The sequence below is a fragment of the Bifidobacterium sp. ESL1118 genome (assembly GCF_058505595.1).
On record NZ_CP196371.1, the window covers coordinates 459,861 to 575,203 of the forward strand.

Annotated in this window: 88 protein-coding genes, 1 tRNA gene and 6 pseudogenes (1 of these 95 only partly in view); 60 read left to right on the forward strand and 35 right to left on the reverse strand. The window is 55.8% G+C overall.

The window, feature by feature from the left end:
• Together ACSYSS_RS01805 and ACSYSS_RS01810 are read left to right on the forward strand one after the other, a co-directional pair.
• Nucleotides 1-1,131 carry the end of an InlB B-repeat-containing protein gene (locus ACSYSS_RS01805; RefSeq protein ID WP_491703806.1) on the forward strand. The gene continues 2,580 nt to the left of window position 1, outside the view, so 1,131 of the gene's 3,711 nt are visible here — the last part of the coding sequence; the start codon falls outside the window, past its left edge; it ends in the stop codon at nt 1,129-1,131.
• Between the two features lie 97 nt (nt 1,132-1,228).
• Nucleotides 1,229-5,245: a BspA family leucine-rich repeat surface protein gene (locus tag ACSYSS_RS01810; RefSeq protein WP_491703807.1), complete on the forward strand. Its 4,017-nt coding sequence runs from the start codon at nt 1,229-1,231 to the stop codon at nt 5,243-5,245.
• 143 nt (nt 5,246-5,388) lie between these two features.
• Here the strand turns inward: ACSYSS_RS01810 and cydB are convergent, their stop codons facing one another.
• Together cydB and ACSYSS_RS01820 are read right to left on the reverse strand one after the other, a co-directional pair.
• On the reverse strand, nt 5,389-6,393 hold the full coding sequence (cydB, locus tag ACSYSS_RS01815; RefSeq protein ID WP_491703808.1) for a cytochrome d ubiquinol oxidase subunit II: 1,005 nt from the start codon (nt 6,391-6,393) through the stop codon (nt 5,389-5,391).
• Nucleotides 6,390-7,907, reverse strand: a complete 1,518-nt coding sequence (locus ACSYSS_RS01820; protein WP_491703809.1) for a cytochrome ubiquinol oxidase subunit I — start codon at nt 7,905-7,907, stop codon at nt 6,390-6,392. The genes cydB and ACSYSS_RS01820 overlap by 4 nt, the downstream gene beginning before the upstream one ends.
• Nucleotides 7,908-8,201: 294 nt before the next feature.
• On the opposite strand from ACSYSS_RS01820, the gene ACSYSS_RS01825 reads away from it, so the two are divergent.
• The 3 genes from ACSYSS_RS01825 (at nt 8,202) to ileS (ending at nt 12,649) form a co-directional block, all read left to right on the forward strand.
• Nucleotides 8,202-8,474: a hypothetical protein gene (locus tag ACSYSS_RS01825; RefSeq protein WP_491703810.1), complete on the forward strand. Its 273-nt coding sequence runs from the start codon at nt 8,202-8,204 to the stop codon at nt 8,472-8,474.
• Between the two features lie 5 nt (nt 8,475-8,479).
• Complete coding sequence (locus ACSYSS_RS01830) at nt 8,480-8,830, forward strand: hypothetical protein (protein WP_491703811.1); 351 nt, start codon at nt 8,480-8,482, stop codon at nt 8,828-8,830.
• 453 nt (nt 8,831-9,283) lie between these two features.
• Nucleotides 9,284-12,649, forward strand: coding sequence for a mupirocin-resistant isoleucine--tRNA ligase (gene ileS / locus ACSYSS_RS01835; protein WP_491704171.1), 3,366 nt, complete (start codon nt 9,284-9,286; stop codon nt 12,647-12,649).
• Nucleotides 12,650-12,730: 81 nt separating this feature from the next.
• On the opposite strand, the gene ACSYSS_RS01840 is transcribed toward ileS, so the two are convergent.
• Together ACSYSS_RS01840 and ACSYSS_RS01845 are read right to left on the reverse strand one after the other, a co-directional pair.
• A complete protein-coding gene (locus ACSYSS_RS01840) occupies nt 12,731-12,988 on the reverse strand; it encodes a hypothetical protein (RefSeq protein ID WP_491703812.1) in 258 nt (85 codons plus the stop codon).
• Nucleotides 12,985-13,602 (reverse strand): hypothetical protein, encoded by a 618-nt coding sequence (locus ACSYSS_RS01845; RefSeq protein WP_491703813.1) that lies wholly within the window; start codon nt 13,600-13,602, stop codon nt 12,985-12,987. The genes ACSYSS_RS01840 and ACSYSS_RS01845 overlap by 4 nt, the downstream gene beginning before the upstream one ends.
• 255 nt (nt 13,603-13,857) lie before the next feature.
• On the opposite strand from ACSYSS_RS01845, the gene ACSYSS_RS01850 reads away from it, so the two are divergent.
• The 3 genes and pseudogenes from ACSYSS_RS01850 to ACSYSS_RS01860 all read left to right on the forward strand — a co-directional run.
• The gene (locus ACSYSS_RS01850) at nt 13,858-14,790 is read left to right on the forward strand and encodes an AbaSI family restriction endonuclease (RefSeq protein WP_491703814.1); all 933 of its coding nucleotides are present in this window, start codon (nt 13,858-13,860) and stop codon (nt 14,788-14,790) included.
• 197 nt (nt 14,791-14,987) lie between these two features.
• A pseudogene (locus tag ACSYSS_RS01855) lies at nt 14,988-15,879 on the forward strand (ABC-F family ATP-binding cassette domain-containing protein); the annotation flags it as partial.
• A 74-nt stretch (nt 15,880-15,953) separates the two neighbouring features.
• Nucleotides 15,954-17,237 (forward strand): annotated as a pseudogene (locus ACSYSS_RS01860) (ATP-binding cassette domain-containing protein); the annotation flags it as partial.
• 279 nt (nt 17,238-17,516) lie between these two features.
• On the opposite strand, the gene rnc reads toward ACSYSS_RS01860, so the two are convergent.
• The 5 genes from rnc to coaD all read right to left on the reverse strand — a co-directional run bounded on the left by rnc (nt 17,517) and on the right by coaD (nt 21,297).
• Nucleotides 17,517-18,203 (reverse strand): ribonuclease III, encoded by a 687-nt coding sequence (gene rnc, locus ACSYSS_RS01865; protein WP_491704172.1) that lies wholly within the window; start codon nt 18,201-18,203, stop codon nt 17,517-17,519.
• Between the two features lie 464 nt (nt 18,204-18,667).
• Nucleotides 18,668-18,862, reverse strand: coding sequence for a 50S ribosomal protein L32 (gene rpmF / locus ACSYSS_RS01870; RefSeq protein WP_491703815.1), 195 nt, complete (start codon nt 18,860-18,862; stop codon nt 18,668-18,670).
• A 99-nt stretch (nt 18,863-18,961) separates the two neighbouring features.
• On the reverse strand, nt 18,962-19,645 hold the full coding sequence (locus ACSYSS_RS01875) for a YceD family protein (RefSeq protein WP_491703816.1): 684 nt from the start codon (nt 19,643-19,645) through the stop codon (nt 18,962-18,964).
• Between the two features lie 91 nt (nt 19,646-19,736).
• Nucleotides 19,737-20,795, reverse strand: a complete 1,059-nt coding sequence (locus ACSYSS_RS01880) for a cell division protein (protein ID WP_491703817.1) — start codon at nt 20,793-20,795, stop codon at nt 19,737-19,739.
• Complete coding sequence (gene coaD / locus ACSYSS_RS01885; RefSeq protein ID WP_491703818.1) at nt 20,779-21,297, reverse strand: pantetheine-phosphate adenylyltransferase; 519 nt, start codon at nt 21,295-21,297, stop codon at nt 20,779-20,781. The genes ACSYSS_RS01880 and coaD overlap by 17 nt, the downstream gene beginning before the upstream one ends.
• Before the next feature lie 297 nt (nt 21,298-21,594).
• On the opposite strand from coaD, the gene ACSYSS_RS01890 reads away from it, so the two are divergent.
• Nucleotides 21,595-21,909 carry a DUF3039 domain-containing protein gene (locus ACSYSS_RS01890; RefSeq protein WP_491704173.1) on the forward strand — a complete coding sequence of 105 codons (315 nt, stop codon included), beginning with the start codon at nt 21,595-21,597 and terminating at the stop codon, nt 21,907-21,909.
• Nucleotides 21,910-22,272: 363 nt separating this feature from the next.
• On the opposite strand, the gene ACSYSS_RS01895 is transcribed toward ACSYSS_RS01890, so the two are convergent.
• Nucleotides 22,273-23,643, reverse strand: a complete 1,371-nt coding sequence (locus tag ACSYSS_RS01895; RefSeq protein WP_491703819.1) for a nicotinate phosphoribosyltransferase — start codon at nt 23,641-23,643, stop codon at nt 22,273-22,275.
• A 329-nt stretch (nt 23,644-23,972) separates the two neighbouring features.
• Between ACSYSS_RS01895 and ACSYSS_RS01900 the strand changes: the two genes are divergently transcribed.
• From ACSYSS_RS01900 to rplA, 13 genes are all read left to right on the forward strand, one after another.
• Complete coding sequence (locus tag ACSYSS_RS01900) at nt 23,973-24,617, forward strand: Pr6Pr family membrane protein (RefSeq protein WP_491703820.1); 645 nt, start codon at nt 23,973-23,975, stop codon at nt 24,615-24,617.
• Nucleotides 24,618-24,816: 199 nt separating this feature from the next.
• Nucleotides 24,817-24,939 (forward strand): hypothetical protein, encoded by a 123-nt coding sequence (locus ACSYSS_RS01905; RefSeq protein WP_491703821.1) that lies wholly within the window; start codon nt 24,817-24,819, stop codon nt 24,937-24,939.
• A 64-nt stretch (nt 24,940-25,003) separates the two neighbouring features.
• Nucleotides 25,004-27,949, forward strand: a complete 2,946-nt coding sequence (locus ACSYSS_RS01910; RefSeq protein ID WP_491704174.1) for an Rne/Rng family ribonuclease — start codon at nt 25,004-25,006, stop codon at nt 27,947-27,949.
• A 100-nt stretch (nt 27,950-28,049) separates the two neighbouring features.
• Entirely contained in the window at nt 28,050-28,358 is a 309-nt protein-coding gene (rplU, locus tag ACSYSS_RS01915; RefSeq protein WP_491703822.1) for a 50S ribosomal protein L21, read from the forward strand.
• Nucleotides 28,359-28,435: 77 nt separating this feature from the next.
• Nucleotides 28,436-28,696 carry a 50S ribosomal protein L27 gene (gene rpmA, locus ACSYSS_RS01920; RefSeq protein ID WP_491703823.1) on the forward strand — a complete coding sequence of 87 codons (261 nt, stop codon included), beginning with the start codon at nt 28,436-28,438 and terminating at the stop codon, nt 28,694-28,696.
• Between the two features lie 296 nt (nt 28,697-28,992).
• On the forward strand, nt 28,993-30,699 hold the full coding sequence (gene obgE, locus ACSYSS_RS01925) for a GTPase ObgE (protein ID WP_491704175.1): 1,707 nt from the start codon (nt 28,993-28,995) through the stop codon (nt 30,697-30,699).
• A 374-nt stretch (nt 30,700-31,073) separates the two neighbouring features.
• Nucleotides 31,074-32,264, forward strand: a complete 1,191-nt coding sequence (locus tag ACSYSS_RS01930) for a pyridoxal phosphate-dependent aminotransferase (protein ID WP_491703824.1) — start codon at nt 31,074-31,076, stop codon at nt 32,262-32,264.
• A 257-nt stretch (nt 32,265-32,521) separates the two neighbouring features.
• Nucleotides 32,522-32,597: transfer RNA gene (locus tag ACSYSS_RS01935), tRNA-Trp, on the forward strand.
• A 29-nt stretch (nt 32,598-32,626) separates the two neighbouring features.
• Complete coding sequence (secE, locus tag ACSYSS_RS01940; protein WP_491703825.1) at nt 32,627-32,854, forward strand: preprotein translocase subunit SecE; 228 nt, start codon at nt 32,627-32,629, stop codon at nt 32,852-32,854.
• 51 nt (nt 32,855-32,905) lie between these two features.
• A complete protein-coding gene (gene nusG / locus ACSYSS_RS01945; protein ID WP_491703826.1) occupies nt 32,906-33,766 on the forward strand; it encodes a transcription termination/antitermination protein NusG in 861 nt (286 codons plus the stop codon).
• 372 nt (nt 33,767-34,138) lie between these two features.
• On the forward strand, nt 34,139-35,146 hold the full coding sequence (gene add / locus ACSYSS_RS01950; RefSeq protein ID WP_491703827.1) for an adenosine deaminase: 1,008 nt from the start codon (nt 34,139-34,141) through the stop codon (nt 35,144-35,146).
• Between the two features lie 222 nt (nt 35,147-35,368).
• Nucleotides 35,369-35,803: a 50S ribosomal protein L11 gene (gene rplK, locus ACSYSS_RS01955; protein WP_491703828.1), complete on the forward strand. Its 435-nt coding sequence runs from the start codon at nt 35,369-35,371 to the stop codon at nt 35,801-35,803.
• Between the two features lie 14 nt (nt 35,804-35,817).
• The gene (rplA, locus tag ACSYSS_RS01960) at nt 35,818-36,513 is read left to right on the forward strand and encodes a 50S ribosomal protein L1 (RefSeq protein WP_491703829.1); all 696 of its coding nucleotides are present in this window, start codon (nt 35,818-35,820) and stop codon (nt 36,511-36,513) included.
• Between the two features lie 204 nt (nt 36,514-36,717).
• Here the strand turns inward: rplA and ACSYSS_RS01965 are convergent, their stop codons facing one another.
• Together ACSYSS_RS01965 and ACSYSS_RS01970 are read right to left on the reverse strand one after the other, a co-directional pair.
• A complete protein-coding gene (locus tag ACSYSS_RS01965) occupies nt 36,718-37,800 on the reverse strand; it encodes a PucR family transcriptional regulator (protein WP_491703830.1) in 1,083 nt (360 codons plus the stop codon).
• 249 nt (nt 37,801-38,049) lie between these two features.
• Nucleotides 38,050-40,278: a DUF6020 family protein gene (locus tag ACSYSS_RS01970; RefSeq protein WP_491703831.1), complete on the reverse strand. Its 2,229-nt coding sequence runs from the start codon at nt 40,276-40,278 to the stop codon at nt 38,050-38,052.
• 285 nt (nt 40,279-40,563) lie between these two features.
• Between ACSYSS_RS01970 and ACSYSS_RS01975 the strand changes: the two genes are divergently transcribed.
• The 5 genes from ACSYSS_RS01975 (at nt 40,564) to pepN (ending at nt 46,505) form a co-directional block, all read left to right on the forward strand.
• Nucleotides 40,564-41,595 (forward strand): class C sortase, encoded by a 1,032-nt coding sequence (locus ACSYSS_RS01975; RefSeq protein ID WP_491703832.1) that lies wholly within the window; start codon nt 40,564-40,566, stop codon nt 41,593-41,595.
• A gap of 289 nt (nt 41,596-41,884) precedes the next feature.
• Nucleotides 41,885-42,640 (forward strand): TIGR04255 family protein, encoded by a 756-nt coding sequence (locus ACSYSS_RS01980; RefSeq protein ID WP_491703833.1) that lies wholly within the window; start codon nt 41,885-41,887, stop codon nt 42,638-42,640.
• Nucleotides 42,633-43,169 (forward strand): hypothetical protein, encoded by a 537-nt coding sequence (locus ACSYSS_RS01985; protein ID WP_491703834.1) that lies wholly within the window; start codon nt 42,633-42,635, stop codon nt 43,167-43,169. Before ACSYSS_RS01980 ends, ACSYSS_RS01985 begins: the two co-directional genes overlap by 8 nt.
• A gap of 9 nt (nt 43,170-43,178) precedes the next feature.
• Nucleotides 43,179-43,697, forward strand: a complete 519-nt coding sequence (locus ACSYSS_RS01990) for a hypothetical protein (RefSeq protein WP_491703835.1) — start codon at nt 43,179-43,181, stop codon at nt 43,695-43,697.
• Nucleotides 43,698-43,892: 195 nt separating this feature from the next.
• Nucleotides 43,893-46,505 carry an aminopeptidase N gene (gene pepN, locus ACSYSS_RS01995; protein ID WP_491703836.1) on the forward strand — a complete coding sequence of 871 codons (2,613 nt, stop codon included), beginning with the start codon at nt 43,893-43,895 and terminating at the stop codon, nt 46,503-46,505.
• 135 nt (nt 46,506-46,640) lie between these two features.
• On the opposite strand, the gene ACSYSS_RS02000 is transcribed toward pepN, so the two are convergent.
• The 5 genes and pseudogenes from ACSYSS_RS02000 to ACSYSS_RS02020 all read right to left on the reverse strand — a co-directional run bounded on the left by ACSYSS_RS02000 (nt 46,641) and on the right by ACSYSS_RS02020 (nt 50,080).
• Nucleotides 46,641-47,630, reverse strand: a complete 990-nt coding sequence (locus ACSYSS_RS02000; RefSeq protein ID WP_491703837.1) for a hypothetical protein — start codon at nt 47,628-47,630, stop codon at nt 46,641-46,643.
• Nucleotides 47,584-48,360 (reverse strand): annotated as a pseudogene (locus ACSYSS_RS02005) (ABC transporter ATP-binding protein). Before ACSYSS_RS02005 ends, ACSYSS_RS02000 begins: the two are co-directional and overlap by 47 nt.
• Nucleotides 48,351-49,022: a hypothetical protein gene (locus tag ACSYSS_RS02010; RefSeq protein ID WP_491703838.1), complete on the reverse strand. Its 672-nt coding sequence runs from the start codon at nt 49,020-49,022 to the stop codon at nt 48,351-48,353. The pseudogene ACSYSS_RS02005 and the gene ACSYSS_RS02010 overlap by 10 nt, the downstream one beginning before the upstream one ends.
• Nucleotides 48,923-49,453, reverse strand: coding sequence for a hypothetical protein (locus tag ACSYSS_RS02015; RefSeq protein WP_491703839.1), 531 nt, complete (start codon nt 49,451-49,453; stop codon nt 48,923-48,925). The genes ACSYSS_RS02010 and ACSYSS_RS02015 overlap by 100 nt, the downstream gene beginning before the upstream one ends.
• 69 nt (nt 49,454-49,522) lie before the next feature.
• Entirely contained in the window at nt 49,523-50,080 is a 558-nt protein-coding gene (locus ACSYSS_RS02020) for a hypothetical protein (protein WP_491703840.1), read from the reverse strand.
• Nucleotides 50,081-50,421: 341 nt separating this feature from the next.
• Here ACSYSS_RS02020 and glmM point away from each other — a divergent pair, with 341 nt between their 5' ends.
• Entirely contained in the window at nt 50,422-51,810 is a 1,389-nt protein-coding gene (glmM, locus tag ACSYSS_RS02025) for a phosphoglucosamine mutase (protein ID WP_491703841.1), read from the forward strand.
• Entirely contained in the window at nt 51,810-52,469 is a 660-nt protein-coding gene (locus tag ACSYSS_RS02030) for a peptide deformylase (RefSeq protein WP_491703842.1), read from the forward strand. Before glmM ends, ACSYSS_RS02030 begins: the two co-directional genes overlap by 1 nt.
• 174 nt (nt 52,470-52,643) lie before the next feature.
• Here ACSYSS_RS02030 and ACSYSS_RS02035 read toward each other — a convergent pair whose 3' ends face one another.
• From ACSYSS_RS02035 to ACSYSS_RS02050, 4 genes are all read right to left on the reverse strand, one after another.
• Complete coding sequence (locus ACSYSS_RS02035; RefSeq protein ID WP_491703843.1) at nt 52,644-53,906, reverse strand: AGE family epimerase/isomerase; 1,263 nt, start codon at nt 53,904-53,906, stop codon at nt 52,644-52,646.
• 220 nt (nt 53,907-54,126) lie between these two features.
• Nucleotides 54,127-55,020, reverse strand: coding sequence for a carbohydrate kinase family protein (locus ACSYSS_RS02040; protein ID WP_491703844.1), 894 nt, complete (start codon nt 55,018-55,020; stop codon nt 54,127-54,129).
• A 109-nt stretch (nt 55,021-55,129) separates the two neighbouring features.
• Entirely contained in the window at nt 55,130-56,527 is a 1,398-nt protein-coding gene (locus ACSYSS_RS02045) for an ROK family transcriptional regulator (protein ID WP_491703845.1), read from the reverse strand.
• 188 nt (nt 56,528-56,715) lie between these two features.
• Entirely contained in the window at nt 56,716-57,699 is a 984-nt protein-coding gene (locus ACSYSS_RS02050) for an ROK family protein (RefSeq protein WP_491703846.1), read from the reverse strand.
• 278 nt (nt 57,700-57,977) lie between these two features.
• On the opposite strand from ACSYSS_RS02050, the gene ACSYSS_RS02055 reads away from it, so the two are divergent.
• On the forward strand, nt 57,978-59,090 hold the full coding sequence (locus ACSYSS_RS02055) for an ROK family protein (protein WP_491703847.1): 1,113 nt from the start codon (nt 57,978-57,980) through the stop codon (nt 59,088-59,090).
• A gap of 126 nt (nt 59,091-59,216) precedes the next feature.
• On the opposite strand, the gene ACSYSS_RS02060 is transcribed toward ACSYSS_RS02055, so the two are convergent.
• Nucleotides 59,217-61,268, reverse strand: a complete 2,052-nt coding sequence (locus ACSYSS_RS02060) for a family 20 glycosylhydrolase (protein WP_491703848.1) — start codon at nt 61,266-61,268, stop codon at nt 59,217-59,219.
• Nucleotides 61,269-61,449: 181 nt separating this feature from the next.
• Here ACSYSS_RS02060 and ACSYSS_RS02065 point away from each other — a divergent pair, with 181 nt between their 5' ends.
• From ACSYSS_RS02065 to nagA, 3 genes are all read left to right on the forward strand, one after another.
• Nucleotides 61,450-63,978 carry a glycoside hydrolase family 3 protein gene (locus ACSYSS_RS02065; protein ID WP_491703849.1) on the forward strand — a complete coding sequence of 843 codons (2,529 nt, stop codon included), beginning with the start codon at nt 61,450-61,452 and terminating at the stop codon, nt 63,976-63,978.
• Between the two features lie 395 nt (nt 63,979-64,373).
• The gene (nagB, locus tag ACSYSS_RS02070; protein ID WP_491703850.1) at nt 64,374-65,162 is read left to right on the forward strand and encodes a glucosamine-6-phosphate deaminase; all 789 of its coding nucleotides are present in this window, start codon (nt 64,374-64,376) and stop codon (nt 65,160-65,162) included.
• 263 nt (nt 65,163-65,425) lie between these two features.
• Complete coding sequence (gene nagA, locus ACSYSS_RS02075) at nt 65,426-66,691, forward strand: N-acetylglucosamine-6-phosphate deacetylase (RefSeq protein ID WP_491703851.1); 1,266 nt, start codon at nt 65,426-65,428, stop codon at nt 66,689-66,691.
• A 40-nt stretch (nt 66,692-66,731) separates the two neighbouring features.
• Here nagA and ACSYSS_RS02080 read toward each other — a convergent pair whose 3' ends face one another.
• The 3 genes from ACSYSS_RS02080 to ACSYSS_RS02090 form a co-directional block, all read right to left on the reverse strand.
• Entirely contained in the window at nt 66,732-67,253 is a 522-nt protein-coding gene (locus ACSYSS_RS02080) for an NUDIX hydrolase (RefSeq protein ID WP_491703852.1), read from the reverse strand.
• 146 nt (nt 67,254-67,399) lie between these two features.
• Nucleotides 67,400-68,407 carry a DUF4854 domain-containing protein gene (locus ACSYSS_RS02085; protein WP_491703853.1) on the reverse strand — a complete coding sequence of 336 codons (1,008 nt, stop codon included), beginning with the start codon at nt 68,405-68,407 and terminating at the stop codon, nt 67,400-67,402.
• Nucleotides 68,408-68,978: 571 nt separating this feature from the next.
• Nucleotides 68,979-70,529 carry an aminopeptidase P family protein gene (locus ACSYSS_RS02090; RefSeq protein WP_491704176.1) on the reverse strand — a complete coding sequence of 517 codons (1,551 nt, stop codon included), beginning with the start codon at nt 70,527-70,529 and terminating at the stop codon, nt 68,979-68,981.
• 350 nt (nt 70,530-70,879) lie between these two features.
• Here ACSYSS_RS02090 and ACSYSS_RS02095 point away from each other — a divergent pair, with 350 nt between their 5' ends.
• Nucleotides 70,880-72,517 (forward strand): bifunctional folylpolyglutamate synthase/dihydrofolate synthase, encoded by a 1,638-nt coding sequence (locus ACSYSS_RS02095; protein ID WP_491703854.1) that lies wholly within the window; start codon nt 70,880-70,882, stop codon nt 72,515-72,517.
• Nucleotides 72,518-72,777: 260 nt separating this feature from the next.
• Entirely contained in the window at nt 72,778-76,536 is a 3,759-nt protein-coding gene (smc, locus tag ACSYSS_RS02100; protein WP_491703855.1) for a chromosome segregation protein SMC, read from the forward strand.
• Nucleotides 76,537-76,798: 262 nt separating this feature from the next.
• Here smc and ACSYSS_RS02105 read toward each other — a convergent pair whose 3' ends face one another.
• On the reverse strand, nt 76,799-78,436 hold the full coding sequence (locus ACSYSS_RS02105; protein ID WP_491703856.1) for a UDP-N-acetylmuramoyl-L-alanyl-D-glutamate--2,6-diaminopimelate ligase: 1,638 nt from the start codon (nt 78,434-78,436) through the stop codon (nt 76,799-76,801).
• A gap of 166 nt (nt 78,437-78,602) precedes the next feature.
• Nucleotides 78,603-79,343 (reverse strand): exonuclease domain-containing protein, encoded by a 741-nt coding sequence (locus tag ACSYSS_RS02110; RefSeq protein ID WP_491703857.1) that lies wholly within the window; start codon nt 79,341-79,343, stop codon nt 78,603-78,605.
• 317 nt (nt 79,344-79,660) lie between these two features.
• On the opposite strand from ACSYSS_RS02110, the gene ACSYSS_RS02115 reads away from it, so the two are divergent.
• Both ACSYSS_RS02115 and ACSYSS_RS02120 read left to right on the forward strand, forming a co-directional pair.
• Nucleotides 79,661-80,377, forward strand: coding sequence for a sigma-70 family RNA polymerase sigma factor (locus ACSYSS_RS02115; protein WP_491704177.1), 717 nt, complete (start codon nt 79,661-79,663; stop codon nt 80,375-80,377).
• Nucleotides 80,378-80,421: 44 nt separating this feature from the next.
• The gene (locus ACSYSS_RS02120) at nt 80,422-80,736 is read left to right on the forward strand and encodes a hypothetical protein (RefSeq protein ID WP_491703858.1); all 315 of its coding nucleotides are present in this window, start codon (nt 80,422-80,424) and stop codon (nt 80,734-80,736) included.
• A 401-nt stretch (nt 80,737-81,137) separates the two neighbouring features.
• Here the strand turns inward: ACSYSS_RS02120 and ACSYSS_RS02125 are convergent, their stop codons facing one another.
• Together ACSYSS_RS02125 and ACSYSS_RS02130 are read right to left on the reverse strand one after the other, a co-directional pair.
• The gene (locus ACSYSS_RS02125; protein ID WP_369803150.1) at nt 81,138-81,212 is read right to left on the reverse strand and encodes a 50S ribosomal protein bL37; all 75 of its coding nucleotides are present in this window, start codon (nt 81,210-81,212) and stop codon (nt 81,138-81,140) included.
• Between the two features lie 112 nt (nt 81,213-81,324).
• Nucleotides 81,325-82,278: an aldose 1-epimerase family protein gene (locus tag ACSYSS_RS02130; RefSeq protein ID WP_491703859.1), complete on the reverse strand. Its 954-nt coding sequence runs from the start codon at nt 82,276-82,278 to the stop codon at nt 81,325-81,327.
• Between the two features lie 237 nt (nt 82,279-82,515).
• Here ACSYSS_RS02130 and ACSYSS_RS02135 point away from each other — a divergent pair, with 237 nt between their 5' ends.
• Together ACSYSS_RS02135 and ACSYSS_RS02140 are read left to right on the forward strand one after the other, a co-directional pair.
• Nucleotides 82,516-82,764 carry a hypothetical protein gene (locus tag ACSYSS_RS02135; RefSeq protein ID WP_491703860.1) on the forward strand — a complete coding sequence of 83 codons (249 nt, stop codon included), beginning with the start codon at nt 82,516-82,518 and terminating at the stop codon, nt 82,762-82,764.
• A gap of 6 nt (nt 82,765-82,770) precedes the next feature.
• Nucleotides 82,771-83,205, forward strand: coding sequence for a hypothetical protein (locus ACSYSS_RS02140; RefSeq protein WP_491703861.1), 435 nt, complete (start codon nt 82,771-82,773; stop codon nt 83,203-83,205).
• A gap of 155 nt (nt 83,206-83,360) precedes the next feature.
• On the opposite strand, the gene ybaK is transcribed toward ACSYSS_RS02140, so the two are convergent.
• The 5 genes and pseudogenes from ybaK to ACSYSS_RS02165 all read right to left on the reverse strand — a co-directional run.
• The gene (ybaK, locus tag ACSYSS_RS02145) at nt 83,361-83,867 is read right to left on the reverse strand and encodes a Cys-tRNA(Pro) deacylase (RefSeq protein ID WP_491703862.1); all 507 of its coding nucleotides are present in this window, start codon (nt 83,865-83,867) and stop codon (nt 83,361-83,363) included.
• Between the two features lie 260 nt (nt 83,868-84,127).
• Nucleotides 84,128-85,183, reverse strand: a complete 1,056-nt coding sequence (gene gap, locus ACSYSS_RS02150; RefSeq protein ID WP_491703863.1) for a type I glyceraldehyde-3-phosphate dehydrogenase — start codon at nt 85,181-85,183, stop codon at nt 84,128-84,130.
• Nucleotides 85,184-85,259: 76 nt separating this feature from the next.
• The gene (locus ACSYSS_RS02155) at nt 85,260-85,757 is read right to left on the reverse strand and encodes an arsenate reductase family protein (protein WP_491703864.1); all 498 of its coding nucleotides are present in this window, start codon (nt 85,755-85,757) and stop codon (nt 85,260-85,262) included.
• A gap of 345 nt (nt 85,758-86,102) precedes the next feature.
• Complete coding sequence (locus ACSYSS_RS02160; protein ID WP_491704178.1) at nt 86,103-86,378, reverse strand: hypothetical protein; 276 nt, start codon at nt 86,376-86,378, stop codon at nt 86,103-86,105.
• A 225-nt stretch (nt 86,379-86,603) separates the two neighbouring features.
• Nucleotides 86,604-86,978: pseudogene (locus tag ACSYSS_RS02165) on the reverse strand (thiamine diphosphokinase); the annotation flags it as partial.
• A gap of 457 nt (nt 86,979-87,435) precedes the next feature.
• Here ACSYSS_RS02165 and ACSYSS_RS02170 point away from each other — a divergent pair.
• From ACSYSS_RS02170 to ACSYSS_RS02240, 15 genes and pseudogenes are all read left to right on the forward strand, one after another.
• A complete protein-coding gene (locus ACSYSS_RS02170; protein ID WP_491703865.1) occupies nt 87,436-87,927 on the forward strand; it encodes a GNAT family N-acetyltransferase in 492 nt (163 codons plus the stop codon).
• A 290-nt stretch (nt 87,928-88,217) separates the two neighbouring features.
• Nucleotides 88,218-88,850, forward strand: a pseudogene (gene infC / locus ACSYSS_RS02175) (translation initiation factor IF-3); the annotation flags it as partial.
• 360 nt (nt 88,851-89,210) lie between these two features.
• A complete protein-coding gene (rpmI, locus tag ACSYSS_RS02180; protein WP_491703866.1) occupies nt 89,211-89,405 on the forward strand; it encodes a 50S ribosomal protein L35 in 195 nt (64 codons plus the stop codon).
• Between the two features lie 53 nt (nt 89,406-89,458).
• Entirely contained in the window at nt 89,459-89,842 is a 384-nt protein-coding gene (rplT, locus tag ACSYSS_RS02185; RefSeq protein ID WP_491703867.1) for a 50S ribosomal protein L20, read from the forward strand.
• A 167-nt stretch (nt 89,843-90,009) separates the two neighbouring features.
• Nucleotides 90,010-91,053 carry a class C sortase gene (locus ACSYSS_RS02190; protein WP_491703868.1) on the forward strand — a complete coding sequence of 348 codons (1,044 nt, stop codon included), beginning with the start codon at nt 90,010-90,012 and terminating at the stop codon, nt 91,051-91,053.
• A 407-nt stretch (nt 91,054-91,460) separates the two neighbouring features.
• Nucleotides 91,461-94,094 carry a hypothetical protein gene (locus ACSYSS_RS02195; RefSeq protein ID WP_491703869.1) on the forward strand — a complete coding sequence of 878 codons (2,634 nt, stop codon included), beginning with the start codon at nt 91,461-91,463 and terminating at the stop codon, nt 94,092-94,094.
• A 146-nt stretch (nt 94,095-94,240) separates the two neighbouring features.
• Entirely contained in the window at nt 94,241-96,133 is a 1,893-nt protein-coding gene (locus ACSYSS_RS02200; RefSeq protein ID WP_491703870.1) for an isopeptide-forming domain-containing fimbrial protein, read from the forward strand.
• A 181-nt stretch (nt 96,134-96,314) separates the two neighbouring features.
• On the forward strand, nt 96,315-97,238 hold the full coding sequence (gene xerD / locus ACSYSS_RS02205; RefSeq protein WP_491704179.1) for a site-specific tyrosine recombinase XerD: 924 nt from the start codon (nt 96,315-96,317) through the stop codon (nt 97,236-97,238).
• Nucleotides 97,239-97,271: 33 nt separating this feature from the next.
• Nucleotides 97,272-98,111, forward strand: coding sequence for a ParA family protein (locus ACSYSS_RS02210; RefSeq protein WP_491703871.1), 840 nt, complete (start codon nt 97,272-97,274; stop codon nt 98,109-98,111).
• Between the two features lie 7 nt (nt 98,112-98,118).
• Nucleotides 98,119-98,961 (forward strand): annotated as a pseudogene (locus ACSYSS_RS02215) (segregation and condensation protein A); the annotation flags it as partial.
• A 257-nt stretch (nt 98,962-99,218) separates the two neighbouring features.
• The gene (gene scpB / locus ACSYSS_RS02220) at nt 99,219-99,920 is read left to right on the forward strand and encodes an SMC-Scp complex subunit ScpB (RefSeq protein ID WP_491704180.1); all 702 of its coding nucleotides are present in this window, start codon (nt 99,219-99,221) and stop codon (nt 99,918-99,920) included.
• A gap of 486 nt (nt 99,921-100,406) precedes the next feature.
• Nucleotides 100,407-102,332: a translational GTPase TypA gene (gene typA / locus ACSYSS_RS02225; protein ID WP_491703872.1), complete on the forward strand. Its 1,926-nt coding sequence runs from the start codon at nt 100,407-100,409 to the stop codon at nt 102,330-102,332.
• 364 nt (nt 102,333-102,696) lie between these two features.
• Nucleotides 102,697-103,302, forward strand: a complete 606-nt coding sequence (locus ACSYSS_RS02230) for a hypothetical protein (protein WP_491703873.1) — start codon at nt 102,697-102,699, stop codon at nt 103,300-103,302.
• Nucleotides 103,299-104,420 carry a prephenate dehydratase domain-containing protein gene (locus ACSYSS_RS02235; RefSeq protein WP_491703874.1) on the forward strand — a complete coding sequence of 374 codons (1,122 nt, stop codon included), beginning with the start codon at nt 103,299-103,301 and terminating at the stop codon, nt 104,418-104,420. Before ACSYSS_RS02230 ends, ACSYSS_RS02235 begins: the two co-directional genes overlap by 4 nt.
• Nucleotides 104,417-105,580, forward strand: a complete 1,164-nt coding sequence (locus tag ACSYSS_RS02240; RefSeq protein WP_491703875.1) for a prephenate dehydrogenase — start codon at nt 104,417-104,419, stop codon at nt 105,578-105,580. The genes ACSYSS_RS02235 and ACSYSS_RS02240 overlap by 4 nt, the downstream gene beginning before the upstream one ends.
• A 9-nt stretch (nt 105,581-105,589) precedes the next feature.
• Here the strand turns inward: ACSYSS_RS02240 and ACSYSS_RS02245 are convergent, their stop codons facing one another.
• Nucleotides 105,590-105,904: a DUF6725 family protein gene (locus ACSYSS_RS02245; protein ID WP_491703876.1), complete on the reverse strand. Its 315-nt coding sequence runs from the start codon at nt 105,902-105,904 to the stop codon at nt 105,590-105,592.
• A gap of 183 nt (nt 105,905-106,087) precedes the next feature.
• Between ACSYSS_RS02245 and ACSYSS_RS02250 the strand changes: the two genes are divergently transcribed.
• The 6 genes from ACSYSS_RS02250 (at nt 106,088) to ACSYSS_RS02275 (ending at nt 115,206) form a co-directional block, all read left to right on the forward strand.
• Nucleotides 106,088-107,104 carry a tyrosine recombinase XerC gene (locus ACSYSS_RS02250; RefSeq protein ID WP_491703877.1) on the forward strand — a complete coding sequence of 339 codons (1,017 nt, stop codon included), beginning with the start codon at nt 106,088-106,090 and terminating at the stop codon, nt 107,102-107,104.
• 351 nt (nt 107,105-107,455) lie between these two features.
• On the forward strand, nt 107,456-109,102 hold the full coding sequence (locus ACSYSS_RS02255; protein WP_491703878.1) for a peptide ABC transporter substrate-binding protein: 1,647 nt from the start codon (nt 107,456-107,458) through the stop codon (nt 109,100-109,102).
• Between the two features lie 259 nt (nt 109,103-109,361).
• Nucleotides 109,362-111,002, forward strand: a complete 1,641-nt coding sequence (locus ACSYSS_RS02260; RefSeq protein WP_491703879.1) for a peptide ABC transporter substrate-binding protein — start codon at nt 109,362-109,364, stop codon at nt 111,000-111,002.
• A 251-nt stretch (nt 111,003-111,253) separates the two neighbouring features.
• The gene (locus ACSYSS_RS02265; RefSeq protein WP_491703880.1) at nt 111,254-112,180 is read left to right on the forward strand and encodes an ABC transporter permease; all 927 of its coding nucleotides are present in this window, start codon (nt 111,254-111,256) and stop codon (nt 112,178-112,180) included.
• A gap of 15 nt (nt 112,181-112,195) precedes the next feature.
• Entirely contained in the window at nt 112,196-113,173 is a 978-nt protein-coding gene (locus ACSYSS_RS02270; protein WP_491703881.1) for an ABC transporter permease, read from the forward strand.
• Nucleotides 113,174-113,187: 14 nt separating this feature from the next.
• Nucleotides 113,188-115,206, forward strand: coding sequence for a dipeptide ABC transporter ATP-binding protein (locus tag ACSYSS_RS02275; RefSeq protein ID WP_491703882.1), 2,019 nt, complete (start codon nt 113,188-113,190; stop codon nt 115,204-115,206).
• Nucleotides 115,207-115,343: the final 137 nt, after the last annotated feature.

The following is a 115,343-nucleotide window of genomic DNA, read 5'->3' on the forward strand; positions in this document are numbered from 1 at the left end:
CTGTGGAGTGGCCGTCAGACCAATTGGGGTCTGATTACGGACAATGGTTTGGCCACGAGGACGGAGCCGCGTGGCACGGCGCCGGCGAAGTCGTTCTTTGTGGATTGGTACAATCCGTCGGAGGGTACGGCGAGGAACGCGTGCTCGGAGGTGTCGAAGTACTATTTCCAGTGGATCGGCCTGGCGACGAACGGACATTGGTTCCCGGTGCAGGCGTTGACGCCGGAGGCGCAGCTTGAGGATACGGTGGCGAACAAGGGCAGTGAGGACGGTTCGCAGTACGTGCAGTACAATGATGGCCGGAGGCTGGTGGCGCGCAGGGCGGACGGGAGCCTGGCCCCGGCGCAGAACGCTGACGGGTCCGTCGACTTCGCGAAGGCGAAGGCGTTGCAGTCGGACCTGACGGGCTATTTCAAGCTGGTGACGTGGCCGGTAAGCTCGAACGCGGACGGCTCGCAGTCGGGCTGCGACGCGGGCGGTGCGATGGACGTGTACAACCCGTTGAAGGGCAACGAGCGTGGCGTGTCCACTGTGTTGGCTGTGAGGGCTCCGGAGCTTGCGGACGAGCTGCTGGCGAGGGGCACGGCCGTGGCGACGGCATTCCAGGAGTACAGCTTTGGCGGCTACAAGTCCGAGGAGTCGCATGTCACCATCAGCCCCAAAAAGTATCTGATTCAGTACGTGATGAATGATGGTGTGCCTGTGGCTGCCCCGTACTTTGCCAATGCCGACGATTTGGTGAGGGTCCCTGTCACCCCGCACCGCAACGGGTACATCTTCGATGGCTGGTTCGACGGCAATCGTCCGTTTGACTTCGCTACTGACCGTGTGTCGGGCGACTTGACGCTGACGGCGCATTGGTCCCGGCCTTCACTGAACACGCTCATATTCAAGCAAGGCGATACGGTGAACTTCCGGTGGCTGCGCAACGAGGGTGGCAATCCGGAGCCCGATCCTGTCGTCATCTCGGCGAAGCTCGACGGACAGAAGGTTCCGATTGAGCGCTTGCAGAGCAACAACTGGAAAATTATGCCCGTTGGCAGTAAAGGCGAGTGTGAGCTGATTGTCAGGTATCGGCATGCAAACACGAACGTGGTGGACACGATGAAGTTTGCAGTGAAGATAGTCTGATGATTTAGAGGATGTGTTGTGCCTGCCGCTGCCCAGCTGCAGGCACAACAGCATTGTGTCGATTGTGTAGAGTAATCATTGACAAGGGAGTAATGCTATGGAGCAACGTTGTAAGAAAGCCGGGCTGTGGCGCGTCATAGAGGTGTGTTGTGCAGTTATGGCTGCACTTGCCACTGTATGCGCTGGTTTTGCAATCTTGCCAAACTCCATCAGTGCGTCTGCTGCCGATTCGCCGGCGCCAGGCTCGGTTCCCTCTTCGTCTCAACCGCATAAGGTTCGTGCTGTTGCAAGCCGGAGTGCTGGGGCTCTCAGTGATACTGATTATGACCCTCTGGATCCTGCGAGTCAGCTGAATGATGGTATGTATGATGATTCCAATATGTCGGTTTCTCAGAAAGACATACCGGCTCTGGGTGTGTGTTATGCTGCGAAGAGCAGTAATTGGGGAGTTGGTGGGCCTGCCTCTCCAAATGCCGATGGCTACCAGTGGCAGATAGCGAAATTCGGCGATGACTGTGTCTTGGAGATTAAGCCAGCCAATGATACTCCTAGCTATTCTTGGCTTGAGACTGCTGCAATAGATCCAAAGAATCCAGTTTATGGGCAAGCGGTAAAAAGTAAATTGCCGCAAGATGAGCCAGGGCTCATGTCGGCCCAAACGTTTACTGACATGTCTGATGCCAACGCTGCAGCACCGAATGCTCAGCACCCTGTGCCAAAGCAGTTCGTCTCCGTTGGCGTTTCGGTGACGAAGGCGAAGATTGAGACCACCGACGGCCAAGCTTGTAGCGGAAGTGATAATTGTCTCGTGGCCTATCCTCGCAAGATTTGGCCGACATGGAGCACAAAGCTGGTCTCAAACGATTATGGTTTGGTCTCTCCTGCACCGGATAGTCATCAACGTAGAGCTGGCTTGTTTCAGTTTCTTCCGAATCTGCGGACTGTGGAGGGACTTGGCAATATCGCGCATGTGACGGCTGGGCAGATTGCGAGTGATTCGATCAATGAGCAGGCTGATAACGAGAACTTGGCCGAGATAAGCAGTGCTGTGTTTTGGCAAAGCATGTTCGCGAACGACGCATCCATCGGCATGGTCGAAGGTCTTGCAGCTGCCGGTGGGACTTCGACCAGTGCTCCAAAAACATGTGTGGCACATACTGATGGCATTGATGGCGCTGAAGGCAAGGATGAGCGAAGCGGATTGGATTGTACTCTTGACTTTCTCGGTCGGGCAGTGTTTCCTGCCGGTGCCAAGTTGTCTAGTCTGTTTGCCCATTCTGCATTGACAACGATTGATTTGTCTTCGCAGCATCCGTCGCCACAGGAGCATGTCGATATTAGCGGTGTGTCGGATTTGACAGGAACTTTCCAGTATTGCTATCTGTTGGAAACTGCGAACCTCAAAAACCTGAATATCAATGGCGCAATTTCTGTGAGCTCTTTGTTTAAAAGTTGTGAGCATTTAGGTATCCATCAGGATGCTGATCATATTAAGGACATATATGGTGCCAATGTAGGCGGTCTGAGTGCCAATGCCTTGAAGGACGTTTCCTACATGTTTGACGATACCCATCTGTATTCATTCACACCAGGGATTGTAGGTGGAATCAACGTTACGAATGCTCGCGGTATGTTTGATAATTGTAATTATCTTCAGCGGTTTGAGCCAGATGCGGCAGTGTTTGCGCATGTCACCGACCTGAGCTATATGTTTCATAATTGCAAGGCTTTGCGTCATACATTTCTCGGCCGAAATTTCATTCTCCCTCACTTCAACGATCAAGGACAATTGGTTTCAGGCGATGTTCCAGGTCTTCCTGCTGGTGGTGAAGTCATCAAGGACAATAACGGGAATAATGTACCGGGGATTGATGCCAGTTATATGTTTTCTGGCTCGGGAATCGATGATCTGCAGATTGGCTCGAACTTTGATATGACGGGTATTTACAAAGCCGATTATATGTTCAGCTACTGTCAGAATCTGACTGCGTTCAACGCGACTTCGCTTCATTTGACGAACACTACCTCATTGGAGGGTATGTTTTCAAATTGCGCGAAACTAAAATATGTTCGGCTTTCCTGCTATGCCGGAGTTCCAGCCAATGCGCCAGGTTCCGTGGGTTATCCTGATGATGAGGCTGATCAGAAGAAGGTGACCTGTTCTGCTGACGATATTGCGGAGAATGCACAGGTGGATCTTTCAAAAGCCGAGGGACTTGTGAAGATGTTCGAGGGTGATACCAGTCTGAGATGGTTCGACGCTAGTAATCTCCATATTCCGGATCTGCGTGATATTGGTGAGATTCTTAACGGTTGCACGGCGCTGGAAAATGTATGGATGAATCATCTTAACGTGCAATATCTGGGGAACATGGAAGGTGTATTTGACAATTGTTCAAAGCTGCAGATTTTTCAATCTCAGGGCTCTACATTGACGGCTGTAACTTCAATGAGCCGAATGTTTAGTGGCTGTGCCGAGTTGCGGTCGTTGGATATGGCTGGCACAACGACCTCTCGAAGTTTGACTGACACATCGTACATGTTCAGTCATACTGGCATCCCCGCATTTGTACGAACGGTGTGCAATCAAGTTGATTTCAGCGGTGTGACTGACGCTGCCGGCATGTTTTACTCGGATATGAATCTGGCTGTCTTTTCCATGCCGAAAGACGATAAGGCATTCACCAGCTTGGTTGACGTGCATAGCATGTTTGAAGACTGTACAGGTCTGACGAATCAGGCGGGGCAGCTGAAATCCGATTTCAGTGGGTTGCAGATGGCGCTGTCAAGCAACGATATATACGGTAATGTACGCAGAGGCGATGTGCGTCATATGTTCGCCAACTGCTCAAGCTTGCATAAGCTTGATATTTCATCGTTCGACACCAGAAATGTGGATCATTTCGAAGGGATGTTCGCCGATTGCACAGGGCTCATCGAGCTGGATGCCGATGCGCTTGATTCGTCCGTGCTCTACGACTTCACCGCTCAGAAGGAACGAGTGGCTGATAACCGGTATCGCAACATGTTCTCCGGCTTGCCTTGGCTCAATAGGATTTGCTTGGGCAAGAAGTTCCAGTCCGATTATTTCAAGGATTTGGATTCCGTTCGCAGCAATACGGGCGATCCAGAGCAGAATGTTACTCTTAATACAAACGAGGATGCGAATTATGCTCTTTCTTACCCAGATGGCGATATGAGTCCTGATGGGAAACCCATCACAGTGAATGCCGCGGACAAGAAGTGGTCCGCCGTTGGCAGTGGTGATATCACAGTCGGCACCGGCCAAGACGACAAGACGTTCTCTTGGAACGAGCTTATTCGTCGTTCCAGCGTGTTCTCTGTTTCCGGAAACGTGCCTGCAGTCGGGGTCTACGAGCTTAGTCCGTTTGTGATGATTGGCTTTTACAAGACTAACTCCACTTCAAGTGCTCCGGACAACGTTCTTCAGGAGCCGACGAAATTTTATCTGCGGGCTGGGCGTACTCTTGACGCTCCAAGCGTTCCGTCGCCCACGAAGGTGCTTGGTTGGAGCAAGGTAGACGGCGACGGTTCCTTGGAACAGTTCCCAAAGTTGCTCGATAACGGCAACCGGCCGGTTGAGATTTCGGTGACTTCGGATGAGAGTGCCATTACCTTCGATAATGAATATGCCGTCAAGAATGCTGATGGTTCGTTTACCGGTTATGCCACGGCTCATAATGCAAAGGCAGGTGCTCAAGTGAAGACTTCCGCAGGCAAGGTGGGTGATTCATCAAATGTATCTGGTAATAGCGATGGCTCCGGTGTGGTTCCATTGCAGTATCAGGACGACGGAGTGACACCTTGGTCTGACGAGGATATGGAGAAATCTGCTATCCTTGCAGCTGAAACTCAGGCTAAGAACAATGCGCTGAGAGACGCACAAAGCAACGCGGTGCAGAAGGCCGATCCGGGCTGGGCAAGCACTACAGTGGACTATTATGTGGTGCCGGTGCCGGGGCAGTCCGGCCTGCCGTTCACCGGTTCGTTGGCCATTCTGCTTCTGCGGATTCTTGCAGCGCTGTTGCTGGTTATTGCCGCGGTGTTCCTTCGTCGCAAGGTAATCAGTATGAAGGTGCGCAGCAAGCGCTGATTCGCTGGTTGCCGTTGCAAGCGGGCCCGCTCACTCAATATACGTAGTGAGCGGGCCCGTTCGTAGGTGTGTATATTTCAGTCGCATGGTCCTATTGAATGATTTTGGCTATTTAGCCTTTACCGGCTAGGCCTTACGCTTCGTCAGCTTTCGATGCGCTTGCGCTGGATGAAGTAGCTCCAGGCGAAGTAGATGAGCACGATCGGCAGCAGGATGCATAGTACAATCGCCATGGCGTGCAGGGTGTAGGCGGAGGCTGCGGCGTGGTAGTACACCTGGTCGTGCCTGCCGTCGTTGGAGATGATGGTGCGCGGGAACATGCCATTGAACACGAACGCCGTGAACGCCAGCAGTGTCACTCCCGAGCAGACGAACGCCCGTACGCCGTGCTGCGCACGTGCCGCCAGCTGGGCGGCTGCCACGGCAACAACGATGACTAGGAGCAACGCGATGGTGGTGGCGGTGCGTTTCTTGAGGAAGTCGGTTTGCAGAGCCGCGAGCACCACCAATACCACCAGCGCCACGTCGACTCCCCAATAGACCTTGCGGCTGACGCTGAGCATGCGGCTTGAGCGCTTCTTGCCCAGCTTGAGGCTAAGGAAGTGCAGTCCGTGCACGAAGCAGAGCAGTGTGAGTGTGATGCCACCTACCACGGAGAGCGGGTTCACCACGTCGCCGAAGTTGGCGCAGATGTTTCCCATATCATCCACGGGCACGCCCTGGATGAGGCTGGCGAGCAACATGCCGAAGAAGAACGACGGCAGCAGGCTGCCGAAGAAGTTGGCCCATTGCCAGAAACTGCGCTCCGCCCCGGCGTCCGCGTGGCCGGCGAATTCAAAGGAGACGCCGCGCACGATGAGCGCCACAAGCATGAGGAAGAGCAGCATGTAGTAACCGGAGAAGAGCGAGGCGTACCACATGGGGAATGCGGCGAACATGGTGCCGCCAGCAGCCACGAGCCACACCTCGTTGCCGTTCCAGTGCGGGCTCACGGCTCGCATGTAGAGTGTGCGTTCGCCGTCGCTCTTCGCCACGAATCTGGTGGCCATGCCGACTCCGAAGTCGATGCCGGAGAAGAAGAGGAACATTGCGAAGAGCAGCGCAATGGCCGCGAACCAAAGAATCTGTTCAAATGTCAGGGAGCTCATGCCAGTTCCGCCTTTCCTTGTGCGATCACTTGCGCGGGCTGTGCCTCATGCGCGCTTTCGACCACCTGCGCTGTTGCTTGCGCTGTCAATGTTTTCTGTGTTGATTGGTTTTTCCCGGCTGTCGTTCTGGCTTTGGTCGTGCCGTCGACGTCTTCCGCATCGGTTGCATCCGGGCCTTGGTGCAGCGTCTTGCGCGAGTAGTAGATCATCACTCCACCCAGGAACACGAAGAGCAGGAAGTAGACGATGTTTGTGGTCAGCAGGTTGCGCACCGTCATGCGCGGCGAGATGCCGTCTGCAATGGTCATCAGTCCGTAGACCAGCCAGGGGTAGCGGCCGTGCTCGGTGATGAGCCAACCCGCGGTATTGCCCGCGAACGGCAGGTACAGGCAGATGCCGAGCACCCAAAGTTTCCAACGGCTGCCGGCCAGCGTGTTCTTGGACTTGCGGGTGAACCAGAGGGCCAGTGCCGCTAGAATGAGCACGACGAAGCCGATGAGCACCATGATGCGGAAGCTCCAGAACAGCGTGGTGGCGGGCACGTAGTAGTTCACGCGCGATCCGAACTGCGAGTCGAATTTGGCGTGCATCTCATGGTTGATGGCTGTCATGCCCTTCACCGAACCGGAGAGCCTGTGGTATGCCAGCAGCGAGAGCAGGGCCGGCACCTGGATGCCTTTGCTCGTCTTCGCCTGCTCGTTGATCAGGCCGATGACCATCCACGGGGCAGGGCTTTTCGTGTTCTTGTAGATGCCCTCCATCGCCGCGAATTTCATGGGTTGGTCGCGCACCACCTGCACGCTCTGCAGGTCGCCGGTGATGATGACAAGCAGCGAGGAGATGACGGTGACCACCGCAGCCAGGCGCAGGGACTTGACGTAGAATTCCTTGGTCTCGATGGCGGTTGCGGCGCTCATCTGCTTTTTGTTGAGCAGGCCGAACGCGCTCATGCCCACCACGAGGAATGCGCCCGTCATGAGTGCGCCGAAGAACACGTGGGGCACCGCGCGCCAAAGCTGCGGGTTGGTGATGATGGCCCAGAGACTCGTCATTCGCGCGGCGCCGGTGTTCGGGTCGATCTTGAAGCCGACCGGGTGCTGCATGAAGCTGTTGGCCGAGAGGATCCACACCGCCGAGACGGTGCTGCCCAGCCAGATGATCCACATGAAGCAGGCGTGCACCGCAGGCTTGAACCGGTTCCAAGTGAATGCCCAGACTCCGATGAACGTGGATTCCAGGAAGAAGGCGAGGAGAGCTTCGATGGCAAGTGGGGCGCCGAAGATGTCGCCCATGAAGCGCGAGTAGTTCGACCAGTTCATACCGAACTGGAATTCCTGGATGAGGCCTGTCACCACGCCCACTGCGAAGCCGAGCATGAAGATACGCCCCCAGAAGCGCGTCATGTTCAAGTAGATCTTCTTGCGCGTGGCCACGTACATGGTCTCCATGATTGCGATCACGAAGGCCAGGCCGATGGTCAATGGCACGTAGAAGAAGTGGAATATGGTTGTCATCGCAAACTGTATGCGAGACAGTCCCAATACTGTCATTTCAGCCCCTCATTGCTCTATGGCCCCACGGATCATTGAGGTGTGAGCATGATTCGTCTCTGTCAGATGCCGACGCAGCCGCTCTCATCCGTCATATGGTTATGTGAGGAAATGTACATAAATGTATGCTTCCAGCATATCTTTTGCGGTGGTCATTGGCATTGGCGGTGCCTATTCTGTATGCTCAGCTGTTTCATAAGATGGCGGAACAATATTGTGTTACCTATTTGTGCCCATAATTTGTGGTATGATATATTCATGTTGATTGAAATCGAGCGGTCCGCACGAAAGCACGGATGTGAAGACGAGGAGATACGGTACGCTATGCTCCATGCCGACGCTTATGACGATTTCAAAGGTATCCCAGGAGAGCCGACATTCATGTTCGTTGGTCCGCCGCATGCAGGGGCATTGAACTCTGATTGGCTAGAGGTTGCGGTCTCCATGTGGCATGACGGCACACTTCATGCGTTCCATGCCATGCCGGTCGGGCCGAAATGGCGGTACCTCATGTATCGAAAGGGAAGATGATGGATATGGTATCCAGGCAACAATGGGAGACGATGTCTGATCGCGAGCGGACTGACGTGCTCGCTGAGATGGCCGAATCCGGCGAGTTGGAGCCTGGCGGCCACCCCATATATCGCGATTCGGATGCGCCGGCGATGAACGATGACGATCTCGTGGCCATATTTGTGGGCCGCCCCAGACTTGATGAGCATCAGACGGCCAAGGAGAACTGGAAGGTCCGTACAACAAAGGCACAGGCCGATTGGGCCGCGCGCAGTGCGAAGGCCGAACATACTAGCACGTCGGCACTCATCCGCAAGGCCGTCAATGAGTATCTGGTCCGTCATCATGCATCCCTTAGTCCGCAAGCAGTTTAAAGAAGAAGGCCGCGGCATTGCTTGGCTGGTACGGGTGTGGGCAGCGATTTTCAATCTATGGTCATCGCGCCCTACTCATCCGGCAACGATGCTATAGTACAGTCTTATAAAGGCACTGATCCGTTATCGGCGGGGAGCTTTCGGAAGAACGGTCGATGTTGTCGCGCTCGCGTTACTGACGTGGCGTGTGCGATTCGAAATGTTGACTTAGTAGAACCGACGGGTGGGCCCGCATAGCCCGTTTCAAGCGGTTGCGCTGATGTTGAAGTATATGGCGTTGCTAGTCGGCAAGTTCTGCGGTAGCGGGTGCTCAAAGCTTCTGCAGCAAGACGCGCAACAAGCGGGGTGGTACCGCGGCGGCCGGCAATTCGGCTGTTCGTCCTCGCAGGAATGTACCTGCGAGCGAGGAGCGTCACGGTGAGCCAATCTACTAATTCTACGGCTGCACAAGAGCTGTCACATGTTTATCCCAAGGCCACGGTCGGCGGGCAGTCGGAGCATGTGGCGCCAAATCCGAGTTTCCCCAAGCTTGAGGAGTCGGTGCTTGACTATTGGGACAAGGACGACACCTTCAACAAGTCGGTGGAGCGTAACCCTTCCGGCGACCACAGCGACAACGAGTTCGTCTTCTTCGACGGTCCGCCGTTTGCCAACGGCCTGCCGCATTACGGCCATCTGCTCACCGGCTATGCCAAGGATGTGATTCCCCGTTACCAGACCATGAAGGGGCGCAAGGTCAAGCGTGTCTTCGGCTGGGACACGCACGGCCTGCCCGCCGAGCTTGAGGCGCAGAAGGAACTGGGCATCGAGTCGGTCGATCAGATCGAGGAGATGGGCATCGAGAAGTTCAACGATGCCTGCCGCAAGTCCGTGCTGAAGTACACCAACGAATGGCAGACCTACGTGCATCGCCAGGCCCGCTGGGTGGACTTCGAACACGGCTACAAGACGCTTAACACCACATATATGGAGTCCGTGATGTGGGCCTTCAAGTCCTTGTACGACAAGGGCTTGGCCTACGAGGGCTACCGCGTGCTGCCGTATTGCCCCAAGGACCGCACGCCGCTCTCCGCGCACGAGCTGCGCATGGACGATGACGTGTATCAGGACAGGCAGGACACCACCGTTTCGGTTGCCGTCAAGCTGCGCGACGAGGACGATGCCTACGCCGTCTTCTGGACCACCACCCCTTGGACCACGCCCACCAACTTCCTCATCGTGGTCGGTGCCGACATCGACTACGTGGAGGTGCGCCCCACCGAGGGCAAGTTCGCCGGCAAGAAGTTCTACCTGGGCGAGCCCACGCTCAAGAACTATGCCAAGGTGCTCGGCGAGAACTACGAGGTGATTCGCACGCTGAAGGGCAGTGAGATGGCCGGCTGGCGCTACTGGCCGGTGTTTCCGTACTTTGCCGGGGACGAGGCGGAGTCCGAAGGCCACGTCCCCGGCCCGAACGCCTATCAGATCCTCACCGCCGACTACGTAGACACTGTCGAGGGCACCGGCCTGGTGCACCAGGCTCCCTATGGTGAGGACGATATGAACACCCTCAACGCCAACGGCATCAATTCCACCGACGTGCTCGACGCCAGCTGCACCTTCACCTCCGCCTGCCCGGACTATGAAGGCATGTACGTCTTCGACGCGAACATGCCCATCGTGCGCAACCTCCGCAACGGCGATGGCCCGCTGGCCCGCATCCCGGAGGAACGGCGCGCCCTGCTTTTCGAGGAGAAGAGCTACGTGCACTCCTATCCGCACTGCTGGCGCTGTGGAACTCCGCTGATTTACAAGCCGGTCTCCTCCTGGTTCGTCTCGGTGACGAAGATCAAGGACCGCCTGCTCGCCAACAACCAGCTCATCAACTGGATTCCCGGCAATGTCAAGGACGGCCAGTTCGGCAAGTGGCTGGCCAATGCCCGTGACTGGTCCATCTCCCGCAACCGGTTCTGGGGTTCGCCGATTCCTGTGTGGGTCTCGGACGACCCGGCTCATCCGCGCGTGGACGTGTACGGCTCGCTTGAGGAACTGAAGAACGATTTCGGCGACTACCCACGTGACGGCGAAGGCAAGGTCAACATGCACCGGCCCTACATCGACAACCTGACGCGGCCAAACCCCGACGATCCCACCGGCAAGTCGCATATGCACCGCATCAGCGACGTGCTGGACTGCTGGTTCGAGTCCGGATCCATGCCGTTCGCCCAGTTCCATTACCCCTTCGAGAACAAGGAGTACTTCGAGCAGCACTTCCCGGCGGATTATGTGGTGGAATACATCGGCCAGACCCGTGGCTGGTTCTACGTGCTGCATGTCATGGCCACTGCCCTCTTCGACAAGCCGGCGTTCAAGAACGTGATCTGCCACGGCATCGTGCTGGGCAGCGACGGTCTCAAAATGAGCAAGCATCTGCGCAACTACCCGGACGTCAACGGTGTGTTCAACGATTTCGGCTCAGACGCCATGCGCTGGTTCCTCATGAGCTCGCCGATCCTTCGCGGCGGCAACCTCATCGTCACCGCCGACGGCATTCGCGACACTGTGCGTCAGGTCATGCTGCCGGTGTGGAGCTCGTATTACTTCTTCACCCTCTACGCAAATGCCGCCAACCACGGCAACGGCTATGAGGCCCGCCGGCTGCGTGCCGACGAGGTGGCTGGATTGCCACGCATGGACCGTTATCTTTTGGCTCGTACGCGTCAACTGATCGTCGCCGTTGAGCATGCGCTCGACACGTTTGCCATCTCCGATGCCTGCGCCGCAACCCAGGACTTCATCGATGTGCTCACCAACTGGTACATCCGCAATACGCGCGAGCGCTTCTGGAATGAGGACGAGAATGCGTTCAACACGCTGTACACCGTGCTTGAGGTGTTCATGCGCGTGCTTGCTCCGCTGGCTCCTATGGAGGCCGAGACCATTTGGCGTGGGCTGACGGGTGGGGAGTCCGTTCATCTTGTGGAGTGGCCGTTCGTGACCAAGCAGGACGAGGAGACCCGCAGCGTAGGCGCGAACGCCGAATCCGAGAGTCAGCTGGAACATGGCACCGACATCGAACTTGGCGCGGTGCTCGTTGATGATTCTGCGTTGGTGGAGGCTATGGAGAAGGTGCGCGCCGTGGTTTCCGCCACGTTGTCTCTGCGTAAGTCCAGCCAGATCCGTGTGCGTCAGCCGTTGGCGAAGCTCACCGTTCTGGTGGAGGATCCAGAGGCTGTGCGTGCCTACGAGCCGCTGCTCAAGTCCGAGCTCAATGTGAAAGACGTTGAATTCTGCGAGCTTGCCGATGCCGCAAAGCAAGGGCTGAAGATTGTGCACGACCTTAAAGTCAATGCCCGCGCTGCCGGCCCGAGGCTTGGCAAACGGGTGCAGTTTGCCATTCGTGCCGCCAAATCCGGCGATTGGCGGGTTGGCGAGTCCGGCGCCCCTGTGGTTCACACCGCCGACGGCGATATTGAGCTGCAGGATGGCGAATACACGCTGGTCAATCAAGTCGAGGAGGAGAGCGAGGCCGACAAGAAGAACGATGTGTCGGCAGCACTGCCTTCCGGCGGCTTCGTCATCCTCGACACTGAGCTTGACGATGATTTGTTGGCCGAAGGCTATGCTCGAGACACCATTCGTGCGGTGCAGGACGCCCGTAAGGCCGCCGGTCTCGATGTCACCGACCGCATCGTGCTCTCGCTCACGGTGCCTGCCGTCGACGAGCCGAAGGTAGATCAGTTCCATGATCTCATCGCCCAGGAGACGCTCGCCACGCGGATGAGTGTCTCTGCCAATGCAGATGTCAAGGAGCTGAAGGTCGAGGTCGCCAAGGCCTAGCTGGCACTCAACCAAGAAACTCCGTCATATCCTGCCGAATTCTGACAGGATATGACGGAGTTTTGCATATTTCCCTACGGCTCAGTCTCCAAATGTCTTGCGCAGCAAGTGGTCATACTCGGCAAACACGTTGACTACCTGCGGGTGGGCGCGCTGTTCGTCAATTATTCTTTGCGTCTCTTTTTCTGCTTTTTTGAGGAGAATTGCATTGACTCTTGCAACTTCTTTGTCGTATTCGCTCATCTCTGCAGGTTTCCCATCATTGGGGATGCTGCTTGTCTGCAGCTGGTCAGCATTACGCTCAGAGTCTTTTGTACGCTTGCGTCTATGGAAAATCATAATATGCCCGCCTTCGTATGAGAGTATGCCTGTGCTGAATCTATCCTATCCCGTTCTGAACGATTGTGCCACCGCTCGTAAGTGAGGTGGATCCCCGTAAAAGGTCTGTCTGCTGTGGTGAGCGCGTTGAGTGAGTCTTTATTGTTTTGGATGAAATCCATGAAGAGTAGATGAAGGTCTGCATATACGATGCTGTCCATAGTCATATCGTGGATGATGTATGTGCATAATTGCTCAAGCTTTTCGAATATGGATCCGACGTTTGCTGTAAGTTGTGCCTGTTGTCGGAGCTGATGTTCAAGGGATATATTCATGGGGAATGCCGAGGAATTCTGCATTTTGTGTTGCCCGTCCTTGATGCTGTTGCGTTTACGCAAGGCAAAGTCTGCCTCGAACCGCTTTTGGTATGTGGCCATTTGCGGAATGCAGATGTCGTTGAAGATTCCCATCACCTTGATGGAGTTCTCAACCAATCGGATTTCGTCGTCCTGGCTTCGGTAGCGCACCGTTTTGCGATACGTAAAGACCGCCATGATCACACTGATCACACCGATGACGGTGGCGATGTCGGCACTACGTTGCACGGCGGTGTTGAGCAGCTCATACCAATTCACAGGCTTCCTCCTTTCTTCGTCTTGATGAAGTCAACGTATCAGAGCGAGAACGTGGAAGTAAAGCCACACAAGTGTCTGTGGATAGGTGCCTGGCTGATTTCGCCTCTTGGCGTGTTGCGGTGTTTGAATGTTCTGTATCTGCTAATCGATCTGCATCTCAGATGTCCCGTCGACGCGGCTGTATGATGATGCTGGGATCTGGGTCGCTGACGAATATATAGTATTGCCTACAAGTCGGTCTACCAGGAAGGGTTTATGGACAAGCTCAGATATTCGGTTCGTACGTTATCAAGGACGAAGCGCAAGGATTATGAGAATTATGTGGTGAACGCCGTGTGGAACAGGCTGGGTGACTCTGATCTGAAGCCTGTCACGCAACAGCTGATCATCAAGGATTCCACTCACCGGTATTTCATCGATTTGTATTTTCCTCAGCTGAACATGGGCATCGAGTGCAATGAGATGTATCACCGGGCGAACGGCGAGCGCGATGAGGCGCGCAGAATCGACATCATAGACATCTTGGATCAAGTTCGCCACGTTGAGCAGTATGTGCCGCTCAACGTCGATGTGTTCAAGAGGGTGCCGGGAACCAATGAGCCCGACATGGTAGACGACTCCATGATTTCATTGCAAGACTTTGATGAGCAGATCGACAATGTCGTTGAGCGGTTGAAACGACGCAAACGTGAGATGCAGGTCGATGGGGCTTTTCGGCCTTGGGAAGAATCCAGCAATTCGCCGGAGCGGTATTACCGGGATAAGAAACGCATCAGTGTTGACGATGCCGTTGGCTTCCGAACCATGGTCCAGGCCTGCAATGTGATTTTCCAGGCGGGTTATGAGGGGTTGCAGCGCCCTCTCCTCCATGTCCGGAATTACTTGGGGTCGGCACGTGCTTGGTTCCCCAAGCGTACGGTGGCGGGGCACGCCGTTGCAGGACAGTGGAACAATGTTCTCAGCGATGATGGCAAGGAAATATACGAGCGCAACGAGGGCCACGACGCGTTGGATGACGCGACAGGTGAACGGCGCATTGTGTTCATGTACATGTTCGATCCGATGTCCAATGAATCGGTGTACAGGTTCGTCGGCGTGTTTGAGCGTGATGACAATAGAACGTTGCGGAGCAACCGATGCAGACATTATAGACGTATTCGAGAGGATTTTGACATCATCCACTCATGAAGCCGAGCGCATTGGTTGGCTCAGCGGAGATGTCTGGTGTCCGCGATTGAGCTGAATGGGTATTGTCTGCTGTTGTGCCAGATTGCATTGTGATGAGGCCCAAGCCTGTTCCGGGTTCTGCCGAATGCGGCTATGACTGTGAGGTTTTGCTTTGGCGCAAGTGCAATGCCCGCCGTGGGCGTTACCATTAACTTATTATGCCTACTTTTGATTTGGGACTTGAACACGTATCTCTGGAATTTGCCACCAAGACCATCTTCACCGATGTGACGCAAGGCGTCAATGAGGGGGACCGTATCGGCATCGTGGGCCGTAACGGAGACGGCAAATCTACACTGCTGCAGCTGCTTTCGGGCGCTCGCACTCCAGATTCCGGCCAAGTCACGCGGAGGAACGGCATCACCTTCGGCATCTTGAGGCAACGGGACGCCTTGGATGACGATGCCACGGTACGCGCCGCTGCTCTCGAAGGTCGTCAAGACTACGAATGGGCCTCCGACACTCGTTCGCGTGAAATCGTTGAGGCGCTTCTTGGCGGGCTGAGCCTGGAGGCCAAGGTCGGTTCCCTTTCCGGCGGTCAGCGGCGTCGTGTCGATTTGACCAGGCTTCTGCTGAAAGATTGGGACATCCTTGCACTTGATGAGCCTACGAATCATCTGGACATCGTCACCATTCACTGGCTTGCAGAGCATCTGAAAAGCCGCTGGGGCAAAGGGCAGGGCGCGTTGCTTCTGGTCACCCATGACCGTTGGTTCCTCGACGAGGTGTGTGAATCGATGTGGGAGGTGCACGACGGGGTGATCGACCCGTTCGAAGGCGGTTACAGCGCCTATATGCTCCAGCGCGTCGAGCGTGACCGTCAGGCCGATATTCGTGAGGAGCGCAGGCGCAATCTGGCTCGTAAGGAGTTGGCTTGGCTCACCCGTGGCGCCCGAGCCCGAGCCACAAAGCAGAAGTTCCATGTCAAGCAGGCGCACGAATTAATCGATGATGTGCCGCCGTTGCGCAACACTTTGGAACTGAAACGTATGGCCACGTCCCGTTTGGGCAAGCAGGTGGTCGATTTGACCGGCATCACCCAGATCTATCAGTATGAACCAGGCGTATCGGCGGATAAAAGCCCCGCTGCACAGGGACAGGGCCCCGATGAATCCAAGAGCCCCTCAGCCAGTCAGATCAATGTGGTTCCGGCGTTATACGAGGAACCGAAGGTCATTGGTTCGGTTCGGCTCAATGTGAATGATTTGGATGACGAAAGATTGGTTGATGCCAGGCCGCAAACCCGCAAGAATGATGAGCTGGACGAAAAGTCGGATGCTGGGCATGCAGGTTCCGCTGATTCCGTTCGTCAATCCGCCGATGGTTCCGAGGCTGGCGAAGAGAAAGAGCCGGAGGAAGTGGCGAATCAAGTCACTTCTGCAGCCAAGGCCGTCACTATCTCGGGCCGCAAGGTGCTCAACGATGTCACTTGGCTTATAGGCCCGGGCGATCGTTTTGGCATCGTTGGTGCCAACGGCGCGGGCAAATCCACCCTCCTCAAGATTATCGATGGCAGTCTGCAGCCCACTGTAGGCCATGTGAAAATCGGCAAGACGGTCAAATTCGCCGTGCTTTCCCAGCAGCTTGATGAGCTGGAGAAACTTGGCAAATACAAGATCAAGGAGGTTTTGAGCCGTTACAAGCCCACCTACGAGCTCGATGGCAAGGAAGTGACCACGGGCCAGCTCATGGAGCGGCTCGGTTTTTCCGCCGCCCAGTTGATGACACCCATCAAAGACCTTTCCGGCGGTCAGAAGCGCCGTATGCAGTTGTTGCTCATTCTGCTCGATGAGCCGAACGTTCTGATTCTGGATGAGCCGGGCAACGACCTTGACACTGACATGCTCGCCGTTATGGAGGATTTGCTCGACTCCTGGCCTGGTACGCTCATTGTGGTCTCGCACGACCGTTACCTGCTTGAGCGTGTCACGGACCAGCAGTTCGCACTCATCGGCGGCAAGGTGCGTCATCTGCCTGGTGGGGTGGATGATTACCTCGACATGGTGCAGCGCATCGAGCATGGTGAGACCCTTGATGAACTCAACGGCGGAAATGCTGGAAACGTAGGCAAACGCAAGTCCGGTTCGGCGGGTTCAGGTCGTTCTTCAGATGCGGATGGCGGCAAATCCCATGATTCCAATGCCGGAAGTGCAGATGATAGTGCCTCAGACAATGAGCCCAAGCTGACAGGAAAGGCCTTCCACGATGTCACCCGCCGTGTCTCCGCCATCGAGCGTAAGTTGGCCAAGCTGGAAGAGGCAAAGAAGGATATTGAGTCACAGATGGCCACTTACGACCCTAGCGATTTTGAGGGGCTTGCCAAGCTCAATAGACAACTCCAATCCAACACGGCCGAATCCGAGGCCTTGGAAGCCGAATGGATGGATCTCTCCGAGCAGATTGAGTAATCCTTTCTGCTACCAAAAGCGACATTCATTGTCGTGATTGGTAGCAGGTTGCGGGAAACAGAATAAGTAAATGAGGGAGTGGAGCGTCGACCTTTGATTTGTGACGCCGTCACAGTGATGTAGAATCCTGATTTTTAGAGGAGAGAATTCATTCAGTGAGCACTTTTTCTTGGAAATTTGGCAAGACAAAAACAGAAACGGCCGTTTTCCAATGTTCCTGAATGTAAGAAAACAGCCATTCCTATGGAAAAGTGCTCGCTGAATGAATTTCCGAAAACTTTAGCCCTTGTGATGGCGTTTGCGGAGATGTTCGTGCAGTGCCGGGTGCGCTTCGGGATGGTCATCGAGCTCGTGCCATGCCATCTCCGCCGCCTTAAGCTGGGCCTTGCGCTTGCTGCTACCGGTGGCGCGGCCCAGCACTTTGTCCGAGCTGCTCACCATCGCCTCGGCGGTGAACTCCGGCGCGGTCTGTGAGCCGCCCACAGCCATGCGATAGCAGGTCTCGCCGAGTCCCATCTCGTGTGCCTTGACGGTGAATGATGTCTTCCAATCGAGTGCGGGGCCTTCGGTGGCCACCTCTGCCAGCGTATCGTCCACAAGTCGATGCACCACTTTACGCGCCTCGTCAATGCCGTGCTCCACGAATGTTGCCCCGATGAGCGACTCGGTGATGTCGCAGAGAATCGAGCTTTTCTCGGATCCGTGGTCTTCCATTTCGCCGTGTCCGAGCAGGATGTAGGGACCCACCTGCAGTTTCTCCCGTGCGATTTTGGCAAGGGCTGGTTCGGCTACTGCCACCGCCCGCATCTTGGCCAGCTGCCCTTCGTTCATGTCGGGGTGGTCTCGGTACAGGGTTTCCGTTGCCACCAGTTCAAGCACGGCATCGCCTAAGAATTCCAATCGTTCGTAGTTTGGTGCTCCCTCGTGCTCGTGGGAGAATGAGCGATGGGTGAGTGCCTGCACCATGATGTCGGGCGAAAGTGTGGTGCCCAAACGGTTCAGCAGTGCATCACGTGCTGCATTGCCACGCTCTTCCTCGCGGGTGCCGGCCTCGGCTGCTGCTAGGTGCGTGGTACCGTAGCCGCCGTTATCTTGCTTGCTGTTTTCAGCGGTCGATGTGGATCGCTTGTCTGATTCTGTCATATTGTTACCTCAAAAGTCTGGCCTGCAAAGGGCTGTTTGTTCAGTGTGTGCTTTTGACGCTGACCTACAGGATCCTTGATTCTAAGACGTTGATTTTCCAACGATTGTCAGATGGTTGTTACGTCCTTTACCGTGGGAACGTGCTCACTGAACGAATTGGCACAGTCGAATCATGCTTTTTCATATGCGAAGCCACACTTTTCCCATATTTCATACCAAAAGAACCCCACCACCCGTCGATGGTAGGGTTCTTCAAGATGCCATGTGTTTATTGCTGGCGCGTTTACTCACTTGCTCAGCGTCGCGCTGATGGCTTCGCGGTAGATGCGGCCGTTGTAGGAGCCACAGCTCGGGCAAGCCATGTGGGCCTTGGTTGGTGCTCCGCAGTTGGGGCAGGCCACGGTCTTCACCGCTTGCGCCTTCCACGCCGAACGGCGTGTATGCGTATTGGCTCGCGAAGTCTTGTACTTTGGCAGTGCCATGATAATCCTCTATTCGTTCGAACTTACGTGCTTAAGCGAAGTATATTCTAACGTGGCTTCCATACATTTCGCCTCCAGCCGTGTCTTGGTGGCTGGGGCTTAGGCTTTCCTGCCCGTTGAATCACGTTCCTGCTGCTCAAGCTGCTCCTTAAGTCCCTGCAACGCCGAGAACCGGTCGTCCGTCACGTCGTGGTGGTGGCCAGGATTGTCATTGAGATTCACGCCGCATTGTGGGCACAAACCTTGGCAGTCCGGCCTGCATAGGGGCTGTAGGGGGAGTCCTTCTACAAGTGTGTCGCGCAATAGCGCCTCGAAATCGGCGTATTCCTTGTCAGGGCTCAGCGGGTATACGTCCTCTGATTCGTCCTGATCCGCAACGATGTCGTATTCGCCTTTTGCGGTACGCCTGCCACCACGTGGTTGGTTCGCTGCCGATGCCGCCACAGCGGAGTCATAGGGGAAGAAGGAGACGACGTCGAATTTCCAACTACGGTTGATCGGGGTAAGGCATCGAGTGCATTCCGCATGAACGGGAGCGTCAAGCGTTCCGGCGAAAACCAAGCCATCAGCAATCGAATCGAAGGATCCGCTTACGTTCACAGGCTCGCCTTCCTTGATGCCGATCACTTCGTCGCCGATGCCGCTGGGAGCAGGCAGGTTGGTGTTGATGCTCTTGCTTTGACCGGGCCTGGAGGCTACTTCCCCAACAGCCAGTGCCCAAGGCGACTGGTCGGGATGGGCGTGCCTATCTTGAATGGATTCTTGCTTTTCGTGTGTGTTCATACGTTACGTTGCTTTCTTGTCGATGAGTGCCGCAAACGAAATCCACCGGGATTCTTGCTGGAATCATTGTATGATATTTGCACACTCCATGCTATTTCCCGCTAGCGCTCTGAGCGGAATTCCCGTTGCCCCGGTCGGATTGTACCGTTTGGTTTCGCTCTGTTTGCGTTTGCGAAAGCTGCCGGGCAGCCTCCTCTTCACGCTGCTTGAGCACGTTAATGCCGTTGGCTACGTCATTGCCGTATTTGGTGAGCTGTTCCTGCAGACTGCCCATGACGCTGCTGCAGTAGCCGTCGGCTCCCTGCACCAGTTTTGTCGCCTGCGCCTGGGCATCGGCCACAATGCTCCGTGCCCGCTCTTGCGCCAGCTGCGTAACCCGTTCGTGACTCGCCAAGAACTGTGCCTGCTCCTCTGCTTCCTTTTGTGTCTGCACGGCCGTGCTCCGTGCCTCGGCCACAATGGATTTGGCCTGCGCTTGGGCGTTGTTGAGTCTTCTTTCAGCCTCTCGCATAAGAGACGAGGCGCGCTCGAGCTGCACCGGAAGCATGGTCTTCAATGCTCCGAGCTTATTTGAAAACTCCTCACGATCGATTTTCGCCATGTTGGGGGAGAGGATGCCGGATTTGGCATTCTCCAGCATGCCGTCCAGCTCGTCGATGACGTCGTACACCGTTGTGAATTCGTCATGGTTCAGTGCTGCATTGCGGTTTTGGCCGTCGTTCTCCGTGCTGTCTGTTTCCCTCAAGTCAGGCAAGTCGTCGTCTGAAATCGGCCGTTGCGGTTTGTGCACGCCGAACTCCCGGCTTTGCTGGCTGACGGTTGTGGAGGAGTAGGTGGCGCTTTGATACTGCTCATGTTGTGTGCCGTATTCGTCGTCTTCTGCATGATCTTTGCCGTTAGGAGCCTGGCCGCCCCCGTTCGCGTCGGGCAAGGTGTTGGGTAAGACTGTCCTGACGTTATTTGTATCGTCGCTTATTCCGTCTGTGGATTTGTCGGCTGTGCGCCCGGTTTCGTAATCTGAGGAGGCGGCTGGTACATGTTGCCCGTCGCTCGCCTTCACAGGTTTGCTCTCATTCGTGATGTCTTCGTCGATATCGTCGTTTGAGTCTGTGTTTGCAGGCATTGAACCTTGTTCACGTTCTGTTGTCATGGTGACTTTCCTTTTGGTCGGCTTGCGCCAGTGCTTCGGTAAGCATGGGAACTACGCAGTTGGGCACCATGCCGGTGATGTCTCCGCCGTGGCGTGCCACGTCTTTGACGATTGAGCTTGAGATGTGTTCGAGCACCGGGTCGGCGGGCAGAAATATGGTTTCCACCCCTGAAAGCTTGCGGTTCACCAGAGCCATGCCCAATTCTGCCTCATAGTCGCCGTTTTGTCGCAGTCCTTTGACAATGGCGGTGGCTCCCACTTTCGTGCAGTAATCGGTTACCAAACCGTGGGTGAATGACACCGTTATGCCTGAATACCCGTCCTTCTTCAAGGCTCTACGGATGATGTCCACGCGGGTTTGCGGCGAAAACAATGGTGTTTTTGCCGAATTGACGGCTACTAAGACATGAACTTCGCCGAAGATACGGGCGCTTCGTTCGATTACGTCCAAGTGACCGGCTGTCACAGGGTCGTAAGAGCCGGGGCACACTGCTATAGTCATGGTTCCAAGGATAGCGCGCAAGTGTGATAACCGTATGTTCCACGTACTGCAAATGGCAACGGAAATGCTCGCTGCGAACCGTTATTGCACCCTATGGAAGACAATGGCGCAAAGTATACTAAGTAGTTGGACTTATTTTGGACTTATTATTGTGGTTCGGATGTTGTGAATTCTTGCGCATCGAAGGGATGTGAGCATATGGTGGAGTCAATTGCTTTGGGTCTGGCTTGGACAGAGTCGCCTTCGGCGCGCGATGCGTCATTTGTGCCCAGTGAGTTGAGCCGTGCCGTCTGTTTTCTGGATACTGCATCTGCCTTCGGTACGTATGATGGACCCGATGCCGATACTCCCGTGAATCCCGACTCTCCTTACCAAAGTGGAGGAACGGCGGTGCTCGAGAGGCCAAAGACCGAGGAGCAACGTCAGAAAAGCGATGACGGTGATGCCGATAGGTTCGCCCATTATGTCACCAAAGGCAGGCTTGAGGAGTCCCGTCGTACTGGCAGGCCGGTTGTGGCCTTGTGTGGGAAGATCTGGAAGCCCAGGCACGACCCCTCCAAATACCCCGTTTGCCCTGAATGCAAGCGCATCTATGAACAGATGGCTGGCTGATTGCGCATTGTCTGCCTATGCAGTGCCGGATTGCACCCATTATGTTGTTGCGCTCTCGCCAGTCTGTATCTGCTGGGCACCGAGTGACTGGATTGTACCTGTTATGTCGTTCTACACCCTGAAGTGAGTACATTTCAGTCGTTTTTTGATGTAAAGATGACCGAATTGTACCCGCTTAAGTTACATACCGCTTAAGTGAGTGCAATTCAGTCTTTTCACGCCGTATTTTCGACTGAAACGTACTTGCCCTCGTATTCAGGGGCAATTAATGTGTACGCAATGGACATGAATTTGGGCCACCTGTATATCGGGAATACAGGCGGCCCAAATTTGTCACGCGGTTCGGTTTCGGATTTCGTCTTGTTACAATACCTGGATTTGCGTGGGGATCGCCGGGTCGCCTTTCATCAGTGACTGTGCGGTGATCGGCAGACGGCTCAGCTGCTTGGTGTGAAGGGCTTGGGCGTTCATGATGGCATCGTGCCCCTGATACTGCGGATCCACCTGGCCGTCAACCATGTAGTCCACCAGCAGATTCTCCCAAGTCTTGTCGCCTGGCGTGCTGAATTCGGCGAGTTTCTCCTCACTGCCGGAGACCACGTGTTCGGTGTTCGCCAGGTTGTATTCATAGGAGCGGTAGGCATACTTGCGTCCGGGTACGCTGGCCTTGTCCTTCGATTTCTTGCCTACGGGAACCATCTCGCCGTCCGAGCCCTCGCGTTCGGTCATCTTGTAGACCATGGCGCAGGTGGGTGCGCCCGAGCCGGTGACCAACATGGTGCCCACGCCATAGGAATCCACAGGTGCGGACTGCAGGCTGGCCAGAGCATACTCGTCCAGGTCGTTGGTCACGGTGATTTTGGTGTTCGTTGCGCCCAAGGCATCCAACTCGCCGCGTACACGTTGGGCCATGGACCCGAGGTCTCCGGAGTCGATGCGCACGCAGCCGAGCTCCGGACCGGCCACATCAACGGCTGTCTTCACAGCCTCTTCGATGGAGTACGTGTCCACCAGCAATGTGGTGGATTTGCCAAGGGCGTCGACCTGTCCCTGGAAGGCATCTCGCTCATTGTCGTGCAGCAGTGTGAAGCAATGGGCTGATGTGCCGATCGGCTTCAAGCCGTAGAGCTTGGCGGCCAGCAGATTTGAGGTGCCCCCAAATCCTCCGACCACCGCCGCGCGGGCTGCTGCCACGGCTGCGCCTTCGTTGGTGCGCCGCCCACCCATATCCATACAAGGCCGGCCCTTGGCTGCGGTGCTCATGCGTGAGGCCGCCGCTGCCACAGCCGAGTCGTAGTTGAGGATGGAGAGCACGAGTGTCTCCAGCAAGGTGCATTCCGCAAATGTGCCTTCCACTTGGAGGATGGGGGAGTTGGGGAAGTACATTTCGCCTTCGCGGTAGCCACGGATGGTGCCGGTGAAACGGAAATTTTCCAGCCACGTGATGGTTTCGGGGCTCACGATGTGGTTGTCGGCCATGAACGTTAGGTCGTCATCGCTCAAATGGAAGTATTTGAGCGCATCGAGGATGCGCCCCGTGCCTGCCACTACGCCATATCGGCGTCCCTCATGCAGATGGCGCGTGTAGACCTCGAACACGCTTTTGCGGTCTGCAGTGCCGTCCTGGAGCGCGGCATCGAGCATGGTGTATTCGTACATGTCGGTCATGAGCGCCGGCGAGTACATGGCGGAAGTCGCCGACTCGAACGTGTTGGTTGATGAATTGCTGGTCATATTGCCCTTTCCGATTGCGGTGTTGTTGGGATCGAAACGAACCTACTGGTCGTTCTCCATAGGCTGCTTCTGGTTGGTTCTCAACATCACGGCACCTCAATTCCCTTCGTGTGGTCTTTTGCCCCACTATTTCGATTACGCCGCATCGCGCAAATCCAGTATAAGGAGCGGCCTTTTCCGCAGAATCGTACGGAAATTAAACGGGTCGTAGGTGTGAAGCGTTGACCCCTATTATAATTGTGTAGTTTGACGATTGCTTGTACGTTCAAGTGAGCCATAACGGATTGCCCTGTTTCCTATTTCTGTGGTCTCATTTACACTTAAGGCTCATGAAGTATTTTGTGGGGATATACCGTTTGTGCATTGCATTTCTGTGTCTCACATGGACAAGTGTGGCATGGGTCGCAACGAGTTATTGGACATATTTTACCTACCAAACGAATTTTGTGCTTGGACTCGTCATGGTTTGGGCGGGCATGGCCACCCTCATCGACGGCAAGCAACCGCCGGCATGGCTCAAGGGCGTGCTCACGCTCTACATCATCATCACCGGCGTCATCGCCGCTGTGCTGCTGCCGCCTGCCAATCCCGCAACGGCCAAATATGTCTTCGGGATCATGACCAACCAGATCCTCCACCGTGCTGTGCCGATCATGGCCACCATTGATTTCCTGTTCTTCGACGCGCACCGACGCTTCAAGTGGCACTATATCTTTTCCTGGCTCATCTACTTCCCGTTCTATCTTGCGTTCGTGCTGATCCGTGCCGCGCTTTGGCCTCATTCCGGACCCGAGGCAGGTGGCAACCCGTACCCTTACGGTTTCATCGATCTGACGAGGATTGGTGTGCCCCAGCTAGTGGTCAATGTGGCAGGGTGCCTCGTGTTCTTCGTGGTGCTCGGTCTGCTGCTGTTCCTGATAGACAAGATTTTGCCGGAAAAGCCGCTGCTTGGTGGTGCCACTCGCTGCCGTTAGGGCCGGCTGGAGCCGTTGGTGGCGGGCCTTCTCTGTCGAATCGCAATAGGAAAGGGCGGGGAAATACGACCATTTGTTCGCACTCGGGGTGCTTATGGCTTATACTGAATAGCGGCGGTTCTGCAAACCGCCGAAGCATCGATGGCGTCGATCCCCTTGCGTGCTTGAACGTGAGTGACGGTGTCCGCCATCGGCAGTTATGACTTTTATGCGCCGTGAACGTGCGCGACTGTTGCGCGACCGTGGTGAGAGCACGGAGTGGGAGCGTGAGCGGCTGGAAGGCGATGTGATTGCAGCGCGTCGCGAGGAGCATTGTGCGTAAAAAAACACAAGAAGAGGCTGAACAACCGTCGGTCAAACTGGAAGATGAACGCCACACCGATTCCATGAGTGGCGCTGAAGCGGAAAACAATACAGAGGTGCAGGCATCTGCTCCACGCCGCCGGCGTGTGGGCCGGCGTGTGGTACGAGGTGCGGGTGCCGCGGGTGCCGCTATGAAGCTGACAGTGGAGGAAAGCGAAGACCAACACCAGGGTGATGAAGCTGCCGAATCCGATGAAGAAAAGGAACAGCAGGGCGCTGCAAGACGTTCGTCTGAATCCGGAACCGTAAGGTCCGCCGGCACCAGACGTTCACGGACTCGGGCAAAGAGTGCGTCGAAACGTAGTTCTGTTGTGAAACGGTCCGGTTCGAGTACTTCCTCGGCCGCAGAACAGATTGGTGGCGGCCGTGGCGCAGATCGATCTCAGGCGCGTCAATCAAATGGTTCGATAGAGTTCGAAGAGACTGACGGACAGAGTGTCGCAGAAAGAACTCATAGAAGCGGTGACTCGGCACCACGAACCCGGGCGAGCGCCTCGTTGCTGTTCCAGGAACCGGTCATTCCGGATTTAGATACCGACACGGTGGATGTCGATGATGATGCAGACGATTCGGATGACAGATTTTCAGGCCGCAGAACCCGCGCTCGGCGCAGACTTAACGCGGAGGAGCGCCGTGCGTCGGATGAAGTTGAGCAGATTGAGGCCGATCTGGATAATGAGCACATCGAATATGCGCCGATCGACGAAGAACGGATAGATAAATCAGATAAAACGAATGCACATAAACGGGGCAGACGTTCGACTTCTGCGTCGCAAGCTGAATCGAATGGCTCGAATACCCGTGGCGGACGGCGTAGTCGTACTTCAACGCTGGATTATGATGATGCCGACGAAGAGGACGGGCGGACCGTTCACGATGGTCAGCATGTCAGGCGTAATAGACGCCATAGGGAAAGCGTGGGCATTGCCGGCATCGAGCGCGTGGATAGCTTTGATGGTGAAGATGAGGATTACGACGCTGACTTGGAGGCCGATGCAAGTGGCTCTTCTTCGGCTCGGAGGGGCAATAGGCATCGTTTGCAGACGGAAGATGGGAGAGGGACCCGTTCTCGCAGGAAAGCTGCTTCCCGACGCTCCTCCCGAAACGATGAGAACGATGATGCCGGGAACGCCGACGATATGCATGTCAATAGCGTTGGCAACAGTCGTTCCAGCAGTCACAGCGACCGCGATGACGATGAGAATCAACCGCTGACCCGTCGTCGGCGGCGTCGGCGTGGCACTCAGGAGAGCAGTGAGGAGGAGTCTCGTTCCAGCCGTTCGAAAGGTGGGGCGGTTCGTTCACGCAAGCAGCAGTACATCGACGAGATCACCGATATTGAGGGATCCACCAGGCTTGAAGCCAAGAAGCAGCGCAGGCGTGACAATCGCCGTGAGAGGAGCCGCCAGAGCCAGATTCTGGAGCAGGATTTCCTGGCTCGCCGTGAGAACGTGGACCGCCTGATGGTGGTGCGTCAGAAGGGGCAGCATACCCAGATTTCGGTCATCGAAGACGATGTTTTGGTGGAACATTACGTCTCCGACATTCAAGAGGTTGCGACCGTTGGCAACATCTATCTGGGCCGTGTGCAAAACGTGCTTCCCAGCATGGAGGCCGCGTTCGTCGATATCGGCCAGCCACGCAACGGCGTGCTGTACGCCGGTGAGGTCAATTGGGATGCCACACGTCTCGAAGGTCAGCCTCGGCGCATCGAACTTGCGTTCAAATCTGGTGATCCTGTGTTGGTGCAGGTTACCAAGGACCCGATTGGGCACAAGGGCGCTCGCCTGACATCACAGGTGACGCTTGCCGGTCGTTTCCTTGTTCTTGTGCCGTCCGGTGGCATGACTGGCGTGAGTCGTAAGCTTTCTGAGCGCGAACGGGCAAGACTCAAGTCCATTGTCTCGAAGATTGCTCCCAAGGATATGGGTGTCATCATCCGCACTGCAGCGGAAGGGGCCAGTGAGGAGGCCATTGAGAAGGATCTTGAGGCGCTCCAGAACCAGTGGAAGAAGATTGAGGAAAAGCAGAAGACGTACCTCCACGGCAAGCGTGCCAAGCTGTTGCAAGGTGAGCCGGACATGGCCATCCGCGTGGTGCGCGACATCTTCAATGACGACTTCAACAGGATGATTGTTGAAGGTGACGAGGTTTATTCCCACATTGAGGATTACCTCGACACCATGGCTCCCGACTTGAAGGACCGCTTGGAGAAGTGGGACCCGGAGGAGCACGGCGGCAAGGATGTGTTCGACAAATGGCAGATTGACTCCCAGCTGCGCAAGGGCATGGAGCGCCAGGTTTACCTGCCCAGCGGCGGGTCCATCGTCATCGACCGCACCGAGGCCATGACCACCATCGATGTGAACACCGGCCGGTTCATCGGCAAGGGCAAGTCGCTTGAGGAGACGGTGACGCGTTGCAACCTTGAGGCCAGCGAGGAGATAGCCCGTCAGCTGCGTCTGCGCGACATCGGCGGCATGATCATGATCGATTACGTCGACATGGTGATGCCGGCCAACCGAGATCTGGTGTTGCGCCGGCTCGTGGAGTGCCTGGCCCGCGACCGAACCAAGCATCAGGTGGCCGAGGTCACTTCGTTGGGCCTTGTTCAGATGACGCGTAAGCGTATCGGCCAAGGATTGGTCGAGGCATTCTCTGAGGAGTGCCCTACTTGCAAGGGGCGCGGTTTCATTCTTCATGACGAGCCCACGGTCTCTGCAGAGTATGCGGACCCATATGCCATGAAGGGCGGAGACCCGTTCGTCAAGACCAACAAGCACGGTCATGGCGCCGCCCCCGAGGTGTTGGCTCCGCAGGGGTCGAGTCCTTCGGTGAAGGCAAAACTCGCGCAAATCGCCGCTGCGGCTGTGGCGGCGGGAGACGAAGAGGATAATGGTTCTGACGTTCGAAATGGAGCAAGCGCTGATACCAAAGAAGACGGATCAGGTTCCGGTACAACGGATTGACGTTAGTACTGGGGGCAGTGTATTCTTAATAGCTGGTGTCTAGCCGGGAGGGTCGTTTCGTGCTGGGCAGTATGCTTTGTCGAATAGCAAGGAATGGGATATGTACGCGATTGTGAAGGCCGGCGGCCATCAGGAAAAGGTCGAGGTGGGGAGCAAGATGCTCGTCAACCGTCTCGATGCGAAAAAGGGCGAGACTGTGGAATTTCCGGTTGCTCTCGTAGTGGATGGCGCCAAGGTGACGTTGGCTGCCAAGGACTTGGCGAAGGTGACGGTGAAGGCCGAGGTGCTGAACGATGAGGCCAAGGGCCCCAAGATCAACATCCAGAAGTTCAAGAACAAGACCGGCGTGGCTCGCCGCAAGGGGCATCGCCAGAAGCTGTCCCTGCTCAAGGTCACCGCTATCGCCTGAACTGGGATTGTCGTGCGGCTGCACGGCTGATTTGGACTGGCAACTTTATCAATACGTAGTAATCGAAAGGAATCATCATGGCACATAAGAAAGGTGCGTCCGCTTCTAGGAATGGTCGCGATTCGGGGCCACAATACCTTGGTGTGAAGAAGTATGGCGGCGAAGCCGTTGTAGCTGGAAACATCATCGTCCGTCAGCGTGGCACCAAGTTCCATGCAGGCCAGAACGTGGGCACAGGCAAGGACCACACTCTGTTCGCGCTCTCTGACGGTAACGTTAAGTTCGGTGTGCGTCGCGACCGCAAGGTGGTTGACGTAGTCACCGCTGAAGCTGAGTAGCTGGAGCGTAGTGCTTTGAGGCCGTGTCCCAACGGGGCGCGGCCTTTTTGTCTTGGCATGAAGTCGTTTTTCATTCCGTAAGCACATTTCTAGGCTTCACTGCCATGCATGCGCATAAGATTGGCGGAACTGCAACATTGGGTGCAATGGTATTGCTGTTTCTCGGTCAAACAGTACTCACGGAATGAGAATGGCATGAACGCTTTGCTCTGGGAGAGTCTTTTTGGGGTTGCCGCATCTCAGCGTAGACTGGGCAGTCAGCAAGGTTAGTGGGTTATCGATAACGTCGGCATCAGATCAAAGGAAAAACATTGGATTTCGTAGATAGGGTCACACTTCACGTCAAGGGTGGCGACGGTGGCAACGGTTCCGCGGGCATCAAGCGAGAGAAATACAAGCCGCTTGCCGGTCCCAACGGCGGCAACGGTGGGGACGGTGGGTCCGTGATCCTGGAGGCCACCCAGAACGCCAACAGTCTACTCGATTACCGTTTCGTACCCCACCGCGCGGCAGAATCGGGAACGATGGGCCTTGGAGACACAAAGGACGGTTCCAAGGGGAAAGACGTGGTCTTGCCTGTGCCGCTGGGTACGGTGGTGTTCGAGGCCAAAGGCAGCAAAGGTGAAAGCAAGCACCCGGGTCGTCGTTTGGCGGATTTGCGCCATGTGGGAGACCGCTATGTGGCTGCGGAAGGCGGCATCGGCGGCTTGGGCAATGCCGCGCTTGCCAACAAGACCCGCAGGGCACCAGGCTTTGCACTCCTCGGCGAGCCCGGTCAGGAGCGGGACCTGATCCTGGAACTCAAATCCATCGCCGACGTGGCGCTGGTGGGCTTCCCATCGTCTGGAAAGTCGAGCCTGGTGGCGGCCATGAGCTCCGCCAAGCCGAAGATTGCCGATTATCCATTTACCACGTTGGTGCCCAATCTCGGCGTGGTCAGTATGGACGAATACCGATACACCATTGCCGATGTGCCTGGTCTCATCCCCGGAGCCTCCGAGGGAAAGGGCCTGGGGCTTGAATTTCTGCGCCACATCGAGCGCACCGAAGTGGTGGCCCACGTCATAGACTGTGCATCCATGGAGCCAGGCCGCGACCCGATCTCCGACTACCGTGCGCTGGAGAACGAGCTTGCCAAATATGCCGACAATCTGGAGCTTCCATTGGGTGTCATTCCCATTGCCAAACGTCCCCGTGTCATTGTGCTTAACAAGGCGGATGTGCCGGAAGCCAGGGAGCTGGCTGAGTTCGTGAAGCCTGAGTTTGAGAAGATGGGTCTGAACGTTTACATCATCTCTACGGTGAGCCATGAAGGCTTGAAGGAATTAGGCTACGGATTGGGCGCTCTTGTTGCCAAGCTCCGTAAGCAGTTGGAGGAAGAGGCTGATGCGGGTGAGCAGGAGCGTGTGATCATCAAGCCTCTGGAACAGCCCGCGTTCCGCCGTCGCCGTCGCTCTGACGAGGAGCGCGGCACCGCTGCCGATTTCACAGTCAAGCGTGAGGAGAACCCTGCTGAGGGCGTATGGTTTAGGGTCACTGGCATCAAGCCCGAGCGATGGGTTCGTCAGACGAATTTCGACAATGACGAGGCTGTAGGCTATCTGGCTGATCGTCTCGCTGGCATAGGCATTGAGGATGCACTGCGTCACGCCGGAGCCAGACCAGGTGACAGTGTGCGCATCGGCAAGGGTGACGATTATGTAGAGTTTGATTGGGACCCAACAATCTCCGCCGGTGCTGAGATGCTCGACGGGTCTCAGCTCGGTGCCCGCGGTAAGGATTTGCGGCTCGATGACGGTGCGGATGGCAATCGCGTCCGTCGGCGTACCAACGCTGAGCGTCGACGTGACTATCATGAGATGATGGATGCCAGGACGGCAGTTCGCGAGGCCATGCGTCAGGAGCGTTCGGCCGGGCACTGGGCCGATCCAGCCGTCGCGGACGATCCTCACGACGAGCACGGCATTCTCGGCGGTCATGAGAGCGAAGACCCGGCCGAATAGAGAAATTCCTGCCCGAATCGTCGAATGCCCGCGTGGACTTGTGCAGATTTGTGTATGGTCCACGCGGGCGTTTCGTTCGAAGGGTGCGTGCGTGCAAATTGGTGAGGTTTGCGCCGTTTTGCGGCACTGTTTTCGTTCAGAGGGGACTTTTCCGTACTTTTGAGTACAAGGCGAATTGCAAAACGTTGGATTTCCGCCATTCTTGAAATAGTGCAGTCGTGTTTTGCCGTCCAAAAGTCCCCTCTGAACGAATCAGCCGATCTAAATAGAGTCATTTTGGCATTTCTAGTGTTTTGAGTTATTCCTAGAGCCTTGAGAGTAGAATTTCGCGTGTAACGAAGCTCAATAAGGGAAATGAGGGAAGCGGAAGCATCATGCTCAGTGACCGCATCAATCAAGTGCAGGAGAGCGCCACGCTCGCCGTCGATTCCAAGGCAAAGGCCATGAAAGCCGCCGGAGTGGATGTCATCGGTTTCGGTGCCGGCGAGCCTAATTTCCCCACCGCCGATTACATCGTGGATTCAGCAGTTGGGGCATGCCGCGATCCGAGAAACTACCGCTATACGCCGACCGCCGGTCTACCACAATTGCGTGAGGCCATCGCCGCCAAGACCCAGCGCGATTCCGGCTACGAGGTGAGTCCGGCTCAGGTGGTGGTGACGAATGGCGGCAAACAGGCTGTGTATGAGTCCATGCAGGTGTTGTTGAATCCTGGTGACGAGGTTATCATTCCCTCCCCGTATTGGACTTCGTACCCTGAGGTGGTCAAGCTCGCAGGCGGGGTGCCAGTGCCTGTGTTCTCTGGTGCCGAACACGGTTTCCAGCCGAGCGTGGACACTTTTGAAGCGGCGCGTACCCCGCGTACCTGCGCCATCATCGTCAATTCTCCAAACAATCCGACAGGCGCCGTGTGGAGCGGAGACACACTCAAGGCCATTGCCCACTGGGCCATCGACCACAAGATCTGGGTCATTTCCGACGAGATTTATGAGCACCTCACCTATGACGGCGTGAAGACCAGCTACATTGGCGCTTTGGTGCCCGAGGTGCGTGGCCAGCTACTGGTGCTCAACGGTGTGGCGAAGACCTATGCCATGACCGGTTGGCGTGTGGGCTGGGCTGTGGCGCCGGAAGATGTGGCGAAGGCGATGACCAAGCTTCAAGGCCACATGACCTCCAACGTGGCGAACATTTCCCAGCGTGCCGCCATTACCGCTGTTTCTGGCCCCCTCGATGTGGTTGCCCAGATGCGCAAGGCGTTTGACCGCCGTCGCAAGACCATCGTGGCCGATCTCAATAGCATCAACGGTATCACTTGCCCCACGCCGACTGGTGCGTTCTATGCATTCGCCAGCATCGAGCCATTGCTCGGTTCTCCAGTGGGGCCCAACGGTTCCGTGGCAGACTCGTCATCTGAGTTTGCGGCACTGCTGCTTGACGAGGCCCATGTGGCCGCGGTTCCCGGCGAGGCGTTCGGTGCTCCTGGTTATCTACGTTTCTCCTATGCACTGGCTGATGACGATTTAGATGAAGGCATGCGTCGTTTCAAAGAGTGGGTCGGCTGAAATCGTGCCGTTATCGTCGATTGTTGTGGGTTCATTGACTGTGGCGCGCCTTGCTCATTGGTTGATTGCTTGGGTAAAACTACGCATATGTATTTGCCATAGACACTGAACGGTTCATAAGTCGTTTGAACTTTTGAGGTGTGATTGACGCGCCAGCGGCGGGGTGTTGGACGAATTCTGGTCCATCCATTACGATGAGTCTTTGGCGGTTTTGTCATAGCGTCCCCGGTTGCGGGTACGCTATACAGAGTTCACCTAGGGAAGTGGCGCAATTGGTAGCGCAACGGTCTCCAAAACCGTAGGTTGTGGGTTCGAGTCCCGCCTTCCCTGCCAAGTACAGCAAATTCAAACAAAGGATGGAAATGGCGAAGGCAAAGAAATCGGGCTCGGCCGACAAGCCGAACATTTTCATGCGTATCGGTCTGTTTATCAGACAGACCATCGACGAGATGCGTAAAGTGGTGACTCCCACGGGTAAGGAACTTGCCAGTTGGTCGCTTGCCGTGTTTATCTTCGTTGTCATCCTTATGGCGCTTGTCTCGCTTATGGACTTTGGCTTGGGTAAGTTGACACTGTTGATGTTCGGCTGATGAGCCGCATTCGGTGTGTATCGTTCAATCGTGAATTCTAGGGGTAGAAGCATGGATGATGAAGTGAATCTCGATGGTCTTGATTCGTTGGCGAATTTGTCTGACGATGAGGGTGCGGCCAAGGAGTCGGCTACGGCCGATGCCACAATGGCTGCGAACTTGGGGGTTTCGGCCAATCAGGATGCCAATGATTCAACTCGCGATTCGGGCGACGTTTCCGATGTTGGCGCGCAGGACGAAGCCAACGGTGATGACAGCCAGAAGGACAGCGAGTCTGAGCCGACGGATGCCGACGAGATTGCAGCCAAGGCAGTCGATGATTTTTCCAAGAGTTTGCGTGGACTGGAGGGCAAGTGGTACGTTCTCCACACCTATTCAGGATATGAGAAGCGTGTGAAGGCCAACGTGGAGTCTCGTATTCAGAGCTTTGGTCTGGAGGATAAGATTTTCCAGATCGAGGTGCCACTGGAGGAAGTCGAGAAGCATACTGAGAAAGGTAAGAAGCTCATTACCCGTGTGCGTGTTCCCGGATATGTGCTTATTCGCATGTGGCCCGATGACGATGCTCGACGCATTGTGCGTGAGACTGAGGGCGTGACCGGCTTTGTGGGCCCGACCAAGGAGCCTGCGCCGTTGAGCCGGGACGAAGTGGTCAAGATGATGGCTCCTATGATTTCGCAGCAGGCGTTGAAGGAAGCTGGGGATAAGCCGGCTGCAGCCAAGAAGCGCAAGGTTGAGGTCACGTATTCGGTGGGCGATCAGGTCACTGTTACCGATGGACCGTTCAACACCATGGCGGCAGTGGTTTCAGATGTGGAACCGTCTACGCAGAAGCTCACGGTGCTTGTTTCGATTTTCGGCCGTGACACGCCTGTGGAGCTTGGCTTCGATCAAGTTGAGGAGATTGTCTGAGTGCCTCTGATCTAGGATTCTTGGGTTCAGGCTCTGATTCGATGGTTTCTTCGAATCAGAGCCTGAATTGTTTTTCGGTTGTTTTGATGTGCTCCAATTTTGTTCAGTGGGCATTTTCCGAGCTGCTTATGGATATTTTGAATTTCAAATCGTTGGGATTCCGCCATTTTGAGGTTTCGATTTGCCGATTGTTTTGAGAAATGTGCTCACTGAATGAATGGATTGGGCTGTGAGCTCGGTTCATACCATTTGACGGCCTTGATTTGGTGGTATTCGCTTGACGGCACATAGTTGTTTTTGTTGTGTGCGACTCACGGTAGACTTGGGATTGTCTGGGAGCATGAGCCCAGCCCCTTCTACCTAAGGAACTGTATGCCGAATTTATCGTTACGGGATTTTGTTACCAATCTGCCCAAAGCCGAACTTCACGTGCACATAGAAGGTACGCTGGAGCCCGAGCTCAAACTCAAACTGGCAAAGCGTAATGGCATAAGCCTGCCTCAGCAAAGTGTGGAGGAGATTCGCTCCACCTATCGGTTCAACGACCTGGCCTCGTTCTTGGCCGTGTATTACTCCGGAATGGAGGTACTGCGCGAAGAGCAGGATTTCTACGATCTCATGGCGGCCTACCTGCAGCGAGCCAAGGCCGATGGAGTCAAGCATGCCGAGATCTTCTTCGATCCCCAGGCCCACACCAGCCGTGGCGTTGCCTTCAAAACCGTGATCGACGGCCTCACCCGGGCCATCGACGATTTCGATGGGGTGGATGCTCAGCTCGTCATGTGCTTCCTACGCGATTTCTCCAAGGAATCCGCCCGGCGCACTCTGCTGGAGGCCGAGCCCTACCGTGATCGAATTTTGGGTCTGGGTCTTGATTCGGACGAGCATCATAACCCTCCGATCAAGTTCATGCGCCAGTTCGCGGACGGTGTGGCCCAGGGGTATCGCACCACGATGCACTGCGACATCGACCAGGTGGATTCCATAGACCACATCAAGCAGGCGCTCGAAATCATCGAGGTCGAGCGCATCGACCATGGCACCAACATTGTGGAGGATTCCGATCTGGTCGAGTATGCCAAGAACAAGGGTGTGGGCCTAACCTGCTGCCCGATGTCCAATGCCTTCGTAAGCCCCGATTCGAAGGCCAGTGAGATTCGCGGGTTGTTGCATCATGGCCTTGCGGTGAGTATCAACTCAGATGATCCTGCATACTTCGGTGGATACATCGCCGACAACTATCTCATGCTGGGGCGGGACTGTGGATTCTCTCGTGAGGAACTGGTCCAGGCGGCTCGTAACTCCTTTGAAACATCGTGGATTGACGAGGCTCAAAAGGCGGCGTATATGCGTCAGGTCGATGAGTTCACGGCTAGCTGATGTTCTCTGAGGCACCTGAGAAGATGTCGTAAATATCTGGCATAATAGCGAAGGTTGTGTCTGGAGGGGAGACCCACTAGCACAGCACAGCAATATCGGTGGCGGGAGGAGACCGTGCCGCGTTTGCGCGAGGGTAGTCGGATTGACTGTGTCGGTCTGATTGGCTTTGCAAGGCGCTGTAGGGCGACCGAATGTACCGCACGACAAAGAAAGAGGTATTTTATGCCTGCTAAGAAAAAGAAAGTAACTGCGCTGATCAAGCTGCAGATCGAGGCTGGCAAAGCCAACCCCGCACCGCCGTTGGGCCCGGCTTTGGGCTCCCATGGCGTGAACATCATGGACTTCTGCAAGGCGTACAACGACGCCACGAAGGACAAGATGGGCCAGGTCATCCCTGTTGAGATCACCGTCTATGAGGATCGTTCCTTCACCTTCATCACCAAGACCCCGCCTGCCGTCACGCTGCTCAAGGCGGCTGCCGGCATCAAGAAGGGCACCGACAACCCGCTGACCACCAAGGTCGGCTCCGTCACCAAAGCTCAGGTTCGCGAGATTGCCGAGACCAAGATGGCTGACCTTTCCGCGCGCGACGTGGAGGCTGGCATGAAGATCATCGAGGGCACCGCCCGCTCTATGGGCCTGACGGTAAGCGACTGAGGGGAGTCAAGCAGATGGCTAAGAAACATTCAAAAGCGTATCGTGAAGCGGCCGAAAAGGTCGATTTCAGCAATCTGTACACCGCTGCCGAGGCCATTGCTCTCTTGAAGAGCATGCCCAAGCGCGGCTTCGATGAGACCGTAGAGGCCACCTATCACCTGAACGTGGATCCGCGTAAGGCCGATCAGCTTGTCCGTGGTGTGGTGAACCTGCCCAATGGCACCGGCAAGACCGCCAAGGTGCTCGTGTTCGCTCGCGGCCCAAAGGCCGCCGAGGCGACCGAGGCCGGCGCCGACCTCGTTGGCGACGACGACATGGTGGCCAAGGTGCAGGGTGGTTTCCTGGACTTCGACGCTGTGGTGGCCACGCCTGACATGATGGGCAAGGTCGGTCGTTTGGGCCGTGTGCTTGGCCCTCGTGGCCTTATGCCCAACCCCAAGACCGGCACCGTGACCATGGATGTGGCCAAGGCAGTGGCGGACATCAAGGGCGGCAAGATTGACTTCCGCGTCGACAAGGACGGCAATCTGTCGTTCATCATCGGCAAGAAGTCATTTGACGAGAAAGCCCTCACGGAGAATTTCCAGGCTGTGGCCGATGAGATCAAGCGTCTGCGTCCTTCCACCATCAAAGGTCGTTATATCCTCAATGCCACGTTGAGTTCCACTATGGGGCCGGGTGTGCCGCTGGATATTGCGCTGCTCTCCTGAGCCAGGGTTAGTCCACGGGACTCCCGCAGAAACAGACTGAATGGTCGGTTTCTGCGGGAGCCTTTGTATACGCTACATATTGCGACATTAAGTGTCGCAATATGTAGCGCTTTCACCGATTCGTGGCAGATTGGGCCGCGAGGTAGTCGACGATTGGGACTTACGCGGTTCGAGCTGGTTCGTGCTGCACCATGAGGTGAATATCTAGCTGGCGTCATGCATCCTGCCCAAGGCGATGCCCACACGCAGAACGAAGGCTTCGCGCGGGTCATTGGCGTCCCAGCCGGTGGACTCCAACGTTTTCTTCAGCCGGTACCGCACCGTGTTGGGGTGCACGTTGAGCTCCCTGGCGGTGGCATCCAGTGAGCCGCCGAACTCAAGGAACGTGGATACCGTTTCAAGCATGGTGTCGTCGTATGGGGCTGGAGCCGTTTCTGGGAGAGAAGCGTGGGCAGGGAAACCTGTTGTTGGGTGGGCCGTATCGCCGATATGACGTTTGGCGCTGGCGGAAGCTGGAAAGTGTTCTCCCTCGTCGGTGTTGCCATCGAAGTTGGTGTTACCTCCCCGCAGCAATGACATATAGACTGTTTCATACAGTTCCTTACGTGCCGATTCATCGCCCAGCAGGGCACGTTCGGGGAGCACGTCGTCGCTGTGAAGCGGGCGAGGCAAAGGTCTTAAAGCAGGTGCGGACTGCATTGCGTACAGGGTGGCGCTGATGCTTTGGCAGGCACCATACGTTCCTGCGCGTACGGGCCCTAAACAGACTGGTTCGTTGGTGTGCAAGGTTTTCAACACTGAAGTACAGGTCACCTCCGGCGTTGCGGCCCCTTCCACCACAATAAGAGCCACGCATAGTCCCTGATGTTGGCCTACAAGGTGGTGCAACCCTCCCAGATCGCGGATTTTGCGTTCAATGGAGGATTTTGCGGTGGCAAATGATGCCTTCGGTGAGCCGGCGATGCAGAAGCAGTCAAAGCGATCAGGCCAACCCAGAGTGTGGAGCAATGCCGTCACTCTGGTGTCATGAAGCCCGGAAACCAGGCATTCGAAGGCCACGGTCTGTAGACGTTCTTCATCTAGTATCGACAGAGTCGTTGTTTTTTTGAGGCTTGATGCGTCGGATGTGTCTGTGGGGTCCCATGCATCAAGCCCTTCTGTAGCATCTTCGTTCTTTTTCGTGCCCGATACGTCTTTCCGTGCTGCAGATTTCGCGGGGTCTTGCACATCCCGCGGCGCTTTTTGCAACACGAGGCTAAGAAAATCGTTCGGTTTGTCAACGCTCATGCTTTCAGTGTAGTCTTTCCTTGAATGAGTCCATTTGGCCCCTGGGTTCCGATGAGTGGCGCGACCCTCTTGGCGAAGTCGGTTTTGCCAACGAATCGATAGCTATAGGGCTAGTTGCCATGCAATTGCCTCTGCGTGTTGTATTGGTTGAATGAATCGGTGGTCGAGGCGCAGCCGGCAAAAATGGGCAGCCGTGTACTGGTCTGGAAGTCGAAAACCATAGCTACGTCAATGATGTTCAGCTTCTCGTCAAGACGCCAGATTGGTTGGTGGTGCGGTTGCGGTGGTGTTGCCTGGAAGATTTTCAATTGTGTGAGCCGCTCGGCCATCACGTGATTCCAATACAAAAGTGAGTGCCACAAATCCAAAAACGAATACAACAGGGAGCATATGGCGTTCAAAGTTGTTGGCCGGGGAAGTGATCATCACTCCCATGAGCAGCAGTAGGGGCATGTGGCATGCCACCGACCGCCAGCGCCGTTGCACGACTTCGGCCGCGCCAATCAGCAATGTGAGGATGACGTACAGATTGCCATGGAACAGCCATCCGAGAACAGGAATTGATCCTATTGCGTTGGCCTTTGCCGCCACGTTCTTGCGCCACCCTGGTAGCCAGCCCGAGATCCATGTGGTGGCGTTTGCAATTTGTGAATTGGAAATGTAATACGTCATGTCCACATATGGGGGGTCGGTGACATCAAAGTATCCGTAGCTTTTTGCCAGCAACGCATCGGTCGCAATGATTGGGTTGGCCTTGACGATCTGAAGCCACGCCGAATTAAATTGTGCCATATCGGATTTCGTAACGGTTCTCCAGCGGTAGCTCACCTTCTTCGATTGAATCCCAGAGGATTTCACCGGGTCGGCATCCTGCTGGGAATAGGCTTCGGCCATTTGGTCGAGATTGAAGATGGGTTCAAGCTTTTTCCTTGCGGACTGTGGTATGCCGTTTGGGTTGAGCTTAGCCACCCGGGCAATCTGCTGCAGCTGGATTCCGTGGCTCTCGATGGCGTCTCCGCTGATGACGGCGCCGCTCGAAAAAGCAAGATTCAAGGCCCCTTCGAATACCATCACCGGCAGCAGCAATGCGATGATGTACGTTTTCCAATGCCTGACACTTACCAGCAACAGCATGATGATTTGAAACAGAATGATGTATACGGCGTATTTGGAGCTGAACAGCATAATGAGCGTAGAGATCGTGAGTGCAGCCACGGAACTGGTTCTGATGTGGCGTTCCGTCTTGGCATTTGCGCAGATCTCGGCATTGACGGAAAACCACCAGGCAAAGGCAAAGGCGAACAGTGGTGACTTGGTCAGCGATATTGTCGAAAATTGAACGATGGGGCATAAAAGCAAAAACGCGATGATAAGGAAACGAGGCAGTGCCCCGACCTGTATCTTCGGATTCCCGTTGTGTTGGTCCCAGGGCCTATTGAAGAAGCGGTTGGCGCAGGACGATAGGCAGAATGCGGCAAACAGAAATTGGCAGGCGGACAATACGATGATGCCTAAATCATTGGAGCCTGTCAGGTAACGGGACATGGAGGCAACTGAACCGTAGACTAGTGTCAGTACGATGTTGTGCTGATCGGTGAGGTAGGTGGGATGTGCAGGCCACATATAGTGGGCGGTAGGGTAGATGTCCATTGGAACAAAGGAAAAGAATCCGATGTAGGGCTGCTTCTGACCCATCCACTGATTCCAAGCCCAACTGAACTCACGGAACTGGCTTCTGAGGTCTGCGCCGAATGCGGTCAGCAGGGTGGTGGGCACCCAGAGCCAGCCGATCACGAAGATGAGCATGAGATTCCAGGAACGATTGGTGGAGCGCAATACTGCGGCTTGCGTGATTTCCGGCAGTCGGTGCAGTTTGGGCTTCCATGCCATGCAGCCTTTGCGCACTGCGGTCCATAGCCGTCCTGCCATAGACCGGAAGCCGTGGTTTTTCTCCCCACTCGTTTGGTTTTCTAAAGGGGAATCGGTCTTTTCGTCAGTTGGGATCTTTGTGTTGGGAAAAGTCTCGGCATCGTTTGTGGCCACAACATGTTGGGCATCGATCTGCGCCGCATGTTGATAGGCGTTCCATGCGGCGGCGACCCTGTGCCCCTGAGCCTTGAGCCACGATGGGAAGCGAGAAGGGCTGCGCGCGAACTGTGTCAATGCATAGACGATGGCCAGATAGATCAGAAAGGACGAAATGAGTATGAGTGCGTTGTTTCCCGAAAAGTCGATGATGGTTGCAGCCTTGGGATTGAACTCAAACTGACGGTACAGCGGCCCGATGGCTGTACATGCCGCCAACCAAAGGCAGGCGGCGACAACGAGAGCCCATCGCAAAGTTGAACCCAGCTTCGAAGCTTTCGGATGGTTCTTGTTGGATGGCTCCTGCGAGGATGCGGTGCGCGAAGTCCCTGAATCATCCATCTCCCCACTGGGTGGGGTGCTTGATACGGAAATTCGCTTTGCGTTGTTCATGCTTTGGATTTTACCTTGGACTCTCCACACGGTGTGAACAATCTGGCTTCGCTGCTCGATAAAATGGATGGCAATGGGGTATACCCTAAGAATAACATCTCGTGTAAGATGAACGTGGTTCATTTGTCGTAGGGCTTCACCTGAATAGTGGTGATTGACACGGATTACTGTGCGAACGCATGAAGCATGAGAATCGTCTTGCATGGATGTCTCGTGTTCTGTTCGTGCAGAAATCGGTTGGCGTTGAACGTGTTGTTGGGGAAACGAGAAGGGCGAGGTATCGGTTTGTTCGCTAAACACAGAGTCGGCACCGTTGCCCAAACCAAGAGCCTCACTGATTTCACGTTTGATGAGATGGTCTATAGCGGTGAAGGCGCGGAGGCATTGCGTCGCAAACGCAATGCAACGATTATCCAGTGGCTTATCGTGCTGTGTGTGTTGGCCGCCGCGGCTTCGTTGCTGTGGATACCGGCTGTGCAACTGGTGAGTGCGCATAAAGAAAGCACGCAGGTCGAGGCTTCGCAGAACCGTATGGCCAAGTGGCCTCAGGGGCAGATAGCCAAGGAATACAATCGGGCCCAGACGTATAACGAATCGATTGCAAAATCCGGCCAACCTGTGCTCGGTGAGTTCACCGACCCATTTGCCGGCGGCAATGGCTCAGGCTCGAAGTCGAAGGTTAAGCCGGCCTCCGAAACCGATAAGGAATACCAGTCGTTGCTCAATGATGGATATGGGGTCATGGGCATCATCCGCATTCCAAGTATCTCAGTGCGTATGCCTATTTATCATGGAACGTCGGACGAGGTGCTCGAAAAGGGGGCCGGGCATCTCTATGGCACGAGTCTTCCCGTTGGCGGAGCCTCGACGAACGCTGTTTTGAGCGGCCATCGCGGCTTGCCCAGCGCATTGCTCTTCACCCGCTTGGACGAGCTGAGGAAAGGCAACATCTTCTATGTGCAGACCCTTGGCAGGACGTTGGGCTATCGTGTCGAATCCATTCATGTCATTCAGCCCGAAGACACGCATCTCTATAAAATCGTACCTGGTCGCGATCTGGTGACATTGATGACGTGCACGCCATATGGTGTCAACACCCAGCGTCTGGTCATCACCGGCACTCGCCAGAGCATTCCTGACCCGATTCCCAATCCAAATGATGCCAAAGGCGATCCCTTGATTACCGCCATTGTGGTAAGTCTGTGCCTTCTGGTGCCTGGCCTGCTCTGGGTAAAGTTGAGGAGATACGGTTTACTTCGGGCTCGTCATGCCTCTGGCGGTATTCCCACCATGAGATTCGGGAGCAGCCAGAGCTAGGAGGCCCTCTGGCGTTGCGTTGGCGGCATTAACGGGTACGGGCCTAATCTAGGAGTTTGCGTTAACGTTGTTTTCTGCGCGTTTCTATTATTATCTGACTGTATTCGTTAGTAGTGTGATTTTTAGTGCAAAAGTGCCAATAGGGTGAAGTGAAATTTAGGATGATATTTGGAAGGCTGCTGGTAGGCTTTTACTGTTTATCTTTTAAGATTGTATTAATGTCCCTCATAAGTTGGTATAGTTGAAGGAATCTATCGATATTTATAAGAGCGGAAATGAGTGTAGTCAAATGAATGACTCAAAACGTCTTAGGCACGCACCTCTTTTGAGCTCGGAATGTGTGCTTCGCTGGAATGGGGATGGCGTTGATGCCAATCGTGAGGTCAGCATCATATGCGATTTCATTCGTGCCGACGAGCATTTTTCTGATGTGGAGTTTGAGCGATTAGTATCGCAAAATGAATTAGACACGGTTGCGAAAAATCGGTCTGTGTATTGTGTCCATTATAAATTCGGTGACAGTCGGTATGTTCTTTCGTTTGGCTGGACGGGCGCAACAATAGTCTGCGATGACTCGTATCAGGATTGGAAGGATTTTTCCACTGAGCTAATGTATTGCTTCGAAAAAGTTCTTAATCCATACCTTCAAAAAATCGACAAGGAGGTGGATGCCTGCCAATTGCGTTATGTCGATGCTTTTCGGGGAACGGCTCTTGACGGGAAGACGCCGACCGATTTCATCCAACACGATTTGAACATCAATGTAGATTTTCCTAAAAACGTCAGTGCTGCCTTGAAACCCGAGAAAGGGTCATCGTTCTTTGTACAATACTTAGTGCCACTTGATGAATCACGTCAGGTTGAAGTCGCTTTGGGAGATGCATTAGTTCCACCGGATGATGCCGCAGCGGTTTTAGACATCACAGTGGTCCAAAAGCCGGTAGCGGTTTCCATGAGTCTTAAAGAAGTATTGGAAGGGCTTCATTCGATAGCTGATACTTTGTTCTTCGAAATAATCAAGCCGATAGCAAGTCGATGTGAATGATGGAGAAGCGATGAATGTATACGAAGGGATTAAGAAGATTGCCCCGTTCTCGGCGGGTGTTTCCCCGTACGAAGTGACTCCATTGTTGGGCGCGTCGGCTGATTTCATACAGCATCACACTATTGAGGAAGGCGTGGAGCGGTATCGTTCTGTTCTGAGCAATGACACCGATTATGGCACAGCAATAAAGAGGAAGGCAAAAGACAGAGTCACCGATGACGTTCTTGATTTGTTGTCTCTGGATGATACTGAGAAGCCGACAAACGATTCCATGAAATCGGCGTTTGCTGCTATTGACCTTATGCCATTGAGAGTTTTGGAACACGTACAAGTGTGGCCAACTGATAATTGCACCATTGAGTTTGGCGTGCATGTCAACAATGGTAATGATTTTGTGCTTGAGGCCAGCAACCGTGGAATTTCCGGTGTTGTAACCATAGATGGGGACGATCACACTATAAAATGCACTGATACTATGCAGGAAACTGCGGCCTTGTTAGAATCTTTTTCTCATCGAATTGCGCGATAGAGGTTCCTAATGACAGCGGATGGCACTATAGCTGAGTGCGAGACGGTGGCCCGCTTCATACGTGACCCGGGATCGTTCTCCTCTGCGCGCAAGAAGGCACAGTCAAAAGGTGAAAGTTTAGATTTGAGTATTTCAGAGATTGTTCCTTTCAGACTATTTCGTCCAAGAACCGGCGAATCTGTGACATCGCTGATTAGAGAACGATACGGGGAAGAAGATGTACGTACGCATGGCGCTGTAGTCAACGCTGTGGCTCTCGCGGAATTTCGTGTTGCTGATGCGTTGAGCATTGAGGATGCTTCGGGAGAGAAAGCGTTCCGAGTAAATGCCGACCCGCTATATGACTTTCAGTCGCATGCGGTGCTTACGACTCCACACATTGAGGCAGACCGTTTCCCTCATGAGAAGGGCGAGCCTATGGGTGACGGGTTGCGTGCCGAGCTGAAGAGTCTCTATAATCAGTTATATGCTATTTGCAAACCAAAGCCGCCGTTGAGCATGAAGGAATGGGCACTAGTCAGAGTTTGATAAGCTTCGGCTATGGCTTGGACGAATCGTCTAGTAAGATGGAACAAGTATTCAGCTTGCAAAGGATCACTCTTTATGAAAAGAGCTGCTGAATGGACTTTACTTTGAATGATGCATTCTTATCAATCGATGCGTTCAAAGTTGGGTGTATTCAGAATCGAAGCTTGATATCAGTTTTAAAAGGAGAAGTATAATATGCCCGGAGCAAATCTCACTCGTACAGAAGCCGAGACCCGCAAGGCCGTCATCACAGGCCTGGTGAGCTACAAGGTTAGTCTTGACCTGACGCAGGGAGGCAAGAACTTCCCGTCCACATCCACCATCACTTTTGACGCCAAGCCTGGCGAGTCCAGCTTCGCGGACCTCATCGCTGATTCCGTCAGCTCCATCGAGCTCAATGGCGAATTCCTCGACCCGGCGCAATACTTCAAAGACAACCGCATCGAGCTGCCGGCCTTGCAGGAGCACAACACGCTCACGGTAGTCTCCTCCTGTCAGTACTCCACCACCGGCGAGGGACTGCATCGCAGTGTTGACCCCACCGACGGCAACGTGTATCTCTACTCCCAGTTCGAAGTGCCGGACGCCCGCCGCGTCTATGCAGTGTTCGACCAGCCCGACATCAAGGCCACGTTTGACTTCGATGTGAAGGCACCTGCCTCCTGGATCGTCACCTCCAATATGCCGGTGGCGTCCACCGCAGATCTATCCGACATGACTGCCGAGGGCACGCTGGAAAGCCACCCCGCCGAGGCCACCAGGCACTGGGTGTTCGAGACCACGCCCACCATGAGCTCCTACCTAACTGCCATCTGCGCAGGCCCCTACGCTCAATGGCACACCGAGTATGCCAATGAAGATGGCCGCACCGTGCCAATGGCCCAGTATTGCCGTCAGTCGCTCGCCAAGGACTTCGCCAAAGACGCCGACTACCTCTTCGACATTACCAAGAAGGGCTTCGCCTTCTATGCCAAGACCTGGGGTGTGCCCTATCCGTACGCCAAATTCGACCAGATCTATGTGCCTGAATACAACGCTGGTGCCATGGAGAACATTGGCATGGTCACCATCCGCGATTCCTACGTCTTTGGCTCCAAGGTCACCGATGCGCTCGCGGAGCGCCGCGTGGTGACCGTCCTGCATGAGCTGGCCCACATGTGGTTCGGCGATTTGGTGACCATGAAGTGGTGGAACGACCTGTGGCTCAACGAGTCCTTCGCCGAGTTCATGTCGTCCCTTTCCACCGCTGAGGCCACGGAATGGAAAGATTCCTGGGCCACCTTTACCTCCGGAGAGAAGAGCTGGGCGCTGGTGCAAGACCAGATGCCCACAACGCACCCAATTGTGGCACCAATCAATGATCTGCACGACACCGAGGTGAACTTCGACGGCATCACCTACGCCAAAGGCGCTTCCGTCTTGAAGCAGCTTGTTGCCTATGTGGGGCGTGGGCAGTTCTTCAAGGGCATCAATAGCTACTTGAACAAGTACAAGTATTCCAATGCCACACTTTCCGATTTGCTTGCCGAACTGGAGGCCGCCAGCGGTCGTGACCTCAAGACCTGGAGCAAGGAATGGCTTGAGGAGTCCGGCATCAACACCATTGCCGCGGAGGTGATGACCAATCTGGACGGCGAGATCACGAAATTCACGCTCACACAAACAGCTCCGGCAGAACATCCGGTGCTGCGTTCCCACCACATGGCCATCGGCTTCTACAATTTGGATCAGACATCCGGCAAGGTGGTGCGCACCGATCGCTTTGAGCTGAACGTTGCTGAGGAAACCACCGAAGTGAGCCAGCTTGTGGGTCAGAAGCGTCCGGATTTCATCATGATCAACGACGATGACCTCACCTATGCCAAGCTGCGTTTTGACGACGAATCCCGCGACTTCGCGGAGCAGAACCTCGACAAGTTCAGTGATGCCCTGGCGCGAGCCGTGGTCTGGCTTTCCTTCTGGGACATGACCCGTGACGGTGAGTTCGAAGCTGAGAAGTTCGTGGATCTGAGCCTTAGTATGCTCTCCACCGAGCATGAGTCCACCACGTTCCGCTATGCTCTTTCTAGCTTGGAGACCACAGCCAAGCTGTATGTGGCGCCTGGGCGGCGTGAGGCGGTGGCAAAGCACGTGGCCCAGGGTCTCTGGGATCTTGCCAACGCCGCCGAGCCAGGCAGCGACGAGCAGTTCCAACTGGTCGGCGCCTATCTGAACTATGGCGAGGAGGGCGATGCCCCGTTCATCTCGAATGTGCGCGGTCTGCTTGACGGCACATTGAAGCTGCGCGGCCTTCAGATCGACAACAACCTGCGTTGGCAGCTCATCACCGCGCTCGCCTGTGTCGGTGCCGTTGACGGTGATGGAATCGATGCCGAGCTCAAGGCGGCCGACACCACTGCCAACCGCGAATTCGCCTACAAGGCCCGTGCGGTCATGCCCACTGCCGAAGCCAAGGACTGGGCATGGCAACAGGCCATCTACAACACCGACCTCACCAACTCGCAGCTTGAAGCTGCCGCGACAGGCTTCGGCGCAACGGCCAAGGGCGATTTGGGTGAGCCGTATGTTGACAAGTATTTCGACACCGTGGATTGGATCTGGAAGAACCGCACCTTCCATATGGCCGAATCGCTGCTTACCGATCTCTACCCGACGTATGCCGATGCCACGCAGCTCGTGCGCGTTGGCGATGCGTGGCTGAACTCCCATGGCGATGCTGACCGCGCGCTGCGCAGCCTGATCATCCAGAATGTGGATGGTTCGCGTCGCGCCCTTGAGGTGAGTGCTGCCAATGCGCAGTGTGCGTGAGGTTCTGCTGGTCTGATGCATCGGCCTGCCTGATGGGCTGACCGTTTGAGATGCAGAGGGCAATTATTGAGTGAAGTGATGATCTCTCAGCGGTTTTTGAAGTATCGGAACAGCTGCGATTGCCTGATGAAGGCATCACAGGTCGCCGCCCCCAATATCATTCCCGCGAATATGGCGCACGGGGTTCGTGCTGCCGCCAGCAGAACCGCATACGGATCCGCCGGTGAAAGACGTGTAATGGCTGCAATGAAGCTGATTGCGGCTATGTTGCCTGCTCCTGCCCATACTGCAGTCTCCAAGACGATGGTGAGCATCTGTTCGTGTTTGCACTGTCCGACGTGCAACGCACCGGCGTATTCCAGTCTTCTGCGTTGCACGGCCACGAATCCTATGGCGGCACTGAGGGCGATGCCCAGTAGAGGGGTCCAACGGGTCAGTCGATTGCCGTATGCCGCCGAGGCGTTGTAGTGGGTGTCTATTCCTCTGTTGAGGGCGGTGATGCCACTGGTCGGCCTTGCCGGATGCTGCGGCACCTACGCGGGCCGTTGAATACAGCAAATCGTCTGTCTGGGCGGAGATTGGCCATTGCTTGGCCCAGCATTCCTTGAAGCCGTCGTCGCTGCCGGAGACGGGTGTGATGAGCGCATACGCGGCTCTGGTGTCCCTTCCGTCGTTCGGCCAGGTGAACACTCCCGCCACCTGCACGTCTCTAAGGTTCGTCTCCAGCTTACTGCCCTGTTGCAGTCCGAAGTCGCGGGCAAGGTCGTGAGAGACCCAGATGCCCGATGCGTCCATGGCCTGCGAGGCATTAGATACGGCTGAATCGTTCGGTCGCTGGGTCAGGAAGGCGAGGAATCCGGAGGTTACTTCATACGAGGTAACGTCTTTGCCTGGCGTGGACTTCACAGTGATCTGTGGCCCCTCGCGTAGTGCGCCGGCCATGCTTGGCCCGTTCGATGCTGCGGTGAGGTCGTCGCATGCGCTGCCGTCAATGCCCGGAGCGATCATGGCCTTCACATCGGCTTGGGCGCTGATTCTTGTGCTGGCATCACGCTCAAGGTCGATGACCGACAGTGCCTCATACCCGCCGAGCAAAGTTCCGCCGAGGAGCACAATTGCCATCATGGTCAGTGCGTGGGTAGTGCCGCCCGCAAGGTTTCTCCAGGCTTCGGAGCAGATTGACTTCAGGCGCATATTGTGGCCCGTCTTCTATGGCTGCCAGCATAGACGCTGGGTCTGCATTCTCGCTGCCAGAGGCATACTCGGTGAGGTCGATGACCTGCTGGCAGGCGTCTCGCGTATCGTGGTCATGCGTGGCCACCACCACGATCATTCCCTGCCCGGCAAGGTTGCCCAGCACGGCGTTGACGCTGTGGGCGGTGCGGGTGTCGAGCTGCGCCGTCGGCTCGTCCACCAGCAGCATGTCCGGCTGCGAGCAGACCGCTCTGGCTAGCATGAGCCGTTGTGCCTCCCCGCCCGATAGATCGCTGAATCGTCACTCCGCTATGGATTTCAAGCCGAACATGCCCAGCACATCCAAAGCCTGGGGCTCTGCCTGGAAGCGGGTCAGGCCCTTGGCCAGCAACGGGAAGACGACGTGGTCGAGGGCGCTGCGCTCAGAGACGCCGTATGGGTTTTGAAACACCCATCCAATGCGTGCCACATCGGTTCGTTCGATGGACCCATACGCCGGGGACTCCATGCCGGTGAGCAGAGAAAGCAACGTGGATTTCTCGCAGCCGCTTGCACCGCATACCGCAACGGTCTGGCCGGGTTCGAAGGTGAAGTCCAGATGCTCGAAGAGCACGTCAGTGCCGGGGAAGCGATGGCCGAGGTCACGAGCTGTCACTTGCATGATACTGCCTTGAGGGAGCTGCCAATGGCCACGGATTTGATGGCGGAGACGCTTGCACCGCCACGCCCCTCAACTAGGCTCGCGCCCAGTTGCGAGCCGACGATGGTGACGGGAATCGGCTTCCTGTCATCCGCCTTCACGATGCACCCCTTGCTTCCGGAGACGTCAATCACGGCTGCCGCAGGCACTCGTAAGGCTTTGACCGGCTTGGTCAGGCTCAGTGTGGCGTCGAAACCGGCTGCCCGGTCTCCTTCGGCGATGCCTGCAAAGTCGCTTGTGCCTCCCACAGCAGCGCAGAACGCCGCGTCTTGGGTCGAGGTGGCGCCGGGCTCCAAGGTGGTGCTTTGGCCGAAGGCGCTGAGCGTCTGCTGCTGGTTCGAGGCCCTGCCGCCTTTGATGGAGAGCTTGGCTATGCCTCCGGGCACGGTGCCGATGGGAGAGCCCTCCTGCACGTTGGCGCCTTCCTCCGCTTGCCAGTCGGTGATTGACACCTGCGGCGAGGGAATCCACAACGTGTCGGCCAGGTCGAAGGAGCCGTCCGAAGGATTGCCTGCGTTTGCCATCAGCTGCTTCCAGCCTGCACTGGTGGCCCCGGTGTATGAGGTGCTGCCAGGGGATGTGTTGTAGCCCAAGCGGTTGAGCTCATCGTTGAGTGCCTGCACATCGCCGTGTCTCCGCTCTTGAGTGACCGATACAAGGGCGAGGCAGTGTTGAGCGAGACAATGGTGCGGCCATTGATGCCCAGTGTGGGCGCGCCGTCCTTCAGTGAGCCGTTGGCTAGGTTCTTGGTGACGGTGCCCGAGGCGTTGGAGAGAATCTGTCGTTTCGCACTCATGGTGGGGATGAGGGTCACCTGCGCCTGCCCGGAGTACTCTTCGGTGCGCACGGGTGCGCTGGTGATTTCCTTGGCTGGCGCCAATGAGGATGGTGGCCGGTCGGGCAGCGCCAGCGCGCATATGCCGGCGGTCAGCGCAATCACGACGATGACAATGAGCAGCACCCAAGAGAGAGGAACGGCGCACAGACGGCGCTTTGGCCGCTGGTGGTTTGCGTCGTTGCTCTCGTTGTCGGTATCTCCGGCGTCACGTTTCATCTTGTTACTCTCTGTCTTAATCTATGGTTTCATAGGGCTCATCAGTGTAAAATACATAAGAGTCGTTGGCTAGCATACATTCACGTATTTGTGGATTTCTTTGGTTAAAAGAGGTATGTTCCTTATTTTTTCCTTGTTGAAATCTGCCACGGAATAGCTTTTGGGTACAAGATTCTCGCGGTGGAAGCAGTCCACGATGCCATCCGCCTGATTCGAGTAGAGGTTTTGATTGCCTATTTGAGCTTTGTAGACATCGTCAATGTAGTAAACGTAAGTGTTGCCGCATTGATCTCGGTCGTCCAGATACTTTTGTTCCTTGAACTTATCTGTACCTTGTTTGTAGGCGGCTTCCGTGTAAAGTCCGTTGGGGAACTTCTGAAGAATGATGTGATGGTGGCCATGGTCTGCCATGCACTGCTTGTAACTGGACCAAGCCTGTTCATATTGGGAAGCCGAGATGCGTCCCTTCTTCTGTGCTTGTTTGAGAATTGTTGCCTGGTAGTCGGAGATGTCGTTCCTTGAGACATTTTCGTCGATCAGGGCTTGAAGCGACGATGCCGCTTTGAGATTGCTCCCTGCAGGTGGTATATCGGGGGATTGCGAATTGTCTTCTGTCTTCTTCGGCATGGATTGTGACGATGAAGAAGACTGGCCCTGGTCGTTTGGTTTCCTATCACCGGTCGAATTCCCGCATGCGCCGACTCTACAGCCAACGCTGTGATGGTGAGCGCCACGGTGACAAGCCGTTGCAGATGTTGACAAGTCCTGTTTTTCGCCATTGATCGGGTGCCTTCTCATCTTTGAAGGCAACTTTGCTGCCTTAATCTTCACTGACCGTGTATTTAGCATAACGCCATTGATCTGATACTGTCAATTTCCCGAGGCCTCCGATTGCATGGCTGCTCTAGGTGCCCCCATGGGTAAAATGAACTTAGTTTTATTGTCTCTAAAGTGCTTGGAGTTTTATTATGCCAGATATGTTTGGTACTGATGGTGTCAGAGGTCTTGCGAACCGAGATCTTACAGCGCGTCTGGCGCTGGATTTGGGGGATGCCGCGGTACGCGTATTGGGTGATAGCTCAGGCACGGATGAGGAGCATCGCGAAGGTCGCAGGCGTGCGATCATTGGCCGTGACACCAGGGTTTCGGGTGATTTCCTGTCTTCGGCGCTTGCCGCAGGAATGAGCGCAGGCGGCTTTGACGTGATTGATGCGGGTATTATTCCCACTCCAGGCGTGGCATACCTTACTTCGGCGCTCAATGTGGATATGGGCGCCGTCATCTCCGCCTCCCACAATCCTATGCCCGACAACGGCATCAAGTTCTTTGCACGCGGCGGGTTTAAACTGCCGGATAGCAAGGAAGATGAGATCGAGGCTGTTCTTGGGGCTGATTGGCCTCGTCCGACGGGTGCCGGAGTGGGTCGCGTGAGCCGCGATATGAGCTCCGCCACCAATATGTATATCGATCACTTGGTCTCTTCGATTGCACCCGTGGCCCCCGATAAGACTCAGCCCAAGCCGTTGCGAGGCCTTAAGATCGTGGCCGATTGTGCCAATGGCGCCACCTCCGTGGTGGCACCCGAGGCCCTGCGTAGGGCCGGAGCCGAGGTACTGGTCATCAATGCCAGCCCCGACGGTTATAACATCAATCAGAAGGCGGGAAGCACACATCCTGAGCAGTTGCAGGCCATGGTCAAGGCCACGGACGCAGTGATGGGCGTGGCCTTCGACGGAGACGCCGACCGATGCCTGGCTGTGGACGAAGACGGCACCATGGTCAACGGCGACCAAGTGATGGGCATCCTGGCCCGTGCCAAGAAGCGCGAAGGCAAGCTTAACCACGACACGTTGGTGGTCACGGTGATGAGCAACCTCGGCTTGAAGCTGGCGCTTAAGGATATGGGTATTGCCACAGTGCAAACGGCCGTGGGAGACCGGTATGTGCTTGAGGAGATGCTCAAGGGCGACTATTCGCTCGGCGGCGAGCAGTCGGGCCATGTGATCAACCGTGAGTTCGCCACCACAGGCGACGGTACGCTCACCGCGCTCACGCTGTGCATGGAAGTGGTCAAGAGTGGCAAATCGCTTAAGGAACTTGCCGCAGACTTCCCTCAGCTTCCGCAGAAGCTCATCAATGTGCCCAACGTAGACAAGAAGGCTGCGGCCACGAACGCCAAGGTTCAGGCCGCGGTTGAGAAGGAAGAGAGACTGCTTGGCACCACCGGCCGTGTGCTGCTGCGCGCTTCCGGCACCGAGCCGTTGGTGCGCGTGATGACCGAAGCCGAGACACAAGCCCAGGCTGATGAGGTGTGCGCACGCCTCGCGGACGTTGTAGCACAGGAGTTGGCACTGTAATGTTTTCGCGTCGTACCAAAGTCAATAACGAACTCAACCGCGCTGTCGAGCAGCTTGTGAAAAGCGGCGGCAAGGAAGGTATTCTGCCGATTGTGCAGATGGGCGAACCCGTGCTTCGTGAGCATGCCCTGCCATACGATGGCCAGCTCGGCCATAAGACGTTCCTTAAGCTGATTGATGCCATGCGTTCCACCATGCTTGAGGCTCCAGGGGTGGGTCTTGCGGCTCCTCAAATAGGCTTGGGGCTGGCGTTTGCCGTGGTGGAGGACCATGCTCGTGGGGGAGATGCCGAGGATCCGCGTGAGGTCGCTGAATTCCCGTTCCATGCCATCGTAAATCCTTCGTACACACCGGTCGGCACCAGATCTAGCTGCTTCTATGAGGGCTGCCTAAGCTTTGCGGGGTATCAGGCAGTGCGTCGTCGGTGGCTTGACATCATCGCCCGCTGGCAGGATGTGGATGGCAACAACCATGAGGAACGTCTGCACGGATGGCCTGCACGCATCTTCCAGCATGAGACCGACCATTTAAGTGGTGAGATCTACATCGATCGCGCCGAGATTCGTTCGCTCAGCACGGATGAGAACCTATCCGATTACTGGGCTGATGATCCGATTCCGGTTCAAGCCGCGGCTCAACTCGGGTTCTCCATCGCATGAGTCATTGGGCGAGCAGTTTGCAGGGCCTGCAACGGCCTCTGCGACCGGTGGACTGAATCATTGAGCGCCGCATTGCATCAGCTATATTTCGCACGCTGATGCAATGCGGCGCTCAATGCTACTGTGCGTTGTGTTGCGCAGTGCTGAGGTCCCAGGGCCGGTCAGGCACGGCGTTCAGTCGCCGAGGCAGATGTGGTTCTTCCTCGCATCGTTGAGCACGGCTGTACAGATGGACACCGATGGGTCCAGGTAGGGTATCAACGTGGACTGGAAGGCATGGTACACATCCGACTTGCCAGGCCATACCGTTCCGATCACCTTGTTGTCGGCGTCGAGTTGGTGGAACCAGGAGCCGTTTTTGTGGTCGATGAGGTATTCGTCGGTGTATTGTGCGAGCCGTTCGTACCAATTGCTGTATTTGACGTCACCCGTCACTCTGGCCAGTGTGGAGGAGGTGTTCATGCCTTCGGCCAGCGTCCAGTGCATGCGGTCGGTCACAACGGGATGGCCCTCCCAATCGGTGGTGTACACCAGACCGGGCTTGCCGCCGTTGTCGCAGCCGTCGGCGACGGCACGGTTGAAGAGCTGTTCGGCGGCCTCGATGTAGGGCTGGGCCAACGCCCGGTTCTTGAAGTAGCTCAGCGCCCACTGGCAGATGAGCCGCGCCCACTCGATGCCATGGCCTGGAGTGGCACCGTAGGGCTTGAACTGGTCATCCTTTTTGTCGGCGTTGAATTCGAAGTCGGGATTCCAGTTCTCGTCGAAGTGCTCGGGGATGCGCCAGTTGTTGTTCTTGGCCCATGCCACAACCTGCCTGACAATGCGACCTGCGCGTTCGCGGTACGTGTTGTCGCCCGTGGCGTCGGCCACACCTAGGAAGGCCTCTGTGGTGTGCATGTTGGCGTTGAGCCCGCGGTATGTGTCGAGCTTGGAGAACGAGGTGTCCCAAGTGTCTACGGCCAGGCCGTGTTCGTCGTCCCAGAAGTATTTGTCATATGTCTCCAGTGCCTCATCGAGCAATGCTTTGGCACCAGGCCGGTCTGCAAGATAGGCCGATGTGGCGGCGATGATGACGAAGGCGTGGGTGTAGCAGACCTTGCCGGGCTCGGGGGTGCCATCGGCCTGTATGGAGGGGTGCCAGCCTCCGTTTCTGTCGTCGTGAAGGATCCCGTTGAGGCCGCGCAGGCCCTCGTCTGCCAAGTGCCCTGCGCCAGGGTACCCCATGATTGAGGCGATGGAATAGACGTGCGTCATGCGCCCGGTGATCCAGGTTTGGATGCCGTGTGAGGGATCCACTGTTCCGTTGCTGTTCAGCCAGCCCGACCCACCTTCCGGCACGGGGAAGTTCCGTCCGAAGTCAAGCAGATTCTTGGTCTGGTTTGCCAGGAATATACGGTTTGACTGAGTTCCTAAGCGATATTTGGGATTGTCTTTCATGTTTCTCCTTTGGCTGATATCAAAACAACGATAACTAAAACGGTTTAGTTTATAGATTTCATTGTATTCCGCCATACGTCCGACGTGCCGACGTCACTGCAACGAAGCCTGCGCATTGCGTCATGTGTGACGGTCCGTGCCTCCAACTCAGCATATTCGTTGGTCTTGGAACTGCACGCCGGAAGCATGGGTGGCGAGCGGTTTCAAAGCTTGGCCGATATTACTTCGCCTGTGCCAGATAATCCGTGATCTGTTCGGGGTATTGCGGCCATGCACCGGGCTGGGTGCATACGAAGGCCGACGTGTTGACCGCAGTCTTGTGGGCTTCCAACAATCCGGCCCCTTGAAGGATTTTGGCGGTGAATGCGCCTGAGAAGGCGTCTCCTGCACCCACCGTGTCGTCCACCTCCACGCGTGGGGTGATGAGGGTTGATTTTTCGCCGCTCTTGGAGACGATGGTGCTGAAGGTGGCGCCGCCGGTCAGAATCACGTAGTCCAGGTTGTAGTGGTCGATGAACCATTGGCAGGCGTTTTCGTCACTGGTTCCGGCGATGCCGAACATATCGCGTAGCAGTAGCAGCTCGGAATCATTGAGTTTGAAGACGGTGGCTGCGCCGAGCAGCTCCTCGATGGTCTTCTTGGAGTAGAAGTTACCTCGGATGTTGATGTCGAAGAACTTCATGGCACCCGGTTTGGTGTGCTTGAGCAGCTCCATGATGGTCTCGTGGGATTCGGGGGCACGCACCGCAAGCGTTCCGAAGCACACCGCATCGGCCTGTTGGGTCAGTTCGATGATTTTGCGGGTGAGTGGGATGTGGTCCCAAGCCACGCCTTTGACGATGGTGTATTCAGGGATGCCGTTTTCCAGAGACACTGCAACGGTGCCGGTGGGCCAGGCGTTACGCTCTACGATGCCTTTGATGCCTGCATTCTGAGTGGCCTCCAGCAGCTCGTCACCAAGCTCGTCTTCGCCCAGGGCGCTGATGGCATAGCCGTCGCATCCATTCTTCATGGCATGGTAGATGAAATTCGTGGGGGCACCTCCTGCACGCTTGCCTGTGGGCAGCATGTCCCAAAGCAGTTCTCCCATGGAAAGCACGATAGGTTGTGGCATTATGGTTCCTTTCAGTTGTGCGGATTGGGTTTCCAATCCGCTGTTCTAGAATTGTTCGGTTTGGTTGGGGAATGTGAGGAATCCCCACTATTTCGTATGGTTGGATGATTTACGTGCTATTTGGTAGCCGCTTGCCGGGCAGAAATCTAGAAGGATTGTCGAGGAACGCTGTGATGGCCACCGCTGCGGCACCGCTTACCGTGGCATCGGTGGGCAATGCGGACAGTTCGATGCTGGTGGACTCGTAGATTTCGGGAATGACACGCTCGCGAGCCACTGTGCGTACTGTGTCGAGCATCCGCGGGCCGGCGTGCGAAAGGATATCGCCAAGAATGATGCGCCTGGGATTGTAGGCATTGATGATGGTGACACAGCCGTAGCCGATGTAACGGGCCACTTGGTCTATGATGTTCTTGGCGTGGAAATGCATGGGACGTTCCGAGTCCTTGGCATCGGCGAACAGGCGCTCGCAGGCCTGACGGTGGGAAAGCCCCTCGATTCCGGGGTAATTCTGCTCTTGCATGATGTGATGGGTGGCCACCGCCGAGCAGTATTGTTCCAGGCAACCTCTGTTGCCGCATTCACATGGCTTGCCGTTGACATCGATGCTCACGTGCCCGAGCTCGGCCGCTGTGCCAAGGTGGCCGTCGACGAGCCTGCCGTCTTCAATGACGCCGAGACCTACGCCTTCGCCGAGCAAGTAGTAAGCCAGGTTTGCCCGGGCGTCACGGTCATCTGGTTCGTTGCCTTCATCCGATTTGTGGTCGGCGCTGGGTCTGCGTTCGTCTGTTTCGACCGAAGCCGTCGCGAGAGGCTGTCTGGGATTCGGACTGTGGGTATCCGCGTGCATCTCGAACAGACTTTCAGCCAGTGCACCCGCACGCGCATCCTGCTCGATGAACACTGGTACGGAAAAGCTGGTTTCGAACTCCTTGCGAAAGTTCACCTTGCGCCAACTGTTCATCGACGAGACCACGGCGGTTCTACCCTCCGCATGTAGGTAAGGTCCAGGCACGGCCATGCCGATGGCCGCGACATATGGATCTTGATCGATCAGCGAGACGATGTCTTGGTGAAGCGCGTCCAAGGATGCATCGATGGTGCTTTCCGTCACTGTGGGGAGGTCTTTCAACGAAAGCTGGTTGCCGTCTAGGTCGAACGTGCCGATCTGCAACAGGCTTCGGGCGAATTTGACTCCGATGACATGGAAGGAATCGCTGCAAAGCCGTAATCCCACCGATCTGCCGGACCGATTTGAATGAGCAAGGGTTCGCTTGGCTCCCTCATGTGTGGGTGTCGACGATTCTGACCGCATCCTGGTTTCGGTGATGATTCCGTCATCAATCAGTTTGGCGGTGATCTTCGTGATGGCGGCTGGGGTCAGATTGAGCGCGCGCGCTATCTGCGCCCTTGAGCTAATGCCATTGTGGTAAAGGTAATGCAGTATATGTGACCGATTCGACTCCGAAAGAGTGGCTTGGGAGAGGGTGTGCGTGGTGGATGGCATCGGTACCTCCTCGTTCCCATTTCTACGATGATATGTTTTCGTGTTCAACTATATATTAACAGCGTTAACATACTTATGCAGTCAATGGGTTTGCGGCGTGTCGCATGGGCGTCGCTTCCAGTGGCCGCTGCAGTTTATCCATATAGAGTGTCGAGCTGAAGGTCGAAGGTTGCTGAAGCCGGACCAATCTATGCCAAGGCATCGTGGTCCCTCGTACGGCCTGCCAAAGCTGCTCCAATGGCTCCGATCGGCTTGCCGATTGGAGCCAGATGGATGCGGTCGTCCAAATGGGTTGAGACGAGGAAGGCACTGTCTTTGGCCCTTTTTCTGAGCGTCTCCTTGAGGTGAAGTAGCAAGGGGGTGCCGGTACGGGCTGCGCCGCCGCCGATGATGATGCTCGAAGGATCGATGCACAGTCCGACAATGATGATGGCAGTGGTCTGTGCGTCCAGCACCATCGCCAGTACCTCCTTGGCATGATTGTTGCCTGCGTCGGCTTTGTCTATGAGATCAGGTAGTGCCGGGCCTTCCGCATTGGGCCAGAGTCGTTGGATTGCGCCTCCTGAGGCCACGGTTTCCAGACATCCGTGCTGTCCGCATGCACACGGCAGCTGGTGTGGTTCCACCGGAATGTGTCCGACCTCTCCACAGATGCCGGTATCGCCGTGCACGATGGTTCCGTTGTGTATCACACCGGCAGCGAGACCGGTGCCCAGATTGATGAATACCGTGGTCTCGTCGGTCTCGATATTGCCAGTGGAAGTAAGGTGGGAGGCCCCGAGTGCGGCCACGTTGACATCGTTTTCGACCTTTACCGTTGTCCCATTGAGACCTTGGGTCACGGCTGGTCCCAAAGCAAGTTCCTCGATGTCGAGATTGACGGCGCTGTACACGGTGCCGGTGGCCGAGTCGATTTGTCCTGGAATGCCGATACCCACCGAATAGCTTCCGGTGCCAAGCGGTTCGGTGATGTGGCGTACGCTCTCTATGATGTCGTTCACTACGGCTTCGTTGCCGCGTCTTGCCGGAATCCGATGGGTTCCGAGGACTCCTCCCTCTGCGCTGAGAAGCACCGTTTCGATTTTGGTGCCTCCGATGTCGACTCCGACGAGATACCGGTTGGCAGCTGGGCCTTCAGCTGACTGATATGGTTGGGGTGTTGTTGAAACCATGGAACTTGACTTCCTTTACTGATTCCGGTTGTGCAGTGGTCGTTGCTGTGCCGATGCTCTGTGGCAGTTGAATGCTGATGTACTCTATTGTAACTTTTGTAAGCGATATATACAAATTGATTGAAACGATACGTTACGTCTTGATTAACTATGCCTAGTATAGTTATTTAATTAGTAATTATATGCACATAGCGGCATGGATTAATTATGTATAGGTTCCTTATGAAGTTGTATACGCTAGGATTGCTGGTGGCGAAGTTTGTGATGAGGAGATTGATATGAATGCTGAAAGGCCCCTGACTAAGATTATGCCCAGTGCCGTTCGTGCGCATAATTCTGCAGCAGTGCTGCGGCTACTGTTCAAAAGTGCTTCGACGCGTGCCGATCTGGCTCGTCAGACTGGACTGACACGAGTGGTGATATCCGATATCGTGGCTGATCTCATTGCAGTGGGACTGGTTGTGGAACACGGTTTGAGCGAGGCGAAAGGACCAGGCAAGAAGGGTCTGATGCTGCATTTGGATGAGAATGCCCGATCCGTGGTGACGATTGACCTTTCCCAACCTTATGTGCTGCGTGGCGCGGTGATGAACTTGGCGGGTCATGTCTTGGTCCGTGCGGAAGAGCCGGTGGACACCGGCCAGCTTGTTCGGGTGCATGAAGTGGTGCGACTGTGCGAACATCTTGCATCCCAAGCCGTTTCGCCGTTGCTTGGTGTGGGTGTTTCATGCCCTGGCATTGTCGATGTCGAAGGCAAGGTGGTTGAGGCGACGAATCTTGGATGGCGGGACGTGGATTTGTGTTCGCCCATCAATGCCGCCCTGCGGTGTCCAGTGTTTGTGGAAAACGATGCAAATGCCGAGGCCATTGCTGAAGGGCGTTTCGGAGAGGGGGATTTGAATCTGCTTTTGCTTCAGCTGACGGCAGGCATCGGTGCCGGGCTTGTGCTCTCCGGGAACCTGGTTTCTGGTTTCGGTATGCAGGCCGGGGAGATCGGCCACGTTGTGGTCAATCCCAAAGGCCATGCCTGCAACTGCGGTAAGCGTGGCTGCTTGGAGGCCGAGGTGAATGTGCCGTTGCTGCTTCAGTGCATCGTTGAGCATCCTGAGCAGAGAGATGCCATACTTGAGCGTGCCGGGCACTACCTAGGCCGCGCCTTAAGTGTACCGGTGGCTTTGGTCGACGTGCCCAAGGTCATGGTGTTGGGTGATTCCAAGGTGGTGGGCAAGACTCTGTTGGATGCCTTGCAGCAGGAACTCAATGCGAATGTTTCCACACGCTTCCGGGCCGATGTCGCCGTTCATCGCTCGTTGCTCGGGGAGGACGCGAATCTGCTTGGCGCCTGTGCGCTGGTTCTCGACCGATGGCTTCAGAAGGGTACGGACTTCTAGGAAAAGAGAAGAAGCGTATACGGATTACGAATGTGAATCGGCCGTCATTGCGTGTTGCATCATGACGGCCGATTCGTCTGAGACGGGTTTTGATGTCTGCAGTGTCTGCACGTTGACGAACGATGTCTATTGCCAGCCTTCTCGCAGCATGTCCGCATAGCCCCAAACCACGTCTGAAATACGACGAAGCTCGGACTCGCGGCTCACCTGCCGCCAGACTGAGCGATATGTCTCGAACCATTCCTCGATGCGTGCCGCTAGGGCATGGCAGGCGTCCCTTGAAACACCTGGCGTTGTCGGCCGTCCCAGTGCACCTGTCCGGCAGGCCAACGTGTACCCGAGTTCGTTGAACAGCAGTTGTCCATCGATGGCCACGATTTGGGCCTGTGCTGAATCGCGGGCATCGCTGACTGCGGTGCGACGCGAAAGGATGGTACCTAGCTGTGTCTTCAGTGCCCGAAGCCTTTCATTGGCCTCTCCATAGTTGCCGATTCGCCCGGAGCCCAAAGTCAGATACTGCAGCCGTGCCTCTGCAATGTTCGTAACGGTGCCCCATTTGTCTTTGCCGTATTGGCCTTTCAACGTCAGATTGATGTCTTGGTTGAGACCGCCGTTGCCGTCGTCCAGTTCGCGGTATTTGACCATGTCTTCCCAACCGAAGGAAATCGAATTGTGAGCTTCGACAAGTGTGTCGAGGTATTCGCCGCTCATGTCGCCATATTCCAGGAGGGAGATGCGCCGGTTCATCTCCTCGAAATCAGGTCCCTGTGGGTTCCATGAATATTGGGCGGCGTAGATCATGCCCGGCACGCTCAGCCTGGGATCGTTCACACCGCCGTAGTCGCCCCAATCGGTAACCATTGCGCCTATGGCGCCATATTGCTGGCCGAACTTGTTCAGGCGGGTGATGTTCTTGAAGGCCGCGTCGAAGTCCGGAAGGAGATTGTTCCAATCGTGGATGGCCGCGCACACGTATTGCTTCATGCCGGTGTCGGCTACAAGTCTGACTTTGCTTTCGTCCACTTCCGGCGAATACAGCCAGTTGAGCAGTGTGTATTCCATGGGCATCTGCTTGAGCATCTCCGGCATGGCCATGGCGATGTCACCCCAGAACATGGGTTTGCCGCCACCTTCCAAGATGTGGTTACACAGTCTCGTCACATAGTCCGCGTACATATTGGAGGTGCCGATTCTCTCTGCTTCTTCTTTGGATGCTCCCTTGCCAAGGTCGAAGGTCTCATCCGCACCGATGTTGAACTTCTTGGAATGGAAGAGTTGGCCATAATCGTCGATGATGCGGGTGGAGAATTCGAACGCTTCAGGCAGGGTGATGTTGAGCGTGTGATGCTCCTGGCGTTCGATGAAGCTATAATGGCGGTCCGCGTCCTCGGGTAGCTCGCCCAGCATTCGCAGGGTATGGGTGCGCAGGTTCATATAGTGATGTCCAAATGTGGATAGGGATGGCACCAGTTCGATGCCTCGCCTTCGGCAGTAGTCGTCGAATTCCTGGATGTCGCGTGGCGCCAGTGGGCTCACTCCGCGCCAGGACTCGCTCAAGCCATCGAACTCAAAGGAATGCTCCACGTAGAGTTGAAGCTGGTTGTACTTATAGTAGCTGAGTTTGTCGGCCCAGTGCTTGAGCCACTCCATTGTGGGCACACGGCCGCGTGTCACGTCGAGGCTGTAGGAACGAACCGCGAACGTGGGCTTGTCTTCGATGTGTATGCAGGGCAGCGTGAAGGCCGTTTGGCAGATAATTTGGCGAAGAGTTTGTACGCCGCTCCTCAGCCCGGCGATGCTTCCACCGTGGACGGCTATGGCGGGGTTGGCGAACTTGTTGATGTCGACAGTGTAAGCCTGGTTTTCCAAGGAACCGTCGACGATAAGTTCGATGTCTGAATTCCAGCGTTCACTGCGGGCACAGTCCCATTTGAGTGCGGTGCATCGTTCGATGCTGTCAGCCACTTCCAGTGCCAGCTGCGTTTCGGCGTACGAACCATCGTTGGAGTCCGGGCCTATGTACGTGATGCGGCCCATTGCCGGTAGCGTTACGACGCCGGCAAGCTGTTGCACGTGTTTGGGTTCCGGAATGAGGGCGATGGCATATGCCTGTGGATCGCTGCCATTTGCTGGCTGACCTTCGTTTGGTGGGTTCTGGAAGGTGATCATCTTTGTCATGATCGTTATGCATCCTTTGCTATTATGCGGGTTGTCTGCATTGCCTTACCTGACTATAGTTAAGTGTTCGGTCAAGTCCTGTCCAAGAGCTGCACATCGATGTTGCAATACCTGGGCGGGTTGCTGCTGCGAAATCAAACAGTGGGGTGATTGTCAGGTGGAAACGAACGATACAGAAGTTTTGCAAAACAGGACTGTGGAGTCTCTGCTTTCCTCGATGAGTTTTGAAGAGAAGGTTGGGCAGCTCAATCAGCGGCTTTACGGCTGGAAGTGTGTGGAACGCAGGAACGGCGGCTTCGTGGTTACGGACTACCTCAAGCGTGAGGTCGATCGGTGGGGTGGGCTGGGTTTCCTGTACGGCCTTTTCCGCGCTGACCCTTGGTCCGGGGTGTCGTGGGGAAACGGCATCAAGCCGGAGGAGCGGCCTGAAGTGTCGGCTTTGATTGAGGATGTGGTGCGCAGTCGTGGGGCGCACGGCATCGGTGTGCTCTTGAGTGAGGAGGCTCCACACGGTCATCAGGCCTTGGGCGGCACCATTCTGCCAGTCAACCTTGCCATGGGTGCCACTTTCGATACTGATTTGGTGCGACGCGCCCAGCGTTGTGTGGCCTCGGAGCTGAATGCCAGCGGTGTGCACATTGCACTGGTTTCTGGGCTTGATGTCGCCAGGGACCAGCGCTGGGGGCGTTGTGAGGAGTGTTATGGGGAGGATCCGCATCTTGCCGCAGCCATGTGCGCAGCCACAGTGGAAGGCATGCAAGGCGAGGGCCGCAGTCTTGTTGGACATGGCGGTGTGGCTGTTGTCATGAAGCACTTGGCTGCACAAGGCGAAGCGACTGGCGGGAGGAATGGGCAATCGGCTGTCATTGGCGAGCGCGACTTGCGTCAGATTCATCTTCCTGCCGTGGAGGCGAGCGCCCACGCCGGTGCGTTTGGATTCATGGCAGCCTACAACGACATTGACGGTGTGCCATGCTGTGCCAATCCTTGGCTGTTACGCACGTATCTAAGGGATGAGCTTGGCTTCGACGGCGTTGTCATGGCCGATGGATTGGCAGTGGATCGGTTGGAGACCATGGTGGGTTCGCTGCAGTCGGCCGGGCGTAAAGCGTTGCTCAGCGGTGTGGATGTGTCGCTGTGGGACACCGGATTCACCCTGTTGGGTCAGTGCGGGCGTGATGACGAGGCCGTCCGTTGCGCTGTAGACAGCGCCTTGCGCAGAGTGCTGCGGCTGAAGGCGAGGTTTGCATTGCTGCCCGGTGTGAGAACCAAGGATGATCAGTCTGAGCATCATGAATCCAAAGTCCATGAAGCTGCTGAAGGTGGCTGTGACCAAGTCAGTTGTGAGCGGATTGATGCGAGCGGTGGAAGCGTGAACATTGTTGATGCCTATGGGGAAACCGTAGGCGATGTGCCGTTTGAGTCCGTGGGTGCCATTGACAGGGTGGGCACAGGGAACGTTGCCAACGAAGCAAGCATCTCGCCGGGTGAGGCTGTGGGGCAGGCCATTGAACGCACTCGTGGCTGTTCGCGCCGTCTCGCACGCGAATGCCTCGTGGAACTCAAGGAGGCTGGGGCGAACGTTGTTCCGCTGCAGCAAGGCCCCATTGTGGTCACTGGCCCTTTGTGCGACAATATGGACTGTTTCCTTGGGGATTACACCGCTCCGCTGGTACCGGCCGATCAGACGAGTGTGTATCTTGAGCTCAAAAAGCTGTTTCAGGGAAAACGCGAAGTGGTGCTCTGCAAGACACCTGTGGTCAACGGACGAGTTGCTCCCATCGATTCGGTCGTTTCCAGAAAATTGCGTGAGGCCTCGATGGTGGTGCTGGTGGTTGGCGGCACCAGTGTTCGTTCATACGGGGAACGGTTTGAGGCCAATGGCGCCGCCGGTGATGCTTCGCTCAGCGTGGCCACGGGTGGTGAGGGGGTTGATGCAGCAGATTTGGGTCTTCCTTGGCAGCAGGATGAGTTGATTCGTCAGGTGCACAGTGCGGCAAAGGCTCCTATCGTCGGCGTGGTCGTTTCTGGTCGGGCGCATGTACTCACTGCGTTGGAGGCATGTTCGGACAGACTCATCTGGGCGGGGTATGCGGGGATGTATGGGCCTGCGGCTGTGGCTGAAGCCGTGGCAGGCAAGTGCCGTTGTGAGGGTCGTCTTCCGATTACCCTGCCCAGGGCCGGCGGGGTGACGCCGTTGCATTACAACGATAGGCAGTGTGCCGATGACGTCTATCGCGACGTGCCTCGTCCGGTGTTGTATACGTTCGGCGCAGGTGCAGGGGTCTGCGGAGTCACTCTTGAGCATGCGGCGATTCGTTCCGACGCATGTCTTAAGATCGGGGAAACAGGGCAGGTTCAGGTCGATGTGCAACGAGCCAGTGCCGGCACGGGCATCGACATCGAACTTTCGCTGTGTGGAACCGCCACTCAGGGCGGTGTGATCGGTCTTTACGCGCACGTCTGCGGAGGGGCTTGCATGCCTCGTTTGGCTCGATTGATGGCTTTCGCACAGCTTGGCCGTGGGTGCCCGGCCTTGGATGCCGCCAGTGCCTCGGCTGTATCCGGCGATGCGGGTTCTTCTGTCTGCACTGTGCGTTTCCACCTGCCCTACGATGCATTGTTCAATGCAGACGACGGGTTTGAGGCTCATCTATGGGTGCGTGGTTTGGACGGGTCGCCTTGTGACTTGGGCACGATAATAGGGTAGCGTCTCGGGATTTTGGCAGTGACCCACGGTCGTTAAGAAGACGAGTCGTCGCTGTCGGTGCCTCCGGCGGGTGTGGTTTGCAAATCTGAATGTCGATTGGCGGTAAATCTGTTGGGGTCTGTGGTCGCCTGTGGCGGTGTACGGCGGCTTGAATGCGAAAATGTATGGATGATATATAGAAAATGGTTGAAGTGGTCTGATTGTGAAGTCAGCGTACTGGGTTTCTTGAGAGAATTACCTCTAAATACAACAAAATTCATTTGACTGAAATGTATTGTGTATTTGTTAGTGTAGCAAACAAAAGGTTCATTGCTGGAACCGGTGGGAATGTGGTTCACTGCCTGTTGGTTCTTAGCGTAAATGCTGCGGCGGTGCGGCAGCGAAAGGTGGTCATCATGGCTGAAGTCATCATTGTCGATAACGAGGACGAGGCGGGCGAAATCTACGCCAAGAGCGTGGCTGCACTCATCAAGTCCAAACCAAACGCCGTGCTCGGTCTGGCCACTGGCTCAAGCCCGCTGGCCGCGTACAAGCACTTGGCGGCCCATGTCAAAGACGAGCGTATCGATGTGAGCCAGGTTCGTGGCTTCGCCCTTGACGAGTACGCCGGGCTCGACCCCAAGCATCCGCAGTCCTACCGCAGCACCATCACCCGCACGGTGGTGGAGCCGCTGGGTCTCAACCCCGATTTGGTGCACGTACCCAACGGCAACCTTGACACCATCGCTGATGCCGGCCGCCAATATGATGAGGCCATTGCCGCTGCGGGCGGTGTGGATGTGCAGATTCTGGGCATCGGCACCGATGGCCACGTTGGTTTTAACGAGCCTGGTTCCTCACTGGCCTCAGGCACGCGCATCAAGACACTGCTGGAGCAGACCCGTAAGGACAATGCCCGTTTCTTCGAGGGCGACATCGACAAGGTGCCGACTCACTGCATCACACAAGGCATCGGCACCATTTTGAAGGCCCGTCACCTCGTGCTGCTGGCCTTCGGTGAGAACAAGGCCGACGCTGTGGCCGCCACCTGCGAGGGCGGCGTGAGCTCGTTCTGCCCGGCCTCCGCACTACAGCTGCATCCGCACGCCACCATCATCGTCGATCGTGCCGCCGCCTCCAAGCTCAAGCACGCCGATTACTACGAGTATGCCTATGCCCACAAGCCGGCATGGCAGAGCATCTGAGTTTACAAGGTTCATCTGCGCTTGCAACCCGCCAGGGTGGGGCTGCCCGAAATGCAGCTGAGCGGCTTGAAATAACGTTAACAATTTCAATTACGTTATTTTGGAACGCTTGGTGCGTTGAGTGAGGCTTGAAATAACGTTTGATGGTCTGACTGCGTTGTTTTGGGACGCACTTAGGGGCTGCGGGTGGCTTGAATCGGCGCGAACGAGTAAGTGGTGTGTGAAGGTTGATTGGCCTAGGCTGACAAAAGGAGGTCAGAGCAATGGTTGATGTAAAAAAGCAGTCAGAGACGCGCGAACAGACGGTGCGGCGGGTGTCTTCGTCGTTGGCAGGCAAGCCGCAGGACTTTGCCATCAAGGGCGCTCGCAGAGTGGATGCCCGAGGGGTCGAAGATCATTCGTGGCTTGTCTCGGTTGCCGGCCGTATCGTGGCCACCGGCACCAGTGATGACGGTTTCGCATCGGCCTGCGAAGCCAATGGAATCACCGCTGATTGCGTCGTCGATGCGAAGGGCCGTAACCTCACCCCTGGCTACATCGACACGCATGTGCATGGTGCTTGGGGTGTCTCCTTCGACGACGGTCCTGACGCCATCGATACCGTACGCACTGGTCATGCCGTGCATGGCACCACACGTCAAGTGCTTTCCTTGATCACCAACCCGATGGACGTCATGTGTGCCAATCTCAAGACGGTTCATGCCAAGATGGCATCGCGCCCCGATATCCTTGGTGCCCATCTGGAAGGGCCATTCCTCGCGCTTTCACGCAAAGGCGCTCACGACCCGAACTGTCTGCTCGACCCCACACCCGACGTGGTGGACCGCCTGCTTGAGGCCGCGGACGGCTGTATCCGTCAGGTCACCATCGCCCCGGAACTGCCTCACGGCATCTCCGCCATATCCCAGTTTGCCGAAGCCGGTGTGGTGTCAGCGGTAGGCCACTGCGATGCGGATTATGAGACGGCCCGACGCGGTTTCGACGCCGGTGCCACCATCATGACCCACATGTTCAACGCCATGAACGGGCTGCACCACCGCGAGCCCGGCCCGATTCCCGCTGCTGTGGAGGACCCGCGTGTCACCATCGAGCTCATCAACGACGGTTTCCACGTGCAGAACCCCATGATCAAGCTTGGTTTCAGCTTCGCTCCGCACCGCATCGCCTTCGTCACCGATGCCATGAGCGCCACCGATTGCCCGGACGGTGCCTACAAGCTCGGTGGGCTCGATGTCACCGTAAAGGACGGGCATGCCCGTCTCGTCTCCAACGGAGCCATCGCCGGTTCGACATTGCTCTTGGAGCGTGCCGTGCACCGCTCCGTGTGTGAGCTTGGCTTCAAGCCAGCCGATGCCGTGGAGGCGGCTACACTCACTCCGGCACATGCCTATGGGCTTGACCGTCCCAACGCCATCACCGGTGATCCTCTGGGCCTTATCGCCCCGGGCTATGCCGCAGATGTGCTCCTCAGTGACAGCGAAACCTGGCAGGTCGAGCGCGTTTGGTGCGCTGGACGGCCAGTGAGCTGACGCTGTTCCAGCAAAACGGCATCGCATAGTTCGTTGTGAGTCAGTGCCATTCCCCGTTGGCATGAAACAGGGTGTGCGCCTCGCAATGCCTGCGAGCATCAAGATATTTCCCGTACAATTTCAATCGTGCCATGGTGTCCGGTTGCATGGGTTGCGGCAAGGAGTCGAGGTCGAACCATCCGCTGTCCGTATTTTCTCCGTCCGGCGTGGTGGGCGTCGCCTTGCCACCTGGCTTAAGTTCGCAGAAGAACAGCGTGTTCATGAACTGCACTTGGTCGCCGTTGTCGAATGCACCGAGGTTCGGTTCGGATTCAATGGCGACGACTGCGGTGGGAATAACGTCCATGCCGGTCTCTTCGCTGAACTCTCGCACCAGCGTATCCGCAGGTTGCTCACCCGGTTCGATGATGCCGGAGATGAGTGCCCACTGTCCGTTGTCTGCGCGCCGACCAAGCAGGATTTTGCCTTCCTCGTTCGTCACATAGCCCACCACACCCATGAGCCAAAGTGGGTCGTGCCCGATTTTCTTGCGTATGTCCAAAATGAAGTTTGGCGTGGTCACAAATAGCCCTCCACTATTAGATCTCATATGTTAGTGCCAAGTAGAGTCACTTTTCAATCGCGGAATATACGAGTCAATGATGTTGCACAATTCATGCTAGTGCAAGTGAAGCTTTTCTGTATCCAATCTGACAAGTCAGGTATTTATTATTGTACGGTTACCGGGCCATTCTCGTCGTATTCCTTGTCGACAACCACTGAATTATCGGAAGAATGAATATGCAATTTGAAATGCGCTCCTTTAAATCCGACGGCCTGTAGTTCTTTGGCGGCTGATTCGAAGTTGGATGCTTGGTTGTCAAGAGAAGAGCTCAACGATTGTGCGAAACTATTTTTCCCATTTTGATCTGTTTGGGATATTTGTGAATCGAGGTCACCCGAGAGGGTGCCGTCCATGACCAAGGTTGTTGATCCCTCAGCATAGATTTTGGCATCCACGCCTGCTTTTTTCATTTCGTCTAGAACAGATTGGAGGTCATCTTGATTGGAGTCGACGAAATCCTGGATATCTGAGTAGCCGTCATCGTCGTTGCTGTCTTTTTTACTTTGCGGTGTCTGAACCGAAGTCGAGGGGGACTTTTCTGAAGCACTATCGTAATGGTTTGCAATGCCAGAAGTTATCGAGACCGACAGCGATATCGATGCAATGATGTTGATGATTGAGATGATGAATGCCGCAATGTTGATGCCTTGACCACGGTATCGTCCTTTGTTTTGGGCTTTTGACAGCTTGACTTGTGCGATGATTGCCAGAATAATGCCAATCAGCCCAGAGAAAAACGAAACAACAAAAGAAGCTATCGCAAGACCAAGCCATGGTTTTTTCGTTGGCTGTGGAATCATCTGTGGGGCTTCCATTGGTAAGCCGTTTGTTGCCCCGTATGTAGGAGGCACCTGTGGCCCTGACGATGACGCTGTATTCTGATAAGGCACGCCATACTGCGTAGAGGTTCCCTGTGGTGTTGTTTGGGCAGGGGCTTGGTTCTGCGCAGCGTACTGTGGGGCGCTGGGGTCGGTGGTGTTTTGATACGGATAGGCAGGCTGTGGCGTCTGTGGCTGTGTCGTTGGATTTGGCCCGTTATATTGGGGCTGCTGTGTCTGGGTCGAGTTTTGGTTTGGAACCCCATAGTCTGGTTCCGGTGTGGTATCCGGCATGATGCATCTCCATTGGGATAATTCTTTGTTTGTGTGATTAGACCTTTCAATGAAGGTATAAATCGTTTTAACAATATATCAGTATGTTGATATAACTGTTAAAAAACTGTATATTTGAGCGTTTAGAAGGTGTTTGATTAATTTAATGTATGGAAAGGTTGTTTAATATACATTTTCAAAGATTTGACTATTTTAGATATAGTGTTGTGGCTTGTTTGACCAAGCACAACATATTGAGTTGCATTGAATAATGCATGTTAATCATTCTGTACCGATATGTCCTCAATGGTGCTAGACTTCATTGCCGTTGATTTGACCTACTCAGAATGAGAGTGTGACTGCTATGCGGTGTTGCGGAGTTTGTTTGATTGAATGAATATGGAACATCGTCCACAGGTGCGTGTTGCTGTCGTGCAAAGGCTTGTCCCTGAGGAGTCATTGCAATAGTTCTGAGTTCCCCTTTTACTGTGCGGGGTGGTTATCCACAGCTATGCATTGCCGGGCGTAGGCTGGGCTTTAGTCGCTCTGAATTCAGCGCAACTAAAGCCCTCGGATAACCATGGGATTGCGTTTAAAGGGTAACCTCCTTCATCCATACCTCCACATCGTCGATTTCCTTGGGAATGCCTGCTGAGATCCACTCCGGGCCGTTCTCGGTCATGAGTACGTCGTCTTCGATACGCACGCCGATGCCGCGCAGTTCGGGTGGCAGCAGCAGATCGTTCTTGGCGAAGTAGAGACCGGGCTCGATGGTGAAGATCATGCCCGGACGGATGGCACCTCCGTGGTAGGACTCGTAGCGTGCCTGGGCGCAGTCGTGCACGTCCAGGCCCAGGTGATGCGCCACGCCGCAGGCGAGCCAACGGCGGTGTTGCTGGCCGTGAGGAGAAAGCGACTCCTCCACGCTCACCGGCAGAATATCCCAGTCGTGCAGAGTTTGCGCGATGGATCGCATGCAGGCGTGGTGAATGTCGGAATAGGTGGCACCGGGCTGGGCCGCGTCGAAGCCAGCCTGCTGGGCGTCGAGCACAGCCTGGTACACCTTTTTCTGTATGTCAGTGAATTTGCCATTGGTGGGGAAGGTGCGGGTGATGTCCGCGGTGTAGAGGCTTTCCATCTCCACACCGGCGTCGATGAGCAGCAGCTCTCCGGTGCCCACCGTGCCGGTGTTGCGCATCCAGTGCAGGATCGGTGCATGCACCCCCGAGGCCACGATGGTGTCGTAACCTACGGCATTGCCCTCTTCTCGTGCCACCGAGCTGAACTCGCCCTCCAACATGCGTTCGCTGCGTGGCTTGTCGAGCACGCTCGGCAGCCGCTTCAGCATGCGCTCGAAACCATCTTTTGTGGCAGCGACAGCCTTGCGTACCTCATTGATTTCGAAATCATCCTTCACCAAGCGTGCTTCGGAAGTGAATTCGCGGAACTTGCCGTCCACTGGCAGTGCTTCGCCCTCGACTTGGGTTTCGGCTCCGCTCATGGTGCGCACAGCGTCGACCAAGGCGGTGATCTCCGGGTCGGCGTCGCGGATGATGCGTAGGCGAGTGCCGCTTTCCTTGCCGTTTGCGTCAGGAGTGGGCTTGGCCAGCGCTTCTGGCAGGGTGGCGATGTCGGCGGTGTCGATGCTGGTCATGGCTTTCAGTTCCTTCAATCCGGCGCGAGGACCCACCCAATACTCGCCGTAATGGTCGTCTTCGTAATAGGCCGAAGTACTGTTGTCGCTTCGTGGTGCCACATACAGTTTTGCAGTGTGCGTTGCGCCTGAACCGGCAGAGGGTTCGACTGGCTCCAACACGAGCACGGCGCCAGCCTCATAGTCCTTGCCCAAACCTGTGTAATAGGTGAAGGTGCTGTCGGGGCGGAAGGCGTAGTCGTCGTCGTTGTTGCGAACCTTGGGCTGGCCTGCCGGAATCACCAGGCGTTCGCCGGGGAAACGCGCACCGAGGGCCTTGATGCGCGCCGGAATGTATTTGCTGGATTCCAGAGGTTCCATGCTCGGTTCATCGTTTTGCCAGTTCGAGGTCATGAATTCCTTGAATGCCTGTCCCTGTGGACGTAATGTCCTGTTCTTTACGCGCTCACTCAGCTTTTGGTCTGCTCCCGGAGCTGTCTTCATCTCCATTGCCTCATACTCCTTGTCGTTGTCTGTGATTGGTGAACTCACCAGTCCTCCTTCAGTTTGGTTTCCGTTGGAACGCACATTCCAGATTGCCGGAGCCGGCGGTTTCGGTTTCGCGGCGTTCTGTTCTGTTCAACATTCTAGTCACGTGATTGCATCGATAGGGCCGTTCTGTCGGTCTTCGACATTGTTGCGCTGCCTGTCCTTGTAGTTTCATGAACAGATCGGGAGGGCGCTCGGGTTGCAACGTTCTTCTGTTTGGCGAACCGCTGGCATATGGTTACGCCATCTTCTAGAATGGGAAATGGTAAATCAACTGTTAAACGGCGATTTTTCAAGGTTTTAGAGGGCAAATGTCATACGAACATCCAAATGCAGGGGCAGTCTCCATTCACGAGGTGGAACGTGAGATTATGGGTAGACCCACATCCCACACCGATAAAGGTCATGATTTGGAATGCATGAACCTCATGCTCGACCTGCTCGGCCACCCGGAAGACACGTTCCGCATCATTCACATCACCGGCACGAACGGCAAGGGTTCCACGGCACGCATGGCAGAGGCCATCTGCCGTGCGTATGGCATGCGGACCGGGCTTTACACCTCGCCTCATCTTGAGCGCGTCAACGAGCGCATTGCAGTGGATGGTCAGGAGCTTTCCGACGACGATTTCGTAGATACCTGGATGCAGATCAAGGATTTCGTAGCACTTGTCGACGCGAAAATGAGCAAAGACGGCAAAGAGCCGATGAGTTTCTTTGAGGTGCTCACGGCCATGGCAGTCTGGAAATTCGCCGACGCTCCTGTGGACGTGGCCATCTTCGAAGTCGGCATGGGCGGCCAATGGGATGCCACCAATGCGCTGACCGGAGATGCGGCGGTCATCGGTCCGGTCGACATGGATCACATGCAGTGGCTCGGAAACACTGTGGAAGACATCGCCCGTGAGAAGTCGGGCATCATCAAGCACGAGTCCACGGCCATCATTGGTGCCCAGCCGCATGAAACCGAGGTCATGCCGATTCTTGAAGAGGCGGCGGTGAAGGCGCATGCCACCATGATTCGTGATGGTGAGGAGATGGAAGTGGTGCAGCGGGCTCCTGCAGTTGGAGGCCAACTGGTCACGCTGCGCACTCCGGGCGGAGTCTATGAAGACATTCCTGTGGCCAAGTTCGGCGAGCACCAGGCTCATAACGCTCTGGCGGCGCTTGCGGCTTCGGAAGTGGTGATTCCAGTGTCCGGTCAACTTGACGTTGACGTGGTTTCCGAGGCTTTGGGTGGAGTCAAGATCCCAGGGCGCATCGAGCAGGTGCGTACTTCACCGACCATCATCATCGATGGCGGCCACAATCTCAACGCTGCCCAGTCGCTGCGTGCAGCCATTGAGGAGAACTACAGCTTCAAGCAGTTGGTGGGCATCGTCTCCATGATGAAGGACAAGCAGGTGGAGGAATATCTTGGCGTGCTGGAGCCGATTCTGAGCCATGTCATCGTCACCAACAACTCTTGGGTCGACCGCGAGATGCCGGCCGATGAGTTGGAAAAGATTGCGGTCGGCGTGTTTGGACGTGATCGTGTGACCCGCGTGGACGGATTGCCCGATGCCATCCAGACGGCGGTCGATATGGTCGACAGTGAGGACGAGATGGGTGTGGGCTATGGCCACGGCATCCTGATATCTGGAAGCTTCGTCTTGGCCGGCGATGCCCGTGCGTTGCTTAAAGAGCGCCATAACGATACGCTCACCAAGCCGAAGGGTGAACGTGTGGTCAGTCAGGATGGCACAGTGATGGCTGAGGGCGTTGCGTCTGCGGGATCGGCGCAAAGCGGATCCGCTGAAGTCAGCAGTGGCGATGACGAAGACAAGGAGAACGAGGATATCGTCTCCGAGGTTTTCGGCACCACATTTGGCGATTTCTCCGACGAGATTAAGGTTGCTAAGGCTGGAAAACGCACAGAAACAGGTCACACTGATGATGCGAATGATTAGCCGGCTGATTGTATCGATGCGCAAGTGCCACGGCTGGGCTCGATCGATGGGAATGCCGGTTTGGCTTGTCGGAATTGTCCGTTTCGTTCGACCGAGGAGTTGATATCAATTCAAACGGACATTTTGACCCATCGAAATCGTCGTTCTGGATTGGTGTCCGCCGATTCGGGCGGTGTCGGTAATATAAGGTACGTCGCTGGCATACGCTGCAGGCTCAATTGATGTGTCGGCATGGCGGAAAGTAGGCGGTAACACAGCTCATGTACCTCAAAGAATTGACGCTTCGCGGGTTCAAGTCCTTCGCCACCGCCACCACGCTGCGTTTCGAGCCCGGCATCACCGCCGTTGTGGGTCCCAACGGCTCTGGCAAATCCAATATCGTGGACGCGTTGACGTGGGTGATGGGTGAGCAGGGGGTCAAAAACCTGCGAGGTACGTCCATGGAGGACGTCATTTTCGCCGGCACCTCGAATCGTCCGCCGTTGGGCCGTGCCCAAGTGAGCCTCACTATCGATAACACCGACCATACACTTGACATCGACTACACCGAAGTGACCATCACGCGCACCATCTTCCGTGGCGGCGGCTCCGAGTACGCCATCAATGGATCAGCCTGCAGGCTTCTCGACATCCAGGAGCTTCTTTCCGACACCGGCCTGGGCCAACAGATGCACGTCATTGTGGGGCAGGGGCGGCTTGATGAGATTCTTCAGGCAGACCCCGCAGGGCACCGAGCCTTCATCGAAGAGGCCGCAGGTATTTTGAAGCACCGCAAACGCAAGGAACGTGCCCAGCGTAAGTTGAAGAATGTGGAGGCCAATCTTGCTCGCACCGATGACTTGCTCCACGAGATTCATCGTCAGTTGGGGCCGCTGGGGCGCCAGGCCAGGATTTCCCGCCGTGCCGACGGCATTCAGGTGACGCTGCGCGATGCCCAGGCCAGAATCTACGCTGATGACGCCCAGCAGATATCCCAGGAGCGAGATGAGGTGCGTGCACAGATGGGCAGGGTGCGTCAGGAGCTGAACAGTTCCCAGCGCGGTCTGGCTCAGATTAAACTGCGCATCGAACAGGTGGAGGCACTGAGCTCTGGGTCCAGTCCGGCCATCGCCCGCGCCAATGAGATGTGGCATGAATATTCACAGCTTGAGGAACGCTTCAAGGCATTGGCATCGTTGGCTTCCGAGCGTGCTCGATCGGCCGAGAGCCAGGTGGTGGCGAATTTTGGGGAAGACCCGGATCTGTTGGAATCGCGTGCCACCGAACTCGACGGCCAGGCCAAGAGCCAGTCTCAGGCCGCCGCCGATGCTCGCCTGCAGTTCGACAAGGCCACTGAACGGCGTGCGGATGCAGAGAAACGGCTGGCCGCCTCGCGCCAGACCATAGCCGAGCTCCGTCGCACTGCGCAGCAGCGCGGCAACCAGGTGGCAAGTCTCAAGGCGTTGGTGGCCAAGGAGGAAGCCGCCGTGAACCTTGCCAAAACCAGGGCAACCGATACTCAGACCCAGCGTGAGGGCGTGGAACGGCAGCGGGAACAGGTGAAAAAGCAGGTTGCTGAGCTTCAGACTGTTGCGGGCAGTGAAGACGAATCGGAGGGTTCGGATGCCCTCGATAAGGCCCGGGAGGAGTTGCAGCAGCGCTCCGAGCAGTTGGAGGAGCTGCGCAAGCATTCTCGTGATTTGGATTCGCAGGCCATTGCTCTTCGAGCCAAGGCCGACGCGTTGGACGATACGTTGGAGAGCCGTAATGCTTCCGGTGCCTTGACACACGTCGATGCCAAGGGTGCCGAGCCAATTGCCGTCCTTGGCGGGCTCACCGATTTCATCCATGTCACCGAAGGCTGGGAGGAGGCTGTGGCCCAGGCGCTTGGCCAGTTCGCCAACGCCTTGGTGCTTGAAGGCGCCGAGGATGTTGCAGCGGCCCTCCATCGTGTCCATGGAGACAAGCTTGGGCGGGCAGTGGTGCTACGCCCGGCCGCCGACGATGGGCACGAGGTAAGCATCGGTAATGTCGACGGCAACGATGGCGATCACGTTTCCCGTAGCATTGCTACGTTGGTGAGCGTGAACCCAAATGCTGCCGATCAGCGGACAGCGGTGAATGTGGTGGCCGCTGTGCGTTGGCTGTTGCGTGGCATGGCGGTGGCGGAAAACCTGGATGAGGCGTTCGACTTGGTTGCCGGTGGTGCAGCGCATGGCACTGCTTGGCAGCAAGTGGTGACGAAGTCCGGTGAAATCGTCAATACGGTGGGAGCTATCGGTGGCTCTGCTCTCAAACAGAGTGATCTTTCGTTGGTGGCCCGACGCGACAAGGCCCGCAAGGAGGCCGAAGAGCTTGAGATTCAAATAGCGCAGATGGCCAAGCAGATTGATGCTGCCGAAGCCGCCCGCAGGGAGCAGGCCCAGGTAGTCGACCACCTTGCCCAGCAACGCATTGAGGCGCAGGCCAAGTCGAAGCAGGCTGCGCAATCGCTGCATTCCGCCCAGGTGAGACTGATGGATTTCGAGCGGCAGATCAAGGCGTTAGTCGAGCGCAGCGAAAGAATTGAGGACGATGCTAAACAGCATCGGCTCAAGCTTGAAGACACCCAAGCCGTGTTGGCACAGGTGGAGGACGGTGCCGATGTACAAGCCGATCTGGGTGATTTGGAGGAGCGCGAGCAACAGCTGGAGCGGAACCTCGACGCAGCGCGGGAGGGCGAAACCACTGCGAAAATAGCTTGGAACGATGCCAATCACAAGGCGCAGTCGTATGAGCGGCAGGCTGGTCTGCTTCATAGTCAGGCTCAGGATGCCGTGCGCCGGCGTGAGCGAGCCGCCGAACTCAATGAGCGTCGGCGTAGGCAGGCCGAGAAGGCTCATGGCGTGGCCCAGGATGCACAGGCCGTGGCTGCGATGGTTCATGAGCATCTGCTTGCGGTGGGTGCTCACCGTGATGAGCTTGCGGCAGCGGCCTCAGGCAACGATGAAGAGCTTAGGACGTTGCGTGCCCGGAGCCGCGAGGCCGAACCGACAGTGGTGCAGCTGCAGAATCAGGAGCATGACTTGGATATGAGCCGTGAGCGCCTTGCCTCGCGCTACGGTCAGCTTGAGCAAAAGGTGAGCGATGACCTGGGTATGGCGATGGACGAGCTGACGGCGTATGGGCCGGACCAGCCGGTACCGATGCTTGACGACAGTGGCAATCCCATAGTGTTTGGGGGTGCCGATAATGGCGATGCGGATGGTTTGACACCTGATGAGAGCCACGATGACTATTCAGATGCCGATGCCACTGATGCCACCGATGCTTCGGATTCGTCTGATGTCCAGCGCGAACCCCCTTCAGTGCGTTACCAAACAGTGCCATACGTTCGTGTCGAGCAGCTCAAACGACTGCAGAAGGCACAGCACGATTTGCAGAAGCTGGGCAAGGTGAACCCGCTGGCCACGGAGGAGTTCGATGCGCTGGAGGCTCGAAACAAGTACCTGAACGATCAACGAAATGATGTGGCGCAAAGCCGGGACGATCTGCTCCAGCTCATCAAGGATCTGGACAAGACCGTGATTGACGTGTTCAAAAGCGCCTTTGACGACACCGCTGCGGCCTTTGAAAAGGTCTTCGCCACGCTGTTCCCGGGCGGCAAGGGGCGTCTTCGTCTAGAGGACCCGGACAACCTGCTCACCACAGGGGTTATTGTGGAGGCAAGCCCTGCGGGAAAGCGGGTCAAACAGCTGAGTTTGCTCTCAGGCGGCGAGCGCTCGCTGACGGCTCTGGCATTGCTCTTCGCCATTTTCACTGCCCGCCCCAGCCCGTTTTATGTGATGGATGAGGTGGAGGCCGCACTCGATGACATCAACCTCACGCGCCTCATCAAAGCACTGCAGGACCTGCGCACCCATGCACAGCTCATCATCATCACCCACCAGCAGCGAACGATGGCCATCGCCGACGCGCTCTATGGGGTCACCATGCGCTCAGACGGTGTCACTGCCGTGATCAGTCAGAAGTTGGAGGACGTGAAGCTCGATAACGACTGACGATGCTGCTTGAATGTGGAGATGTATCAATGGTGCCAAAATGTGTGAGCGTTTCTGCGAATGAGGCATCGGGCTCGTATGAAATGTCCGCTGGGGGCTGTGTGAGTGGGCGTTCTGTACGGATTAGCGTTGGATTCGTATCAGATGCCCATTGAGATGGCGTGAGCGATCGTTTTGTACGGACACGGTTTACGAATCGTACGTAGCGTCCGCGGGCCTATCTACGCATACGCTTACGGGTACCAGTGTTGCAAATGTTTGACTAGCCCAGCAGTCGCTGCACAATGGCAGTGTCGCCTTCGTATGGCACATGGCGTCCATTCACTTTGATCCATTGCTCCTCGCCCTTGCCTGCCACAATCACTACATCGAGACCCGTCGTTCGGGCCTGGGCTTGGGCAATGGCCGTCTCAACGGCCTTGGCGCGGTCGAGGATGATGCGCGAAGATGTATGTGGGTCGTCGATATGGCTTTGCATCTGCTCGCAGATGTCTTGGGCGGACTCATGGTCCGGGTCATCGGAGGTGAGGATGATTTCCGCAGCCTGCCCCTGCGCCGCTTTCACGATGCCTTCGCGCCGGTCGATGGCTTTGCCGCCCGCGGATCCGGAGACCAAGGTGATACGAGGGTTGCGTGCGGCGTAACGTTTCATGGCAAAATCGATGATGGCGCTGATGCTGGCGAAATTGTGAGCGTAGTCCACGATGGCCACCGTGTTGCCGTCCTTGCTGCTGAATTCCTCCATGCGCCCAGGCACGTTCACGTTTTCCAACGCATGCACCACAGCGGGGTCGCCAACGTTCACGCCTGCCTCCTTGGCGATGGTCAGCGCCGCAGCGGCGTTGGCATAGTTGAAGTCGCCTTCCATGTTGAGGCGAACCCTCAGCGTCAATGGGCCGGCATCATCCGCCGTCGTCTGTGCATTCGTTTGATCGCGCCCGTGCAGTCTCACTGCGAACTCGTTGTGTTCGGCATTGAGTGGCCAAGCTGCGGTATCGGTCTTCATGTCGAACCGATGGGTGGCATCGGTGCTCTGCTCTGCGCTGTGGGCTCCTAAGGGATGCTGCGATTCCAGCGCGAAAGTACGCACCGGCACTCCTGCGTCTGCAGCCTCTCGTTCGATGAGGTCCGCATGGGCGCTCTGTGCGTCGAGTACAAGCACCCGGCTATTGGACACTATTTTGAGTTTGCAGCTAAAGTAGTCCATGAATGTCGGGTGTTCGATGGGGCTGATGTGGTCCGGTGAGATGTTGAGGAAGGCCCCGATGTCAAACGTCAGACCATAGACGCGGTCCACTTTATATGCCTGGGAAGAGACCTCCATCACCAAGTATTGCATCCCGTTGTCAACTGCTGTGCGCATCATACGCATGGCATCCAACGATTCCGGCGTTGTCAAGGCGGAGTCGAGGTAGGTGTGCCCGTCCAGGCAGTTGCCAACTGACGAGAACAGTGCTGCCTTGCCAGCGGTGGCCGCGTTGAGAATGGCCTGCGTGAAGTAGGCTGTGGTCGTTTTCCCCTTGGTTCCGGTGATGCCTATAAGCGTCAGTTGGTGCTGCGGGTAGTCGTAGAATGCAGTGGAAAGCAGGCTCATGGCTTTCCGTACGTCCGATACGATGAGGCCTGTGGCGTTTCCCACTTCAAGGTACGGCCGTTCGGAAACATACGCATATAGATCTCGGTCGCTGCATCCAGTGAGATATTCTGCCTTGAACGCACCTTTGCAGAACAGCAACGAGCCCTGCTTCACCTGTGTTGTATTGTAGGTGGCATTCGTGAATCTCCGATTCGCTCCCTCGAACACTGTGGGATTGAGTGACCACTGTTCGCCTTTGACGATGATGCGAAGCAGATGATGGTCCTTGAGTATTTGTGCGGCTGAAATAAGCGTGAGCGTCATGTGACTCTTTCCTCGTGAATCAAAGGGTGTCACGCAACGACCGTGTGATTCACAGTGTTCGGTCGTTCTGGTTGTCGTTGCTGCATGGATGTTGTTGGCGGTTGCCTCAAACCGTCGAGGTTTGATTATCGGTGTAGGGCGCGCAAGAGTGCATTGCCCCGGGGCTTTACAGCCAGGTGTCGTGTATGGTGCGCCGTCCCCTGCTTTCGAGCCATTGGTTGAAGGAATCCCGCCAGCGTACGTAGGCGTTGCGCTGCCAGTCCATGAGTTCGCCAAGCTTGAGCTTTCCCACTTGTGGATACAACGTGCCCATGGGCTTGACAAGGTCGACTGCGGCAACGGTATCGGCTGTGGCGTCGTGGAAATCTCCGTGTGGCTGGATGCCGTAATATTCGGTGGTTGCGCCAAGGGTGCGTTTGCCGTGGCGTTTTGAGATTTCACGGTCGATCACCAAAGGATCCACCACCAACAATTCCTGTGGCAAAGGCTCAAGATTCCAGCGTTCCAAGTCTGTGCGCAGCATGCGTACGTCAAATGGAGCGTTGTAGGCCAACAATGGAATGCGTTTGGTCTGGGCCTGACGAACAATCTGTGCGATTTCGCCGATGGCATCTTGCGGCTCAGCCCCACTGGCCTGAAGAAATTCATCGGTGAACCCGTTGACAGCGCTGGCTCCAGGATTCATATGCCTGTGAGGATTGATGGTCCATTCGGCTACAGTGTCTCCTTCATAGCCCTGTTGAGGGTCACGAAGCACCAGTGATGCCGAAACGATGGCATCACGGCCTGAAGTGCCTGTGGTTTCGGTGTCGAAACCAAGTAACCAGGAATGTTCAAGTGTGGTTTCGTCGCCTTGTTGTGGAGCTTTTGCGATGGTTTCCAGTACAGTCTCCGGTGTTGAACTCATGATTACATTCTGCTCCCTGAAACCGACATGACGGTGATTTACGATTCATCCTTTTGCGGCATAATATAAAGGTAATGAAAAATGCACAGCTCAAGACAACCGATGGGAAGCGGGTCTCCTCTGATGCTCAATTGCAGGTTCCTGCCACATCAATGGGTTCAGCCGTACCTCGCGGTTCCAGTCGTTCAAACGGCCCTAAGGTTGGTACTTGCGCTGAAAATGGTGATATGAGGCAAAAAACGTCGGGCCTTCAGGTCAGTGTGGTGCCTGCGAACGAAACACTTGTCCAAAAAAGACAACGATTCGAACAGTTGGCCATGCCAGCGTTGAATGTGCTGTATCGGCAGGCTTTGAAACTCACTGGTGATCAGGATGACGCCCAGGACTTAGTGCAGGATTCCTATGAACGGGCGTTCAAGGCGTTCGATAGCTTCCGCCCTGGCAGCAATTTCGAAGCATGGATGACCACAATCGAGCGTAACGCATATTTCAATCAGTATGCCAAGGCCAAGCGTCGTCCCCAGCGGTCCAACGATGCCACTGGGGAGTACGATGACTGGGATATCTATGATTCTTCGAGCCATACACCAGAGGGTTTGAAAAGCGCCGAGCAGGAATATATTGACGAATACGCTCCCCAGGAAATTCTCGCCGCATTGGATAAGCTCAGTCCTGAGCGTCGGCAGGTTTTTATCGATACTGCCATCGATGGGAAGTCCTATAAGCAGGTGGCCAAGGAGCAAGGTGTGAAAATCGGCACCGTGATGAGCCGTCTCAATCGTGCACGGACGCAACTCAAGCAAGAGCTGGCTGATTATGCCAGACAACATGGATATGCAAGGTCGGCCAAGGGGTCGCAGTCGTTGGGCTCACAGGCGCGAGGAAACACTGCCGGCAAGGTGAGCAAAGCTGGTGGTGGCATAGATGCCACCGGTAAGAATGCCGGAAGCGTTGGTAACGTTGATGATGAGTACACTGCGAGAGTCGCTGGTCGGATGCCCGGATCCGTGACTTCACTGACTGCGAACTCATAGAACGGACTTATGAGGCATAATAGTACGAAATGAGGAACGATTGAGTGATGGAAGGCAATCAGGAGTTGAGTGAGATGAATGGATTGACACACAAGAGCGTGGTCAGCGTCGCGACTGTGGAACGCCACAGCGCCCATGCTTCGCATGTGAGCGTCACCCGGATCGAGTCGGTTGAAGATGTGGACGACACGGATGAGCGTTTTGATCCCGAATCTTGCTGCGATGCCGCTGAATGCGCCATGATAGAGCGTCTGAGGCAGGTGTTGCGCCCAGTCGTCGCCCCAGCCGGACTATTCGACCGTGTGGAGGCAACGCTTGACCGTTGTTGCTTCGATGAGGCGCCAAGGTCCGCAGAATGAAATGATTCGAAGGATACTGCGGGCAAGGACGCCAAGGCCAAGTCGAAGCAGATTCGAGGGACAGTGCGGGCGAGACTCTTCCGCTACCAAAACGTACATTGTTCGTATGAATCGGTAGCGTGCTCCTTACGATTGGATGACTTCGCTATCAAAAATGACTCCTAGTGTCGTGATTTGTAGGAGTAATGGTATGTTACCATGTTTATCCTACCTTTTGAGACGTTTGTTGTCGTGATTGGTAGGACAAGTGGTTTTTGAGTCATACTTGGACTTCATCGGCTTGGATATGCAGTAAGTTGATCCGATGAGGCATAGATTATACGTAGAACGGCTTCACAGATACGTCTCATCGAGACAACCTGTGGAGCCGTTCCATTCCGTGCTGTTATGCACATCATAGCTCAGGCATTTGGCCTTTTGCCGTGGTTCGCTGCCTTTTTACGGCGAGCCTTACGCTTACGTCCGCGCATACCCATGATGGACTCCTTTACCTATACAATTACGCCTTAGCGATTATGGCACGTCGCTGGGACTTTTGACCGGTTGCTGACTATCGATTTCGGTAGTGCCCGCCGTTCATACGTCAGTCTACCGAATCGTGGCGTTGATGAACAGCTTGGTTGTGGCGCATTCGCCCGGCCTTATGACGTTGAGGTCCTTACCGGTGTTGAAGGCGTTGGCATAGGCGGTCTGTGGCTCAATGGCGACTCCCGCTGGGTGCTTTTGCGGCGCGAAGCCGGTGCCGGTGCACATCTGGAACGAGGTGATGGTCTCGTCTCCACCGATGTGCACCGTCATGCCGTCCGGACGCTCGAAGATGGCTGTCGTTTTGCCGTCTGCGTCATGTTCGACATCCGTCCACGCGTCGTCGAAAGGTTGCTCGGTCAAGGCGGCGGGGCGGAGAAGGTCGTACTTCGTGCCGTTGACGCCTTCGGTGCCGGTGGGGATGAGGTTGCCATCGACGGTGACGTGTGTGTGAGCGGGGATAGTGACCTTGCACTGCGCGTTCTGCCCGTCGATCTCGTCGCCATAGCCGTCGAATCCATTGGCGATCCACGGGTGGATGGCCAGGGCCCATGGTGCATCCACGTTGTCAAGGTTCTGGGCGGTGATGGTCATGGTCAGGCCGTCGTCGTCTAGTTTGAATGTATCTGTAACATGCAGGTCGAAGGGGTAGCCGGTGATGCCGGGCACGCGCCAGGAAAGCGTCGCGCTGTCTTCGCGTGCCGATTCAAGCTTCCAGAACGACCGGTAGCCATAGCCGTGGATGGCGGTGTTCCGGTCGTGCTCGTCGATGGGCAGCTCGTAGGTCTTGCCTTCGAATGTGTACTCGCCGCCTTCGATGCGGTTGGGGAAGGGGATGAGCAGTTCGCCGTTGGAGCAGGGCACTGGCTTGTCTGCGTTCCAGGGCGCGATGACGTCTTTTCCGCGGTAGGTGAGCTTGCGCAGTGTAGCGCCCAGCTCGGTGACCACTGCCGTGTAGTCGCCGTGCGTGATGGTGAACTGTTGCCCCGAGCGGGGTGGAATATGTATGTTGGTCATAACCGATCCTTATAGATTGTGGTACTGATTATAGTAATCTTCCGGAAAACATTGCAGGCAACAGGCGTGCTGTGGTATTGTATATGGCATAGTTGAATTATATTATACATTAACGAAGTGGTTTAAATTCAGATGAATAATTGGGCGAGAGTGCTTTGTCGTATAACGAATCATAGTTGCTGCAACAAACTATTTTTAGGTTATCCCAGTGATTCGAGGAATAATGAAAATCTGTATATGTGCAAGACGACGTCAAAACAGTTGTTCATTGGGCTAATCACTGATGTAATGCCCGTCCCTAATTGCCAGGTGAAAAATTCAGGAGGCGCTTCCGGTGGGCCATGGCTCAAAGAGATGAATTCCGTCAATCAAGGATGGGTGGATAGCGTGACTTCGGTTTCCATTGATGATGGGAGTTTATCGGGTCCTCATTTTCATAATGATGTAAAAGCGGTTTTTGATGATGCCAATAAGCTTGGAAAGTGATTTTTCATGTCAGAAAAACGTATGGGCATGAAGCGCTCGTGGAAGATGACCGGATTGATAATCTTAGCGGCGCTGCTTGTTGGAGTGCTACTTGGTGTAGGGGTGGATTCGGCTATAAGGGGTCGCGAACAGGCATCGGAGGTGTCACCGTCGCCTTCTAGGCGGCTCAAAGTCGTGGACGCCAAGGGTAAACCTGTTGCTGGATGCACGGTTTTAGTGGATTCCCCCAAGACCGATTCCGAACTTGATACCCTGATGCTTCCCTACACCAACTATCAAGGTGAGATTATCATTGACACACGGCCGGGTGATTATCAATTCAACGTCGGTTGTAAAGCCATTCCGAGCTATGCCGAGATCAATGAGGTTCACAAGCTCTATCTTCCTGAAGGAAGTCAACCCGTGGTGCTGAAGCTGTCTGCCGTGCGGTATGTTGGATGAACGTCCAATTGCCTTGATTTAAAACCGCCTCAACCAGAAAGACTGAGCTACCATTTGTTGCTTTGGCAATCCAAGAGCATTCAGTGGTGTGATTCTCAATGGAGACGCTTGGTGCTTCTTTCGTCATCGATGCGTTCTGATCGCACGGTGGGGGATTACCAGGTCTTGATGTCGGCCACGGTGGCATTGAGGGTGCGTATCAGATCATTTGGGTTCACACCCACGCTGAAACCACGTTTGCCGCCGGAGACCAGGATCTCGTCGAAGTCCATGGCGCTTTCGTCTATCACGGTGACGTGTTTCGTGCGCTGTCCAAGCGGGGAGATGCCGCCCACCACGTACCCGGACTCGCGCTGGGCCACCTTGGGGCTGGCCATTTCGGCCTTCTTCGCTCCCACCGCAGCGGCGAGCTTCTTCATATCCATGTGCCCGCTGACCGGTACCACGCCGATCACGCGCTCGTTGCCAGTGTCGGCCATCAGCGTCTTGAAGGCTCGGTGCGGGTTGACGCCCAGCTTTTCCGCGCCTTCCAGCCCGTAGCCTTCGTCCATATGGTCAGAGGAATGTTCATATTCATAAGGCGTGAACGCTACACCCGCCTCAATCAACTGTTCGGTGGCCGGCGTGGACGCGGTTTCGGTTTTCTTGTGCTTTTTGCTCATGGTTCCAGTTATACCGCAGTCAATAGCCCCATAAAATGAGTAGGTTGCGTTCAATGGATGCTTTTTCTTGACAATTCAGAGCAAAACACAATGAGAATGGCGCATTTCCAACGATTTCTGAATTTGTCTCCGATGGCAAGAACGGGAAAGTACACTTTGAATGAAAATGCAGCTGTGATGAATGAGGAAAACGGATTACAGATAAACATGGAGGGCATCCCAAGCGAGATGCCCTCCATGTTTACTGATTTACAGACTGACTACTTGTCAAGCTTGGCGAAGTAGAGCAGAGTGCGGATCATGTTGCAGGTGAAGCCGTATTCGTTGTCATAGAAGGTGACGGTACGAGCCAGCGTCACACCGTCAACGGTGTTCACGTCGGTCTGCGTCGGGTCGAAGACACCGCCGTGGGTGTCGTCGATGATGTCGCCGGAGACGATGCCGTCGGCGTTGTAGCCGAAGGTCTCATTGCCCTCGAAGGCCTTCTTGGCGGCGTTGTTGATGTCGTCAACGGTCACATCCTTGTCCAGCACGGTGAAGAGCTCGGTGATGGAGCCGTCAGGAATGCCGACGCGCTGTGCGTGGCCCTGCAGCTTGCCGTTTACGGAGGGGACGACCTTACCGATGGCCTTGGCGGCACCGGTGGAATGCGGAATCGTGTTCACAGCGGCAGCGCGGTTGTTGCGTGCCTTGGGGAAGCGAGGTCCGTCGAGGATCATCTGGGTGCCGGTGTAGGCGTGGATGGTGGTCATGAAGCCCACCTTGATGCCGAACTCGTCGTCAAGCAGCTTCACGGAAGCGGCGAAGGAGTTCGTCGTGCAGCTTCCAGCGGAGATGATGGCGTCCTCGGGCTTGATGATGTCTTGGTTCACGCCGAAGACGACGGTCTTGGTGGTCTCGTCCTTGGCAGGAGCGGAGATCAGCACCTTCTTGGCGCCGGCGTCCAGGTGGGCCTGGCTCTTCTCGGCGGAGGTGTAGAAGCCGGTGCACTCGAGCACGTACTCCACGCCATCGTTCTTCACCCATGGGATGTTGCGGGCATCCTTCTCGGCGTAGACCTTGTATTCCTTGCCGTCCACGATGATGGAGTCATCGGTGGACTGCACGTCGACCAGTGAGCCGTCGTCATGACGGAAGGTGCCGTGAGTGCTGTCGTACTTGAGCAGGTAGGCCAGCATCGATGGGGTGGTCAGATCGTTGATTGCCGCGACTTCGATGTTGCTTGCCTCGCCGCCACGAGCCTGCAGCTCGAAGATGCGACGGAACGCGAGACGACCGATGCGACCGAAGCCGTTGATACCAATCTTTACTGTCATGTAATTCTCCCTTGGGTTCAGCCGTCTTTCTGCCCGCAATTGGGCAAGTGCGGACGGCTATTTTTACCAACGGTTCTTATTTTACTGTGCGCGCTCTACCGGAAAGTGCCGTTTCCCACGCTTTTGGCTCAAAACCCACCAAAATTTTGTTAGCGCTCACAATTATGGGGCGTTTCACCAACATGCCATTGGTGGCCAGCAATTCCAGCGTTTCCTGCTCGTTCATCTGAGGCAGCTTGTATTTGAGATTCAGTTCGCGGTACGGCTGACCCGAGGTGTTGATGAAGCGTTTGAGCGGCAGTCCGCTGCGCTTGTACCATTGCGTGAGTTCGTCCATGCTTGGGTTGTCGGTCTTGATGTTGCGTTCGGTAAACGAGATGTTGTGCTCGTTCAGCCATTTGCGTGCCTTGGCACAGGTGGTGCAGTGGTTGTAGCACACGAACAGCACCTCGTCGGCGTTCGGTTTCGAGGTGCCGGTGGCCGAGTCGGTTGTGTGTATCGTTCCTGCGTTGGCGGCGTTGGTTGTGTGCCCGTTTGCTGGGCTGGCTGCGGTTGCATTTGTTGTTGTGGTCATGATGTCCTTCGTTGTCATTGAATTTTTCGTTGCTTTCACATTACCTAATATGCCATGCGCCTACGCAAATGTCACTATTTGTCGTACAAATTAAGTTCCGCGGCCGATGGTGCCGTTAAATGTCATTATCTGTCGTTGTGCTGTTTCGATGCGGTAAATAGTGCCGGAATATGTCATTATTTACTGTGATTTGGTCGAAGTACGGTAAATAATGCCGTTAAACGTCACTACCAGCCGGCGTATCAGCTTGGTGCGGTAAATAGTGACGTTATTTGGCATTATTTACCGCAGCTGAAGTCATTGCCTATAGATTGTGTCAGCCGCAGCATGATTGACATGTTGGTGTTACTGTGCTAAGGCGGCGGAGATGCTGGAGGCCAACGGACCGAGGCTTTCGGTCGGCGTGCGAGCAGTGGTGAATGTGGGTGTCGGAACACCGGCGGGGAAGGTGACCCAGAGCGTGCCGCGCTCCACGCTGATGCGCGCCGCGCGTCCGTCGAGGAATTCGTTGCTGACCCCTTGCACCGAGGTGTTGGTCATCGTGGTTCCGTGTAATTCGTATTTGAGGCCGGTCTCGCAGACCCCCTTGGCCTTGTCGCTCAGTGCGAACACAGACACCATCTCTCCTGTGCGGTGTGGCGCCGCCAGCCAGCTGAGCGCACCATCTACATGTCCATTGCGGCAGTCTCCGGCATTGTAATTGCAGTCCTTTCCAGTAGCCTTATTGGGACCATTGCTGCAGTTTTTCCCATCGTGGTTGGTGTCTTTGCCTGTACTGTTGCTGCTACCGTCCGTTCTCCCGCATTCTTCGTCGGTGTTTTCGCTTCCTCTGCTGGTTTCGGTGCTGCCTTCGCTGGCCGGATGGGCAAGTGATAAGTCATTCGGTATTCCTGCAATTGCGGTCACCACGTCGTGCTTGCCATAAAGAAATCCTATGCCACCGGCCTGTGCGAGCAAGCCTAAAAGTTGGATGTTGGCGATGGTGTGGTCGGTGCGTCCGCCGAGCCCACCATATATATGGAACACCCGTGCCCCGCGGTTCCAGCCCACTTTGAGTGCGGAAAGCATGTCAGGGTCGTCGTGCTCGGGCGGTAGCGTGATGACAGTGGTATGGGATGCAGTCGTTTGCATCCTGCTTGTTACCGAGTCGCAGTCTCCGACGAAGATGTTGGGGATGGCCGCGAGGCTTATGGCGTGGTCGTAGCCGCCGTCAGCCGCCACCACCAAACAGTCTGTCGGCAAGGTGTCTGCGCCTGGCTCGTTGCCATAGTATTCCCCGGCCGCGTAGACTATGCAATCACGCATCTTCATGTCCCCATTCATAAAGCCAACTGTAGCGGTTCGGTCGGGCTTCTACAAGGTTAGGATGGCTGAGGGCGGTGCGGGACAACGGCCGGCCCGGACCGCGCCCGAACTGCAGTACGAATTATTGCGCCGCGTCCGTGCACGATTCCGACGGCAACAACATCGAGGCTGTCTGCAATAAGTAGAAATAAGCGGAAATAAGTAGAAGAAGTAAGAATAAGCAGGCCGACAAGCCATTCTGAGGGCAGAGTAGGGCCTCTCCCTGGTTTGCGCCGGGGAGAGGTTGCCGTTAGCCTCGGCTTGTGTGGTCTGCCCACATCGTGTAAATTCAACTTTGAATTGCTGTAACAGCACGGAATTATGATGTTGCTTCATGATAACTGTTCAACGGCTGACGCCGGAATATTTCGAGGCCAAGGCGCGAGTCCATTCTCAGACGTGGCGAGAGACCTATCAGGGGTTGCTGCCGCAATGGCTCGTCGATAAGATCACGCCGCAATTCGCTTTGAAGGTCACCTCGGCTCGTAAAGGTGCCGACACGTTCATTGCCTTGGATGGTGGAGAGGTCATTGGATTCGCCGAATACAGCGATCCGGCCCGTCCGCCGAGCGACGGGTTGGGTGCCGCGGAACTTGATTCCATCTATGTACTCAAAAGTCGGCAGGGCAGTGGTGCCGGGCGACTGTTGTTTGAAGCGGTGCAGCATGCCGTGAGTACGCCCAAAATGGTGATTTGGGCATTCCAAGGCAATATCAACGTTCGCGGCTTCTACGGACATATGGGGTTCCATGCCACAGGCCGCACCCAGGATGAGGACGATGGAGCCAGTCACGAGATTGAGTTCGCGAACTTTGCGATTTCGTAGGAGTCTTGGGTTTGCTTCGTCCGTACTTGTGCTATACTATTATTTGGCTTGAGTAATCAAGAAAGTGGGCTTGTCCTCACCTGGAGACTTTTCGTAGTTTCGGGTTCAAAACATAATATGGTCTCGTGAAGTTGTGTAACGGTAACTGTTGTAATGAATTGCAGCGGTGAAGCATGTAGCGGGTCTTGGCAAGGCGATTGTCTTGTGCTTGAATGAATTGAAATGTTCATGATGTTTTGAATTTCAACGCTGCGTGGGCTGCAAGAGGATGCGTCCAAGAACAGCTAGGATTGGAGTTTATTATCAGCAACGAGCCACGAATTAACGACCAGATACGAGTCTCTCAGGTGCGTCTCATCGGTCCGAACAGCGAGCAGGTGGGTGTCATCGCAACCTCTGTGGCGCTCAATCTGGCTAAGGAAGCAAACTTGGACTTGGTCGAGGTGGCACCGAATGCGAATCCTCCGGTGGCCAAGCTCATCGACTACGGCAAGTACAAGTACAACGAGAAGATCAAGGCTCGTGAGGCTCGCCGTAATCAAAGCTCTGCCGAAATCAAGGAGATTCGCTTCCGCCTGAAGATCGACGAACATGACTTTGAAGTGAAGAAGGGCCATGTGGTGCGATTTCTGCATGGCGGTGACAAAGTAAAGGTCACCATCATGCTCCGTGGCCGTGAGCAATCACGCCCTGTCGGTGGTGTGGAGTTGTTGCAGCGGCTTGCACAGGAAGTCGAGGAATACGGCACCGTTGAGTCGGCTCCTAAGAGGGAGGGGCGCAACATCATGATGACGCTCGCCCCCAAGGGCAAGAAGGTGCACACTCAATCCGAGCAACGGCGGCGTGGTGATCGGTCTCGCGCTGAACGGCAGGCTCGACAGACTGCTCGGCTTGAGGCCAAGCAGGCTGAGAAGGGCGAACAGCCGGTTGTGCAGAAGACTGCTGAACCGCAGCCCGCTGTGAAGGCTCCTGCTCGGGCAGGGTCTTCTGCAAGGCAGACTACGGCCAGGCAATCTGCGGTTGCAAAGCAAGCTGCCATGCATACCGCTACGAAATCGGTCAAGTCTGCTGCAACAGCCAAGTCGGCCTTGACTCCGAAATCGACGAAACCATCGGTGGCAAAGCCCGTGCCCATGGCGAAACCCGCCAGGCCAGCAGTTCCAAGAAAGTCACCTCGTTCCACAAAAGAGTAATAAACACACAATCTTTGTGCAGGCCGAGCCTACGGCCGACCGACACAGGGCGTCAACCAAGGGTGATACCCCATTACAAGGAGGGCAGCAATGCCAAAGATGAAAAGAAATTCTGCAGCCAAGAAGCGCGTCCGCGTCACTGGTACCGGCAAGCTTATGCATGATGGCGCCGGAATGCGTCACAACCTTGAGCACAAGTCCGCCAAGAAGCGCCGCGATCTCTCTCGTGATTCGGTGTTGGCCACCGCTCAGAGCAAGAATATGAGGAAGCTGCTGGCCCGCTGAGGTTCAGACTTCTAGAGCTTTTTGGGAAAATTTAGGAATTTGGAGGAAACATTATGGCACGTGTGAAACGCGCGGTGAACGCTCATAAGAAGCGCAGGGTCGTACTCGAAAGGGCCTCGGGCTACCGTGGCCAGCGCTCTCGCTCCTATCGTAGGGCCAAGGAGCAGCTGCTCCACTCATTCAACTACAACTTCCGTGACCGCAAGGCCCGCAAGGGAGACTTCCGTAAGTTGTGGATCCAGCGCATCAACGCCGCCGTCCGTGCCCAGGGGATGACCTACAACCGCTTCATTCAGGGTCTGCATCTTGCTGGCATTGAGCTCGATCGTCGTGCTCTGGCCGAGCTCGCTGTCAATGACGAGGCCGCGTTCAAGACCATCGTTGATACGGCCAAAGCTGCTTTGCCCGCAGATGTGAATGCTCCGGTGGCTGCCTGATTTTCGGGATTGGCCGCTGCGACGATTGTCGTAATGGCATGTTCAGAGTACGCCTTGATTGAACCATTGAGTTCGGTCAAGGCGTATTTCGCTGTCTCATGGTTGATTATAAAGAGCTCAGATTGTGACGCTGCGCGACGATGCGTCGCCGTGCTATGTTTAGTGGTATGGCACTCAATTCAAGGCTAAAGCCGGCGGATGGCATGCAGGTCGATGTGTGTTCCTTCAACGATGCCATGGGGCAAGGTAGTGCCCATTTTCTTCTGGTACGTCGGCGTAGACGTTTCATCGGCGTCATGAAGGGCGTCATGGTGGTGCTTCTGCTCGCCGCATTGGGGCTGGCTCTGTGGCTACCTGTCAATCAATACGTCAACGCACGCAGGCAGCAGGCGGCTGCGGTGGCTGCAATGAGTCAGGTGGCGAAATGGCCGCAGGGACGTGTTGTCCAGGAGTATGCGGATGCCGAACGTTATAATGCCAAGATAGCGACGTCCGGCCAACAGCTGATGGGGGAGTTCGTCGATCCGTTCATGAATTCCAGGGCTGGCGCATCTTCTTCCGGTGGTTCCAGGAACGTGGGGCAGGGCAATGGGGGCAATGCGTACTCGCAAAAGGATGCCGAGTATCGTGGCTTGCTTGATGAGGGCAATGGGGTGATGGGTGTCATCGATATACCTCAGATTTCCCTGAAGCTGCCAATCTACCATGGCACTTCCGATGAGGTGCTCGACAAGGGTGTGGGGCATCTGTACGGCACCAGCCTTCCCGTGGGCGGCAAGTCCACCAACAGTGTGCTTACCGGTCACCGGGGACGCCCCAACGAGCTGTTGTTCACGCGTCTGGATGAATTGAAGGTGGGGGATGCGTTTTATATTCAGACTTTGGGCCGTACCATGGGCTATCGCATCGTTGCCATTCATGTGGTTCTTCCCAAGGACACCTATCTTTACACCGTGGTGCCTGGCAGGGACCGGGTCACACTGGTCACCTGCACGCCGTATGGGGTCAACACGCACCGGCTTGTGCTCACCGCCGAGCGTAGGCCCATCCCTCAGGACATTCCATTCCCGAGCGACGCGTACGGCGACGGGCTGCTCTGGGGCACGTTGACTGGCGTTGCAGTGGCCTTGGTCGGGATCTGCGTTTTGGCTTTGAGGCATCGGTCTCATTGGCCGGTGCGTCATGCCGATGGTTTTGTTCGCCTGAAGTGAAATCTGGCTGTTGTCTTGCTGATATTCAGATGGACAATGTGAATGTTCATGTCTGAATTCCTGAAAAATCGATTGAGAAACGCCCGGGGAAACAAGAACTTTTAGAAAACCTAAACCTTTGATTTTACTTAAGAAAGCTTGCTTATTCAGTGATTTTTAGAGATATGTACAAAGCTGACTCGCCTTGTTTATAACATTTTACAATAAAAAAGGGCTATCCTTGGAGCAGTGCTTGCCACAGCGGTCGTGGTGGGTTGAAATGAATGTAGTGATGTGACCGAGAGTGCAGCGGTTGTCGTGATGGTTGCGCAACGGGGTTTGGCAATCTCTGTTGACGGTGCGGTTATCGAGAATCGCAGTATGGATTTATCGCTGCCGCACCGAAGAGAACCATGGAGGTGATTGGTTTGCTGAACAAACAGCGTGTAATGGGTCATCTGCTGGCGGCATTGGTCACAACGGTTGGATTCCTTGCTGTGTCATTGTTTGGTTTTGCTCCTCCAACACGTACCGCCGCCGCGGTTTCCCCGCAAATCGGCGTGCAAGCTAATGAGAGCGTGGATTACACGCCCAAGTTGTTTGACATGATGGCCTACAACAACCGGGTGGACACCAATCAGGACGAGTTGCGCATGGACTTCGTGCTGCGGCTGGCGCATGGCCAGGTCGACGTGTCGAATCCCGAGCGTTGCGATGCGCAGGCGGTCTCGATCAGCAGTGGGGCCACGATGACCTCGGCTCGCAGCTGCGGACTGCGTCTTTCCTACGCGTGGTCGGCCGATCCCAACGGGTTGATTCCGACCCTGACCTATCTCAACACGTCCTCGGGTCAGGCCGGAGCGGTGAACTGGGCGAGGAACAACAGCGCCTACTACACCATCCATTCGAAGATTTCCTCGGGTATGTATGACTATCTGGCCATCTCCATCGAGGCGGACATCGACCAGAGCAACGCCGGCAACACCACGCTCGGCGGCGTGGAGACACCGCAATACGTCTATGCCACAGTCGGCAGTGCCAGCACATCCACCTCGGGCAATTTCGACATCGCCAGCAACAACGCCAAGGTCAATCTGGCCGCTGGACATCCGGCCTACGTGTATTCCGGGAATACCTGCAACGCTGCGAATGCCTACTGCAGTGGGCCTCGCGCTTTCATCGGCTATGACAGCAACCCGAAGCTGTGGAGCCTCAACCAGGCGAACTGGGGGCTGGTCACCGACTACGGGTTCAACAAGGTGTCCGGCGACTCCAGCACGTCCAATGTCTGGGACTTTGTCGGAGGCCATAACATAACCAACGCCCCCGAGGGCACCGCGCCATCCAACTCGTTCTTCGTAAGCTGGTTCAACACTGCGCAGGGGAGCGCACCGTGCCAGAAGAACACCTCGTTCTACTTCCAATGGATAGGACTTGAAAACGGCATCCAATGGGTGCCGGTGAAGGACCTCACACCCGTGGCCCAACGGGTGGACGGTCAGAACGTCTCCCGAATCGGTACGGATATGGGCGACACCGCGGCGTTCAACAGCCCTGCGCCCTCCACATCGCCGCGCTATCATCCCACGCCCAACAGCATCATGGCCAAGGATGGAAACGGCTGGAGTCCGGCCCAGAACGGCGACGGCACCATCGACTTCAAGAAGGCCAAGGAGGACCAGCCCGGTCTGGACGGGTATTTCAAGCTCGTCACCTGGCCCATCACCACGAACGCCGACGACTCCATCGGCCAATGTGCCACGGAACCGTATAAGGACGCGTACAACCCGCTCTATGATCAAGGTGATGACAGCAAGGGCGTGACCGAGCAGATGGCCAACAGCGACCAGACGCAGGTCCGGTCGGTCCTCGACAAGGGCTGGACCGTGGGCACGGCGTTCTACAAGTACTCGTTGCCCGAGGTCGCCCCTCCGGTCATCGACACGCCTGCCGAGAACTCCTTCCAGCCGAATCAGCCGACCATCAGCGGCACTGGCATCCCTGGGTCGAAGGTCTCGCTGTACGCCGAGGATTCGGCAAAACCGATTGCCGCAGGTGACGTGGATAACACCGATACACGAGGCCGTTTCGTGGGTGAGGTCACTGTCGGCTCCGATGGTAGGTGGTCAGTGCAGGACACGGATAACACCCTCACTTCCGGCTCGCTGCGCTACCATGCCTGGCAGGTCGAGCAGACCACTGGCTACGACCTGACCTCGAAGTTTTCGAACATACGGACCGTCCAGTTCGGTCAGACCCCGCCTCCTGTGGTGAATGTCTCTACGGTGGTGCCGCATACGCAGTTCGCGCACAACGGTGAGCTGCCGCCGAACTCCACGGTCGATCTTTCCGGCACAGCAGCTCCACTTGACGCCGGTGATGTGCTCAAGGTCTACGGCCTGCGTCCAAGTGAGATCAACAATGCGACACCGCCCGCTGCAAGTCTGATCGACGACTGCACACAGACCTTGAACGTGGCAGGCTCGCAGTCGTGGTCCTGCGCAATCAATCCGACCTGGTTCCTCACCAAGGCCTCCGACGGCGATACGTTCGTCTTCCGGGCCGCGCTGACGAAGGCGGACGGTTCGCGCACCGTGATGTCGACGAACACCAATCAGGTCACAGTCGATATGACACCTCCGCGTCTTGGCGACATCGTCGTCCAGACCACGTCGACCGGCAATACCATAGGTGGCAAGGCCTATCGTCTGCCGACAGGGTCGGACAGCGATGCGGACGCCACGGTGCAGGTCACCTGGCCCGACGGCTCCACCGCCTCGACCACGACGGATTCGGGCGGCTCATGGTCATTCACCGTGCCCACAGGCGTGTACACCGGAGATGCGAAATTCCAAGCGGTGGACACACAGAGTAATGAGTCCGCCACCGTCACGCACACCTTGAGCCTCGTCGAACCCAGCCGCAATCTGCCGTTTACTGGCGATGATACCCATCGGCTTGGTTTCCTCGCTGCTGTGATCGGAGCTGCTTTGGCGGTGGCCGCCGTTGGCTATGGCATCGTCAGGAAGTATGGGAACTCACGAAAGGTGGTGGATACGTAAATGCGTGTGAAACACGGGTTGCGGTTCGGCAACACGGCATGCGCCGTGGGTGCCGAACCGCAACCTGAAGGATTCACCACAACAGGCGAATCAAAAAATCAAATGATGATTATTGAATGATTGTAAGAATAATTGGAGGAAGAATCATGAATGGAACGTTGAGCAAGGGACTGCGTACAGCAGTCGGCTTGGCGGCGGCCTCCGCTGCACTGTTGGCGTTCGCGCCGACCGCGCAGGCGGCCGACAGCGTGGCGCTCGATCAAAGCGCCACCACGCAGATCGCCATCAATGCCGAGGGGGCGGACGACGCGGCCAAGGCTGCGGCGCTCAAGGGCCACACGTTCACTGCGGTGCGTCTGGCGACTTATGACAGCGCTTCGCACAACGGTACCGCCTTGGAGACAATCGGCACCGGTGTCGACAACGGTTCGCTGGCGGTTGAGCAAGGCGCATTGAGCAGCGTGCTGAACGCGACGCTGACAACGGGGCAAAGCGGCAATCCCATGAACTACGTCACCAAACACTGGCTCGGCTTCCCGAACTCCGGAGTGAGCACCAATGCGGATGAGACATCGAGTAGCGGCAACTACAGCGGCAAGCTTCGCGACTTTGTCACGGCATTGACCAAGCAGACGGGGTACAGTGGTCTGCTCAGCGGATCGACGCACACAACGAGCGTCGCCACCGATTCGACAGCCACTTCAACCTCAATCACTGGTCTGCCTCAGGGGCTGTACATGATTGTGGATACGACCGGGCAAAGTGGCATCGAAGCCAACGCCTCGGCGGCCATCCCGATGCTGGTTGGCACTCCGGTGATGGGCGATGGCACGAGCTACACCAAATTCAGCGCCAACGATGTCAACACCTTGGGTCAGATCACGCTCAAGAGCAACACTCCGACCATTGAGAAGCACATGATCGGCGGGGTCGCAGACGGCAAGCTTCATGTGGGCAGCAACGTCCAGTTCAAGATCACCGGCTCCGTGCCGTTGACCACCGGATTCGACCACTTCCGTTACGAGCTCTCCGACAACCCGTCCGCCGGCCTCTCATTCGTCAGTGTCGACTCCGTACGTGTCGATGACGCCGCTAACGTCGATGCGGCCGACACAGGCACCCCTGTGCAGGCATTGACTGAAGGCACGGACTACACGGTGACCCAGCCTGCGGCAGCCGGCGACCCACTGGTGTTCAATTTCTTCCCGAGCATCATCGGCATCGGTCAACAGCATTATGGTCAGTACATCCACGTCACCTACACCATGAAGGTCAACGATGCCGCCAATGGCACCAATGTGCGCAACGGCATCAAGCTCGCGTACTCCAGCGATTCGGCCAACCAGCCTGATGCCAATGGCAATGGCGGCACGCTGAACACCATCGACAAGACCGGTGAAGGCGAGTCGATTCAGATCCACCTCTACGGCTTCACGCTCAAGACCGTGGCCCGTTCCGACAACAATACCGCCCTCGACGGAGCTACGTTCCAGGTGCAGCACAACGAGCCTGGCCGGGCTTTCGAGACCATGAAGTTCCTGCCTGACGGCACGACCGGCAACTACAAGCTGGCCGCCGACCAGAATGATGCCAATGCAACGGACACGTTGAGTGTGTCGACCGGAGCCGCCGGCGACCGCGCCAAGGGCGAGCTGCATGTCGAAGGACTTGCGGACGGCGACTACAACGTCATTGAAACCGCTGTGCCTTCAGGGTACTCAGATGCATTCTCTTCAACCTTCAAGGTGCACATCAAGACCGACGACAACACGATGACCCCTGCGGCTACGGCCGAAGATCCGGCGTTCACCAATGATGCCGACACCTGGACTCTGGTCGCTCCTGGTTCATGGCGCGGCGCTGATATGGACACCCATGTGATTAACGTGCAGGAAGTCACTTCCGCCACGCAACTGCCGCTCACCGGCGGTGCCGGCGCCATCATGGTAGGCATGGTGGTTGTGGTGCTGCTTGCGGCATCCGGTGCCATCTTCATCTACACCAAGCGCGGTGAGAAGGCGCTCGCCAAGGAGGCGTAGCCTTCGGACTGTTACTGCTGCATGTTGTCCTGCCGTGTCAGATTGGGCTGGGAATAATGTGGCGGCATAGCGTCCGATTGCTGATAGACGGCTTATCCGCGTGCATGTTCGTGCACGCGGATAAGCCGTTTTGCTGCCCGTAATGCCGTGATATGGGATTTAGAATAAAGGTATGCAGCAGATGAGGGACGAATATAACGAACTGTTGGAGCAGTTTCTGGCCCACATCGGCGTGGAGCGTGGGCTCGCCGATGCCACGGTGCGGGCGTATGCCTCCGATCTCAGGAGGTATATCGATTGGCTGCGTTGCCAAGGAATTGCAGGCGTGGATTCCGTCACCGCCCATGACATCGAGGACTACATGGCTGTTCTTGCCGAAGAGAGTCAAAGCGGCACCAGTCGCGCCCGTCACCTGGCCAGCATCCATGAGTTTCACAGGTTTGCGGTTGCGCAAGGCAGGGCTAAGACCGATGTTTCGGCAAAAGTCAAAGCGCCGAAGGCCGCAGGGCGCCTGCCGGATGTACTCACGGTGGATGAGGTGGCTGCGTTGCTCGATGCTGCGGCCATGGGCGGTTCCTCAAATCCGGTGGTGCTGCGTGACAAGGCGTTGCTCGAGTTCATGTATGCCACGGGTTGCCGTGTCTCCGAGGCCGTGGGCACAAACCTGGCGGATATTGACTTTGAGGACTGCCTGGTGCGTCTTACTGGAAAGGGCAGCAAGCAGCGCCTGGTGCCGATGGGAGGCGAGGCGGTGAAGGCGTTGCGACGGTATCTGTGTGAAGGCCGCCCGCTGTTGGAGCGGCGTGGAAAAGGCGGGATTGAACGTGACGCAGCGTTCCTCAACAAGCGTGGTCGGCGCATCTCGCGTCAGAGCGTGTGGGAGGTGGTAAAGGATGCGGGGGAGCGTGCCCACATCACCAAGCCGTTGCATCCCCACACGCTGCGTCATTCGTTCGCCACGCATCTCATCCAAGGCGGTGCCGATGTGCGAACGGTTCAGGAGCTGCTTGGCCACGCCTCGGTGACCACTACGCAGATTTACACGCACGTCAGCCCCGAGAACCTTATCGAGGTGTACCTCACCGCCCATCCGCGAGCCCGGTGATATGGTGAGTAGACCTCTTGATAAGCTGAGAGCATGCCTACAGATCTGCTTGGACGCGAATTCGAGATTTTTCCAGCACCGCAGCCGTTGACCCATCATGGCCCGGCGCGGGTGCTCGCCATGTGCAATCAGAAGGGCGGGGTTGGCAAAACCACCAGTTCCATTAATCTTGCAGGTGCCTTGGGCGAGTATGGCCGTCGTGTGCTGATTGTGGATTTCGATCCCCAGGGTGCGGCCACTGTGGGTCTTGGCATCAATGCGAACAGTGTGGACAACACCATATACACCGCCCTGTTTGACGATTCCGTGGACGTTCATAGTGTCATCCAGCATACCGACTTTGAGAACCTCGACATCATTCCCGCCAACATCGATCTTTCAGCGGCTGAGATTCAGCTGGTCACCGAGGTGGGTCGTGAGCAGATTCTCGCTGGGGTGCTACGCGGTGTGAAGGACGAATACGATGCCATCATCATCGACTGCCAGCCCTCTCTTGGTTTGTTGACGGTCAATGCGCTGGCCGCTGCGGACGGTGTCGTCATTCCCGTTGCCGCCGAGTTCTTTGCGCTGCGTGGCGTGGCACTGCTCATGCAGTCCATAGAGAAGGTGAGGAATCGTATCAACCCTGGCCTCGTCATCGACGGCGTGCTGGTGACGATGTACACTCGTACGCTCCACAGCGAAGAGGTGCTGCAGCGCATTTACGAGGCCTTTGGAGACAAGGTGCTTCACACGGTCATCTCTCGTTCCATCAAATTGCCGGATTCCACGGTGGCGGCCGAACCCATCACCATGTATGCCCCTGGGCACAAGACGGCCAAGGAATACCGCGCCGCTGTTCGTGAGCTGATTCATCGCGGCGTTGTGGCTTAGGCGAGCCTTGGACAAGGTGCAGAGCGTCGAAACCAGTGCGACGGATGATTCATCGGTTGCGGGCGGCGCATCGAATTCCGGCTTCTTGGTAAGTCTGCCGTCCTATTCCGGCCCGTTCGACGCCTTGCTCTCCATGATTGCAAACAGGAAACTTGAACTCACGGAAATATCGCTGTTCTCCATCACCGAGGAATTTCTGGACTATGTGCGCGGTCTTGATCTGGAAGAAAACATGGACGAGGCCAGCGCATTCATTGATGTGGCTTCCGTTCTGGTTGAGGCCAAAAGCGTAGCTTTGCTGCCGGGTGGTGTGGATGGTGAGCAGGACGAACAGAGCATGGAGGCGCTTCGTGAGCGTGACATGTTGTTTGCCCGCCTCGTGCAATATCGCTCGTTCAAGAGTGCTGCCAGTGAATTTCGTTCCAGTCTTGAGGCCAATGCCGGCAGATTCCCGCATCCTGCGTCAATGGATGGTTTCACGACCGCGCTGTTGCCCGAATTGGTCTGGACGCTGACGCCGGATGATTTGGCTCGCATCGCTGCACAGGTCATCACCAATGCGCCCGAACGTGAGGTCTCGTTGCGCCAGCTGCACGTCTCCCAGGTGGATTTGCAGGAGCAGGCCGCCATTGTGCGGAGCCGTCTGAGCGCGCTTGCCACTGGTGGGGGTGGTGCGGACGATTCGCAGGAGAGCGGCTCGATGACCTTTGCCGAGCTGACACGCGATGCCGCGTCACGTCTTGAAGTGGTGGCACGTTTCCTCGCCATTCTGCTGTTCTTCAAGCAGGGTTCGCTGCAATACAAACAGGCCGGACCGTTTGCTGAGCTCAGCCTTCGTTGGGTGCCCGGCAAAGTCGACGCAGATAAGGCTGCAGGGCGGGGCACTCGGCAGCATGGCGAAGGTGAGAGCGATGTTGGTGGGCGCACTGCGAACGGTGACGACGGTCAGCGCAGGGCTGTCGGTGCGCGCGATGGCAGCGGTACGGATGTAGCTGTGGCGATTGATGAAAGCGATTTCGCATGACGGAAGACGGATTGAACATGAACTCAGACGAAGCGGCTGATCCCAGCTTGGTTGAGCAGACCCAGGGCTCTGTGGCAGGAGCGATGTCTCAGCGGTCCCACTCCATACAGGCTCAACGAACCGTGCGGTCCCGCTCTTCGCGGTCTCAAGGGAAAGGCTCCGAGACGTCCGGTAAGGATCAGGACAGCGGTTCGGATGAACTGACCTTCGATGTGGATCTGCTTCCCGGAGGTCTTGAGGCTTGCCTGGAGGCGGTGCTCATGGTGGCCGACCAGCCGCAGCACAGCGATGCTCTGGCCCGTGTGCTCGGTGTTGATGAGGCTCGGGTGGCTGCAGCGCTTGTTTCGCTGCAGGAACAATATGAAGGTGCCCAGCTCGGCAGCGTGCCCCGCGGTTTCGAATTACGTCATACGGCTCGTGGCTGGCAGTTCTGCACCCGTGCCGTCTACGAACCGGTGGTCTCCGCATTCGTCACAGACGGCCAGGCGGCGAAACTTTCGCAGGCCGCTCTGGAGGCGCTCGCCATAGTGGCGTATCAGCAGCCGATTACGAGAGCCGGTGTAGCGGCGATTCGTGGCGTCAATTCTGACGGCGTGATTCGTTCGCTTGTTGCTCGTGGACTGGTTCGCGAGTTCGGCGTCGACCCGGACACCCATGCCGCGCTGCTTGTCACCTCGCCGCTGTTTCTGGAGAAGATGGGTCTTGATTCGCTTGACCAGCTGCCCAAGCTTGCTCCCTTCATGCCTGTTGCTGACGATGTCATCGAAGATGCCGAAGGTCGTTAGTCTTCCTCTTGACGGGTGGGATTGGTCTCGTGGCTACGTCGTTAGATGTCACTGTCTGCAGTGATGGTTTGGTTATGCAGTAGATAATACCGTATAACGTCATTCTTTGTAGTCGAAGGTCGTAGACGTGGTAGATTGTGCCGTTTAGTGTCACTTTTTGTCGTGATCGGTTGTTGATGCGGTAATTTGTGCCGATGCGTGGCAGTATTTGTTGATCGTTGATATTTTTGCGGTAGATAGTGCCACACAGCGTCACTATTTGTAGTGTTTCATCGTCGGTGCGGTAGATTGTGTCGTTTGCTTGTGGTGTGATATCGGCGCTCAGCCGTGCGGCGAATGGCTTCGCCGCTGTCACATATCTCCGTTACTATGGTGAAGGTTTATGCTTTGAGGCAATGACACAGGAATATGGCAGAGAATGTTGTATTGATGCGCTTGAGTGACACACAACATGACGGTTAGTAAAAAGTAATAGGAGAGTCTTTTATGGCAGTACGCGGTGATATTCGGAATGTGGCGATCGTGGCTCACGTTGACCACGGCAAGACCACACTCGTGAACTCGATGCTTCAGCAGTCGCACGTGTTCAACGAGCGCGAGGAAGTGCCGGACCGCGTGCTTGATTCCAACGATCTGGAGCGCGAGAAGGGCATCACCATCCTGGCGAAGAACACCGCCGTCGAATATCACGGCCCGTTGGCGGCCAAGTACGGCGAGCCCGACGGCATCACCATCAACGTCATCGACACCCCCGGCCATGCCGATTTCGGCGGCGAGGTGGAGCGTGGCATCTCCATGGTCGACGGTGTCGTGCTTCTCGTCGATGCCTCGGAAGGCCCGCTGCCGCAGACCCGTTTCGTGCTGCGCAAGGCGCTTGAGGCCAAGCTTCCCGTGATTCTGTGCATCAACAAGGTCGATCGCCCCGATGCCCGCATCTCCGAAGTGGTCTCCGAGACCACGGATCTGCTGCTCGGCTTGGCTCAGGACGTCACTGAGGAGGGCGTGGATCTTGATCTTGACTCCCTGCTTGACCTGCCGGTCATCTATTGCGCCGCCAAGGTGGGCTATGCCTCTCGTAACCAGCCGAAAGATGGCGAGCTGCCTGACAACCAAGATCTTGAGCCGCTCTTCGACACCATCATCTCCAACATTCCAGCCCCTGAGTATGAGGAAGGCGCGCCGTTGCAGGCGCACGTCACCAACATCGATTCCTCGGATTATCTGGGACGTTTGGGTCTCGTGCGCGTCTACAACGGCACAATTGAGAAGGGCAAGCAGTACGGTCTTTCCCGTGTGGATGGCTCCATCGAGAACTTCAAGCTCACTGAGATCCTGAAGACCCAAGGCCTGACCCGCAACCCCGTCGACGAGGCAGGCCCGGGAGACATCGTGGCCGTCGCCGGTGTCTCCGATATTATGATTGGCGAGACCATCGTCGACAAAGACGACCCCAAGCCGCTGCCTTTGATTCACGTGGATGACCCGGCCATCTCCATGACCTTCGGCATCAACGATTCGCCGCTGGCCGGCACTGAAGGCAAGGACCACAAGCTCACTGCCCGTATGATCAAGGACCGCCTCGACAGAGAGCTCATCGGCAACGTCTCCATCAAGGTGCTGCCCACCAAGCGTCCGGACACCTGGGAGGTACAGGGCCGCGGAGAGCTGGCGCTGGCCATCCTTGCGGAGCAGATGCGCCGTGAGGGCTATGAACTCACCGTCGGCCGCCCGCAGGTGGTCACGAAGACCATTGACGGCAAACTCAATGAGCCTATGGAGGCCGACACCATCGATGTGCCTGAGGAATACATGGGTGCCGTCACTCAGCTCATGGCCGACCGCAAAGGGCGTATGGATTCCATGAGCAACCACGGTTCGGGCTGGGTGCGTATGGAGTTCACAGTGCCCTCTCGCGGTCTTATCGGCTTCCGCACCGCGCTGCTGACCGCCACTCGTGGCACCGGCATCTCCAGTTCCATCTCCGCGGGCTATGCTCCGTGGGCCGGCTCCATTGTGACCCGGCAGAACGGTTCGCTGGTCTCGGATCGTCAGGGCACCGCCACTCCGTACGCCATGCAGCGCCTTCAGGCCCGTGGCAGCTTCTTCATCCAGCCGCAGTCACCGGTCTATGAGGGCCAGGTGGTTGGTGTGAACAACAAGCCGGATGAAATGGATGTGAACGTCACGCTGGCCAAGCATATGACCAACATGCGTTCCTCCACGGCCGATGTGCTCGAGACGTTGACGCCCCCGATTCAGATGAGCCTTGAGGAGTCGCTCGACTTCGCCAACGAGGATGAGTGTGTGGAGGTGACTCCTGAGTCCATCCGCGTGCGCAAAGTGATTTTGAACCGCGACGAGTGGTATAAGTGGCGTGCCAAGCAGCGTCGTCAGGATGCCGCCAGAAAGTAGGGCAGTAAGGTCTGTTCGGGCGGCGTGACGCGACGTGCTAGTGTAAGCTAGACACTTCTTGTGTGATTTCGTGTGTATTGAGTCTTCTTTCATCCGCAACAGCGGATGAAAGAAGATTTTTTATTCCGTGGGTGCTTTCCCTCGAATAGTGTGATGTACTCTGAGCCATAAACGTTGAAAGTCCGCCATTTTGCTTTTCTGCGTTGGTTGTTCCCGGTGGAAAAGTGCCCACTGAATACAATCCTTCTGAAATAATGCCCTGGTTTGGAAGAATTAGGGTAAATTGAGTGTGATTTTGAGTGGATTGAGCTTGAAGGGGATTATGAATTGCGGCTCTGACAACCCGGTGAGGCATACTTGAGTTATGGATGATCGTCAGGATGCGCAGGATTCGCCTTTAACCCGACAAGATGCGGATGAAACCTTGCAGCCGTCAGATGCGATGAACCGGCAAATCTTTGACGCTAAGCCCAAAAACGTCTCTATAGCAAAGGAGGCGGTATCTGCATTGCCTTGGTCATATAATCTTGGGCATGCCACGCGTCTGCTGGTGAGCACAGTCGCGGGGATTCTTGTGGGGCTCATTGGCATGTTGGTGTATCGGGTCGGCACTCCTGAGAACATACCCTACGGGCTGGTTTTGGCATTGGCGATCGTGGCGCTTTCGGCGTGGAGTGCGCGCTCGCGTAGCGGTGTTGCGGGCCTGGCCCTGCACCTTATCACTTCGTCATTGATGGTTTCGCTGCTTTCGTCTGGTGTCAATGGCAACATTCTGATTCCAGGCTTTACCGTGAAAATGCCGTTTTTCTCTCAGAACGCAGGCTATATCTGGTTGTTTGGCATGATTCTGATCCAATGTGTCGCTGTGTTTCTGCCAGCACGATGGTTTGAATTGGCCGGAGCACAGGCAAAGGCTTCCCATGGTGGCAATGGCAGGGGCCGTAGGGATGGTAAGGGGCCGAGTCGATGAGTTCTCGGACAAAAGACGTGCCTCATAGACTGTTCTTTCTGGGTCCCGAAGGTTCCTTTACTCACCAGGCCGCCATCGAAGCGGCAAAAAGGCTTGGCGGCAGCCCGCAGCCTTGTGACGATGTGCCTGGGATCATGGCGCATGTCGAGGCGGGCGACGGTTGGGGAGTGATGGCTTGGGAGAACAATGTTGAGGGTTATGTGGTGCCCAATCTCGATATGCTCATCGACTCTGCAGACATTGTGGGGATTGCCCGAATTGGCATTGATATTGCGTTCGACGCTTTTGTGAAGCCAGGTTCCTCTGCATCATTGCGCGAAGTGAGTGCCCATCCGCATGGTCTGGCGCAGTGCAAGGGTTTTACTCGCGCTCATGGCCTTGTGACCAAGCCGGCCTCCTCGAATGCAGCGGCCTGCCGAGACATCAGGCCCGGTCAGGTTGCGCTGGGCCCTTCGATCTGTGGCTCGTTGTATGGCTTACAGACGTTGAAGGCTAACGTTCAGGATTATGCCGGTGCACGCACGGATTTCCTGGTGGTGGCTCCTCGCCGAGATGTGCGAGTGCAAAGAGACCGGGCTCATGCTCAAGCCCCGATTGGGTGGCATGGGTCGCCTGGAGTGCATGGGTCGAATCAGCCGAATGCCCTCCACGAGAATGATTCTGGTATGGAAACAGATGGTGCATTGTTTGAAGAAGATATGTCTGCCAATGGCTTCTCCAATGTTGTGCCGTCGGCAGCCATGGCTGAATTCGAGACCATCGTGGCCTTCGTGCCGCTCAGCACTGGCTCGGGCGTGCTGGCGAACCTGCTTGATATGGTGCGTGATGCCGGGCTCAACATGACCAGTTTCATGTCGCGCCCCATCAAAGGGCGTGTGGGCACGTACAGTTTCATTGCCACGCTGGACGCTGCACCGTGGCAGCCTGGCTTCCACACCGTGCTTGAACGGATTGTGGCACGGGGTGACTGGGTCAAGACGCTTGCGGTGTATCCTCGTCAAGAGCGGCCGAATCCACCTGTGAATGCTTGGATGCTGCCGCAGGGCGGTGTGCGTGTTTCGGATGATGCAGATGGGCAGGCTCATGATGAAGAGGCTCAGAGGGAACTGCTGTGGTGAGCGAGGAAAGGGCTGTGGACTCAATGGAGAAAACCAATGAATCCGTCAACGCGGGGTTGCCTGATGGCGAGGCATGGATCGGAACCGTCGGGCAAGGCCAGGACCATATCGTTGCCTGTGATTGTGATGCTGCAGATGGCGCGTTGCCGCGAATCGCAACGGTTGGCATTGTGGGGCTTGGGCTTATAGGCGGATCGCTGGCCAAGCGGCTTGTCTCCAGCGGCATACGTGTTGTGGCCTTCAATCATAGACCTTGCCCGTATGCGGATGCCCGAGCTGCAGGCATCGAATGTGTTGATACGCTTGAAGGCGTGGCGCTCGCTAAGCCACAGGTGCTCATGCTTTGCAACCCTCTCAAGGCCATGCCAAGTGTGTTGCGTGCCTTGAAGCCGGCACTCGATCCTGCAGTCACCACACTCAGTGATGTCGGTAGTGTGAAGGCGCAGGTGCGTTCCCAGGTTCAGGCAGCAGGGCTGCAAGACTGCTATGTTGGTGCCCATCCGATGTGCGGCAACGAAAAGTCAGGCTTCGAGGCTGCGGACCCGACATTGTTTGATGATGCACTGTGGGCGTTGAGCGTTGATGAGAACACCGATTATCAGCATTTCCTTGCAGTGGCGGGACTGGTTACGCAAATGGTTCGTTGTCGCATCATTGTGATTGACGATGCCGTCCACGACCGTGCAGCGGCCATGATCTCGCATGCCCCGCATGTCGTGGCCACGGCGCTCATCAATGGTTTGGTGCGTAGTCCCGATCGTAACATTGCCGCCGCTCTTGCTGCCGGTTCTTGGCGTGACATGACCCGCGTTGCACTCACGGACCCCAACCGCACCCGCGCCATGATCGAGGAGAATGCATCCAACGTCGAGGGACTGCTGCGTGCCCTAGCTGGCAACATCACGGAATTTGCCGATGCCTTGGAATCCGGGGATGAGGGGCGAGTCGCCGACTTCTTTGCTGTTGGCCAGCCGTTCCGTGACTATAGAGCGCGTTCAAGTCGTCAGGCTTGTTCTAAAGCTGATGCCAGGGCATTGGAACATGCCATCGACCCAAAGCATTGGCAAGACGACTACTTGGCGCTGGCGCAAAAAGGTGAGCACATTTTCGATTTTGCGGCGCCTTATCAGGTTCGTACCGTCTGCCGCTCTGCTGTGTGAAATGTCGTGTTAGTTTGCTGTTTGAGAGTGCAACCGAAGTCCAGATGTTGTCAGTTTCTGTTTACCCTCAATGAGCGTTTTTGGCATGTGCCGCTCAGGAATCGGCTTGATAACGACGATGTCGTGCACGTCGATGCTGACACGCTGCACCGGCCTTGAGCCGTTGGCAGCCGCGTCCCGCTCGATTTGCAGTGTCACGCCGTCCCAGGAGATCACATGTCCTATGTAATCACGGAATTCCTGCCGACCTGTAGCCGTGTTCATCCCATCCAAAGTGCGCACCATCAGACGCGCGCCCGTAGGTATCGTTTGTGGCAGTGGCATAGGCATCCTTTTCTAGGTTACTGTAGCGAGACTAACACACTCGTTCATTGTCTTGTGACTGTATATCTTGTGACAGCACCACTGTAGACTAGAACCATATGGTTGACAAGGGCTGAAGGCTCGTTTGCACAACAACGACGGGCTTTACGGGGCATGCGGAAAGTCTTGGGAATGGAGTGTGTGATGGATGCTGAAGGCAGCGTCGATGCGTTCCTCACGTATGAGCGCTCCAATAAAGGGCTGAGCGAGAACACGTTGAAGGCATATTCGCACGATGTGCTGCAGTGTCTGGATTTTCTTGGCTGTCGAGGTGTTGCCGGCCCCAATGAGGTCACTTTGGAAGATCTAAGGGCTTGGATGGCTTATGAAACAGCTTCGCATGCACGCTCGAGCATGGCTCGCAAAACTGTTGCTGTCCGCGGTTTTTTTGCATGGGCCTTCGACCGTGGGTATATTGACGCTGATCCGGCTGCCAATCTTATGACACCGAAAATCCCTGATACATTGCCTCGTGTGCTCAACGAAGAACAAGCGAAACGTTTGATGGACACTGTGGAATCTGAGGTCTTGCAAGGCAACGGTCCAAGTGTGGCTCAATGTGGGCTGCAGGATGGGCACCAGGACGCCGATACTCAGAAAAATGTGGATGACGGTGCTGTAGGTCGGAAAAACCATGCCATTGCCTTGAGGGATGCCGCAATGCTGGAGCTTCTGTATGCCACCGGCATTCGTGTTGCTGAGTTGGTGGGGCTCAACATCAATGACATCGATTTTTCGAATCGCATGCTCACCGTCACAGGCAAGGGAAACAAACAGCGAGTTGTGCCTTTCGGAGCACCTGCCGCACGTGCACTTGAGGCGTGGATTCAGAACGGCCGCCCTCGCATCCTCCAGCCTGCCAAGTCGGTTAAACCTTCGGTGGGCGAGCAGGCTGTTTTTCTAGGCTTGCGAGGCGCTCGTGTCAATCAACGTACAGTGCGCGCTGTGGTCCACAGGAAGGCTGCTGAGGCCTGTGTGCCAGACATCAGCCCGCATGCTCTGCGTCATAGTGCCGCCACTCATCTGCTGGACGGTGGGGCGGACCTGCGCGAGGTGCAGGAGATGCTCGGCCATTCCTCCATACGCACCACCCAGCGTTATACCCATGTCTCCATGGGGCAGCTTAAGGAGCGGTATACTCAGGCGTTTCCGCGGGCTTGAGATTCGTTATAGTCTCGTTGCGGAGACGTGCGCCGTAGCACCTGGTTGGGTGATTCCATAAAAATTGAGGAATTTAACATTGACGTAACATAAAAGAAAACGGTTTGCCCGGTTTTGACATCTTTCAAGGTGCCGTACATCTGCACACTACCGAAGTAGCAAGCTAAAACGCTTGTTTTTCAGCGATTTGAATTTTTTATTGAAATTACGTTCAGGTTTTGGTCACTCGCTTGCAAAAAATAAATATTCGCGTGACAATGAGTGCATCAGCGTTGAGGTTGGCTCTGTGGTTTCGGGTCAACCCCTTCTTTGATTCAACAAGTGTTGTGCAAACAGCAAATGGGAGAATATATGAAGAAGAAGAAAGTAGTAGCACTTGCAGCGGTCGTCTGTTCCGCGGCCATGGCGCTCAGCGCCTGCGGTAGCGGCAGTGGCAGCAACAGCAGCTCAGGCAAAGGCAATGACAATGTCATCACCGTCTATAATGTCGAGCCACAGAATCCTCTGGTTCCAGGCAATACGAACGAGTCCGGCGGTGGCATGGTCATACGTCTGCTCTTCTCGCAGCTGGTCGGCTTCAAGGATGATGGCACGCCCCGGAACGACGAGGCACAGTCCATCACACCGAACGCCGATGGCACGCAATACACCATCAAGATCAAGAGCGGGCTGAAGTTCAGCGATGGCTCGCCGATCACCGCGAAGTCCTACACCCGTGCATGGAGTTATGTGGCCAATGCCAAGAATGCTCAGAAGTGCGCATCCTTCTTCTCATCCATCAAGGGCTATGACGCGTTGCAGGATGCCAAGAGCCTCAAGGGTGACGAGCAGCTCACTGGTCTCAAGGACGTGGATGGCACCACGTTCACGGTCGATCTGGCCAAGCCCGACGCCACGTTCCCGACAAAGGTGGGTTACAGCGGCTTCGCACCACTGCCTGATTCCTTCTATAAGAACCCCAAGGCCTTCGGCGAGAATCCAGTGGGCAATGGCCCGTACAAGCTGCAGAAGTGGGATCACAACAATTCCATCTCCACGGTGAAGAACCCCAACTACAAGGGTCCTGAGCAGGTGAAGAACAACGGTGTGACCTTCAAGATCTATACCAAGGATGATGCTGCCTACGCTGATGTGCAGGCCGGCAACCTCGATGGACTCGACACTGTGCCTTCGGCAGACAGCAAGACCTTCGAGAAGGACTCCAGCGTCCAGCCATACAACAAGCCCGGCGCCGTCATCCAGCAATTTACCATCCCGGCCAACCTCGCCCACTTCAAGTCCGGCACCGAAGAGGGCACGTTGCGTCGCCAGGCCATCTCGATGGCCATCGATCGCAAGAGCCTCATCAACAAGGTGCTCAACGGCATTGGCGCGTTGCCTCATGACTTCACCTCTCCGCTGACGCCCGGCTACGTGGACAACCTCAAGGGCAGCGAGAACCTCGAATACAACCCGAGCAAGGCCAAGGAACTCTGGGCCAAGGCAAACGCCATCTCCAAGGACACCGACACGCTCTACATCGGCTACAACGCCGATTCGGGCGGCAAGTCCATGTTCGACGCCATCGTGAATTCCATCAACAACACGCTTGGTGCCAACGTGGCGACTTCCGACCCGGTGCCTACATTCCAGGAGTTCCGCAACGACATCTCCGATCGCAAGATGAAGGGTGCCTTCCGCTCCGGCTGGATGCCTGACTATCCGTCCGCCGAGAACTATCTCTATCAGAACTTCTCCTCGGCTGCTGCTGATGGTCAAGGTTCGAACGATGGTGACTACAAGAATCCAACGTTCGACAAGCTGATGGATGAGGCTTACGCGGCCAAGTCCAATGACGCTGCCAACAAGATTTACAGCAAGAGCCAGGAGATCCTTCTGAACGATCTGCCTGTCATTCCGCTCTATTACAAGAACAACGACGGTGTGGCCGCCAAGGGCGTCAAGGGCTTTGCCATCGATTGGCAGTCTTACCCGACCATGTCTCAGATGTCTAAGTGATGTAGGTCCAGTACACTATGCCGATGATTCGGTGTAGCTATTGATAAAAGGTGCAACGTGGGTTCCACGTTGCACCTTTTATCATTGTGTGCAAAAACAAGAAAAAGGTGTTCATTACGTGGCCGTGGCAAGGCATCAAAAGTCTTCTTATGTTTTTATGAAATAGCAGGTTTCGGCAATATGCCAGGCACATGTTCTCAGCCATTATTCGTTGGACGCTGAACAATCTTTGAAATCTGCAGAGCAAAGGAGGACGTTTATGAGGAGAAGAACTCTCGCTGCTGCGGCTGCTGTATGCAGTCTGGCTATGGCGCTTGCTGGATGTGGATCTGGGTCGTCGGGCTCCAAAGGAGCGTCAGATGGTGGCAAGGACATCATTACGGCCTTTGGTTTGGAACCCGAGAATCCGTTGGTTGCCGGTAATACCAATGAATCTGGAGGCGGTAGGGCCATTGTTCTGCTGTACACCGGTCTGGTCTCGTTTGATGCAAAAGGCAATCCGCGCAACGATGACGCCCAATCGATTACTTCTGATGCCGCTGGCACCACTTATACAGTCAAGTTGCGTAAGAACCTGAAATTCAGTGACGGCTCGCCCATTAAGGCTCAATCCTTCACCCGTGCGTGGAGTTATGTGGCGAATGCTGCCAATGCGCAGAAGAACGCGTCGTTCTTCTCATCAATCAAGGGCTACGATGATTTGCAGAAGAAGGGGCTCAAAGGCGACGAGCAGTTTGAGGGCCTGAAGGTGGTGGATGATTCCACATTCACGGTGACCCTGAGCAAGCCGGATGCCACGTTCCCCATCAAGGTCGGTTACTTTGCCTTTGCCCCACTGCCTGACTCCTTCTACAAGGACCCCAAGGCTTTCGGACAGCACCCTGTGACCAACGGGCCTTACAAACTCAAGAAATGGGACCACAACAACAGCATCGAAACGGTTAAAGATCCTAACTATACCGGTCCGAACAAGGCCAAGAACGACGGCGTCACGCTGAAGATCTATACGAAGGACGAGGCCGCATATTCGGATGTTCAGGCCGGCAATCTCGACGTGATGGACTCCGTGCCCTCAGCAGACACCAAGACCTTCCGCACCGATTCGTCCTTGCAAGCGTTCAACCAGCCTGGTTCACGCATTCAGATGTTCACCATCCCATCGGATCTTTCTCATTATAAGGTTGGCACTCAGGAGGGCACGATGCGTCGTCAGGCCATCTCGCTAGCGATCGATCGCAATGCACTGGTCAGTAAGGTGATGAACGGTGTGGGCAAACCCGCCGACGACTTCACCTCGCCGTTGACACCTGGTTACACCAAGGGGCTCAAGGGCAGTGAGAACCTCAAGTACAATCCGTCCAAGGCCAAGGAGCTTTGGGCCAAGGCAGATGCCATCTCCAAGGATACGGATGTGCTGACCATCTCCTACAATGCCGACAACGGCATCAAGGCGCTCTACGATGCCATAGCCAATTCCATCAACAACACCCTTGGCGCGGGCGTGGCCAAAGTGAATGCCGTGCCAACTTTCGCCGAGTTCCGCACCTCCATCTCCGACCATCAGCTCAAAGGCGCCTTCCGTTCCGGTTGGCAGCCTGATTATCCGTCTCCTGAAAATTACCTTTACCAAAATTATGATTCCGCAGCCGCGAATGGCAATGGGGCAAATGACGGAGGCTACAACAACCCTGAGTTCGACAAGCTGATGGATGAGGCGTATCAGGCCAAGTCGAGTGCCGATGCGAATGCCATCTATGCGAAGTCGCAGGAGCTGCTGTTCAGGGATATGCCTGCCTACCCACTGTTCTATGCCAACAATGCCGGTGTGGCTGCCAAGGGTGTCAAGGGCTTCGCCATCAACTGGCAGACCTTCCCGACATACACGCAGATCACCAAATAATAATAAGCGCAATAACGGGTGATGCCTGTATTCGAGTCAATATACATGAATATAGGCACCACCGACTAATCTGCAAAAATTGAAGTCAAACCCAAGAGTTCACAATGTAAAATAAATATGTCGTCAATGGACCGATGTCCATTTTTTGACATGGAAAGTTCGATTTGGTCTGTAGGTGGGATACACTTACAATACAGTAAAGCTGATTGATTTGTTTTATTTTTTCAGCGAGAAATCATAAGGAGAATTCGATGGGTAAATATCTTCTGCGTCGTGTCTTGCAGATGATTCCTGTGGTTCTCGGCACAACGCTGCTCGTGTATGCGCTTGTATTTGCGTTACCTGGTGATCCGGTCAAGGCAATGTTTGGAGACAAGCCCATCAATGATGCCGTTGCTGCCCAGATTCGTGCGGAGTACAACCTTGACAAGCCGTTCTTCATCCAGTATCTGCTGTTTCTCAAGAATGCGTTGACGCTGAACTTCGGCAATACCTTTGCCGGTCAGCCGGTGATTTCGGAAATTGGCCGCGCGTTCCCGGTCACCATCAAGCTGGCTGTGATGGCGTTCTGCTTTGAAGCCATATTCGGTGTTATCTTCGGCATCATCGCAGGCCTTAAAAAGGGCAAATGGTATGATTCCGTCATTCTCATCGTCTCTTTGCTGCTGATTTCCGTGCCTACTTTCGTCACAGGCTTCGTCATGCAGTACTTCCTTGGAGTCAAATGGCGTATTTTACCCGTGACCGCAGGCAGTAATCCAGGGTTCTTGGATTTGTTGATGCCTGCCATGGTGCTGGGTTCGGTCTCCATGGCATATATCATTCGGCTGTCTCGCTCCGAGATCTCTTCGAACATCACTGAGGACTATGTTCGTACGGCTCGCGCAAAGGGCATGAGTAACAGGTCGGTCATCATGCGTCATGTGCTGCGCAACTCCCTCATTCCTGTGGTCACTTACTTGGGCCAGGACTTAGGCGCGTTGATGGGGGGTGCCATGATCTCCGAGACCATCTTCAACATCCATGGCGTTGGATTCCTTACGTATCAAAGCATTCTGAAGGGTGAGAGCAACCTGGTGGTGTCCATTGTCACACTGCTGACCTTGATTTTCGTAGTTTGCAATCTGCTGGTCGATATGCTCTACATGCTGCTTGATCCACGAATTCGGTACGCCTGAGGGGGAGAGAAATTAATGACTGCAAATACTTCTACGGCTTCTCACACTCTATCTGCAACGCTTCCCGGCCAGGAACGGTACGTTGCACCTGTCGATAAAACACCATTGCAGGATGTGGACTCGATTGATGAATCAGCTCCGGCAACAAGTATGTGGGCCGATGCGTGGCGCACATTACGCCGGAATCCTCTCTTCATCGTTTCGGGCTTGCTGATCATCTTCATCATCTTTGTGGCTATCTTCCCGCAGGTCTTCACCCGGCAGAACCCCAACTATTGCACCCTGCAGAATTCGCTTGAGCCCAGCAGCAAAGGGCATCCCTTCGGCTTTGACACGCAAGGATGCGATGTATTCACGCGTACCATCTACGGCACTCGCACATCCGTCTCCGTGGGCATACTTACCACCATCTTAGTCATGGTTCTTGGCACTCTTATTGGTGCCATCGCTGGATTCTTCGGCGGTTGGATCGATGCCGTGCTGAGTCGTGGAACCGATATCTTCATGGCCATCCCATTGCTGCTTGGCGCCATAGTGGTGCTGCAGATGTTTCGTACGTCCGGATCCATATGGAAGATTGTGCTGGTGCTGACGCTCTTCGGCTGGACGTCGACGGCTCGTATAGCTCGTGGCTCGGTCCTGGAGACGAAGAACTTGGAATTCAACACTGCCGCCACTGCCTTGGGGTCTACCCCCATGCGCAATTTGATGCGGCATATCATGCCGAATTCTTTGGCGTCGATCATCGTCATCACCACCACATCGCTGGGCACCTACATCGTCTCGGAGGCCACACTGAGCTTCCTCGGTGTCGGCCTGCCGAGCACCACCGTGAGCTGGGGTGGAGACATCTCCAATGCGCAGACGATGCTTCGAACGAATCCGTCGGTGCTGTTCTATCCGTCCGCTGCCTTGGCAATTACTTCGCTTGCCTTCATCATGATGGGCGATGCAGTCAAGGATGCTCTTGATCCCAAGAGCCGGACATCCTGAGAGAGGAACCTTTAATGAGTAGCGGGAAAAACAATCAGGATCAACTTGTTGCCATGCAGCGTGAGCAGGGTCCGATCCTTGAGGTAAATGATCTGAAGGTGGACTTTACCACTGGCGAGCATCACGTGGTGCATGCGGTGCGTGATGCCTCATTCAGCGTTTATCCGGGGCAATGGGTGGCAATCGTGGGTGAGTCCGGTTCGGGCAAGTCTACTTCGGCCATGAGTGTCCTCGGCCTTCTGCCTGGCACTGGCAAGGTTACAGGTGGTTCCATCAAGCTTGAAGGCGAGGAAATCTCTGGATATACCCGTAAGCAGTACGAACAGATTCTTGGTGACAAGATGGGTCTGGTACCTCAGGATCCGATGAGTAATCTCAATCCCGTATGGCGTATAGGCACACAGGTGAAAGAGGCTCTGAAGGCCAACCATATGGACGTTTCGCGTGAGAAGCGTTCCAATCTAGCCAAGGCACTGGCAGCAGACGAAGATGTAAGCATCAAAAACAACGATGATGAGATTTTCATCGGGTCTAAGCAACTTCCGGAATTGTTGGAGGCGGCGCAGAAGGCCCTTAGCCAACGTGGCGTCACCGGTGAGAAGGCTCAGGAAGCTATGAATCGCTTCAAAAAGTCTTGGGTTCCTGGCTCAGAGACTCGCTGGCGCGTGGCTGATGACTTGATTAAGGCTGGCGTGGGTGACGACGAGGCTTGGTCGATCGCCAAGCAGTATGTCACTGGCAGCAGCATGGACGACCGAGTCGCAGGTTTGCTTGATGAGGCCGGACTGCCGGATGCAGCCACTCGTGCCCGTCAGTTCCCGCATGAGTTCTCTGGTGGCATGTTGCAGCGTGCCTTGATTGCCATCGGTTTGGCATGCCGACCTGATTTGCTTATTGCAGACGAACCGACCTCTGCACTTGATGTAACAGTCCAAAAGCGTATCCTTGACCATCTTCAGGGCTTAACCAATGAATTGGGAACCGCTGTGTTGTTCATTACCCATGATCTTGGACTCGCCGCGGAGCGTGCCCAGCACATTGTGGTGATGTACAAAGGTCAGGTTGTTGAATCGGGTCCATCGCTGGAAGTGCTTCAACACCCGCAACATCCGTACACCAAGCGTCTAGTGGCTGCGGCACCTTCCCTTGCTTCTCAGCGCATCGTATCCGCCAAGGAACATGGAGAAGATGCGTCGTTGCTGATGGAGCACCACGCCAAAAGCGAGAGCACGCTAGAGCACAGTGACCATATCATCACCGTCAGCCACCTCACGAAAGAGTTCAAACTGCCACGCAGGCGTGAGATGTTCAAGGCTGTCGACGATGTGTCGTTCTCCATCAAACGAGGTACGACACTGGCTATCGTAGGCGAGTCGGGTTCCGGCAAGTCCACAGTTGCTAACATGGTGTTGAAGCTCTTGGAACCGACAAGCGGTACTGTGACGTATGAAAACCGGGACATCAGCGATTTCAAAGGCCAGTCGTTGCTGGATTTCCGGCGCCATGTTCAGCCTGTGTTCCAGAATCCTTATGGTTCGCTGGACCCTATGTACTCCATCTATAGGTCCATTGAAGAGCCTCTGCGCATTCACAAGATAGGTGACAAGAAAAGTCGTCGGCAGCGTGTCAGCGAGCTTCTTGACCTGGTCAAGATGCCTCAGTCTGTCATGCAGCGTTACCCCAATGAGCTCTCTGGTGGTCAGCGCCAGCGTATCGCCATCGCGAGGGCTATGGCCTTGAACCCGGATGTGATCATATGTGATGAGGCGGTCTCTGCCCTCGATGTATTGGTTCAGGATCAGGTGTTGCAGCTGCTTAACGACCTTCAGGCTGAGCGGGGGCTGAGCTATCTGTTCATCACTCACGATCTGGCCGTGGTGCGACAGGTCGCCGATGAAGTGGTCGTCATGCAGAAGGGCCGTTTGGTGGAGCATGCTACCACTGACGATGTCTTCGATCATCCTCAGCAACAATATACTCGTGACCTGCTTGATGCGATTCCTGGTGGGAAGCTTCAGCTCGGTCTGGACTGATAGGAATGCCGTCAAGTTCGACGTTGTTGTCTTGCTGTGTGGCGCACCTGACTGGATGGGTGCGCCGCACAGCGCATCTTAGACAGCCAGGCGTGCACCGTTGGCAAGACTCAAGCCCGAACAAAGCATGGCGTAAA

Coding starts and splice junctions, on each gene's coding strand:
- ACSYSS_RS01810 (WP_491703807.1), top strand. CDS start 1,229: ATGGAGCAACGTTGTAAGAAAGCCGGGCTGTGGCGCGTCATAGAGGTG.
- cydB (WP_491703808.1), bottom strand. CDS start 6,393: ATGAGCTCCCTGACATTTGAACAGATTCTTTGGTTCGCGGCCATTGCG.
- ACSYSS_RS01820 (WP_491703809.1), bottom strand. CDS start 7,907: ATGACAACCATATTCCACTTCTTCTACGTGCCATTGACCATCGGCCTG.
- ACSYSS_RS01825 (WP_491703810.1), top strand. CDS start 8,202: ATGTTGATTGAAATCGAGCGGTCCGCACGAAAGCACGGATGTGAAGAC.
- ACSYSS_RS01830 (WP_491703811.1), top strand. CDS start 8,480: ATGGTATCCAGGCAACAATGGGAGACGATGTCTGATCGCGAGCGGACT.
- ACSYSS_RS01840 (WP_491703812.1), bottom strand. CDS start 12,988: ATGATTTTCCATAGACGCAAGCGTACAAAAGACTCTGAGCGTAATGCT.
- ACSYSS_RS01850 (WP_491703814.1), top strand. CDS start 13,858: ATGGACAAGCTCAGATATTCGGTTCGTACGTTATCAAGGACGAAGCGC.
- rnc (WP_491704172.1), bottom strand. CDS start 18,203: ATGGTGCAGGCACTCACCCATCGCTCATTCTCCCACGAGCACGAGGGA.
- rpmF (WP_491703815.1), bottom strand. CDS start 18,862: ATGGCACTGCCAAAGTACAAGACTTCGCGAGCCAATACGCATACACGC.
- ACSYSS_RS01875 (WP_491703816.1), bottom strand. CDS start 19,645: ATGAACACACACGAAAAGCAAGAATCCATTCAAGATAGGCACGCCCAT.
- ACSYSS_RS01880 (WP_491703817.1), bottom strand. CDS start 20,795: ATGACAACAGAACGTGAACAAGGTTCAATGCCTGCAAACACAGACTCA.
- coaD (WP_491703818.1), bottom strand. CDS start 21,297: ATGACTATAGCAGTGTGCCCCGGCTCTTACGACCCTGTGACAGCCGGT.
- ACSYSS_RS01895 (WP_491703819.1), bottom strand. CDS start 23,643: ATGACCAGCAATTCATCAACCAACACGTTCGAGTCGGCGACTTCCGCC.
- ACSYSS_RS01900 (WP_491703820.1), top strand. CDS start 23,973: ATGAAGTATTTTGTGGGGATATACCGTTTGTGCATTGCATTTCTGTGT.
- ACSYSS_RS01905 (WP_491703821.1), top strand. CDS start 24,817: ATGACTTTTATGCGCCGTGAACGTGCGCGACTGTTGCGCGACCGTGGT.
- ACSYSS_RS01910 (WP_491704174.1), top strand. CDS start 25,004: ATGAGTGGCGCTGAAGCGGAAAACAATACAGAGGTGCAGGCATCTGCT.
- rplU (WP_491703822.1), top strand. CDS start 28,050: ATGTACGCGATTGTGAAGGCCGGCGGCCATCAGGAAAAGGTCGAGGTG.
- rpmA (WP_491703823.1), top strand. CDS start 28,436: ATGGCACATAAGAAAGGTGCGTCCGCTTCTAGGAATGGTCGCGATTCG.
- ACSYSS_RS01930 (WP_491703824.1), top strand. CDS start 31,074: ATGCTCAGTGACCGCATCAATCAAGTGCAGGAGAGCGCCACGCTCGCC.
- secE (WP_491703825.1), top strand. CDS start 32,627: ATGGCGAAGGCAAAGAAATCGGGCTCGGCCGACAAGCCGAACATTTTC.
- nusG (WP_491703826.1), top strand. CDS start 32,906: ATGGATGATGAAGTGAATCTCGATGGTCTTGATTCGTTGGCGAATTTG.
- add (WP_491703827.1), top strand. CDS start 34,139: ATGCCGAATTTATCGTTACGGGATTTTGTTACCAATCTGCCCAAAGCC.
- rplK (WP_491703828.1), top strand. CDS start 35,369: ATGCCTGCTAAGAAAAAGAAAGTAACTGCGCTGATCAAGCTGCAGATC.
- rplA (WP_491703829.1), top strand. CDS start 35,818: ATGGCTAAGAAACATTCAAAAGCGTATCGTGAAGCGGCCGAAAAGGTC.
- ACSYSS_RS01965 (WP_491703830.1), bottom strand. CDS start 37,800: ATGAGCGTTGACAAACCGAACGATTTTCTTAGCCTCGTGTTGCAAAAA.
- ACSYSS_RS01970 (WP_491703831.1), bottom strand. CDS start 40,278: ATGAACAACGCAAAGCGAATTTCCGTATCAAGCACCCCACCCAGTGGG.
- ACSYSS_RS01980 (WP_491703833.1), top strand. CDS start 41,885: ATGAATGACTCAAAACGTCTTAGGCACGCACCTCTTTTGAGCTCGGAA.
- ACSYSS_RS01990 (WP_491703835.1), top strand. CDS start 43,179: ATGACAGCGGATGGCACTATAGCTGAGTGCGAGACGGTGGCCCGCTTC.
- pepN (WP_491703836.1), top strand. CDS start 43,893: ATGCCCGGAGCAAATCTCACTCGTACAGAAGCCGAGACCCGCAAGGCC.
- ACSYSS_RS02000 (WP_491703837.1), bottom strand. CDS start 47,630: ATGATGGCAATTGTGCTCCTCGGCGGAACTTTGCTCGGCGGGTATGAG.
- ACSYSS_RS02015 (WP_491703839.1), bottom strand. CDS start 49,453: ATGAAACGTGACGCCGGAGATACCGACAACGAGAGCAACGACGCAAAC.
- ACSYSS_RS02020 (WP_491703840.1), bottom strand. CDS start 50,080: ATGCCGAAGAAGACAGAAGACAATTCGCAATCCCCCGATATACCACCT.
- glmM (WP_491703841.1), top strand. CDS start 50,422: ATGCCAGATATGTTTGGTACTGATGGTGTCAGAGGTCTTGCGAACCGA.
- ACSYSS_RS02030 (WP_491703842.1), top strand. CDS start 51,810: ATGTTTTCGCGTCGTACCAAAGTCAATAACGAACTCAACCGCGCTGTC.
- ACSYSS_RS02035 (WP_491703843.1), bottom strand. CDS start 53,906: ATGAAAGACAATCCCAAATATCGCTTAGGAACTCAGTCAAACCGTATA.
- ACSYSS_RS02040 (WP_491703844.1), bottom strand. CDS start 55,020: ATGCCACAACCTATCGTGCTTTCCATGGGAGAACTGCTTTGGGACATG.
- ACSYSS_RS02045 (WP_491703845.1), bottom strand. CDS start 56,527: ATGCCATCCACCACGCACACCCTCTCCCAAGCCACTCTTTCGGAGTCG.
- ACSYSS_RS02050 (WP_491703846.1), bottom strand. CDS start 57,699: ATGGTTTCAACAACACCCCAACCATATCAGTCAGCTGAAGGCCCAGCT.
- ACSYSS_RS02055 (WP_491703847.1), top strand. CDS start 57,978: ATGAATGCTGAAAGGCCCCTGACTAAGATTATGCCCAGTGCCGTTCGT.
- ACSYSS_RS02060 (WP_491703848.1), bottom strand. CDS start 61,268: ATGACAAAGATGATCACCTTCCAGAACCCACCAAACGAAGGTCAGCCA.
- nagB (WP_491703850.1), top strand. CDS start 64,374: ATGGCTGAAGTCATCATTGTCGATAACGAGGACGAGGCGGGCGAAATC.
- nagA (WP_491703851.1), top strand. CDS start 65,426: ATGGTTGATGTAAAAAAGCAGTCAGAGACGCGCGAACAGACGGTGCGG.
- ACSYSS_RS02085 (WP_491703853.1), bottom strand. CDS start 68,407: ATGCCGGATACCACACCGGAACCAGACTATGGGGTTCCAAACCAAAAC.
- ACSYSS_RS02090 (WP_491704176.1), bottom strand. CDS start 70,529: ATGGAGATGAAGACAGCTCCGGGAGCAGACCAAAAGCTGAGTGAGCGC.
- ACSYSS_RS02095 (WP_491703854.1), top strand. CDS start 70,880: ATGTCATACGAACATCCAAATGCAGGGGCAGTCTCCATTCACGAGGTG.
- smc (WP_491703855.1), top strand. CDS start 72,778: ATGTACCTCAAAGAATTGACGCTTCGCGGGTTCAAGTCCTTCGCCACC.
- ACSYSS_RS02105 (WP_491703856.1), bottom strand. CDS start 78,436: ATGACGCTCACGCTTATTTCAGCCGCACAAATACTCAAGGACCATCAT.
- ACSYSS_RS02110 (WP_491703857.1), bottom strand. CDS start 79,343: ATGAGTTCAACACCGGAGACTGTACTGGAAACCATCGCAAAAGCTCCA.
- ACSYSS_RS02115 (WP_491704177.1), top strand. CDS start 79,661: ATGCCAGCGTTGAATGTGCTGTATCGGCAGGCTTTGAAACTCACTGGT.
- ACSYSS_RS02130 (WP_491703859.1), bottom strand. CDS start 82,278: ATGACCAACATACATATTCCACCCCGCTCGGGGCAACAGTTCACCATC.
- ACSYSS_RS02135 (WP_491703860.1), top strand. CDS start 82,516: ATGTGCAAGACGACGTCAAAACAGTTGTTCATTGGGCTAATCACTGAT.
- ACSYSS_RS02140 (WP_491703861.1), top strand. CDS start 82,771: ATGTCAGAAAAACGTATGGGCATGAAGCGCTCGTGGAAGATGACCGGA.
- ybaK (WP_491703862.1), bottom strand. CDS start 83,867: ATGAGCAAAAAGCACAAGAAAACCGAAACCGCGTCCACGCCGGCCACC.
- gap (WP_491703863.1), bottom strand. CDS start 85,183: ATGACAGTAAAGATTGGTATCAACGGCTTCGGTCGCATCGGTCGTCTC.
- ACSYSS_RS02155 (WP_491703864.1), bottom strand. CDS start 85,757: ATGACCACAACAACAAATGCAACCGCAGCCAGCCCAGCAAACGGGCAC.
- ACSYSS_RS02160 (WP_491704178.1), bottom strand. CDS start 86,378: ATGGTGTCTGTGTTCGCACTGAGCGACAAGGCCAAGGGGGTCTGCGAG.
- ACSYSS_RS02170 (WP_491703865.1), top strand. CDS start 87,436: ATGATAACTGTTCAACGGCTGACGCCGGAATATTTCGAGGCCAAGGCG.
- rpmI (WP_491703866.1), top strand. CDS start 89,211: ATGCCAAAGATGAAAAGAAATTCTGCAGCCAAGAAGCGCGTCCGCGTC.
- rplT (WP_491703867.1), top strand. CDS start 89,459: ATGGCACGTGTGAAACGCGCGGTGAACGCTCATAAGAAGCGCAGGGTC.
- ACSYSS_RS02190 (WP_491703868.1), top strand. CDS start 90,010: ATGGCACTCAATTCAAGGCTAAAGCCGGCGGATGGCATGCAGGTCGAT.
- ACSYSS_RS02200 (WP_491703870.1), top strand. CDS start 94,241: ATGAATGGAACGTTGAGCAAGGGACTGCGTACAGCAGTCGGCTTGGCG.
- xerD (WP_491704179.1), top strand. CDS start 96,315: ATGAGGGACGAATATAACGAACTGTTGGAGCAGTTTCTGGCCCACATC.
- ACSYSS_RS02210 (WP_491703871.1), top strand. CDS start 97,272: ATGCCTACAGATCTGCTTGGACGCGAATTCGAGATTTTTCCAGCACCG.
- scpB (WP_491704180.1), top strand. CDS start 99,219: ATGTCTCAGCGGTCCCACTCCATACAGGCTCAACGAACCGTGCGGTCC.
- typA (WP_491703872.1), top strand. CDS start 100,407: ATGGCAGTACGCGGTGATATTCGGAATGTGGCGATCGTGGCTCACGTT.
- ACSYSS_RS02230 (WP_491703873.1), top strand. CDS start 102,697: ATGGATGATCGTCAGGATGCGCAGGATTCGCCTTTAACCCGACAAGAT.
- ACSYSS_RS02235 (WP_491703874.1), top strand. CDS start 103,299: ATGAGTTCTCGGACAAAAGACGTGCCTCATAGACTGTTCTTTCTGGGT.
- ACSYSS_RS02245 (WP_491703876.1), bottom strand. CDS start 105,904: ATGCCACTGCCACAAACGATACCTACGGGCGCGCGTCTGATGGTGCGC.
- ACSYSS_RS02250 (WP_491703877.1), top strand. CDS start 106,088: ATGGATGCTGAAGGCAGCGTCGATGCGTTCCTCACGTATGAGCGCTCC.
- ACSYSS_RS02255 (WP_491703878.1), top strand. CDS start 107,456: ATGAAGAAGAAGAAAGTAGTAGCACTTGCAGCGGTCGTCTGTTCCGCG.
- ACSYSS_RS02260 (WP_491703879.1), top strand. CDS start 109,362: ATGAGGAGAAGAACTCTCGCTGCTGCGGCTGCTGTATGCAGTCTGGCT.
- ACSYSS_RS02265 (WP_491703880.1), top strand. CDS start 111,254: ATGGGTAAATATCTTCTGCGTCGTGTCTTGCAGATGATTCCTGTGGTT.
- ACSYSS_RS02270 (WP_491703881.1), top strand. CDS start 112,196: ATGACTGCAAATACTTCTACGGCTTCTCACACTCTATCTGCAACGCTT.
- ACSYSS_RS02275 (WP_491703882.1), top strand. CDS start 113,188: ATGAGTAGCGGGAAAAACAATCAGGATCAACTTGTTGCCATGCAGCGT.